The 113,412-nt window shown below is 65.0% G+C and carries 103 protein-coding genes (2 of these 103 only partly in view); 62 read left to right on the plus strand and 41 right to left on the minus strand.

Annotation, left to right across the window (positions count from 1 at the left end; translation table 11 throughout):
- The 3 genes from tssC to tssH form a co-directional block, all read right to left on the minus strand.
- A protein-coding gene (gene tssC / locus QCE64_RS23265; protein ID WP_309924019.1) for a type VI secretion system contractile sheath large subunit crosses the window boundary here: on the minus strand, window positions 1–552 show its 5' portion. The gene continues 951 nt to the left of window position 1, outside the view; only the first 552 of its 1,503 coding nucleotides appear in the window; the start codon lies at window positions 550–552; its stop codon lies off the left edge, out of view.
- Between the two features lie 73 nt (window positions 553–625).
- Window positions 626–1,165, minus strand: a complete 540-nt coding sequence (gene tssB / locus QCE64_RS23270) for a type VI secretion system contractile sheath small subunit (RefSeq protein WP_309924021.1) — start codon at window positions 1,163–1,165, stop codon at window positions 626–628.
- A 55-nt stretch (window positions 1,166–1,220) separates the two neighbouring features.
- Window positions 1,221–3,923: a type VI secretion system ATPase TssH gene (gene tssH, locus QCE64_RS23275; protein WP_310006478.1), complete on the minus strand. Its 2,703-nt coding sequence runs from the start codon at window positions 3,921–3,923 to the stop codon at window positions 1,221–1,223.
- Window positions 3,924–4,721: 798 nt separating this feature from the next.
- Between tssH and QCE64_RS23280 the strand changes: the two genes are divergently transcribed.
- From QCE64_RS23280 to QCE64_RS23300, 5 genes are read left to right on the plus strand one after another with little or no spacing between them, the layout of a single operon-like run.
- Window positions 4,722–5,210: a TagK domain-containing protein gene (locus QCE64_RS23280; protein ID WP_309924025.1), complete on the plus strand. Its 489-nt coding sequence runs from the start codon at window positions 4,722–4,724 to the stop codon at window positions 5,208–5,210.
- Window positions 5,207–5,725: a type VI secretion system baseplate subunit TssE gene (gene tssE, locus QCE64_RS23285; protein WP_309924027.1), complete on the plus strand. Its 519-nt coding sequence runs from the start codon at window positions 5,207–5,209 to the stop codon at window positions 5,723–5,725. The genes QCE64_RS23280 and tssE overlap by 4 nt, the downstream gene beginning before the upstream one ends.
- A gap of 53 nt (window positions 5,726–5,778) precedes the next feature.
- Window positions 5,779–7,674, plus strand: a complete 1,896-nt coding sequence (tssF, locus tag QCE64_RS23290) for a type VI secretion system baseplate subunit TssF (protein ID WP_310006479.1) — start codon at window positions 5,779–5,781, stop codon at window positions 7,672–7,674.
- Window positions 7,674–8,780 (plus strand): type VI secretion system baseplate subunit TssG, encoded by a 1,107-nt coding sequence (gene tssG / locus QCE64_RS23295; RefSeq protein ID WP_310006480.1) that lies wholly within the window; start codon window positions 7,674–7,676, stop codon window positions 8,778–8,780. Before tssF ends, tssG begins: the two co-directional genes overlap by 1 nt.
- Complete coding sequence (locus tag QCE64_RS23300; protein WP_310006481.1) at window positions 8,777–9,814, plus strand: type VI secretion system ImpA family N-terminal domain-containing protein; 1,038 nt, start codon at window positions 8,777–8,779, stop codon at window positions 9,812–9,814. Before tssG ends, QCE64_RS23300 begins: the two co-directional genes overlap by 4 nt.
- Window positions 9,815–9,844: 30 nt before the next feature.
- On the opposite strand, the gene QCE64_RS23305 is transcribed toward QCE64_RS23300, so the two are convergent.
- Both QCE64_RS23305 and QCE64_RS23310 read right to left on the minus strand, forming a co-directional pair.
- The gene (locus QCE64_RS23305) at window positions 9,845–10,249 is read right to left on the minus strand and encodes a hypothetical protein (protein ID WP_309924036.1); all 405 of its coding nucleotides are present in this window, start codon (window positions 10,247–10,249) and stop codon (window positions 9,845–9,847) included.
- The gene (locus QCE64_RS23310; protein ID WP_309924037.1) at window positions 10,246–11,661 is read right to left on the minus strand and encodes a GMC oxidoreductase; all 1,416 of its coding nucleotides are present in this window, start codon (window positions 11,659–11,661) and stop codon (window positions 10,246–10,248) included. Before QCE64_RS23310 ends, QCE64_RS23305 begins: the two co-directional genes overlap by 4 nt.
- A 404-nt stretch (window positions 11,662–12,065) precedes the next feature.
- Here QCE64_RS23310 and QCE64_RS23315 point away from each other — a divergent pair, with 404 nt between their 5' ends.
- The 10 genes from QCE64_RS23315 (at window position 12,066) to QCE64_RS23360 (ending at window position 25,172) form a co-directional block, all read left to right on the plus strand.
- The gene (locus tag QCE64_RS23315; RefSeq protein WP_309924039.1) at window positions 12,066–12,914 is read left to right on the plus strand and encodes an ABC transporter permease; all 849 of its coding nucleotides are present in this window, start codon (window positions 12,066–12,068) and stop codon (window positions 12,912–12,914) included.
- Window positions 12,915–12,954: 40 nt separating this feature from the next.
- Complete coding sequence (gene wecB / locus QCE64_RS23320; RefSeq protein WP_309816352.1) at window positions 12,955–14,058, plus strand: non-hydrolyzing UDP-N-acetylglucosamine 2-epimerase; 1,104 nt, start codon at window positions 12,955–12,957, stop codon at window positions 14,056–14,058.
- 179 nt (window positions 14,059–14,237) lie between these two features.
- Window positions 14,238–15,683, plus strand: coding sequence for an ABC transporter ATP-binding protein (locus QCE64_RS23325; protein ID WP_309933519.1), 1,446 nt, complete (start codon window positions 14,238–14,240; stop codon window positions 15,681–15,683).
- Complete coding sequence (locus QCE64_RS23330; protein ID WP_310006482.1) at window positions 15,680–18,928, plus strand: glycosyltransferase; 3,249 nt, start codon at window positions 15,680–15,682, stop codon at window positions 18,926–18,928. Before QCE64_RS23325 ends, QCE64_RS23330 begins: the two co-directional genes overlap by 4 nt.
- Window positions 18,929–19,119: 191 nt before the next feature.
- A complete protein-coding gene (locus QCE64_RS23335; protein WP_310006484.1) occupies window positions 19,120–20,502 on the plus strand; it encodes a hypothetical protein in 1,383 nt (460 codons plus the stop codon).
- A gap of 148 nt (window positions 20,503–20,650) precedes the next feature.
- Complete coding sequence (gene rfbB, locus QCE64_RS23340; RefSeq protein ID WP_310007334.1) at window positions 20,651–21,712, plus strand: dTDP-glucose 4,6-dehydratase; 1,062 nt, start codon at window positions 20,651–20,653, stop codon at window positions 21,710–21,712.
- 11 nt (window positions 21,713–21,723) lie between these two features.
- Window positions 21,724–22,617, plus strand: a complete 894-nt coding sequence (gene rfbA / locus QCE64_RS23345; RefSeq protein ID WP_309924050.1) for a glucose-1-phosphate thymidylyltransferase RfbA — start codon at window positions 21,724–21,726, stop codon at window positions 22,615–22,617.
- Window positions 22,602–23,153, plus strand: coding sequence for a dTDP-4-dehydrorhamnose 3,5-epimerase (gene rfbC, locus QCE64_RS23350; protein WP_309933523.1), 552 nt, complete (start codon window positions 22,602–22,604; stop codon window positions 23,151–23,153). The genes rfbA and rfbC overlap by 16 nt, the downstream gene beginning before the upstream one ends.
- A complete protein-coding gene (gene rfbD / locus QCE64_RS23355) occupies window positions 23,150–24,049 on the plus strand; it encodes a dTDP-4-dehydrorhamnose reductase (RefSeq protein WP_310006486.1) in 900 nt (299 codons plus the stop codon). Before rfbC ends, rfbD begins: the two co-directional genes overlap by 4 nt.
- Before the next feature lie 139 nt (window positions 24,050–24,188).
- Window positions 24,189–25,172, plus strand: a complete 984-nt coding sequence (locus QCE64_RS23360; RefSeq protein ID WP_310006488.1) for a LacI family DNA-binding transcriptional regulator — start codon at window positions 24,189–24,191, stop codon at window positions 25,170–25,172.
- A gap of 11 nt (window positions 25,173–25,183) precedes the next feature.
- Here QCE64_RS23360 and QCE64_RS23365 read toward each other — a convergent pair whose 3' ends face one another.
- Both QCE64_RS23365 and QCE64_RS23370 read right to left on the minus strand, forming a co-directional pair.
- Complete coding sequence (locus QCE64_RS23365; RefSeq protein ID WP_309933526.1) at window positions 25,184–25,924, minus strand: enoyl-CoA hydratase/isomerase family protein; 741 nt, start codon at window positions 25,922–25,924, stop codon at window positions 25,184–25,186.
- A gap of 34 nt (window positions 25,925–25,958) precedes the next feature.
- Window positions 25,959–27,275 (minus strand): MFS transporter, encoded by a 1,317-nt coding sequence (locus tag QCE64_RS23370; RefSeq protein ID WP_309924059.1) that lies wholly within the window; start codon window positions 27,273–27,275, stop codon window positions 25,959–25,961.
- Window positions 27,276–27,545: 270 nt separating this feature from the next.
- Between QCE64_RS23370 and QCE64_RS23375 the strand changes: the two genes are divergently transcribed.
- Entirely contained in the window at window positions 27,546–28,424 is an 879-nt protein-coding gene (locus QCE64_RS23375; RefSeq protein ID WP_309836317.1) for an isocitrate lyase/PEP mutase family protein, read from the plus strand.
- Window positions 28,425–28,474: 50 nt separating this feature from the next.
- Window positions 28,475–29,263, plus strand: coding sequence for a carboxymuconolactone decarboxylase family protein (locus QCE64_RS23380; RefSeq protein WP_309924060.1), 789 nt, complete (start codon window positions 28,475–28,477; stop codon window positions 29,261–29,263).
- On the opposite strand, the gene QCE64_RS23385 is transcribed toward QCE64_RS23380, so the two are convergent.
- Window positions 29,235–29,933: a GntR family transcriptional regulator gene (locus QCE64_RS23385; RefSeq protein ID WP_309924062.1), complete on the minus strand. Its 699-nt coding sequence runs from the start codon at window positions 29,931–29,933 to the stop codon at window positions 29,235–29,237. The genes QCE64_RS23380 and QCE64_RS23385 overlap by 29 nt on opposite strands.
- Before the next feature lie 101 nt (window positions 29,934–30,034).
- On the opposite strand from QCE64_RS23385, the gene QCE64_RS23390 reads away from it, so the two are divergent.
- Genes QCE64_RS23390 through QCE64_RS23400 form a run of 3 tightly spaced genes read left to right on the plus strand, consistent with a single transcriptional unit; the run spans window position 30,035 to window position 33,766 of the window.
- Window positions 30,035–31,345, plus strand: a complete 1,311-nt coding sequence (locus QCE64_RS23390; RefSeq protein WP_309924064.1) for an MFS transporter — start codon at window positions 30,035–30,037, stop codon at window positions 31,343–31,345.
- 22 nt (window positions 31,346–31,367) lie between these two features.
- Window positions 31,368–32,324: a D-2-hydroxyacid dehydrogenase gene (locus QCE64_RS23395; RefSeq protein ID WP_310007336.1), complete on the plus strand. Its 957-nt coding sequence runs from the start codon at window positions 31,368–31,370 to the stop codon at window positions 32,322–32,324.
- A gap of 35 nt (window positions 32,325–32,359) precedes the next feature.
- Complete coding sequence (locus QCE64_RS23400; RefSeq protein ID WP_309924066.1) at window positions 32,360–33,766, plus strand: MFS transporter; 1,407 nt, start codon at window positions 32,360–32,362, stop codon at window positions 33,764–33,766.
- A gap of 25 nt (window positions 33,767–33,791) precedes the next feature.
- Here the strand turns inward: QCE64_RS23400 and QCE64_RS23405 are convergent, their stop codons facing one another.
- Together QCE64_RS23405 and QCE64_RS23410 are read right to left on the minus strand one after the other, a co-directional pair.
- Complete coding sequence (locus QCE64_RS23405; RefSeq protein WP_310006490.1) at window positions 33,792–33,932, minus strand: hypothetical protein; 141 nt, start codon at window positions 33,930–33,932, stop codon at window positions 33,792–33,794.
- 91 nt (window positions 33,933–34,023) lie between these two features.
- On the minus strand, window positions 34,024–34,167 hold the full coding sequence (locus QCE64_RS23410) for a hypothetical protein (protein WP_310006492.1): 144 nt from the start codon (window positions 34,165–34,167) through the stop codon (window positions 34,024–34,026).
- A gap of 52 nt (window positions 34,168–34,219) precedes the next feature.
- Here QCE64_RS23410 and QCE64_RS23415 point away from each other — a divergent pair, with 52 nt between their 5' ends.
- From QCE64_RS23415 to QCE64_RS23425, 3 genes are all read left to right on the plus strand, one after another.
- Window positions 34,220–38,236, plus strand: a complete 4,017-nt coding sequence (locus QCE64_RS23415; protein WP_310006494.1) for an RHS repeat-associated core domain-containing protein — start codon at window positions 34,220–34,222, stop codon at window positions 38,234–38,236.
- 2 nt (window positions 38,237–38,238) lie between these two features.
- Window positions 38,239–38,559, plus strand: a complete 321-nt coding sequence (locus tag QCE64_RS23420; protein WP_309930430.1) for a hypothetical protein — start codon at window positions 38,239–38,241, stop codon at window positions 38,557–38,559.
- A gap of 513 nt (window positions 38,560–39,072) precedes the next feature.
- On the plus strand, window positions 39,073–39,528 hold the full coding sequence (locus QCE64_RS23425) for a hypothetical protein (protein ID WP_309930429.1): 456 nt from the start codon (window positions 39,073–39,075) through the stop codon (window positions 39,526–39,528).
- On the opposite strand, the gene QCE64_RS23430 is transcribed toward QCE64_RS23425, so the two are convergent.
- Window positions 39,428–40,735 carry a cyanate transporter gene (locus tag QCE64_RS23430; RefSeq protein WP_310006496.1) on the minus strand — a complete coding sequence of 436 codons (1,308 nt, stop codon included), beginning with the start codon at window positions 40,733–40,735 and terminating at the stop codon, window positions 39,428–39,430. The two genes, QCE64_RS23425 and QCE64_RS23430, sit on opposite strands and share 101 nt — an antisense overlap.
- Before the next feature lie 183 nt (window positions 40,736–40,918).
- Here QCE64_RS23430 and QCE64_RS23435 point away from each other — a divergent pair, with 183 nt between their 5' ends.
- Window positions 40,919–41,635 carry a GntR family transcriptional regulator gene (locus QCE64_RS23435; protein ID WP_309917256.1) on the plus strand — a complete coding sequence of 239 codons (717 nt, stop codon included), beginning with the start codon at window positions 40,919–40,921 and terminating at the stop codon, window positions 41,633–41,635.
- 89 nt (window positions 41,636–41,724) lie between these two features.
- On the opposite strand, the gene QCE64_RS23440 is transcribed toward QCE64_RS23435, so the two are convergent.
- A complete protein-coding gene (locus QCE64_RS23440) occupies window positions 41,725–43,287 on the minus strand; it encodes an acid phosphatase (RefSeq protein WP_310006498.1) in 1,563 nt (520 codons plus the stop codon).
- Between the two features lie 253 nt (window positions 43,288–43,540).
- On the opposite strand from QCE64_RS23440, the gene QCE64_RS23445 reads away from it, so the two are divergent.
- The 3 genes from QCE64_RS23445 to QCE64_RS23455 all read left to right on the plus strand — a co-directional run bounded on the left by QCE64_RS23445 (window position 43,541) and on the right by QCE64_RS23455 (window position 46,014).
- Window positions 43,541–44,914: a cytochrome c peroxidase gene (locus tag QCE64_RS23445; protein WP_310006500.1), complete on the plus strand. Its 1,374-nt coding sequence runs from the start codon at window positions 43,541–43,543 to the stop codon at window positions 44,912–44,914.
- Window positions 44,915–45,108: 194 nt separating this feature from the next.
- Window positions 45,109–45,513 carry an RT0821/Lpp0805 family surface protein gene (locus QCE64_RS23450; protein WP_309930423.1) on the plus strand — a complete coding sequence of 135 codons (405 nt, stop codon included), beginning with the start codon at window positions 45,109–45,111 and terminating at the stop codon, window positions 45,511–45,513.
- A gap of 51 nt (window positions 45,514–45,564) precedes the next feature.
- Window positions 45,565–46,014: an NUDIX hydrolase gene (locus tag QCE64_RS23455; protein WP_309808998.1), complete on the plus strand. Its 450-nt coding sequence runs from the start codon at window positions 45,565–45,567 to the stop codon at window positions 46,012–46,014.
- Here the strand turns inward: QCE64_RS23455 and QCE64_RS23460 are convergent, their stop codons facing one another.
- Complete coding sequence (locus tag QCE64_RS23460; protein ID WP_309930422.1) at window positions 46,015–46,986, minus strand: transporter substrate-binding domain-containing protein; 972 nt, start codon at window positions 46,984–46,986, stop codon at window positions 46,015–46,017.
- 102 nt (window positions 46,987–47,088) lie between these two features.
- Entirely contained in the window at window positions 47,089–48,798 is a 1,710-nt protein-coding gene (locus QCE64_RS23465) for a glutamine--tRNA ligase/YqeY domain fusion protein (protein ID WP_309917246.1), read from the minus strand.
- A 378-nt stretch (window positions 48,799–49,176) separates the two neighbouring features.
- On the opposite strand from QCE64_RS23465, the gene QCE64_RS23470 reads away from it, so the two are divergent.
- Window positions 49,177–49,386: an ornithine carbamoyltransferase gene (locus tag QCE64_RS23470; RefSeq protein ID WP_309808993.1), complete on the plus strand. Its 210-nt coding sequence runs from the start codon at window positions 49,177–49,179 to the stop codon at window positions 49,384–49,386.
- A 20-nt stretch (window positions 49,387–49,406) separates the two neighbouring features.
- On the opposite strand, the gene QCE64_RS23475 is transcribed toward QCE64_RS23470, so the two are convergent.
- The gene (locus QCE64_RS23475) at window positions 49,407–50,627 is read right to left on the minus strand and encodes a CaiB/BaiF CoA-transferase family protein (RefSeq protein WP_310006502.1); all 1,221 of its coding nucleotides are present in this window, start codon (window positions 50,625–50,627) and stop codon (window positions 49,407–49,409) included.
- Window positions 50,628–50,946: 319 nt separating this feature from the next.
- On the opposite strand from QCE64_RS23475, the gene alaS reads away from it, so the two are divergent.
- The 9 genes from alaS to QCE64_RS23520 all read left to right on the plus strand — a co-directional run bounded on the left by alaS (window position 50,947) and on the right by QCE64_RS23520 (window position 59,466).
- Window positions 50,947–53,571, plus strand: a complete 2,625-nt coding sequence (gene alaS / locus QCE64_RS23480) for an alanine--tRNA ligase (RefSeq protein ID WP_310006504.1) — start codon at window positions 50,947–50,949, stop codon at window positions 53,569–53,571.
- Between the two features lie 124 nt (window positions 53,572–53,695).
- Window positions 53,696–53,932: a hypothetical protein gene (locus tag QCE64_RS23485; protein ID WP_309917238.1), complete on the plus strand. Its 237-nt coding sequence runs from the start codon at window positions 53,696–53,698 to the stop codon at window positions 53,930–53,932.
- 157 nt (window positions 53,933–54,089) lie between these two features.
- Complete coding sequence (locus QCE64_RS23490; RefSeq protein WP_310007337.1) at window positions 54,090–55,130, plus strand: low specificity L-threonine aldolase; 1,041 nt, start codon at window positions 54,090–54,092, stop codon at window positions 55,128–55,130.
- A 97-nt stretch (window positions 55,131–55,227) separates the two neighbouring features.
- Window positions 55,228–55,665, plus strand: a complete 438-nt coding sequence (locus QCE64_RS23495; RefSeq protein ID WP_309808984.1) for a thioesterase family protein — start codon at window positions 55,228–55,230, stop codon at window positions 55,663–55,665.
- Window positions 55,666–55,734: 69 nt separating this feature from the next.
- On the plus strand, window positions 55,735–56,616 hold the full coding sequence (locus QCE64_RS23500) for a branched-chain amino acid ABC transporter permease (RefSeq protein ID WP_309919783.1): 882 nt from the start codon (window positions 55,735–55,737) through the stop codon (window positions 56,614–56,616).
- Window positions 56,609–57,736, plus strand: coding sequence for a branched-chain amino acid ABC transporter permease (locus tag QCE64_RS23505; protein ID WP_310006506.1), 1,128 nt, complete (start codon window positions 56,609–56,611; stop codon window positions 57,734–57,736). Before QCE64_RS23500 ends, QCE64_RS23505 begins: the two co-directional genes overlap by 8 nt.
- The gene (locus tag QCE64_RS23510) at window positions 57,733–58,473 is read left to right on the plus strand and encodes an ABC transporter ATP-binding protein (RefSeq protein WP_310006508.1); all 741 of its coding nucleotides are present in this window, start codon (window positions 57,733–57,735) and stop codon (window positions 58,471–58,473) included. The genes QCE64_RS23505 and QCE64_RS23510 overlap by 4 nt, the downstream gene beginning before the upstream one ends.
- Window positions 58,470–59,180 carry an ABC transporter ATP-binding protein gene (locus QCE64_RS23515; RefSeq protein WP_309930411.1) on the plus strand — a complete coding sequence of 237 codons (711 nt, stop codon included), beginning with the start codon at window positions 58,470–58,472 and terminating at the stop codon, window positions 59,178–59,180. The genes QCE64_RS23510 and QCE64_RS23515 overlap by 4 nt, the downstream gene beginning before the upstream one ends.
- 91 nt (window positions 59,181–59,271) lie before the next feature.
- Complete coding sequence (locus tag QCE64_RS23520) at window positions 59,272–59,466, plus strand: FitA-like ribbon-helix-helix domain-containing protein (RefSeq protein WP_404987455.1); 195 nt, start codon at window positions 59,272–59,274, stop codon at window positions 59,464–59,466.
- A gap of 153 nt (window positions 59,467–59,619) precedes the next feature.
- Here the strand turns inward: QCE64_RS23520 and iolB are convergent, their stop codons facing one another.
- The 7 genes from iolB to QCE64_RS23555 form a co-directional block, all read right to left on the minus strand.
- The gene (gene iolB, locus QCE64_RS23525; RefSeq protein ID WP_309930410.1) at window positions 59,620–60,426 is read right to left on the minus strand and encodes a 5-deoxy-glucuronate isomerase; all 807 of its coding nucleotides are present in this window, start codon (window positions 60,424–60,426) and stop codon (window positions 59,620–59,622) included.
- Window positions 60,423–61,325, minus strand: coding sequence for a myo-inosose-2 dehydratase (iolE, locus tag QCE64_RS23530; RefSeq protein ID WP_310006510.1), 903 nt, complete (start codon window positions 61,323–61,325; stop codon window positions 60,423–60,425). Before iolE ends, iolB begins: the two co-directional genes overlap by 4 nt.
- On the minus strand, window positions 61,316–63,235 hold the full coding sequence (gene iolD / locus QCE64_RS23535; protein ID WP_310006512.1) for a 3D-(3,5/4)-trihydroxycyclohexane-1,2-dione acylhydrolase (decyclizing): 1,920 nt from the start codon (window positions 63,233–63,235) through the stop codon (window positions 61,316–61,318). Before iolD ends, iolE begins: the two co-directional genes overlap by 10 nt.
- Entirely contained in the window at window positions 63,232–65,223 is a 1,992-nt protein-coding gene (gene iolC, locus QCE64_RS23540) for a 5-dehydro-2-deoxygluconokinase (RefSeq protein ID WP_310006515.1), read from the minus strand. Before iolC ends, iolD begins: the two co-directional genes overlap by 4 nt.
- A gap of 10 nt (window positions 65,224–65,233) precedes the next feature.
- Window positions 65,234–66,022 (minus strand): ATP-binding cassette domain-containing protein, encoded by a 789-nt coding sequence (locus tag QCE64_RS23545; RefSeq protein ID WP_309917219.1) that lies wholly within the window; start codon window positions 66,020–66,022, stop codon window positions 65,234–65,236.
- Window positions 66,023–66,032: 10 nt separating this feature from the next.
- Window positions 66,033–67,199 (minus strand): ABC transporter permease, encoded by a 1,167-nt coding sequence (locus QCE64_RS23550; RefSeq protein WP_309808965.1) that lies wholly within the window; start codon window positions 67,197–67,199, stop codon window positions 66,033–66,035.
- A 164-nt stretch (window positions 67,200–67,363) separates the two neighbouring features.
- Complete coding sequence (locus QCE64_RS23555; RefSeq protein WP_309808963.1) at window positions 67,364–68,416, minus strand: sugar ABC transporter substrate-binding protein; 1,053 nt, start codon at window positions 68,414–68,416, stop codon at window positions 67,364–67,366.
- A 231-nt stretch (window positions 68,417–68,647) separates the two neighbouring features.
- On the opposite strand from QCE64_RS23555, the gene QCE64_RS23560 reads away from it, so the two are divergent.
- From QCE64_RS23560 to QCE64_RS23570, 3 genes are read left to right on the plus strand one after another with little or no spacing between them, the layout of a single operon-like run.
- Complete coding sequence (locus tag QCE64_RS23560) at window positions 68,648–69,523, plus strand: MurR/RpiR family transcriptional regulator (RefSeq protein WP_309917213.1); 876 nt, start codon at window positions 68,648–68,650, stop codon at window positions 69,521–69,523.
- Window positions 69,513–70,517: an inositol 2-dehydrogenase gene (gene iolG, locus QCE64_RS23565; protein WP_309917210.1), complete on the plus strand. Its 1,005-nt coding sequence runs from the start codon at window positions 69,513–69,515 to the stop codon at window positions 70,515–70,517. Before QCE64_RS23560 ends, iolG begins: the two co-directional genes overlap by 11 nt.
- The gene (locus tag QCE64_RS23570) at window positions 70,514–71,530 is read left to right on the plus strand and encodes a Gfo/Idh/MocA family oxidoreductase (protein ID WP_309917207.1); all 1,017 of its coding nucleotides are present in this window, start codon (window positions 70,514–70,516) and stop codon (window positions 71,528–71,530) included. Before iolG ends, QCE64_RS23570 begins: the two co-directional genes overlap by 4 nt.
- 14 nt (window positions 71,531–71,544) lie before the next feature.
- Here QCE64_RS23570 and QCE64_RS23575 read toward each other — a convergent pair whose 3' ends face one another.
- Window positions 71,545–71,880 (minus strand): XRE family transcriptional regulator, encoded by a 336-nt coding sequence (locus tag QCE64_RS23575; protein ID WP_310006517.1) that lies wholly within the window; start codon window positions 71,878–71,880, stop codon window positions 71,545–71,547.
- Window positions 71,877–72,257: a type II toxin-antitoxin system RelE/ParE family toxin gene (locus tag QCE64_RS23580; protein WP_309930397.1), complete on the minus strand. Its 381-nt coding sequence runs from the start codon at window positions 72,255–72,257 to the stop codon at window positions 71,877–71,879. Before QCE64_RS23580 ends, QCE64_RS23575 begins: the two co-directional genes overlap by 4 nt.
- 323 nt (window positions 72,258–72,580) lie before the next feature.
- On the opposite strand from QCE64_RS23580, the gene QCE64_RS23585 reads away from it, so the two are divergent.
- Window positions 72,581–72,808 (plus strand): sulfurtransferase TusA family protein, encoded by a 228-nt coding sequence (locus tag QCE64_RS23585; protein ID WP_309808949.1) that lies wholly within the window; start codon window positions 72,581–72,583, stop codon window positions 72,806–72,808.
- Window positions 72,809–72,904: 96 nt separating this feature from the next.
- Here the strand turns inward: QCE64_RS23585 and galU are convergent, their stop codons facing one another.
- On the minus strand, window positions 72,905–73,786 hold the full coding sequence (galU, locus tag QCE64_RS23590; protein WP_309917199.1) for a UTP--glucose-1-phosphate uridylyltransferase GalU: 882 nt from the start codon (window positions 73,784–73,786) through the stop codon (window positions 72,905–72,907).
- Window positions 73,787–73,859: 73 nt separating this feature from the next.
- On the minus strand, window positions 73,860–76,727 hold the full coding sequence (locus QCE64_RS23595) for a valine--tRNA ligase (RefSeq protein ID WP_310006519.1): 2,868 nt from the start codon (window positions 76,725–76,727) through the stop codon (window positions 73,860–73,862).
- Between the two features lie 173 nt (window positions 76,728–76,900).
- Here QCE64_RS23595 and QCE64_RS23600 point away from each other — a divergent pair, with 173 nt between their 5' ends.
- From QCE64_RS23600 to QCE64_RS23620, 5 genes are all read left to right on the plus strand, one after another.
- On the plus strand, window positions 76,901–79,273 hold the full coding sequence (locus tag QCE64_RS23600) for a UvrD-helicase domain-containing protein (RefSeq protein WP_309917193.1): 2,373 nt from the start codon (window positions 76,901–76,903) through the stop codon (window positions 79,271–79,273).
- On the plus strand, window positions 79,270–80,022 hold the full coding sequence (locus tag QCE64_RS23605; RefSeq protein ID WP_310006521.1) for a 5'-methylthioadenosine/adenosylhomocysteine nucleosidase: 753 nt from the start codon (window positions 79,270–79,272) through the stop codon (window positions 80,020–80,022). Before QCE64_RS23600 ends, QCE64_RS23605 begins: the two co-directional genes overlap by 4 nt.
- A gap of 136 nt (window positions 80,023–80,158) precedes the next feature.
- Window positions 80,159–80,446, plus strand: coding sequence for a hypothetical protein (locus QCE64_RS23610; protein ID WP_309917187.1), 288 nt, complete (start codon window positions 80,159–80,161; stop codon window positions 80,444–80,446).
- 14 nt (window positions 80,447–80,460) lie between these two features.
- Entirely contained in the window at window positions 80,461–80,928 is a 468-nt protein-coding gene (locus QCE64_RS23615; RefSeq protein ID WP_309917183.1) for a hypothetical protein, read from the plus strand.
- Window positions 80,929–81,015: 87 nt separating this feature from the next.
- The gene (locus tag QCE64_RS23620; RefSeq protein WP_310006523.1) at window positions 81,016–82,926 is read left to right on the plus strand and encodes a propionate--CoA ligase; all 1,911 of its coding nucleotides are present in this window, start codon (window positions 81,016–81,018) and stop codon (window positions 82,924–82,926) included.
- A 62-nt stretch (window positions 82,927–82,988) separates the two neighbouring features.
- On the opposite strand, the gene QCE64_RS23625 is transcribed toward QCE64_RS23620, so the two are convergent.
- Window positions 82,989–84,251 (minus strand): MFS transporter, encoded by a 1,263-nt coding sequence (locus QCE64_RS23625; RefSeq protein ID WP_309917176.1) that lies wholly within the window; start codon window positions 84,249–84,251, stop codon window positions 82,989–82,991.
- A 340-nt stretch (window positions 84,252–84,591) separates the two neighbouring features.
- Between QCE64_RS23625 and QCE64_RS23630 the strand changes: the two genes are divergently transcribed.
- Together QCE64_RS23630 and QCE64_RS23635 are read left to right on the plus strand one after the other, a co-directional pair.
- Complete coding sequence (locus QCE64_RS23630) at window positions 84,592–86,244, plus strand: methyl-accepting chemotaxis protein (protein ID WP_309917173.1); 1,653 nt, start codon at window positions 84,592–84,594, stop codon at window positions 86,242–86,244.
- A 167-nt stretch (window positions 86,245–86,411) separates the two neighbouring features.
- Window positions 86,412–86,855 carry a hypothetical protein gene (locus QCE64_RS23635; protein ID WP_310006525.1) on the plus strand — a complete coding sequence of 148 codons (444 nt, stop codon included), beginning with the start codon at window positions 86,412–86,414 and terminating at the stop codon, window positions 86,853–86,855.
- Window positions 86,856–86,880: 25 nt separating this feature from the next.
- Here the strand turns inward: QCE64_RS23635 and QCE64_RS23640 are convergent, their stop codons facing one another.
- Together QCE64_RS23640 and QCE64_RS23645 are read right to left on the minus strand one after the other, a co-directional pair.
- Window positions 86,881–88,353, minus strand: coding sequence for an HDOD domain-containing protein (locus QCE64_RS23640; protein WP_309808928.1), 1,473 nt, complete (start codon window positions 88,351–88,353; stop codon window positions 86,881–86,883).
- 145 nt (window positions 88,354–88,498) lie between these two features.
- The gene (locus QCE64_RS23645; protein ID WP_310006527.1) at window positions 88,499–90,391 is read right to left on the minus strand and encodes an EAL domain-containing protein; all 1,893 of its coding nucleotides are present in this window, start codon (window positions 90,389–90,391) and stop codon (window positions 88,499–88,501) included.
- Window positions 90,392–90,846: 455 nt separating this feature from the next.
- Between QCE64_RS23645 and QCE64_RS23650 the strand changes: the two genes are divergently transcribed.
- The 3 genes from QCE64_RS23650 to QCE64_RS23660 all read left to right on the plus strand — a co-directional run bounded on the left by QCE64_RS23650 (window position 90,847) and on the right by QCE64_RS23660 (window position 93,297).
- Entirely contained in the window at window positions 90,847–92,145 is a 1,299-nt protein-coding gene (locus QCE64_RS23650; protein ID WP_309917167.1) for an EAL domain-containing protein, read from the plus strand.
- 93 nt (window positions 92,146–92,238) lie between these two features.
- Window positions 92,239–92,778: a peroxiredoxin gene (locus tag QCE64_RS23655; RefSeq protein WP_310007341.1), complete on the plus strand. Its 540-nt coding sequence runs from the start codon at window positions 92,239–92,241 to the stop codon at window positions 92,776–92,778.
- Between the two features lie 39 nt (window positions 92,779–92,817).
- On the plus strand, window positions 92,818–93,297 hold the full coding sequence (locus QCE64_RS23660) for a hypothetical protein (protein WP_309917163.1): 480 nt from the start codon (window positions 92,818–92,820) through the stop codon (window positions 93,295–93,297).
- Here the strand turns inward: QCE64_RS23660 and cydB are convergent, their stop codons facing one another.
- Both cydB and QCE64_RS23670 read right to left on the minus strand, forming a co-directional pair.
- Window positions 93,298–94,305 carry a cytochrome d ubiquinol oxidase subunit II gene (gene cydB / locus QCE64_RS23665; protein ID WP_310006529.1) on the minus strand — a complete coding sequence of 336 codons (1,008 nt, stop codon included), beginning with the start codon at window positions 94,303–94,305 and terminating at the stop codon, window positions 93,298–93,300.
- A gap of 43 nt (window positions 94,306–94,348) precedes the next feature.
- The gene (locus tag QCE64_RS23670; protein ID WP_310006531.1) at window positions 94,349–95,806 is read right to left on the minus strand and encodes a cytochrome ubiquinol oxidase subunit I; all 1,458 of its coding nucleotides are present in this window, start codon (window positions 95,804–95,806) and stop codon (window positions 94,349–94,351) included.
- A gap of 268 nt (window positions 95,807–96,074) precedes the next feature.
- Here QCE64_RS23670 and sugE point away from each other — a divergent pair, with 268 nt between their 5' ends.
- The 7 genes from sugE to QCE64_RS23705 all read left to right on the plus strand — a co-directional run bounded on the left by sugE (window position 96,075) and on the right by QCE64_RS23705 (window position 101,799).
- The gene (gene sugE / locus QCE64_RS23675) at window positions 96,075–96,395 is read left to right on the plus strand and encodes a quaternary ammonium compound efflux SMR transporter SugE (RefSeq protein WP_309808913.1); all 321 of its coding nucleotides are present in this window, start codon (window positions 96,075–96,077) and stop codon (window positions 96,393–96,395) included.
- Between the two features lie 54 nt (window positions 96,396–96,449).
- The gene (locus QCE64_RS23680; protein ID WP_310006533.1) at window positions 96,450–96,695 is read left to right on the plus strand and encodes a hypothetical protein; all 246 of its coding nucleotides are present in this window, start codon (window positions 96,450–96,452) and stop codon (window positions 96,693–96,695) included.
- On the plus strand, window positions 96,688–97,317 hold the full coding sequence (locus QCE64_RS23685; protein WP_309917151.1) for a DUF4126 domain-containing protein: 630 nt from the start codon (window positions 96,688–96,690) through the stop codon (window positions 97,315–97,317). The genes QCE64_RS23680 and QCE64_RS23685 overlap by 8 nt, the downstream gene beginning before the upstream one ends.
- Window positions 97,318–97,427: 110 nt before the next feature.
- A complete protein-coding gene (locus QCE64_RS23690; RefSeq protein WP_310007343.1) occupies window positions 97,428–99,917 on the plus strand; it encodes an FtsX-like permease family protein in 2,490 nt (829 codons plus the stop codon).
- Window positions 99,918–99,938: 21 nt separating this feature from the next.
- Entirely contained in the window at window positions 99,939–100,370 is a 432-nt protein-coding gene (locus QCE64_RS23695; RefSeq protein WP_309930383.1) for a group II truncated hemoglobin, read from the plus strand.
- A 104-nt stretch (window positions 100,371–100,474) separates the two neighbouring features.
- A complete protein-coding gene (locus tag QCE64_RS23700; RefSeq protein ID WP_309930381.1) occupies window positions 100,475–101,206 on the plus strand; it encodes an alanyl-tRNA editing protein in 732 nt (243 codons plus the stop codon).
- Window positions 101,207–101,250: 44 nt separating this feature from the next.
- Window positions 101,251–101,799 carry a DUF924 family protein gene (locus QCE64_RS23705; protein WP_309919768.1) on the plus strand — a complete coding sequence of 183 codons (549 nt, stop codon included), beginning with the start codon at window positions 101,251–101,253 and terminating at the stop codon, window positions 101,797–101,799.
- Between the two features lie 10 nt (window positions 101,800–101,809).
- Here QCE64_RS23705 and QCE64_RS23710 read toward each other — a convergent pair whose 3' ends face one another.
- The 10 genes from QCE64_RS23710 to QCE64_RS23755 form a co-directional block, all read right to left on the minus strand.
- Window positions 101,810–102,556 (minus strand): SDR family oxidoreductase, encoded by a 747-nt coding sequence (locus QCE64_RS23710; protein ID WP_309930380.1) that lies wholly within the window; start codon window positions 102,554–102,556, stop codon window positions 101,810–101,812.
- Window positions 102,557–102,584: 28 nt separating this feature from the next.
- Window positions 102,585–103,169 carry a TIGR00730 family Rossman fold protein gene (locus QCE64_RS23715; protein WP_309808903.1) on the minus strand — a complete coding sequence of 195 codons (585 nt, stop codon included), beginning with the start codon at window positions 103,167–103,169 and terminating at the stop codon, window positions 102,585–102,587.
- On the minus strand, window positions 103,166–103,912 hold the full coding sequence (locus tag QCE64_RS23720; RefSeq protein WP_309808901.1) for a TetR/AcrR family transcriptional regulator: 747 nt from the start codon (window positions 103,910–103,912) through the stop codon (window positions 103,166–103,168). Before QCE64_RS23720 ends, QCE64_RS23715 begins: the two co-directional genes overlap by 4 nt.
- A 139-nt stretch (window positions 103,913–104,051) precedes the next feature.
- Complete coding sequence (locus QCE64_RS23725; protein ID WP_309917141.1) at window positions 104,052–104,624, minus strand: diacylglycerol kinase; 573 nt, start codon at window positions 104,622–104,624, stop codon at window positions 104,052–104,054.
- Window positions 104,621–105,649, minus strand: a complete 1,029-nt coding sequence (locus QCE64_RS23730; protein ID WP_310006535.1) for a glycosyltransferase family 1 protein — start codon at window positions 105,647–105,649, stop codon at window positions 104,621–104,623. The genes QCE64_RS23725 and QCE64_RS23730 overlap by 4 nt, the downstream gene beginning before the upstream one ends.
- Window positions 105,650–105,695: 46 nt before the next feature.
- Window positions 105,696–106,706, minus strand: a complete 1,011-nt coding sequence (locus tag QCE64_RS23735) for a UDP-2,3-diacylglucosamine diphosphatase (RefSeq protein WP_310006537.1) — start codon at window positions 106,704–106,706, stop codon at window positions 105,696–105,698.
- 67 nt (window positions 106,707–106,773) lie between these two features.
- Entirely contained in the window at window positions 106,774–107,295 is a 522-nt protein-coding gene (locus QCE64_RS23740) for an RDD family protein (RefSeq protein WP_310006539.1), read from the minus strand.
- A gap of 7 nt (window positions 107,296–107,302) precedes the next feature.
- Complete coding sequence (locus tag QCE64_RS23745) at window positions 107,303–108,061, minus strand: DUF3106 domain-containing protein (RefSeq protein ID WP_310006541.1); 759 nt, start codon at window positions 108,059–108,061, stop codon at window positions 107,303–107,305.
- A 42-nt stretch (window positions 108,062–108,103) separates the two neighbouring features.
- Window positions 108,104–108,556, minus strand: a complete 453-nt coding sequence (locus tag QCE64_RS23750; protein WP_310006544.1) for a DUF3619 family protein — start codon at window positions 108,554–108,556, stop codon at window positions 108,104–108,106.
- A complete protein-coding gene (locus QCE64_RS23755) occupies window positions 108,553–109,116 on the minus strand; it encodes an RNA polymerase sigma factor (RefSeq protein WP_309901837.1) in 564 nt (187 codons plus the stop codon). The genes QCE64_RS23750 and QCE64_RS23755 overlap by 4 nt, the downstream gene beginning before the upstream one ends.
- Before the next feature lie 437 nt (window positions 109,117–109,553).
- On the opposite strand from QCE64_RS23755, the gene QCE64_RS23760 reads away from it, so the two are divergent.
- The 4 genes from QCE64_RS23760 to QCE64_RS23775 form a co-directional block, all read left to right on the plus strand.
- A complete protein-coding gene (locus QCE64_RS23760) occupies window positions 109,554–111,317 on the plus strand; it encodes an acetolactate synthase 3 catalytic subunit (protein ID WP_309917120.1) in 1,764 nt (587 codons plus the stop codon).
- A 110-nt stretch (window positions 111,318–111,427) separates the two neighbouring features.
- Window positions 111,428–111,919, plus strand: a complete 492-nt coding sequence (ilvN, locus tag QCE64_RS23765) for an acetolactate synthase small subunit (RefSeq protein ID WP_008341906.1) — start codon at window positions 111,428–111,430, stop codon at window positions 111,917–111,919.
- Window positions 111,920–112,006: 87 nt separating this feature from the next.
- Entirely contained in the window at window positions 112,007–113,023 is a 1,017-nt protein-coding gene (gene ilvC, locus QCE64_RS23770; protein WP_309808880.1) for a ketol-acid reductoisomerase, read from the plus strand.
- Between the two features lie 106 nt (window positions 113,024–113,129).
- A protein-coding gene (locus tag QCE64_RS23775; protein WP_310006546.1) for a phosphatidylserine decarboxylase crosses the window boundary here: on the plus strand, window positions 113,130–113,412 show its 5' portion. It continues 362 nt past the right edge of the window; the window shows 283 of its 645 coding nt (coding positions 1–283); the start codon lies at window positions 113,130–113,132; its stop codon lies off the right edge, out of view.

The following is a 113,412-nucleotide window of genomic DNA, read 5'->3' on the forward strand; positions in this document are numbered from 1 at the left end:
CTTGGCGATCGACCCGAGAAGGTCCACGTCGGGCGGCGTGTGGTCGAAGTAGTAATCAGCGACGAGACAGCCGTAGGGCTGGCCGCCCAGTTGCCCGTACTCCTCCTCGTAGATCTGCTTGAACAGCGGGCTCTGGTCCCATGCCAGCCCCTTGTAGCGCTTCATCGTGCGGCGCAGGTCGTTCTTGGATACGTCCATGAAGCGGATCTTGAGGCGCTCGTCCGTTTCGGTGTTCGACACCAGATGATGCAACCCGCGCCAGGCCGATTCGAGCTGCTGGAAATCAGCGTGATGCAGGATCAGGTTGATCTGCTCGGAAAGCTTGCGATCGATCTGCGCGATGATCGCTTCGATGCTCTTGTAGGCGTCGTCGCTGATGGTGAGCGTCTGCTGCAAGGCCTGTTCGGCCAGCGTCTGCACGGCCTGTTCCACCGCTTCGCGCGCGGCCGGCGTCTTGGGGCGGAACTCCTGATTCAGCAGCGCGGAGATGTCGCCGTGGGCGAACGGGGCTGTCGGGGCGGCTGCGCTCGCCTGGACCTGGTTGACTGTCATGACGGATCTCGGTCGTGTCTCGGTCGGGTTCGGGGTGCCGGAGCCGCGCGTGCGCAAGGCGTCCGGCGGCGGATCAGTTCAGCGTGGCTTCGACGGCGTCCGGCGCGCTGTCGGCGGCGGCCTTTGGCGCAACCGTGAGGGACTTGAGCAGCGCCGGGTCGCGCAGAAGCGTATTGACGAGCGCTTCCGCGCCGGACTTGCCGTCCATGTACGTTTGCAGGTTGGCAAGCTGGGTGCGTGCCTCCAGCAACCGGCTCAGTGCGTCCACCTTGCTTGCGACCGCGGCGGGCGAGAAGTCCTCGATGCTCTCGAACGTCATGTCCACCATCAACTGGCCTTCGCCCGTGAGTGTGTTGTGGACCGGGAACGCCACCCGCGGCTTGATGGCCTTCATGCGCTCGTCGAAGTTGTCGATGTCGATTTCCAGGAAGCGCCGGTCCGCGACGGCCAGCAACGGTTCGACTGGCTTGCCGGACAGGTCCGCGAGCACGCCCATGACAAAGGGCAGTTCGACTTTCTTCTCGGAACCGTAGACCTCGACGTCGTATTCGATCTGCACGCGCGGCGGGCGGTTGCGCGCGATGAACTTCTGGGAATTGTTGGCCTGCGACATACGTGCCTCCGTGATCTGAAAAGCGGGGAATTGGTGATGAAAGAGTGAGCGCCAACTAGAGAACGACGTCTGCGGCATGCGACGGTGGCGACGGCTCGGTGAGCGCGAAGACGATGGCCGCGGCAGGGTCGAGCAGCGGATCGCCGACGTCGGCATCGATCCGCGTGATCGGCCGCTGCGCTGCCATTGCGTCAAGCCACAGCCCGGACAGACGCGGCAGCACATGCTTTTCGATGAAGCCGATGAGCACCCGCGCACCTGTTTCCTGCACCAGGCAGCGGCTGACGATGTAATCCGCCAGGCGTTCGCTGCACACGAGCGAGATGCCGTGGCCTTCCGCCATGCGGCGTACGACGCGATTCAGATGCAGCCTCACGATGACGGCAAGCGATGCCTGCGCGAGCGGGCGGTAGGGCACGACGGTCACGCGGCCGAGAAATGCCGGCGGGAAGGTCTTCAGCAGTTCGGGCGTGAGCGCTGCCTGCAACGTGTCCTGATCGGGCGCAAGCGCGGGGTCCGCGCACAGGCTCGCGATGCGTTCCGCGCCGGCGTTGCTCGTGAGCAGGATGGTGGTGTTGCGGAAGTCGATATGGCGCCCGTCCGCGTCTTCCATGTAGCCCTTGTCGAACACCTGGAAGAACATCTCGTGCACGTCGCGATGCGCCTTCTCGATCTCGTCAAGCAAGAGCACCGCGTAGGGACGGCGCCGCACCGCCTCGGTCAGAACACCGCCCTCGCCGGACCCGACATAACCCGGCGGCGCACCCTTGAGACCGGAGACGCTGTGCGCTTCCTGATACTCGCTCATGTTGATGGTGATGAGATTCTGCTCACCGCCATACAGCGCTTCGGCCAGCGCCAGCGCCGTTTCCGTCTTGCCGACGCCCGATGGCCCGGCGAGCAGGAATACGCCCACCGGCTTGTGGGGATCGGCGAGCCCGGCGCGCGCGGTCTGGATGCGTTCTCCGATCAGCGCAAGCGACGCAGGCTGACCGATCACGCGCGCCGCCAGCGTGCCGGACAACGCGCGGATGGCCATGATCTCGTCGGTGACCATGCGGCCCACGGGAATGCCGGTCCAGTCCGCAACGACGGCGGCCACGACGGCTTCGTTCACCTCCGGAAACACGAGTGGCGTTTCGCCTTGCAGTACGTGCAGGCCCTGTTCGAGCTGGCGAAGTTCGGCGGGCGTGGGACGAGACCTGGCCGCTGCAAGGTCGGGGACTGGTGTCAACGCCGCTTCGCGGGCACTGACGAGCGCTTCCGCCGCGGCGGACTGCGCCTGCCAGTGCGCCTCGAGCGCGCCTTGCTCGGTCAGCAGGGTATCGATGCGGGCGCGGGCCTCTTGCATGGCGCGTCCCGGCTCCAGGCCGATGCGCGCCTCTTGTTCGAGCAGGTCGAGTTCGACTCGCGCCGCCTGCAAGCGCTCAGTCAGTTGCAGGAGTTCACGCGGCGGCGCTTGCTGTGAGAGCGCAACGCGCGCACAGGCGGTATCCAGCAGGCTGATTGCCTTGTCGGGCAGCTGGCGAGACGGGATATACCGGTGCGAAAGCCGGACCGATGCCCGGATCGCCTCGTCGCGCACGATCACGCGATGATGGCGCGCGAACATCCCGGCCAGCCCGCGCACCATCTCGATCGCCGCGGCTTCGTGCGGTTCGGCGATTTGCAGGACCTGAAAGCGCCGCGTGAGCGCCGGGTCCTTTTCGATATGACGCTTGTACTCCGCCCACGTAGTCGCGCCGATGATCCGCACCGCACCGCGCGCAAGGGCGGGCTTGAGCAGATTGGCCGCGTCGCCGGTGCCGGCCTGGCCGCCCGCGCCGACGAGCGTATGAATCTCGTCGACGAACAGGATGACCGGCGCCGGCGATTTGCTTGCCGCTTCGAGCACGCCCTTGAGGCGGGCTTCGAATTCGCCCTTCATGCTGGCGCCCGCCAGCAGCGCGCCGACGTCGAGCGACAGCAAACGGACATCGGCGAGCACCCGTGGCACGTCGCCGCTTGCGATGGCCAGCGCGAATCCTTCCACCACGGCGGTCTTGCCGACGCCGGCCTCGCCGGTCAGCAACGGATGATTTTGCCGTCGGCGCAGCAGGACATCGGTCAGCGTGCGGATTTCCTGATCGCGGCCGCTGATGGCGTCGATCTCGCCGCTGCGCGCGAGCGCCGTGAGGTCGGTGCAATATTGTTCGAGCACGCCTTCAGGCGTTGCGCTCACGGCTCGGGACGCCTCACCCGGCAGCGCCGGATCGAAGGCGCTGCCGTCGTAGGGCAGGTCGGCGGCTTCGGGCGAACCGGCAGCCCATGAGGCAAAGGTTTCGTCGAGGTTCTCGGAGGGAAGACGCATGAACTCCCGCGATACTGCCAGCAGCTCCCGTCGCAATTCCGGTGTGCCCGCGAGCGCGGCCAGCAGCCATGCGCCGCGAATGCGCCGCTCGTTGCGCCCGAGCGACGCGATCACCCAGGCGCGTTCGACTGCCATCTCGACGGGATGCGAGAAATCGCTGATGGAACTCGCGCCCGCCGGAAGTGAGCGCAGTGTGCGCACCAGATCCTGTTCCAGCGTTTCGTACTCGATGCCAGCATGCCGCACGATGCGATGCAGGTCGCTGTCGGTCAGCTGAAGCAATTGATGAATCCAGTGCGCCAGTTCCACATAGGGATTGCCGCGCAACTTGCAGAACGTGGTCGCGGACTCAATGCCGCGAAACAGCGTCACGTCCAACTTTCCGAATAACGTCTGGCGAGAAATCATTTTCGTACGCGCGCCTGATTCACGCCCATGAATATGCATTCAGGGGGTGCGTTGAGTTTGTGTTTTATTCCGGGCCCGAATGAAAGCAGATGCTGATGCAATCCTCTTTTCTTTTTCGGAATCGATGTTATGAAGCCAATCATGGATTTCGATTCTCTAAACGTCAAGCGGGCTTCGTGACTCTACTTATCCCAGATATTCAAATGTCAAAAGGCAGTAGATTCGCCGGAAAAGCCATTTTCAGATACATTTAATATTTAAAATCAATGTGGTATCTATGTACTGCCATGCTGCGCGCAGGCCCTGCCCAGAGGCGAAGGCGGCCAGGCTTGCTTGAGTAAAATCCTAATCCGCAGATTTTCCTATTACTAAATCGTACAAAAAATCACAATCGAACGTAGCCGAAGATTCTGATTACGCTGAATCAAGGTCTGAAGGTATGGACAGGCATAATCAATTCATGCGCTAATTCCCTCAATCAGGATCAGGCTGGATTAAAAGCCTGTTCAGGCTAGTTTTAACTCGCGGTATTTTCGCGGGCATCGAGGAGCGCCACTCTGGCGGCGAACGTGTGAGGGTTATCGAATGCTGTTTGAATCAATCTTCAAGCGTCGTTTTTCCATGCGCGAATGCGTGGAGCCGACGTTATCCGCCGCGCCTTCGTCTTCATTCCTTCGGGCGGACGCAGGCCCTTTCGTCCCGGTTCGCAAGGACGCCGACCTCAACGCGGCGCGCCAGGGCGCACGCGCGAGTCCGACACCTTCCGCGAGTCTTGATGCAGACGCACTGATCGCCGCCTTGCACACGGGCTATTACGAGGCACTCCACTCGGCCGGTAGTCAGGCGGGCAGCGCATGGGAGGCGGCGGAGTCAGTGGCTGATCGCGATGATCAGGAAGGCGCGTCGTCCGAAAGCAGCAGCGCAGACGAAGGGATCGGTTCGGAATCAATCAGTGTGTTTCTGGGTGAGGCGCAGCGCGTCGAAGACGCTTTTGGCCCCTTGGGCGACAGCCTCGCGTCAGGCGGCGTGGACATGAGCATTCCGCCCACGCCAGAAATCCTGCGGCTCTTCGCGCCGGCCGAGCATCCGGCCGACCCCGCCGGCCATGCTCAAACGCCGCCGCGCCGCTTCACGGCGCCGCCCGCGCTTGCGCGCCGCGAGCATCATGCACTCGCCCTCGACAGCTGGTTGCCCGACCTTCACGCCGGGACGGAGCGGGATACCGCGCGCACCGTCAGCGAAGCCGGCGCGCGCACGCCGGACCTGAATGGCGAGCATCCGGCATGAGCGAAGTCAGGTTGCCGCGTCGGGCGGAAAGCCATCTGCTGCCCACGCTGATCGATCGCCTGCGCGACGACGCGCCGCAACGTCAGAAAGAGGTGCCTGGCGAATACACGGTGACGCGCGCGCAACTCCGCGACATTATCCAGCGCGACCTTGCCTACCTGCTGAACGCGACCAGCGCCGGGCCGTTGATCGACGCCGTGCGGCATCCGCATGTCGCGGCCTCCACGGTCAATTTCGGCGTGCCGCCGCTGGCGGGCGCGTACGTCGCGTCGGGTCGATGGGCGGAGATCGAGAAGGCGGTCAGTCTGGCCATCGTGCGCTTCGAACCGCGCCTGATACCCGAGTCGCTGCGCATCGTGCCGCGTGTGCAGGGTGAGCGTCTTGCACGGCATGGCGAAGTCGCCTTCGAGATTCATGGTCTGGTGCGGGCCGAGCCGTATCCGCTCGAATTCATGGTGCAGAGTTCGCTTTGCCTGGAATCGAGCCGCCTGCTGGCCTGCCCGAAGCAAGCCTGAGACTGCCCCGGACCGCATCGAACCGAACCGACCGAACCAGCACCGAACGCCGCATGGACCCGCGACTCCTCGATTACTACAACCAGGAACTGATCTACCTGCGTGAGAGCGCAGGGGAATTCGCGCAGGCTCATCCGAAGATCGCGCGGCGCCTCGGGCTGCAATCCGGCGAAATGACCGATCCTTACGTGGAGCGCCTGATCGAGTCCTTCTGCTTCATGTCCGCGCGCATGCGCCTCAAGCTCGACGCGGAATTCCCCCGCTTTACCCAGCGCCTGCTCGAGGTCATCTACCCGAACTATGTGTCGCCAACACCGTCGATGGCTGTCGTGCAGATCCATCCGTCCGATACCGCCGGCGCTCTGAACGACGGACCTGTATTACCTCGCGGCACGACGTTGAAGACCCGCGAGGCTGATGGAGAAGCCACGTGCTGTACGTTCCGCACGAGCCAGGACGTGGCCCTGTATCCGCTGGAGATCGTGGATGCGCGGCTGACCGGCGTTCCGCCCGATATCCCGCGGCTCGACCGGTTCGTGCCCGGCCAGGCGCAGATTCGCGGCGCGCTGCGTCTGCGCCTCCGCACCACGGACCAATCGAACATCGCTACTCTGACCAAGCTGGACCGCCTGCCGGTCTACCTGGCGGGCGACGAAACCGTGGCGTCGCATCTGTTCGAACTCGTGCACGCGGCGGGCATCGTGTCGATCGTCGGTGAACCGGGACACTTCGGCGACGCGAGCCAGCCATTCGCCGCAGTCCAGACGAACGCCGTGGTGCACGAAGGACTCGGACTCGATCAGGGACTGCTGCCGCTCACGTGGTCCAAATTTCATGGCCATAACCTCCTGCACGAATACTTCGCGTGCCCCAGTCGCTTCCTGTTCTTCACGCTGACCGGCCTGACGGAAGGGCTCGCCCGGACGCGCGGGCAGGAAGCCGAAATCGTCGTGCTGCTCGACCGGGCATTCGACCAGTTGAACAATCTCGTCGACGCGGCGCGCTTCGCGCTCTTCTGCACGCCCGTCGTCAATCTGTTCCTCGACAGGCTTGACCGCGTCGACATCTCGGCGGCCAACACCGAAATCCATCTGGTGCCGAAGCGGCAAGCCCCGCTCGACTACGAGGTCCATTCCGTCGAGCGCGTTTATGGGCGTCCGCCGGAGTCTTCAACCCGGTTCGAATTCCGGCCGCTCTATCAGACGCTCAACCACGACGAAGGCAATCACGGACGCTATTTTTCCGTGCGCCGCGAACGGCGTCTGCTGTCGGACCGGACCCGGCGCTATGGCACGCGCACGTCCTATATCGGCAGCGAGACCTTCGTTTCGCTCGTGGATCAGCAGGAGGCGCCCTATCACGAAAACCTGCGGATTCTCGAAGCCGACGCCTGGCTCACCAACCGTGACCTGCCCCTGCTCATACCGCGCAACGGCGTCAACGACTTCACGCCGCTCGAGGACGGCAGTGCGCCGGTCAAGAGCATCGGCCTGATCCGGCGGCCCAGCGCGCCGCGTCCGCCTTGCGCGGAAGGCGAGATCGCCTGGCGGCTGATCCGCCAGTTGAACTTCAATTACCTGCCGCTCGAGGAAATCGATCACCGGCCGGGAGGGCAAGGCCTGCGCGACATGCTCAGGCTCTTTCTGGGCAGCCACGACGTCGAACAGCACCGGCAGGTGGAGAGTCTCATCGGCGTGAAGACGAACGCCGTCACGCGCAAGCTGCCCGGCAGCGGACCGCTCGTATTCGGACGCGGCATCGAATGTTGTCTGACGGTGGACGAAAGCGGGTTTTCCGGAGCCAGTCCTTATCTGTTCGGCCTGATCCTCGAGCACTACCTCGCGCGTCACGTGTCCATCAACTCGTTCACGCAAACGGAGCTGGTGTCGATGCAGCGCGGCCGCATCATGCGCTGGCCGGTCCGCATGGGCACGCGCGGGGTGGCGTGATGGTGCGCAGACCGTCCACGATGCTGTTGTGCGAATCGGCCCTGTCGGCGGCGCTGCTCGAACGCCTTCAGAACGAGCCCTGGCGCTTCGGCTTTCTCGCGCTGGTGCGCCGGATCAGCGCGGACGCGCGCATTCATCCGGTCGGCACCGCGGCGCGTCCGGGCGCCGAGCCGTTCCGGCTGGGACAGCAGCCCAGCCTGGCGTTCGCACCGCGCGAGATCGCGAGCGTCGGTGAAATCGACGGCCGCCTGCATCTCCGTCTGTTCGGACTCGGCATGCTCGGGCCGAACGGACCGTTACCCATTCATGTCACCGAGATCGCGCGTGAACGCGAAGAAGCCCGGCGCGACTCCACCCTGAGCCGGTTCCTCGACATCTTTCACCATCGCTATCTGACGCTGCTGTATCGCGCGTGGAGCACGGCGCAGGCAGCGGCCGGGCTGGATCGCGCGGACGACGAAAGCTTTTCGTTCTATGTGGCGTGCCTGACCGGACAGGCGCGCGGCGAGATTGCCGGGCGACGCTGGCCCGCGCACGCACAACTGGCCGCTTCCGCCAATCTGGTGCGGGAGGCGCGCAACCCCGACGGACTGCGCATGACAATCGAACATTACTTCGGCGTGCCGGTGAGTCTCGACGAATACGTGTTCCACTGGGTCAAGGTCGCGCGCGAGGAGCAGACCCGGCTGGGCCTGCCGGGCCCCGCGTCGGTGATGGGTGACGGCGCCATGCTCGGCGAACAGGCGCCAGACCGGCAGTTCCGCTTCCGCATCGTGATCGGGCCGGTGGGGATCGATGAATATCTGCGCTTCACCCCGCGCGGCGCGGCCTTGCCGGAACTCGTCGATATCGTGCGCAGCTTCGTGGGCCGGGAGTTCCAGTGGGAACTCGTGCTGCGCATCAGGGCGGACAGTGCGCCCCGCGCGCGAATTGGCGGGACCGAGCAACTGGGCTGGTCGGGCTGGCTCGGTTCCTCGGCGGACGGCAAGCCCGTCACCGGGATGCGCTTCGATCCCGAAGACTATGCTGGTCAGACCGAGCCGAACATCGCGGCTAAGCACGATGAGTCAGTGCGGAGCGGTTCGGCGATCGGGAGAAGATCATGAGCAAGAAGCGCGGCTCGACGCCGCAGCCGGACACGCAAGATGACTGGATGACGCCGCTCGACCCCGCCGCGCCGTGTGGCGTGGACCTCGAATACGACCCCGAATGCGTCGTGCTGTTCGCTCAGGCGGTGGCGCGTGCCGATGCCCAGTACGGCGACTTCGTCGGCACGGCGGATCCCGTGAACTGGAGCGAGGTCGAACGCGATTGCCGCCGGCTCATGCAGCGCAGCAAGGATATCCGTCTGGCCATCCTGTTCACGCGTTGCCGCACGCGGCTCGCGGGCGGGCAGGGACTGGCGGACGGACTGGGTGTGCTGTCGGCGTGGCTGTCATCGTATGCCGACACGATTCATCCGCAACAGGGCGTGGATGAAGACCGGGACGCCGCGCAGGAGATCCGCATGAACGCGTTGCAAACGCTGACCGATACGAACGGTCTGCTTGCCGATGTGCGGAATATCGCGTTGATGCGCTCGTCGGCGGCGCGTCTGCAGGTACGCGACGTCGAGCGCGCCTTTGCGCAGCCGAGACCGAATGACGCGTTGTCGGCGCAGTCCGTGAAGCAACAATTGCGCGACCTGCGCATCCGGCAGCCCGAAACGCTCGCGGGTTTCGATCTGGCGCTCCACAGTCTTGGCCTCATCGATGCCTGGAACCGCGAGCAACTGGGCGCATTCGCAGCCGATCTCGTGCCCTTGAAACGCGTGCTCGAACGCGTCGTGGGCGAGGGGCCAGTGGAGCGGGCGGTAGTGGAACTCGAAGAACCTGAGGAAGCGGAAAAACTTGAGCAGGCGTCAAGCCCGGCAAACTCGTCGCCACTACCCGACGCCCCGCACGTTGAAAGCACCTTGCCCGGACGCGACGCCGCGCTGCACGCCATTCGCGACGCCCGTCACTGGTTCGAAGCGCATGAGCCCAGCAGCCCGATCCCCGTGTTGTTGCGCCGCGCGGAACGGTTCGTCGGCAAGCGCTACGGGGAAGCCGTCAAGGCTATTCCCGCTGCCGTGCTTGCGGAGTGGGAGGCTGAGCCGTGACCCGATCGGCATCAGCGCCCAATCCGGTCCTCAGCAAGCCGCGCGGAAGCGGTCGGCGGTCAGCGCGCCGCTCGACAAGCCCATCAGCAGCATCTCGGTCTGCGTCACGGAAACGCCCGCCTTCTCGACGAACCGGTTCTGCCGCATGTCGCCGCTGACCGACGCCGCCACGGCGGAGCGGAGCGCGGCATCGCCGGCATCGCCCGACTGGGTTCCGAGCGAGGCGAGCAGGGTCTTGGCGGCGGGCGCGAGCGGCTCCCATTGCAGCTCGGCCGTCCATTCCGGCACGGATGCGATGTTCTGTTTGGCGAAGGTCACGAGCCGGTCGATCGACGCGCCTTGCGCGCTCGAACATGATCCGGCCTCGTTGCGGCACGCGGCAAGCGACAGACCGAGAGCCGGCAGTACGGCAATGAAGCGACGGCGAGAGATCATATTTGCTTTTGCTGGGAGGCGAGGTGGTCGCCCAGGCGGATCGCCAGGGCAACGATGGTGTAGGTCGGATTGGCGAAACCGCCGGTCGGGAACACGGAGCTGCCGGCCATGAAGACGTTGTCGACGCCGAACACGCGGCAGTCCGCATCGACCACGCCCTTGTCCGGCGTTTGCGCCATGCGCGTGGTGCCGTGCAGGTGGCCCACCGCGACGATCGACGCCTCCGTGGTCGGCGAAACCCACGCGTGCGCGCCGTTTGCCATCAGCCACGTCTTCGCGGCATCGACAATCTTCTTCTGCGCAGTCAGGTCGAGCGTCAGGTGACCGTCGTTCTTGCGCTTGAGCGTGTCGTCGTCGAGCACCGAAAAGTCTTTCGAATGCACCGTCTGCTCCATGCCGAGCGTGGCAATGTAGACGGCCGGCTCGACGCCGTAGATCGCCTTGTAGTTCCTGGCGATCGCCGCTTCACGGCTGTCGAGCTTGTCCGCCGGGACCGCCGAGAGCTGGAAGTTGAAATCAGTGAGCTTGTTCTTGACGAGGAAGTCCGCTGTGGGCATCAGCGAGATGAACGACGACGACTGGTATTGCTTCTTCGTCAGTTCCTGCGCCAGTTCCGGCGCGAACAGGATTTTCGCGAGCGAATAGCAATGCGGATGCTCGAAGAAGTACCTGCCGACATTCGCGGACGTGGCATCGGACACGCCCAGTTCGGCGGCTGAGCGCGCCAGCAGCCGCGCGTTGCCCACCGCGCCCGCAGCCAGCACGATGGCCTTGCCGCACTTGAGCGTGCGCGCTTCGCCGCCCACCGACAGTTCCAGCGCTTCCGCGTGGCCGTGGCGGCCCTTGATCGACAGCACCGTCACGCCTTGCACCAGCGTGATCTTCGGCGACTTCTCGATGTGTTCGCTGAAGTCCTTGCCGTAGCGCACCGGCGGCGAGAACCGGAAGGCCTTGACGTTCAGCTGATCGAAGCCGCTCACCGGAATGGCGTCGACGAGCGAGGCCTCGTAGTCGGGAATCTTGAGCCACGTGCCCGCGCGGCCATAGAACGGCGTGAGGTCCGCGCGCTTCAGCGGCCACTGGGGATAGTCCGCGATGTCCGTGCGCGACATCGACATCTCGCGCATGGTCGTGCACCAGCCACCCCAAACGTTTGATCCGCCGCCCAGTTGACGGCGAATGTGCAGCTGGGCATAGGAGTCGGCGACACCGTAGTCCGCGCCCTTGAAGCCGTCCGTCAGGACGTTCCATTGTTCCGTCTTGCTGGCCTCGCCCGATTCGAGCAGGACGCTCGGAACACCACGCTCTTCCAGCGCGTAGGCCACGGCGAGCGCGGCGGGGCCGGAGCCGACAATCACGACTTGAGACTGCAATGCACCAGAGCTGGCCAATTCCGTAAAGGCAGTGAGCACGTTTGATTCCGTTGATGTGACGGCTTGTTTCGAGCAGACTCGCTGCGTTCTACGAAACGAGCAAGTCGAAATCACCGCCGAGGAAAAAAGTGCGCACATTCTGCCATAACGATTCCGCTACCCGAATAACCGATCCTTGCCGAACCCGTTAATCGGTTCAGGTCAGGGTCGTGCGGACGGCACGGGCAAACACCCCTGCCCATGAACAAGGCAGCGGGTGGAGTGCGGCACACGACTCACGTATATTACGGGCAGCCGTGTTTGAGTTCGTGACCCGCTGGACAGCAACACGCTCCTATAGAATGAAGTAAGAACAAGTTACTCATAATTGTTGTTTTTGTTACCGAAATGCGGGCCATGCGGTAACAATAGCCACATCGAAACTGAAGGATGAATCGCCACACATGAGCGTCACTTATCGACATGACGGCCGCGATGAAGGTCGCAAGCGCGCGCACTTCAGCACTTTGTTTGCCGTGCCATGGCGAAATCGCCGGCTGATCTATGAATTGACCAAGCGGGACATTCTGGGCCGCTATCGCGGCTCCGTGATGGGCCTCGCATGGTCCATCGTGCAGCCGCTCATCATGCTCGCCATGTACACGGTGGTTTTCGGCACGCTGCTGAAGTCGCGCTGGCCCGGAACCACGGACAGTTTTCAATTCGCCGTCATTTTGTTTTCGGGGCTCATGCTGTTCAACTTCTTCGCGGAATGTCTGAATCGGGCGCCGACCATCATTACGTCGAATCCCAACTATGTGACGAAACTGATTTTCCCGCTTGAAATCCTGCCGTGGATTTCCGTGGCGTCCGCCGCGTTTCATCTGCTGATGAGCATCGTCGTGTGGGTCGCGTTCGCGTTGTATGTGTATGGCCGCATTCACTGGACCATCGTATTTCTTCCGGTGGTTTTCATCCCGCTCGCGATAGTGAGCGCAGGCGTAGGCTGGTTGTTTGCCGCCACCGGCGTGTATATCCGCGACCTTACTTATGTGACCGGTCTGCTTTCGTCGATGCTGATGTTTCTTTCGCCCATTTTCTATTCGCTGGATAATCTCTCGCCTGCTTTCCGCACGCTGATTCTCGCCAATCCGCTGACGTTCATCGTCGAGCAGACGCGGGTCGTGCTGGTGAAGGGCGACCTGCCGGATTTCATGGGCATCGGCCTGTATCTGGTGGGAAGCGTCGTCTTCGCCTGGCTGTGCCTGGCCTGGTTCCAGAAAGCGCGCGAAGGTTTCGCGGACGTCCTCTAGTCTGTCATCACATTCAACACCTGGTTTTTACGGAATCGTCGTGAACAAACGCAAGATCTTAGTCACTGTCGGGACGCGTCCCGAAGCCGTCAAGATGGCGCCGCTCATCGGGCGGCTGCAGAAGGAAGACTGGGCCGAGTGCCGCGTGCTCGCCACCGCCCAGCATCGCGGCATGCTGGACCAGGTGCTCGACCTGTTCAAGATCCACGCCGATGTGGATCTCGACATCATGCAGCCCAACCAGTCGCTGCCCGAACTGACTTCGCGGCTCATCACGCGGCTCGACCAGGTTCTCGAAGTGGAAAAGCCGGACGTCCTGCTGGCGCAAGGCGACACCACGACCGTGCTCACGGCCGCGCTCGCGTGCTTCTACCGGCGCATTCCGTTCGGCCACGTCGAAGCGGGACTGCGCACCGGCGACCTGGACAATCCGTTCCCGGAAGAGATGAACCGCGTCGTCGCGAGCCGGCTGGCGCGCTGGCATTTCGCGCCGACGCAAAGCTCGCGCCAGAATCTGCTGCGCGAGGGCGTGGACGACGCCTCGATCTTCGTGACCGGCAACACCGTGATCGACGCGCTGCTCGACGTGGCCAGCCGCTGCGACGGCGAGGCGCCTTATCAGGGCGAGCGCCGCCTGATCCTGGTGACGTCGCATCGCCGCGAGAATTTCGGTGAAGGCTTCCGGAACATCCTGCGCGCGATCAAGGCGGTCGCGGATGCCAACGAGGACACACACATCCTCTATCCGGTGCATCCGAATCCCAACGTGCGCGATCCGGCGTACGAACACCTCGGCGGCCATCCGCGCATCACGCTGTGCGAGCCGCTGTCGTACCTGCCGTTCGTCGCGGCGATGAAGCAGGCTTACCTGATCCTGACCGACTCGGGCGGCGTGCAGGAAGAAGCGCCCGCGCTGGGCAAGCCGGTGCTGGTCATGCGCCGCGAGACCGAGCGTCCGGAAGCCGTCGAGCATGAAGTGGTGAAGCTGGTGGGTACGGACTATGACGAGATCGTCTCGAGCGTGCAGCGCCTGCTCGACGACCCGGCCGAGTACAAGCGCATGGCGCGCGGCGTGTCGCCTTATGGCGACGGGCTGGCGTCGGGGCGTATCGTCGATGTCCTCAAGCAGTATTTCGGAGCGTAAGCGCATGGCAGACGTATCCGGGTGGTTTGGCAGGGCGAAGGCGGCCGTGCGTCTGGACGTTCGCCGCGCGGCGCGTCACGACGCTGACGGCTCGCCGGCAGGACATGCTTTCATCCTGCGCGGCGGCTGTGTGCCTGCCGCGCGTTCGACACGGAATGGCGATGTTTTCTGATCCGGGCATGAATCGCCCCCATCCTGACAGGCAGGACGAGATCGCCATTCGTGTCGAGAGCCTTTCCAAGCGTTTCGCCGTCTACGAGACGCCGCTCGAACGGCTGAAGCATCTCGTCATGCCGAAGCGCAAGAAAGGCTGGAGCGAATTCTGGGCGCTGGACAATGTCGACCTGAAGATCGGGCGGGGCGATACGGTCGCCATCATCGGCCGCAATGGTTCGGGCAAATCCACGCTGCTGCAGATCTTGTGTGGCACGCTCACCGGCACGTCCGGCAGCGTAGAGGTGAATGGCCGCATTGCGGCGCTGCTCGAACTGGGCGCGGGGTTCAACATCGAGTTCACCGGCCGCGAGAACGTCTATGTGAACGGCGCGGTGCTCGGGCTGTCGCGTGAGCAGATCGATACGCGTTTTGCGGATATCGAGGCATTCGCCGAAATCGGCGAGTTCATCGACCAGCCGGTCAAGACCTATTCCAGCGGCATGTACGTGCGGCTTGCTTTCGCCGTGGCCATTCACGTCGATCCGCAGATCCTGATCGTGGACGAAGCGCTGGCCGTCGGCGATTCGCGCTTCCAGGCCAAGTGTCTGAACCGCATCAAGGCGATGCAGAAGGACGGCGTCACCATCCTGTTCGTCTCGCATGACGTCGGCGCGGTGCGCACGCTCTGCGAGCACGCGCTGTGGCTGGATCACGGCAAGGTGCGCATGTACGGCGACGCGTTCTCGGTCACGGCGCAGTACAACCAGTTCCTGTTCGAGAAGGACGACGAGGAGACGCCGACGCCGAAGCTGACGCACGAGGCGCCCGCCGGCGAGCCCGAGGCTGAAGGCGAAGCCGAGGCCACTGCGGCAGCGGACGGCACGCCTGCTCAAGCAGAAGCCGAAGCACAAGCCGAAACGCAAGCCGAAACGCAAGCCACCGAGCCCGAACCCGAACCCGAGCAGGACAGCGCAGTCGGGCTGATGGCCAAGCATCGGCCGATCAACCATTGGGGCAGTCATGTCGGCTGCATTACCGACGTGGGCATGTACCACGCGAACGGCGAGCGGCTCTCCACGGTCAACGCGCTCGACGAGATGGAGATTCGCGTGCGCGTGACGCCGCCCGCGACGGCGGACCGCTCGACCATGAGCGTCGCGTTCTCGCTGAAGGACCTGCGCGGCACGGACCTGATCGTTTCCACCACGTGGGACCAGGGCTCGATGGACTTCACGCAGGCCGGCGAGACGGTGCTGGTGCGCTTCAAGCTGACCAACCGGCTCAACGCAGGCAATTACCTGCTGGCGGTGGCGCTCGAAGATCGCGCCAGCGTCCTGCCGCAATACTACGAATACATAGAAGGCGCGCATTACTTCACGTCGATGACCGAGCACAGGGTGTATGGCACCTTCGTCGCCGACGTCGAACAGGTCATGGAAGCGCAATCCGGACGGCGAGTCTACGCATGAGCGATCAAAACGGCATCAACAGCAACGAGTACTGGGACAAGCGTTTCGAAACCGACTGGGACAAGCTCGGCGGCCGCGAGCAGAGCCGCTTTTTCGCGCGCGTCGCGGTCGAGGCGCTGCCTGCCTGGTTCGTGCAGAAGGTCCGCCACGAGAAGCTGCGCGTATGCGATTTCGGTTGCGCGGAAGGCGACGGCACGGACGTGCTCGCGCAGGTGCTGGCGTGGGACATGACGGGCATCGACTTCTCGCAGCCCGCCATCGAGAGCGCGAACACGATGTACCACAGTGCGCGTTTCTCGCACGAGAACCTGCTGGATCGCCCGGACCGTCCGGCGTTCGACGTCATGTTCTCGTCGAATACGCTCGAGCACTTCGCGCGTCCCTGGGACGTGTTCGACGCCATTTCGAACTACGCGACGAAGTATGTCGTGCTGCTGCTGCCTTACCGTGAGTTCGACCGTCATTCCGAGCACGAAGTGACGTTCGATGCGCCGAACATTCCGCTCGCGCCGAAGGCCGGCTGGACGCTCGTGTACGAGTCGGTCGCGGATACGCGTCTGCACGAGCCGAGCTTCTGGCCGGGCTTCCAGATCCTGCTGATCTATGCGCGCAACGAGGAGGTCGCCGCGCTGCAGATGACGATGTCCGATGCGCGCATCAACGGCTCGGGCAGCGCGGACCATACCCTTGCCGAACTGCGCGCGGAACAGCAGCGCATGCGCGAGGTCGAGGCGCAGTCCGCCGCCGACAAGGCCCGCGCGGAGGAAGCGGTGGCGCAGCTGGACGCCGTGAAAGCCGAGGCGCGCGATGCACAGCTTGGCGTGGCGCATGCGGCGACGCATCTGGCCACGCTCACGCAGCGCTGCGACGTGCTGCGCGAGCGGCTTCAGACGGCTACCGAAGAACACGGGGCCCAGATCGGCGCGTTCGAGCGCATGCATCGCGACAACCTGAAGGAGCTGGATGCCGCCGCTCAGCGCGCGGCCACGGTCGCGAACGAGCTGACCGACTACATTCACTATCTGCGGCAACGCGAGCACACGCTGCAGAGCGAACTGAACCTGATCCACAAGAGCCGTAGCTGGCGCTGGACTTCATTGGCGCGTCAGGTGCAGGAGTGGCTGCGCCGCCGCATGAGCGACGTCAATTACGCCTACACGCACGGCGGCGTGCTGGACACGGCGCAGCGCATGTTCGCCTATGTGCCGAAGCATCTGCGGCGGCGTGCCGGTGCGGACGCGGCGCCTGCGCCGGTTGCATCGGCCGCGCCCGTGGAAACCGCTGCGCCGGTGGTCGCGGAAGCCGTCACGCCGGTCACCGTGATTCCGCCGAAGCTGCCGAGACAACGTCCCGACGCCCAGGCCGATGTCTTCGTCTTCAGCATCATCGACTGGCACTTCCGGATTCAGCGCCCGCAGCATCTGTCGCGCGAACTCGCGCAGGCGGGCCATCGGGTGTTCTTCTTCACGAACTATTTCGAGGATGCGGACGAGCCGGGTTTCTCGGTCGAACGGCTGGACGAAGCGTTGCCGCTCTTCCAGATCAAGCTGAAGGTCAAGGGCGCGCCGCAGATCTACTTCTCGCCGCCCGACGAAGACGCGCTCAACCAGATGCGCACGGGCATGCGGCTGTTCACGGAGTGGACCGGCACCGATCATTCGTGGTCGATCATCCAGCATGCCTTCTGGTATCCGCTCGCGACGAGCCTGCAATCCGACGACCTGCTGTACGACTGCATGGATCACCATGAAGGCTTCGGCAATGTCTCGCCGGAACTGATCGAGGTCGAGAACCGGCTGATGCACAACGCGGACCTGCTGATCGCCACCTCGTCGTTCCTGGAGAAGGAAGCGCGCGAACGCAATCCGCGCGTGGCGGTGATCCGCAATGCCTGCCAGTACAGCGACTTCTGCAACGCGCCCGCCGAACGCTTCGTCGATCCCCAAGGCCGGCGGATCATCGGCTACTACGGTGCGATCGCCGACTGGTTTGACGCGGATCTGGTCGCGCAAGTCGCCGAGTCCTTCCCGGATGCACTCGTCCTGCTGGTCGGCGCGGACACGGCTGGCGTGCGCGAGCGTCTCGCGGGCTACGACAACGTGCAGATGACGGGCGAGGTGCGTTATACCGAGCTGCCGTACTACCTGTACGCCTTCGATGTCTGCATGATGCCGTTCCAGGTGATCCCGCTCACGCTGGCGACCAACCCCGTCAAGATCTACGAATACCTGGCGGCAGGGCGGCCGGTGGTGTCGGTGGATCTGCCGGAAATGGCGCAGTTCGGCGAACTGGTGCGCACGGCGACTACCTACGACGGTTTCGTCGATCAGCTGCGCGCCGCGCTGGCGGCGTTGCCTGATTCGAAGGCGGTCGTCGCGCGCCGCAAGGCCTTCTCCGCGGGACAGACCTGGGCGCATCGCGTCAACGACATCCGCCGCGCCGTGGAAACCCTGCCGCGGCCCACGGTGAGCGCCATCGTGCTGACTTACAACAACATCCATCTGACGATGGACTGTCTCGAGAGTCTGGTGCGCAACACGGCCGGCGTGGATCTGGAGATCGTCGCGGTCGACAACGCCTCCAGCGACGGCTCGCGCGCCTACCTGACCGCGTGGGCCGCGGCGCACTCGAACGTCAAGCTGATCCTGAACGACAAGAACCTCGGCTTCGCGGGCGGCAACAACGTCGGGCTGGCCGCGGCGACGGGCGACTACCTCACGATCCTGAACAACGACACGGTCGTCACACGCGGCTGGGCACGGCGGCTCGTCAATCATCTGCGCCACCATCCGGAGATCGGGATCATCGGGCCGGTGACCAACAATATCGGCAACGAGGCGCGCCTGACGACGCACTATCGCGGCATCGACGAGATGCACATCGAAGCCCGTTCGCTCACGGAGCCTTACCGGGGCGAGTGGTTCGAACTGAGCGTGGCCGCGTTCTTCTGCGTGATGATGCCGCGCAGCACGTATGAGCGTTGCGGGCCGATCAGCGAGGACTACGGCATCGGCTTTTATGAAGACGACGACTATTGCCGGCTGGTGGAATCGGCGGGGCTGCGTGTGGCCTGCGCGGAAGACGTGTTCGTGCATCACTATCTCTCCGCGTCCTTCAACAAGCTCGGCGAGGAGCGAAAGCTCGCCTTGCTCGCGACGAACCGCGCGGTCTATGAGGCGAAGTGGGGCACGTGGATGCCGCACAAGTCGCGCGAGCGGTCCAGGGTCGAGGGGGCGGCGGTCTGATCGCGCATAGCGCGGGTTCGAGGCGGCTCGGCTGCTTGTGCAACCTGCCGGAGGCCGGCACCGCGCGCGCCGGCCTGGCGCTTGATTCATGTCTTTCGCGGGCGTTCAGCCATTCCTTTTTCGGGAACGGCGCACGCCCGCGCACATCCGGCGCGCGCTGACGCGCCAGTCATCAGAACGGAGTTTCAAACATGCAGGTCTGGTCCCGCACGGCCTCGGGAGAAGGGCGCGTCAACTTGCCCTTGATGATCGCCGTCGCGTTCGTTGCTTTCTTCATGACGGCGTTCTATGTGTCATACGCACACGCCGCCTGGTTCTTCCAGGACGACTTTGGCTTCCTCGAGCGTTATGCAGCAGTGGTCAAGCTCCCGGAGATGTGGCGCTTCACCAACTTCGGCCGCTTCATCACGCGCAACGTCTACTGGCACTACGGCCAGCAGCTCTTCGCACTGGACGCGCTGTATTTCTATCTCTTCAATCTCTTCTGCATCGGCGTGACCAGCGTGCTGGCCGGGCTGATCGTCACGCGCGGTCATGACCGGTTCGCGGGCGTCGTCGCGGGCCTGTTCTACTACGCATTGCCCGCGACCGCCGCTTCCTACGTGTGGCTGTCGAACTCGCAGCATCTGATCGGCCATCTGTTCGTGATGCTGTTCGTCTACCTGTTCATCAGCCATACGCCGTCCGCCGATGGCCGCACGCGCTTCGGCACCGTCCTCGCGCTGCTGGTCGTCCTGATACTTGGCTACATGTCGAACATCTTCATGTGCATGGCGGTCAGCCTGCCCGTCTGGATGCTCGCCACGGATGCGAAGCACCGGCGGGACTGGCGCAACTATGTGGTGCCGCTGGTGGGCATCGCATTGTTCGTCGTGTTCTTTCTGAAGCTGAAGGCGCAGCAGTCGGATGTGTATGCCACGTCGTACAAGCTTTCGGTTCTCTGGGAGAACGCCGCCTACTATTTCTACGGCAACGCGTCGCGCGTCGTGTGGGTGATCGTGGTGGTCGCGGGTGCGGCGAATTCATGGGCCAAAGGCAGGCTGCTCACGGCATGGCTGTTCCTGGCCTCGTTCGCGTTCTTCCTGCCTTTCGCGTTCCTGGTTCACCAGCACTACACGCAGTACGGCGAACTCGCGCAACTGTTCTTCCTGATGGCCGTCCTGTGCGCGCTGCACGAGCTGCTGCCGGCGCGGGGTGTAAATCTTGCACGCTGGATCGGGGTGGCGGCGCTGCTGTTCATCTTCGGCGCGGCGTTCCGCGAACCGATTGCCTATTTCAGCCGCGAGCCTTATGGCGCGACCGTGCGTGCGGACGTCGAAGCGCTGCGCAACTACGACCGCGCTCATCCGCAAGTCTCGGTGTATTGCTTCCGTCCGAGCCAGGCGACGGTCAATACATCGGGCGTAAAGACCTGGGATATTCCAGGCGAATGGTGGTTCTCGGGCTTCGGCACGGCCTATACCGTGTTCGTGAATCACAACAAGATCTTCAGGCTCGCGTCCGGGCCGGAAGCGCCCGCATGCGACGTTACGCTGGTGCTCGAGAACGGACACGTGCAGATTCCCGCGAACTGATGCTGCGCGGACCAGGACAAGCGTCCGTCGCACGGTGCGCGGTAACATATAATCCAGCGCGCCAGAACGGTGCTCCGCAAGGCGGAAAGCGCAAGGCGTGCATGGCATGGCAGTTCAAACAGAAGCTAGTGGAAGAAGAGAGGGCATCATGATTCTGGTCACGGGCGGCGCGGGGTTCATCGGCGCCAATTTCGTTGTCGACTGGCTCGCGCAGACGGATGAGCCCGTGCTGAACGTCGACAAGCTGACGTACGCCGGCAATCTCAAGACGCTCGAATCCCTCTGGAACGACACCCGTCACGTGTTCGCGCGCGCGGATATCTGCGATCGCGCGGCCATCGACGAGCTGCTGGCCCGGCACACGCCGCGCGCCATCCTGCATTTCGCGGCGGAGAGTCACGTGGATCGCTCGATTCACGGGCCCGCCGATTTCGTGCAGACCAATGTGGTCGGCACTTTTACCTTGCTCGAAGCCACACGCGTGTACTGGAGCAAGCTGCCCGAAGCCGACAAGCAGGCCTTCCGTTTCCTGCACGTCTCGACCGACGAAGTCTTCGGTTCGCTCTCGGCCACGGACCCGCAGTTCTCCGAGACCACGCCGTATGCGCCGAACAGTCCGTACTCGGCCACGAAGGCGGGGTCGGACCATCTGGTGCGCGCGTATCATCACACCTACGGCCTGCCGGTGCTCACGACCAACTGCTCGAACAACTACGGTCCGTTCCAGTTCCCCGAGAAGCTGATTCCGTTGATGATCGCCAATGCGCTCGGCGGCAAGCCGTTGCCGGTGTATGGCGACGGCCAGAACGTGCGCGATTGGCTGTACGTGGGCGACCACTGCGCGGCGATCCGTGAAGTGCTTGCGCGCGGCGTGCCGGGCGAAACGTATAACGTCGGCGGCTGGAACGAGAAGAAGAATCTCGATGTCGTGCATACGCTGTGCGACCTGCTCGATCAGGCGCGGCCCAAGTCGGGCGGTTCGTATCGCGACCAGATCACCTATGTGAAGGATCGCCCGGGCCATGACCGGCGCTATGCCATCGACGCGCGCAAGCTCGAACGCGAACTCGGCTGGAAGCCTGCGGAGACCTTCGAGACCGGCCTCGCGAAGACGGTGCAGTGGTATCTGGACAACCAGGCATGGTCCGACGAAGTCGCTTCCGGCGAGTACCGGAAATGGGTGGAAACCAACTACGCGCAGCGCGCGTGAGGGAACTGACGATGGCGCGCAAAGGCATCATTCTCGCGGGCGGATCGGGCACCCGGCTCTATCCGATCACGCACGTCGTCTCGAAGCAGCTGCTGCCCGTGTACGACAAGCCGATGATCTACTACCCGCTGTCGACGCTGATGATCGCGGGCATCCGGGACGTGCTGATCATCTCCACGCCACAGGACACGTCGCGTTTCGAGACGATGCTCGGCGACGGCAGCCAGTGGGGCATGAACATCCAGTACGCGGTGCAGCCTTCGCCCGACGGGCTGGCGCAGGCGTTCCTGATCGGCCGCGAGTTCATCGGCAACGATCCCTGCGCGCTGATCCTCGGCGACAACATCTTCTACGGGCACGATCTCGCCAAGCTGCTGGAAAGCGCGAATGCGCGCACGGAAGGCGCCACGGTGTTCGCCTATCACGTGCATGATCCCGAACGTTACGGCGTGGTGGAATTCGACCGCGAGTTCCGCGCGCTGTCGATCGAAGAAAAGCCCGAAAAGCCGCGCTCCAACTATGCGGTGACGGGCCTGTACTTCTACGACAACAGCGTGTGCAACATCGCGGCGGACATCAAGCCTTCGGCGCGCGGCGAACTCGAAATCACCGACGTCAACTCGTGCTACTTGAACGACGGCAAGCTCACCGTGCAGATCATGGGGCGCGGCCATGCCTGGCTCGACACCGGCACGCATGATTCGCTGATCGAAGCCGCCACGTTCATCGCCACGTTGCAGAAGCGGCAGGCGCTGGTGGTGGCATGTCCGGAAGAGATTGCCTTCCGCCGCCGCTGGATCGACGAGGAAGCCTTGCTCGCACTCGCCCGGCCGCTCGCGAAGAACGCGTACGGACAATATCTGCTCAACCTACCGAAGGACCAAGTCGCATGGCCATCAGCGTAACCGCCACGGCATTGCCCGAAGTCAAGATCATCGAGCCGAAGGTCTTCGGTGACGCACGCGGCTTCTTCTACGAAAGCTTCAACGCCCGCGAATTTGGCGAGCTCGTGGCGCCCGGCGTCGAGTTCGTGCAGGACAATCACTCGCGCTCGGCTCGCGGCGTGCTGCGCGGCCTGCATTATCAGATCGAGCATGCGCAGGGCAAGCTCGTGCGCGTGGTGGAAGGCGAAGTGTTCGATGTCGCCGTCGATATCCGCAAGCATTCGCCGAACTTCGGCAAATGGGTGGGCGTGGCGCTCTCGGAAGCGAACCATCGGCAATTGTGGGTGCCGCCGGGGTTTGCGCATGGTTTCGTGGTGCTGTCGGAGTCGGCCCAGTTTCTCTACAAGACCACCGACTACTGGTATCCGGAACACGAGCGCAGCCTCGTCTGGAACGACGAGACCATCGGCATCGAATGGCCCATCGACTTCGAGCCGATGCTCGCCGCGAAAGACCGCGACGGCAAGCGCCTCGCCGAAGCGGATTGCTACGCATGAGCGCGCCCGCCTTGCCCGCCATCCTGCTGACCGGCGTGAACGGTCAGGTCGGGTTTGAACTCGCGCGGACCTTGCAGGGTTTGGGACGCGTGGTGGCGCTGGATCGCCAGGCGCTCGACCTGCGCGATCTCGAGCGCGTGCGCAGCGTGCTGCGCGAGCTGCGGCCGGCGGTCGTCGTGAATCCCGCGGCCTATACGGCGGTGGATCGCGCGGAAGACGAGCGCGACGAAGCCCACCATCTCAATGCGGCCTTGCCCGCGACGCTCGCCGAGGAATGCGCCCGCACGAATGCCTGGCTCGTGCATTACTCGACGGACTACGTTTTCGACGGCGCGAAGGACACGCCCTATGTGGAATCCGACGCTGTCGCTCCGCTCAACGTCTATGGCGAAACCAAGCTCGCCGGGGAACAGGCGATTGCGGCAAGCGGCTGCCGGTATCTGATCCTGCGCACGAGCTGGGTCTATGGCGCACGCGGCGCGAACTTCATGCGCACCATCCTGCGGCTGGCGGAGCAGCGCCCGGAACTGACGATCGTCGCGGACCAGTTCGGCGCGCCGACCTGGAGCCGGACCATCGCCGAACTCAGCGCCGGCATGCTGAGCCAGATTGGCTACGCGGAACGCACCCGGCCCGGCTCGGCCGATGCGCTCAGCGGCCTCTATCACCTCACCAACGGCGGGCGCACGTCCTGGTGCGAGTTCGCCGGCGAGATCCTGCGCGTGTGGGGCAAGACGGAGCAGACGCGCGTGACGCCGATTCCGGCCAGCGCCTATCCGGTGAAAGCACGCCGTCCGGTCAACTCTTGTTTGTCCAACGCGAAGCTCGCGGCGGCCTTCGGCCTCGCCGCGCCCGACTGGCGGCACGCGCTCGAACTGTGCGCGCAGCAGACCTGATTCACGCCTGCATCGTCATCCAGTAACATGGCCGCACGGCGCACAGGGCGGCCGGTTCAGGCGCGGGCATGACCTCGTCGCGCGCCGCATCAGGAGCGAGATCAGGGTGGGAAGAAAAGGAGCGACTCAGGCGACCTCGATGAAAGACGTCGCGCGTCTCGCCGGCGTATCGACAATGACCGTCTCGCGCGCCATGCGCTCGCCGGGCAGCGTCTCGCCACACGTGCTGGAGAGCGTGCGCGCGGCCATCGAGGCGAGCGGCTATGTGCCGAACCGCATCGCGGGCAGCCTGTCGTCGAATCGCTCCACCGTGGTCGCGCTCGTCGTGCCGAGCCTGCGCAATGCGCTCTATGCCGAGACCATCAAGGGCATCTCCGAAGTGCTCACGCGCAACGGGCTGCATCTGATGATCTCGGACAGCGGACTCGATCTCGACGAAGAAGAGAAGCTCGTCGCCGAATACGTCGCGATGCGTGTCTGCGGCGTGATCCTGCACAACACGAAGCACACGCCGCGCACCGTCACCATGCTGCGCAACAACGGCATCCCCTGCGTGGAGACCGGCAATCTCAGCGGCGACCCCATCGACATGGTGGTCAGCTACTCGAATCATGCCGCGGGCAAGGCCATGGCGCGGCATCTGCTCGAACTGGGCTATCGGCGTTTTGCGTTCGCGAGTCTCGCGGTGGCGGGCAGCGACCGGCTGCGTCAGCGACGCAACGGCTTTCTCGCGGAACTCAAGCGTGCGGGCGCCGGCATTGCGCCGGGGCTCGTGCTGGAAGTGGAGCCGGGACTCGAAAGCGGTTCACGCGCGCTGGCGCGTATCGTTGAACAGGAGCCTTCGGTGCAGGCCGTGTTCTTCGCCGGCGACGTGCTCGCCGCCGGCGCCGTGTTCGAATGTCAGCGGCGCGGCATCGCGGTGCCGGGACGCATCGCGGTGGCCGCATCCGATGACAACGAGCTGATGCAGAACATCGTGCCGCCCATCACCACGGTTGCATTTCCGCGCTATGAGATCGGCGTGCGCAGCGCGAGCATGATCGTCGCGCGGACCAAGGGGGTGACGCTGCCGGTGTCGAGCGTCGATGTCGGCTTCGAAGTGATCCAGCGCGGCAGTACCTGAGCGCGGTTGCTTTAACCGAGGCCGCTTTCGTCCATCGCTTTCAAGGCAGCGATCAACGCAAAGCGCGACTGCTCGACCGCCTCGTTCGGATTGCTGCAACGCGTGTTGTAGTAGAGATCGCGGCCAAGACTCACGATGTCGCGATTCCATTGCGCCGTGCAGCCCGCCAGTTCCACGGCATGCTCCAGCACGCTGTCCGCCGGCACGATCTCGTTGACGAGATGGAACTGCTGCGCCTCCGCCGCGCTCAGCAGCCGCGCGCGATACACCATGTCCCACAGCACCTTCTTCGGCAGACTGTCCTTCACGATGGCCAGCGCGAGAAACGGAAACAGTCCGTGCGCGATTTCCGGCAGACCGAAGGTCGCGCCTTCGTGCGTGACCGCGAGATCGCACGCGGTGAGCAGGCTGAAGCCGCCCGCATGCGTGGGGCCGTTGTTCGCGCAGACCAGCGGCTTGCCGACGCGCGTCATCGCCCGTTCCATGTCGCTGAACGCGCGCGCGAAGCCGAGCCGGCCTTCGCTCGTGCCGCCCGCGCTCATGTAGTCGCCGCCGGTGCAGAAGACTTCGCCGTGGCCTGTGAGCACGACGCCGCTCACCGACTTGTCGATGCGCGCCGCCTCGAACGCGCGCACGGCCTGCTCGGCCATGGCTTGCGTGACGCGATTGTTCTTGTCCGGCCTGCACATCGTGAGGATGCGGACGCTGCCGCGGTTTTCGATTTCGATCGTGCCTTGCTGCGCTGCATTCATGGCGGGTTTCCGTTTGAGTGGTCGATGAGAAGAGTCAGCCGCGCGCCTCGCGAAGCGCCTGCGCGGCGTCCTGCGTGTTCATATCCCGGCGATAGTGCCGGCTGACGACCGCAAGAATCAGCCACGCGATCACGCCATACGCGCCGATGGCCTGCAATCCGCCCGCCGTGCTGCCGGTCGCATCCTTGATGACGCCCACCACGTAGGGCGCGGCGAAGCCCGACAGGTTGCCGAGCGAGTTGATCGCCGCGAAGCCGATGGCCGCGACCGCCGGCCCGAGCAAGCCGGGCAGCAGCGCCCAGAAGACCGGCAATGCCGAGAACACGCCGAACGAAGCGAGGCACAGCAAGGCCAGCTTCAGCGCGGGCACGGCGACGAGCGTCGAGCCGACGAGCCCGATAATGCCGAGCGCCATCGGCAGCAAGACATGGAAGCGGCGTTCGCCATGACGGTCCGAGCGCCGGCTCCACCACATCATGCCGAATGCGCCGACGGCAAACGGAATCGCGGCGACGATGCCTACCTGCATCAGACTCAGATGGAACTCGCGCACGATCTGCGGCAGGAAGAAGCTCAGCCCGAAGTTGATGCCGACAATGCCGAAGTAAGCGGCCGCCAGCATCAGCACGAGCGGCCGTTTCACGATGTTGAGGAAGCCGTGCTCGTTGAACGCGACGCTGCGCGTGCGTTCCGCATTGAGCGTGGCATCGAGCCAGGCGCGTTCGTCGTCGGCGAGCCATTCGGCTTGCGCGGGGGAATCGCGCAGCACCTTCAGCACGACGGCCGCGAGCACGAGTGAAGGCAGTGCTTCGGCGATGAACATCAGTTGCCAGCCCTTCAGGCCGAAGACGCCGTCATGGCTCAGCAGCCATCCGGACAAAGGTGCGCCGAACACGCTGGCGAACGGCATCGCGGCCATGAACACGCCCACCACGCGGCCGCGATGACGCTCCGGCACCCAGTAGGTCAGGAACAGGATGACGCCCGGGAAGAAGCCCGCTTCGGCGGCACCGAGCAGCACGCGCACGATGTAGTAGCTCCATGGCCCGGTAATGAACGCCGTGGCCCCTGACAGGATGCCCCACGTGAGCATGATGCGCGCGATCCAGCGGCGCGCGCCCACGCGTTCGAGCGCGAGATTCGACGGTACCTCGAAGAAGAAGTAGCCGATGAAGAACAGTCCTGCACCCAGGCCAAACACGGTGGAGGAAAACTTGAGATCCGCACTCATGGTCAGCGCGGCGAAACCGACGTTGACGCGATCGAGGAATGAGATCACGAAACAGATGATGAGCAAGGGCACGAAGCGGCGCGTGACCCGGCGCATGGTTCGCGATTCGATGTCGGACATGGGTGTGTCTCCTGGAGCGGCCGGGTGGTTTTGGTCCTGTCTGTGCATGCATTATCTTGAGCGAGCAGGGCTTGCGAGGAATAGGGGAATACCCTTCGCGCTGGTCTCAGGCATCCCGATTTAAGCCTTGAAACTATTGATAATTAACGATAAAACAAAATTCGTGCTGATGTGATATCGATATCAAATAATCACCTTGAAGCCTTGCTTCCTGCGATGAGTTATCGATATCATGAAACCTCGTCATTCACGCAAGCAGGGGAGAAGACCTTGAACCGTTCCGCCCAATTCCGCGAGTTGCTCAAATCCCCGCCGTTCGTGTGCCTGGGCGCACACGACGCCGTCACCGCCATGCTGGCCGAACAGGCCGGCGCGAAGGCCATCTATGTGAGCGGCTTCGCGGCGTCCGCCATCGTCGCCGGGCAGCCCGACGTGGGCCAGCTCACGCAGACGGAAATGTTCGATCACATCCGCCGCATCTGCCGCGTGACCAAGGTGCCGGTCTTCGCCGATGCCGACACCGGTTACGGCGGCGTGCTCGACTGCCAGCGCACCATCAAGCTGTGGGAAGAAGCAGGTGCGTCGGTGCTGCATCTGGAAGATCAGGCGGTGCCGAAGAAGTGCGGTCACTTCGCGGGCAAGCAGCTGGTGCCGAAGGAAGAGATGCAGCAGAAGCTCGCCGCGATGCTGGCCGCGCGCACGGATCCGAATTTCTTCATCGTCGCGCGCACCGATGCGATCGCGGTGACGGGTCTGAACGACGCCATCGAGCGGCTCGAATCGTATGCCGCGATCGGTGCGGACGGCCTGTATGCCGATGCGCCTGAAAGCATCGACCAGATGCGCGAACTGATCCGCCGCCTTAAGCCGCTCGGCAAGCCGATCCTGTTCAACATGGCGCGTTCGGGCAAGAGCCCGTACCTGTCGTTGAAGGAAGTGCACGAGATCGGTTTCGACTACGCGCTGTGCCCGATCGAACCCATGTTCGCGATGCACAAGGCCGTCAAGGAAATGATGGAGATCTTCATGCGCGAAGGATCCACCAATGCGGTGGCGGATCGCCTGACCTCGTTCGAGGATTTCAACAAGTTTGTCGGCCTCGACAAGGCCGTCGCGGAAGAGGCGCGCTACGCGAACATCGGCCGCTGAGCTTGCGGCGATGCCGGGCGCAGCCATGTCCTGCCAAGCCTGGAGGAGACATGCACATCAAGGACCGCATCAGGCATTTTGCCGCGCAGGGCGGGACCTGGAACGCCTCGCTCGATGCGCTCGCGGACGCCGCGCCCGAGTTCATCGACGCGTGGCTCGACTTCGCGGGCAAGCCGCTGCGGCACGGGCCGCTTGCGCCGAAGACCAAGGCGCTGATCGGTCTCGCGCTCAATGCGGCGATGACGCATCTGCACGAGGACGGCATCCGCGAACATTTGCGCCGGGCGCTGGACCATGGCGCGACGCGCGAGGAACTGGTGGAGGTGCTGCAACTGGTCAGCGTGATGGCCGTGCATGCGTGCACGCTCGGCGTGCCGATCCTCGCCGAATGCCTGGCGCTCGATCCGCATCAGGCCGACGAACTGCAACGCAGCGACGCACGCCGCGACGCGTTGCGTGCGGAGTTCGAGGCCAAGCGCGGCTACTGGAATCCGCTGTGGGAAACGCTGCTTGCGCTCGATCCGGAGTACTTCAAGGCTTTCATCGATTTTTCGGCGGCGCCGTGGTTGTCGGGCGCGCTGGAGCCGAAGGTCAAGGAGTTCGTGTATATCGCGGTGGCGGTATCGGCGACGCATCAGTTCGCGCCGGGTACGCGCATCCACATGAAGAACGCACTGGGGTATGGCGCAAGCGCGGCTGAACTGCTGGAAGTGATGCAGCTGGCCAGCGCGATGGGCATTCAGAGCTTCACGGTGGCGTGGCCCTTGCTCGACGAAGCCATCGCGGAGCATGCGGCGGCGGGGGACGCGCTCAGACCTGATCGAGGCGAAAGTCCCTGAGCGTGGCGAGCTGCTTCTGCACGCCGCGCGCGCGGTGTTCGCGAAACAGGCGTTGCGCGGTATCGGCATCGGCGCGGGCGAGCGCTGCGACGATCTCGCGATGTTCGCCCGCCGATGCGTGCGGTTTCGGCCCGAGCTTCAGCGTGATGAAACGCACGCGATGAATCTGGTCCCAGTACTTGCGCACGATCTGCTCGAGCCGCGCGTTGCCGCACAGCTTGAGGAGATGAAGGTGGAAGGCTTCGTCGGCGGCGGCCCAGGCTTCGAGGTCGTCCTTCGCGAGCGCGCGGTCCATGGCGACGCACGCGCGTTCGAGCGCTTGCAGATCCTTCGCGGCGGGCTTGCTCACGGCGACGAGTTCCGCGGCGGTCGCTTCGAGGCTGGTGAGGATCTGATAGATCTCGCGCATGTCCGCGACCGACACCGGCAACACGCGCATGCCGCGACGCGGCACGAGTTCGACGAGGCCTTCGTCACGCAGACGCACCATCGCCTCGCGAACCGGCGTGCGGCTCACGCCGAAGGCTTCGGCGAGCTCCTGTTCGGTGGCGTAGGCGCCGGGGCGCAGCGCGTTGTCGAGAATGCGCGCGCGGATCTGCGTGAAGACGGTATCGGAAGAGGTGGTGCGTGAAGAAGGGACGGCGGTCTCGTTCGCTGGAGTCTTCGGCATGGAGGTCGCTCGATGATGATGCGCGCTGTCGCGGGCGTGCCAGGCTGAACGCATTATAGCCAGCGTGTTCACGCTGCATGACGATGTTCAAGGAGACCTGCATGGATGAACTCGAAGTCCGCACCATGCGCCGGGTGCTGCGGCGTTATGTGCCGCTGTTGATCGTGTGCTTCGTCGTGTCGTTTCTCGACCGCGTGAACATCGGCTTCGCCGCGCTGACGATGAATCGCGCGCTCGGCTTTTCGGCGACGACCTTCGGCATCGGCGCGGGCCTGTTCTTCATCGGCTATGTGATTTTCGAGGTGCCGTCGAACCTGATTCTCGAACGGGTCGGTGCGCGCCGCTGGATTGCGCGGATCATGCTGACCTGGGGCGTGCTGTCGGCCTGCATGGCCTTCGTGCAGGGACCGGCGAGCTTCTTCACGCTGCGCGTGCTGCTCGGCATCGCCGAGGCGGGCTTCTTTCCCGGCATCATGCTGTACTTCACGTACTGGATTCCGGGCGCGTGGCGCGCGCGGGTCGTGAGCGTCTTCATGGCCGCGATGCCGTTCGCCAATGTGTTCGGCTCGCTGTTGTCGGGCTGGCTGCTCGGACTCGACGGCGTGTTCGGCCTGCACGGCTGGCAACTGATGTTCATCGCGGAGGGCTTGCCCGCCGTGCTGCTCGCGTTCGCCGTGCTCGCCGTGTTGCGCGATACGCCCGCGCAGGCGCAGTGGCTCGCGCCGGACGAACGCGCGTGGCTCGCGAACACCATCGCCGCCGAACGCGCCCGCGTGCCCGCCGCGCGACACGGCGGCTGGAGCGCGGTGCGCAACCCGGTGATCGTGGCGCTGGCGCTGGCCTACTTCGGCATCAATCTGTCGATCTTCGGACTGAGCTTCTTCCTGCCGCAGATCGTCCGCGAGTTTCATCTGAGCCTGAGCATGGTCGGCGTGGTTGCGGCCATCCCGTTCTTCATCGCCGGCTTCGGCATGATGTGGTGGGGCAGACGTTCCGACCGTCACGACGAACGCCGCTTCCACGTGCTGCTGCCGATGGCGCTCGCCGTCATCGGACTGGGCGGCTCGACGCTTGCAGCCGCTCCGGTTCTCAAGCTTGGCTTTCTCTGTCTTGCTGCGTTCGGCACCTTCTCGGCGGTGGCGATCTTCTGGTCCACCTTGCCGTTGCTGCTCGGACCTGCGGTCGCGGCCATCGGCTTCGGCGCGATCAACTCGTTCGGCAATCTCGCGGGCTTCACCGCGCCCTATGCGATCGGCGTCGTGAAGGACGCCACCGGTCATTTCGACGCGGGCATCCAGTTGATCGCGCTATACGGCTGCTTTGCGCTTGCGGCGCTGGCGTGGGCCATGCGCGGCCGGCACGGCCGGACCGGAAACGATGCGAACGAACTCGCCGCCACCGAGCGTCCCTGATCCACGAACCTCAATGACATCGATGAACATCGTCTTTCTCGACCGCGCCACCCTCGCTCCCCAGACCCGCCTGCGCCGGCCGGATTTTGCGCACACATGGCGCGAGTATCCGGCGACGGCCGCGCACGAAGTGGCCGAACGCATTCGCGATGCGGACATCGTCATCACGAACAAGGCGCCGATCAGCGCGGCCGCGCTCGAACACGCGCCGTGCGTGAAGCTGGTGGCGGTGGCTGCGACCGGCACGAACGTCATCGACCTTGAAGCGTGCAAGGCGCGCGGCATCGCCGTCTCGAACATTCGCGACTATGCGCGGCATACGGTGCCCGAACATACCTTCGCGCTGATCTTCGCGTTGCGGCGCAGTCTGGTTGCGTATCGCGAGTCGGTGCGCGCGGGCCGCTGGGAAGCGAGCGGCCAGTTCTGTTTCTTCGATCATCCGATCCGCGACCTCGCCGGCTCGACGCTCGGCGTCATCGGCGACGGCGCGCTCGGTCGCGCGGTGGCCGCGCTGGGGCAAGCGCTCGGAATGCGCGTGCTGATGTCGGCGCACAAGGGCCGCGAAGGCATGGGTTCGCTGTACACGCCGTTCGACACGGTGCTGCGCACGAGCGATGTCATCACGCTGCACTGCCCGCTCACGCCCGCGACGCGCAACCTGATCGACACGCCGGAGTTCGCCGCGATGGAGCGCCGCCCGCTGCTCATCAACACGGCGCGCGGCGGGCTCGTCAACGAGCATGCGCTGGGGCCGGCGCTGCGGGACGGGCGGATTGCCGGCGCGGGCTTTGACGTCGCGACGTCCGAGCCGCTCGCCGCCGATCACCCGTTCCGCGCCTTGCTCGACCTGCCGAACTTCATCCTGACGCCGCACGTTGCGTGGGCCAGCGAGGAGGCCGTGCAGGCGCTGGCGGACCAGTTGACCGGCAACCTCGAAGCGTTCGCGCGCGGTGCGCCGCGCAACCTCGTCATCGTCTGACCATCGTCTGACAAACATCGTTTCCGGAGACCGACATGCAGGCTGACACCCGTATCGGCGCACGCCTCGACAGCGTGCCGCTGTCCCGCTATCACTGGAAGTTGCTCGCGTTGATTGCAGCGGGCATGTATTTCGATTCGTTCGATATCTACATTGCCGGCACCGTGCTCGCCGCGATGATCAAGAGCGGCGAGTCCACGCTGCAACTCAACGCGACCTTCGTCTCGGTGACCTTCATCGGCATGATGGCGGGCGCGTGGCTGTCCGGCGTGATGGGCGACCGCTACGGACGACGCTTCTGCTATCAGTTCAATCTGCTGATCTACGGTCTTGCTTCCATTGCGGCGGCGCTCGCGCCCTCGATGACCTGGCTGATCTTCTTCCGGCTCGTGATGGGTATCGGGATGGGCGCGGAGATCGTGGTTGGCTACGGCACGCTGAGCGAGTTCATTCCGCCTGCGTGGCGCGGCCGCTTCGGCACCATCGTCAATCTCATCATCAACTCGTCGCTGTTTCTCTCGACGCTGCTCGGCTGGATGATCGTGCCGCATTACGGCTGGCGCTGGATGTTCGCGATTGCCGGCGTGGGCGCGCTGGTCGCGTGGTTCCTGCGCAAGCGGATGCCGGAATCGCCGCGCTGGCTGGCGTCGAAAGGGCGTGAGCGCGAGGCGCTGGCGGTGGTCGAGTCGATCGAGGCTGCTTGCGGGGTGACGTCTTCTGTGTCGCCTTCTGTGTCGTCTCCGGTTGCGCGTGAGAGCGTGCCTGAGGCGAGCAGCCGTCTCCGCGACCTGTTCGCGCCCGGCATGCGTGCGCGCACCATCAGCGCGATCACCGTACTCGTGGTGCAGTTCGTCGCGCAGTTCGCGTTTGTCAGCTGGATCCCGACTTTTCTCGTCAAGGAAGGCCACACGATTTCCAGTTCGCTCGGCCTGACGGCCATCATGTTCGCGGGCGGACCGGTTGGATCGCTCATTGCCTTTCTGCTGACGGAGCGCATCGGGCGCAAGTGGGGCATCGTCGCGTTCTCGCTGATCTGCGCGGCGCTCGGCGTCGGCTATCCGTTCGCGCAATCCGAATTCGTGATCGCCGTGCTGGGGTTTGCGATTACTGCGTGTCTATATGTGTTGTCGTCGTTCACGATCGCCAGCTATGTGCCGGAGCTGTTTCCCACTGCTTTGCGGCTGCGTGGCACGGGGCTCGCGAATACCATCGGGCGCGCGGTCAGCATCGCGTTGCCTTATGCCGTGGCGGCGGCGTATGCGGGCACGGGCATCGCGGGCGTGCTGACGCTGATCGTCGGGACGCTGCTGGCGCAGGCGTTGATCGTCGGGATGTTCGGGCCGGAGACGAAGAACCGGTCGCTCGAGGCGATCTCGGTGGGGACGGAGGAAGGGGCGCGGGAGCGTGGGGAGGGGGTGGGCGCGTTTGAGCGGGGGAGGTGAGGGGCTGGGAGTTTTCAGACTTTAATCATTCCGTTGCAGGGCTGGATGCAGCAGGCTCGATAGCTTCGAACAACGAGGCTTCGAGCGCATGATGCGGACAGGGCACCTTATCCTTCTGGTTGACCGTTGCCGGATCAATCTCAAGCTGAGCATGGCGGAAATCCATGTTCAGCAGCCAATCGGCAGGGAAGAAGCCTGATGGGCATGCTGGCGGTCACGCACCTGACGCCCGTCGTCGGCGTGGACGTGCATCTGATTCAGACGCCCGCGGGCGTCGTCTTGCCGCTGCCGCATCCGCATGTGGGCTTCGTGCTCGATCCGATGGAATACCTGTCGACGCTGCCGGAAGGCGTCGGCAGCATGGTGTCGATGGGGATGATGGCGATGAGTGCGGGAGCCATCGTCAAGCTGGGGATGCGCAGTGTGAGCGCGGCGGCGGTCGCGGCGGGCGCGATGGCCGCTGCGGTGACTGCCGGCGGTGGCGGTGGTCCGATCTGGATCAACGGCCTGATGCGCTCGACCGCCGGCACGCAGACCATGCATCTGCCTGGGCTGCATTTTCCGATCGGCGGTGTCTTTACTGGCTCTGATGCGCCCAAGCCCGCGGGTAACGGCGAGGCCTTCCTCGGCAGCATGACCGTGCAGGCCAACGGTGATCCTATGGCCTATGCGGTGCTGCCCGCGCTGACCTGCTGGTTCACGGGCATGCTTTCGCTGTCACACAACAGTGAGCACACCCGGCGTGGAAGCATGTCGCTGCCCACCTCGATCATGCTGCCGATTCCGGCATCCCGTCCGGTGCTGGTGGGCGGTCCGCCCGTGCCCAGCATCGCGGCGCTCGCGGGCATGGCGATGCGTGCAGCCTTCTCCCATGGCCTGTCCAAACCGTCGCGTGCCTGCCACGTGTCCAGGGCGATTCAGGATCGCGTGGGCAACGGACGATGGGGCAACTTCGTCAGTCTGGTCGCCAGATGGGTCTTTGGCGAACCGGTCAACGGCATCACGGGTGAGGTCGTGGTGCAGCAGCACGATTTCACCGTGCCGGGACGGCTGCCGCTCGTGTGGAACCGTCGTTACGCAAGTCACGACACCCGTCTGGGCGCAGTGGGCTGCGGCTGGCAGTCGCCTGCTGATATCCGCATCGAACTCTTCGAGCACGATGGCGGAATCGGCAGCATCGTCTGCTTCCCTGACAAATGGGTGTGCTTCGATCAGATGCCAGCGGATGAAGGCTGGGGTGCGCGGATCATCGAAGGCGTCGGAGGGTATGCGCTCTATCTCGACGGCACGCGTTTGATCGTGCGAAGTCGGGAAGGCATCGAACACCGCTTCGCGATGCCCGAGCAATGGCGCGAACAGGCGCTTGCCGCCAATCCGCAGCAACCGCTCCAGTCGTGGCTTACGCAATTCAACGATCTGAACGGCAATGCGTGGCGTATCGAGTTACCCAGTGAAGGCGCACTGCGCTTCATCGAATGGTCGGGCGATGCCGCGACGGGCCGCATCGTGCACTGCGCTGCGGGCGATGTGCCCGGCTGCATCGGCAGGGTGACATTGCACGACGCGCAAGGCCAACGCTGGCCGCTGGTGCGCTATGAGCAGAATGCGCGCAGCGATCTGATCGCGGTCCACGATGCGCTCGATCATCCCTACAGCTTCGGCTATGCCGGCGAGCACGTCATGGTGCGGCATACGGATCGCAATGGTCTGTCGTTTTACTACTCGCATCAAATGCATGACGACGGTCTGTGGCGCGTCGATCACGCATGGGGCGATGGCGGTCTTCATGACTATCGCTTCGACTATGACCTGACCTATCGCGAAACGCGCATCACCGATTCGCTGGGCGGACTCATGCGCCTGCAATGCGATCAACGCGGGTTGCCGGTCATGCTGATCGATCAGTTGGGTGGCATGTCCAGTTATCGCTATGACGGGCTGGGACGCACGGTTGCAGCAGTGGACCCTGCAGGAAACAGGACCACGTGGGAATACGATCTGTGCGGCAATCTGCTGACGCACACGTTGCCGAATCGCAGCGCGACGCGCACCCAATACGACGATGAACAGCGCCCGGTTCAGATCACCGATCCCGAAGGCGGCCAGTGGAAACAGGCATGGGACACGCGCGGTAATCTCGTTGCGCAGACTACGCCTTCGGGCCTTGTCACCGCATTCGCTTATGACCCACGCGGTCAATTGGTTCGGGTGCGCAACGCCGCCCAACAGGTCACGACCCTCGACTATGACCCGTTGGGTTATCTGGTCGGATTGACCGATCCGCTCGGACGCACCACGCGTCTGAAGCACGATGCACGCGGCAAGCTGATCGAGCGGCAAGCGCCGGGCGAGGAAACCGCCACCTATAAATGGGACGCCAAGGGGCGACTTACGGCCTTCATGCTGCCGGGGTATCGCCTGGTGTACTGCAAATACGACGCAGAAGACAACCTCACGCAGTACACCGATGAAGCGGGCCACATCACGCGTTTCAGCTTCTTTGGACAGGGCCAGTTGGTGAGCCGCATCGACGCCAATGGCAGCGTCACGCACTATCGCTACAACACGGAAGAACAACTGGTTGGCGTGATCAATGCGCGGGGCGAAACGTGGCATCTGAAGCGCGATGCGGTGGGACGGCTGATCGAGGAAATCGGCTATGACAAGCGCTCGCGCCGCTACGCCTACGATCCGGCGGGGCATCTGACGCAGAGTATCGATCCGTTGGGGCAGGTGCTTACGGTGTCGTGCGATCCGTTGGGGCGCATCGTACGGCGTGCGGTTGCAGGCAGCGATCAAAGCGAAGCATTCGCGTACGACAAACGCGGCCAGTTGATCCGCGCAAGCAATGCAAACGGCATAGTCAAGCGCGCCTATGACCCCGATGGGCAACTGCTGATGGAGTTGCAACAGCACGTCGACGCGACGGGAACGCTCGCGTATGCCTACGACGCGGCGGGGCGTCTGATCGAGCAGACGCGCAAGCTGCAAACAGCCGATTCCGTGTTCGAGCAGACGCTCACGTACACGTATGACGCGCTGGGTGCGCCGCAGTCCATCCAGATCGACGACAACGCACCGATCCGCTTCACGCGCGATATTGCGGGACGGCTGGCTCGTACACAGTTCACCGGAAGCCTCGAACACGTCTACGAATATGACCACGCAGGACGCCTGGCGCGTCATGCAACCCGCGGCGCAGGCTTGCACGACGATGAAACTAACTTTCGCTATGACATCAGCGGCAATCTGATTGAACGCCGCGACAGCCGCTCAGGCAGCGATCAATTCAGCTACGACCCGCTCGGGCGCATTGTGGCGCATACCGATCCGATTGGGCGGCTGAAGTATTTCGCCTACGACGCCCACGGAGACCGCTTCAAGGTCGTACGTGACGACGAACGCGGACGAGAACTGCAGCACAACGATGGCGCGCGCTGGCTACTGGACGCGGCGGGCCAGATGGTGATACGCCAAGGCGGCGGACAGGGTGTGCAGCACTTCGAGTGGGATGCGTTCGGGAGGTTGGTGGGCTTCGAGAACACGCACAACGAGCGCTGGGCGTATCGCTATGACGCGCTGGGACGGCGCATCGGCAAGCGGGCGACCGAGGCGTGGCATGGAAAACATAGCCAGCACGGTTCGCAAACCTGGTTCCTGTGGGACGGCGATGCGATGGCGGGTGAGGTACGGAGCGCTTCGAACAAACACGACACAGCACGCTTCTATGCCTACCACCTGGGCAGCTTCGAGCCCCTGGCGATGCAGACAAAGTCCGCCTCATCGAAGCATCTTTACTTCTACCAAAACGACCCGAACGGCGCGCCGGTATGCCTGCGCAACGCAGACGGCGAGATCATATGGGAGGTACACTACGGCGTCACGGGTAGGGTCGATCATGTCGGGACGCAGCGCATCGAGCAGCCGATCCGGTTGCAGGGCCAGTACTTCGACGAAGAGTCGGAGTTGCATTACAACCGGCACAGATACTTCGATTCCCAAACCGGCAGTTTCATATCGCAAGACCCGATTGGATTGCTTGGCGGGACGAATCCTTACCAGTTCGCGCCGAACCCGCTCGGGTGGATCGATCCGCTTGGGCTTGCATGTGGTGATGCAGTCGAGAGGCTTCCCGCATTACGTGGATGGTCTGTTGGGAGAATCCAGCAGATATTGCAGGACGCTGGATTTATCCGAACGAATCCGTTGAATCCTCGGAATCAGCGCTGGCGTCATTCGGATGGATCAGAGGTCCAAATACATGCCTATGGAAATGCGCAAAGTGGACCGCATAAATCTGGAAACAACGCCCATGCCCACAAATCTGTAGGAAAACACGGCGAGCCGGGAACGACTGAACTTGCAGACGATGGGCTGACTGTTGTAACGCAGTACTCAGCTGCGGCTCATATAGGACTTCGAAACCCACAGGATTTTCCTGCTGTTTCAGGACGAAATCATGGAGATTAGCCTTGTCTGCTGAATTGTTCTTATCCTTCCATGATGTGCACTGGTATGCAGAGCATAGGAAAGATATTGAACGTCAAATACAAATCCTTCCTACATTCCTCGATCAGAAGGATTCTGTCTACCGGATGCGTGGAACTGAGGAAAACGGCCAGCTGAAGTGGAACTATGATGTCCGCATATTTTTTAAGGAAGAAAATATCTTCCTGGAGGTTGGTGCTCACCCCCCAAGCATCGAGATTGATCTCAAATTTTTATTCGACTGGATGAGATCTGAAACAGCAATCTTCATCCTCGATGAGGACGGAGAGGAGTCCAAGTGGTAAAAGCAAATAGATCCCGACCAGTAAATTGTTACAGTAGTAACCTATTCTTGATCCATTAGTCGTCAGTCGACTGCGCTCAACATTGAATCCCACGCGCTGCGGTGACCTGACGCCGGCGTATTCGAACTGTGGTGCAGCAATCACCTCGCCAAGCTTGCATTAAGGCGGAAAAGTCCAAGCCGTCAGGAGGGGGCGGTGCCTCCCCCGCGATTTGCACATCAATCATTCACCGACAGCTGCTCGCACCCGCGCGACATCGACGCTGATCCGGCTTCATGCACCCCACTTGGCGCAGTTCCTGCCCTACCTCTCCTGGTGTTCTGTCGGGCATCGACCCCGCGACCCTGCCGAGCAAGGGAGCGGCGGGTTTTGCACGTCCGGACTAACCAACCCTACCGCCCACACGCGGTGCACACGCGCGCCAACATGGCGCGCAATGCGCCGCACCGGTGATGGATACAAATCAACCGCCCGCAAGCAAACCGAAAAAAGAACCGCCCAAGGACCAACCCCTTGAACAACCGCGCCTACGAAACCAGCCCGTCCCAATGCTCGCGCTGGAACCGCAAGCAAACACGCCTGCGCCCGGAAGCGCGGCGTGTGCTGCTTGCCTTGCCGGAACGCGTGCTGGGCGCCTCGCTGGTGTCGCTGTTCGAACTGAAGGGTTTTCCGTCGCAACTGGCGCTGGACGCCGCCACGGTCAAACACAGCATCGCCGAATGGCGTCCGCACGTGCTGTTGCTGGACACGCGCGTCGGCGGCAGCGCCAACTACGCGCTCGTGCGCGAACTCCGCACGGCCGCCGACGACGCAGACCGCCTGATCGTCGCGATGAGCGGCTTCCTCCCGGAGGAGCCCATCGCGCTGCTCAAGGAAGCGGGTTACGACGGCCACTGCCGCCGTCCGTGTCCGGTGTGGCAGATGACCGATCTGCTCGACGAATATTTCGCCTGCCACGCCGTGCGTTGATGGCTGGCCGCATCGCACGCGCATACCCCGACGGTCCGAACACGCCACTGAGCGCCAGCATCGCGACGAGGCTCGCGGACAGCATCATCCACGTCATCGAGAAGCCCCCGCTCAGATCGCGCACGACGCCCGCCACGACCGGCGCCAGCGCCGCGATCACGAAGCCCACGCCCTGCACGAAAGCGACGAGCCGCGCGGCGAGCGCGTGATCGTCGGCGTGATCGAGCGTCAGGACAAGGGACAGCGCGAACACGCCGCCCAGTCCGCCGCCCATCAGCGCAACCGCCGCAACGGGCGCGGCAAGCGGTGCGAGCAGCAGCAACGCGAAGCCGCCCAACTGCGCGATGAGCCCCAGCGCAAGCCACGGCCGACGATCCTTCGCATGCCCGAACCAGTGTCCGAAGCGCGCGGCGGCCATCGGCAGGAGCAGTGCCGATGACGCCTGGAAAACGGTCAGCAGCGCGAGCAGCGCGCCGCTTGCGCTCACGCTTTGGCCGAGTTGCTGGTAATACGCGGGCATCCATGCGACGAGACTGGTATATCCGCCGTTGACGAGCCCGAAGAAGACGCCGAGCGTCCACGCGCGGCGGTTGAGAAACAGCGACGGCGCGTCCGCGGCACGCTGCGTCGAAGAATGGCGCGGCAACGCATCGGCGCGCATCAGCGTCAGCCAGACGGCCAGCGCGACGAGCGCGGGAAGCGCCCAGACCGCGAGCCCGTCCTGCCACGACACGCGTGACGCCACGCCCGGCGTGATGCTTGCGCCGAGCCCGCCGCCCGCCATGATCGAGGCGGAATAGAGACCCATCGCAAACGGCAGGCGCGCAGCAAAACGCGTCTTCATGACGCCCGGCAATAGCGCCTGGATCACCGCGACGCCCGTACCCGCGACCGCCGCGCTGACGATCAGCGCCGTCGCGTTGCCCGCGAACCAGCGTCCCGCGCAAGCCGCCGCGATCGCAACCAGCCCGAGCGCCACGCCGCGCGCGTTGCCGACCGCCCGGGCGAGCGCGCTCGCGCCGAATGCGCACACGCCCATCGCCACGACCGGCAAGCCGGTGAGCAGCGACGCCCCGCGAAACGACAGTCCCGTCGCAGGCAGGATCACGCTCATCAGCGGGCTGATCGAGGTGAGCAGCGGCCGCAGGTTCAGTCCGATCACGACGATCACCACGAGCCACGCGAGGTCCGGCGTGCGCGGCTTCATTGCGCAATGCATGTCGATGTTTCCATGGGGCAGCCCTCGGTGAATCGTTCTTTTGGTTGACCATTTTATCAATTTTTGGTCAACCAAATATGCGCATGGGCTGATACAGCGGATTCGTGCGCCGGCGCAAGCACTCGTTACAATGCAGGACAATCCAGGCATCGAAGGCACATCGCAGGCACCATGGCCGCAAGTACTACCCAACCGGAAACAGATCCCGCCGCGAATCCGCCCGCGCCCGAGACACGCGTCCACGCGGCGATCACCTCCGCGCTGCTGCAGGGCAAGCTCGCGCCGGGCGCGCAACTGGTCGAGCGCGAATTGGCCGCCGCCTTTGGCTGCACGCGCGGCACGATCCGCAAGGTGCTGGCGCGCCTCGGCGCGGAAGGCAAGCTGACGTTGGAAGTGAACCGCGGCGCGTTCGTGCCGTCGCCGACGGTGGCCGATATCCGCGCGGCCTATCGCGCGCGGCAGGTGGTGGAGGCGGGCATCGTCGCATCGCTGTGCGGCGCGCTGGGCACCCAGGCGAAGCGCGCGCTGCGCGCTCACGTCAAGGCCGAGCAGCGGGCGGTGAAGGCGGGCAGCGTGGAAGAATGCGTGCGTCTTGCGGGGTGCTTCCACGTGCTGCTGGCGGAACTCGCGAACGCGCCCGAGGTGCAGGCGTTCCTGTCGAAGCTGGTCGCGAAGACCGAGCTGTACAAGGCGCTGTTCGATCCGTCGAAGGTGTCCAACTGCGCATCGGACGAACACGAGCAGCTCGTCGATGCCCTCGAAGCCGGCAATCTGGAAGCAGCGCTCGCGACGATGCGTCTGCATATCGACGAGCTCGAATCGCGCGTGCTTGCGCAGGCCGGGACCGCGCGCGGCAACGATCTGGCGACGCTCTTCGCGGGCGCCTGACACGGAGCGCATCGCGCTGCCAAGCAAAAAACGCAACGGGCCGCGGTCAAACGACCGCGGCCCGTTTAATTACAACGCTGCTAAAAGGCTTACTGCGAGAAGTCGAGCGCGTTGGTCAGGTCGCCCATCTTCGCTGCACCGTTCGCCGTCAACGCAGCGTCACGCGAGGTCAGGCCCGGCAGCGACGGCAGGTTGAAGCGCTTGGTGATGAAGCGCAGGATCGACGTCGTGTCGTATTGAGTGTGATCGACGAAGCTCTTCTTCGAATACGGCGACACGATCAGCGCCGGAATGCGCGTGCCTGGACCCCAGCGGTCGCCCTTCGGCGGCGCGACGTGATCCCAGAAGCCGCCGTTCTCGTCGTAGGTCACGACGACGACCATGTTCTTCCACTGCGGGCTCTTCTGCAGATGGCTGATCAGGTCGGCGATGTGCTGGTCGCCCGACGCCACGTCGGTATAACCGGCGTGCTCGTTCAGGTTGCCCTGCGGCTTGTAGAACGACACTTGCGGCAGCGTGCCCGCGTCGATCGCCTTGATGAACTCGGCACCGTTGGTGCCGCCGTCCAGCAAGTGCTGCGTGCGGTTGGTCGTGCCCGGCGCAAGGTCGGCGAAGTAGTTGAACGGCTGATGGTGGGTCTGGAAGTCAGGCACCACGTTGACCGCGCCATTGATGACCGAACGGTCCGCCAGCGCCGCGCCCCACGAACCGCCGTACCACGCCCAGCTCACGTTGGCCTTGTTCAGCAGATCGCCGATGTGCTGCTGCGTCTGCGGCGGCAGCGTCGTTGCTGCGGTCGGATCCGCGAGGTTTGCGTCGCCGCCTGCAGCCGGCTTGTTGCCGCTCGGCTGATACGGCGGCTGCATCGTGTTGACCGCGTAGAAGTCGGGCGTCAGGTTGCCCGAGTTCACGAACAGGCCCGACGTGTTGGCATCGAGCGCCGAGCCCGCGGCCTTCGCCAGTTTCAACGACACGCCGTCCGGATTCACCGACGAGATCGAGCCCTTCGCCACGCTCGTGTCCGCATTCGGGTAGACCGGCGTACAGGCGCAGATCAGCCACTGGTGGTTCAGGAACGAACCGCCGAACGCGCCCATGAAGAAGTTGTCCGCCAGCGTGTATTGCTGTGCGATCTTGTAGAGCGGCAGCTTCTCAGGCGGCGTGTCGTAGTGACCCATCACCAGCGCGCCCGAATCGCCCCAGGCAACGAACTTGTCGTTCTTGCCGCCGTCGATCTGCATCTGGTTCTCATAGAAGCGGTGATACAGATCCCGCGTCGTCACGTTGAGCGCCGTGTTGAAGCCCTTCGGATCATCGATCGCGAAGGGTGCGTTCGGCAGGTTCGTCGTCATCGCCGCGGTGATTGCCGGCGTCACGCCCGTCGCCGTCAGGCCGGTCCAGATCGTCGGCAGCGTCGCCAGCACGCTGCCGTCGCGGTCGAGCTGCTGCGAGTTCGCCGTCGTCACGTTCTGCAGGCCGTTCGCGCCCGGGAAGTGGCCGTACAGGTTGTCGAAGCTGCGGTTCTCCGCATAGATCACCACGACGTTCTTCACCGAGGAAATGTCGTCGTGATGGTCATCGCCGCCGCAAGCGTAGAGGCCGAATGCAACGGTGGCCGCCAGCGGCACCGCGCATACGAGTTTCTTGTTCATTGAGGAATCTCTCTTGTGTTGGGGACCGGCGCGTGACGCAAGCTTGGTCAGTTTTGAAAGCCTTTGCCCGCCGGCGTGCGCAGTGTGGCAAGTCGTTTTGACGCGAACATGTAATAAGGCTTTCGGTTGCGTAATCTGCAATGAATAAATTTCGGGTGGAGACGCAGGCGCAACAGGGGAGACAGCGCTGTCACATGAAAGACACACGTTGGACATACGCTTCGGCATCTTTCAAATTCGCTTTTCCAAGCCCATGTCTTCGATGCGTTTGCCTTTCGTTCTCTGTTCGCTCGCCCTTGCCGCATTGTCCGCGGCGCTCAGCGGCTGCGATTCCCATGCAGCCGACATCAACACGGGCACTAACGCGGCAGCCGCCAGTTCAGGCAAGGGCGCACAAGCGGGCGCCGTCGTCAAAGTCGCGGCGCAACCCCAGTCGCGCGCCGAAGTCTTCGCCCACGTCAAGCAGATGACCGCGCTCGGCGAGAAGCTGTTCTTCGATCCCTCGCTGTCCGGCTCGGGCAAGCTCGCCTGCGCGTCGTGTCACAGCCCGCAGCACGCGTTCGGTCCGCCCAATGCGCTCTCGGTGCAGCTGGGCGGCAGCGACATGCACCAGACGGGCATTCGCGCGGTGCCCTCGCTCAAGTATCTGCAGAGTGTGCCGGCCTTCACGCGGCACTTCCACGATTCGGACGACGAAGGCGACGAAAGCGTCGATGCCGGTCCCACCGGCGGCCTCACCTGGGACGGCCGCGTGGATCACGGCGCGGATCAGGCGCGCATTCCGCTGTTGTCGTCGTTCGAAATGGGCAGCACGCCGGCGAAGGTCGCGGCGGCGGTGAAGGCCTCGCCTTATGCAGACGCATTCCACCAGGCCTTCGGCGCCGATGTCTTCCAGAACGATGAGCGGGCCTTCGCCGCGGTGCTGGTCGCGCTGGAGACCTTCGAGCAGAGCCCCGAGCGCTTCTATCCGTACACGAGCAAGTACGACGCGTTCCTCGCCGGCCGCGCGAAGCTCAACGACGCCGAGATGCGCGGCCTGCAACTCTTCAACGACGAGAGCAAGGGCAACTGCGCGGCCTGTCACATCAGCACGCGCGCGAAGGACGGCTCGCCGCCGCAGTTCAGCGACTTCGGTCTGATCGCGCTCGGCGTACCGCGCAATCGCGCATTGCCGATCAACCGCAACCCGAAGTATCACGATCTCGGCGCGTGCGGCCCGGAACGCACCGATCTCAAAGGACAGGACGAGTACTGCGGCATCTTCCGCACGCCGTCGCTGCGCAACGTCGCGACGCGCAAGACCTTCTTCCACAACGGCATCTATCACAAGCTCGACGACGTGGTGCGCTTCTACGTCGAGCGCGATACGAATCCGGAAAAGTTCTATCCGGTGTCGAGGACAGGCGCGGTGCATAAGTTCGACGACCTGCCGAAGAAGTACTGGGACAACATCAACACCGAGCCGCCTTTCGACCGCAAGAAGGGCGACAAGCCGGCGCTCGACGAAGCCGAGATCAAGGATGTCGTGGCGTTCCTCGGCACGCTGACCGACGGCTACGATCCCGCGAAGGACAAGGACTCGCAGAAGGGGACGGGCATCGGCGAGATGAAGTCGGTGTCGAACTGAGCGGCGGGCCGGGCCTCGATCCAGCGCACCAGCGCACTATCCCGCCCCGTGCGGCGGCTGAACGCCGCGCATCATGCTATTCTCGTTGCGGCCCGCTCTCGCGGGCTGACGTTGGTGTATCGCCGTTGCCGCTGTGGTTGCACGTGCGCGTGGACGTGCAGGCGGCCATACTCATCCGCGACGAGGAGAACCCAATGCCGAATCCATCCCGAGCCACGGCTCGCGTGCCGCTCCTGACGAGCCTGACGCTGGCGGCCGCATGCATCATCGCAAGCGGCACGGCACAAGCCGCCAACCTCGGCTTCCTGAACAACACGCCGATCACCTACATGAAGCAGCGCGACCTGCAGGCGCTCAACAAAGCCGCGCAGAAGGCGCTGGAGACCAAGCAGGACGGCGAATCGCTCGACTGGGACAACAAGGGCGCCGGCAATACGGTGCCGATCAACGGCACGGTGACGCCGCAGAGCAGCTTCGAGTCCGACGGCATGAAGTGCCGCAAGATCGAACTGGTCGCGCACGCGAAAGGGCAGACCCAGACCTGGACGCCGACCGCCTGCAAGGCCAGCGACGGCAAGTGGAAGCTGAAGAAGCAGTGAAGGCGCGATGAACCGGGCAAGCAGAAGAACAAACCGAAGCGTAATCATCCGATGACCCACCGCACCGTGTCATGCGGCGTGGTCATGCTGAACGCGCAGGGCGACGTGCTGCTGTGCCACGCCACCGAAACCACGCACTGGGACGTGCCCAAGGGCGCGTCCGATCCCGGCGAGAGCCCGCGCGAGGCCGCGTTGCGCGAGCTCGTCGAGGAAACCGGCATCGTGCTGGCGCCGGAGCGGCTGAAGGATCTCGGGCGCTTTCTGTATCGCCGCGACAAGGACCTGCATCTGTTTGCCGTGCGCGTCGGCGACGACGAGGTGCAGCTCGAAAACTGCGTGTGCGAATCGTACTTTCCGCGCTACAGCGACGGCACGATGATCCCCGAAATGGATGCGTACCGCTGGGTCAGTCCGGCCGATGTCGACCGCTTCGCGAGCCGCAGCCTCGCGCGTCTGTTCCAGACCACGCTGTCGCTCGCGGACCTGCACGAGACGCTTTGATCAGTCGAGTATGCGGTCGTTGGGATGCTCGAAGAGCAGCTTCATTTCCGGCGACATCGGGAACTGGAGGTTCACGCCGTCCGGGGGAATCGGGCTCATGAACCAGGTGTCATAGAGCTTGGCCGCTTCGCCGGAGCGCTGCATGCCGGCGATCACGTCGTCGACGATCTTCTTGAACACCGGATCGCCCTTTCTCATCATGCAGCCATAGGCCTCGTTCGCCAGCGACGCGCCGGTCACGAGATACTCGCCGCGCGCATTGCCTTCCTGCGCGATCTTGCCGTACAGCAGCGGGTCGTCCATGACGAAGGCCACGGCGCGGTCGGAGCGCAGCGCGGCGAAGGCCTCGGCGTGATCGCGCGCGCTGATGATGCGCAGGTTCAGCTTCCGGTCGATGCTCATCTGCCGCAGCATGCGTTCATCGGACGTGCCGGCGGTGGTCGCGACCGTCTTGTTGGCGAGATCGGTGTAATCGCGGATGCCCGACTTCTTCTTCACCGCCATGCGGATGCCGTACTGGAAGAAGCTGTTCGAGAACGCCACCAGCGGTTCGCGGTCGGCGACATGCGCGGTGGAGCCGCATTCCAGGTCGACCTGGTTGTTCACCACGTACGAGATGCGGTTGGCCGAAGTAACCATCACGTTCTTCACCGCGAGGTTCGGCATGTCGAGCCGCTTCCTCAGTTCATCGACGATCCTGAGCGCGATCGCATACGAGTAGCCCACCGGCTGCTGCCTGACCGTGTACGAAAACGGCACCGACGACTCGCGCGTGCCCAGCACGATCGCGCCATTCTCGGCGATCTTGCGCAGCGTGGCGGAAGGCGGCAGCTGGTCCACGGCGGCGTTGGCGCGGGTCGTCTCCGCGGTGCTCGTGGCCTGCGCGCGGGCGCAGGCGAGCAGGATCAGGCAGGCGAGGGCGGCGCTTCGATGCGCCCGGAACCCGGGCGCGAAGGCATGCGGCAGCTTCATGATGTCCTCGTAAGAAGCGGCGTGCGACGACTGGAACCGGCTACAGCAGCGCCGCGTGGCCACGCGGCGCTTTATATACTTTTTCTCCAAGAGGCGAGCCCGTCAGGCCGGCTTGCCCCAGCTGTCGCGCAGGCTGACGATGCGGTTGAACACCGGCTTGCCCGGCTGCGAATCCACGCGGTCCGCGACGAAATAGCCATGCCGTTCGAACTGGAAGCGGTCTTCGGCGTTGGCATCGCGCGCGCTCGGTTCGAGGTACGCGTTCACCACACGCTTCGAGTCCGGATTGAGCGCGTCCAGGAACTCCGCGCCGCCCGCGCCGGGCTGCGGCTCCTTGAACAGGCGATCGTAGAGACGCACTTCGGCCGCGTACGCGGTCGCCGCGCTGACCCAGTGGATCGTGCCCTTGACCTTGTAGTTGTTCGCGCCTTCGGTGCCCGAGCGGCTGTCCGGGAAGTAGTTGCAGTGCACGGCGGTCACGTTGCCGTGCTCGTCCTTGTCCGCGCCCGTGCACTCCACCACGAAGCCGTATTTCAGGCGCACCTTGTTGCCCGGGAAGAGCCGGAAATAGCCCTTCGGCGGCGTTTCCTGGAAGTCCTCGCGCTCGATCCACAGCTCACGCGAGAACGGGAACGAGCGCACGCCGCGCTCCGGATGATGCGGATGCACCGGCGCGCTGCATGCTTCGCTCTGGCCTTCCGGATAGTTGTCGATGATGAGCTTGAGCGGGTCGAGCACGGCGATCGCGCGCGGGGCTTTCTCGTCGAGATCGTCGCGCAGCGCGCCTTCCAGCACGCTCATGTCGATCCACGAATCCACCTTGGTCACGCCGACGCGCTCCACCATCAGCCGGATGCTTTCCGGCGTGAAGCCGCGCCGCCGCACGCCGACGATGGTCGGCATGCGCGGATCGTCCCAGCCCTCGACGTGATTCTCCTGCACGAGTTGCAGCAGCTTGCGCTTGCTGGTGATCGCGTAGGTCAGGTTCAGGCGCGAGAACTCGATCTGTTGCGGCAGCGGGCGCTGGAACACGCCGTCGTCGGCGAGCTGCGCGAGGAACCAGTCGTACAGCGGACGGTGATCCTCGAACTCCAGCGTGCACAGCGAGTGCGTGATGTTCTCGATCGCATCCGAGACGCAGTGCGCGTAGTCGTACATCGGGTAGATGCACCAGGTGTCGCCGGTCCGGTAGTGATGCGCGAAACGGATGCGGTAGATCACCGGGTCGCGCATGTTGAAGTTCGGCGAGGCCATGTCGATCTTCGCGCGCAGCACGTGCTCGCCTTCCTTGAACTCGCCCGCCTTCATGCGGCGGAACAGGTCGAGGTTCTCGTCGGGCGTGCGGTCGCGGTACGGCGAATTGATGCCGGCCTCGGTGGCCGAGCCGCGCGTGGCGCGCATCTCTTCGGCGGTCTGGCTGTCGACATACGCCTGGCCCTTCTTGATGAGCATCTCGGCGTATTCGTACAGCTTGTCGTAGTAGTCGCTCGCGAAGTACTTGTGCTCGCGGCCGTCCTTGTTCCATTCGAAACCGAGCCATTCGACGGCGTCGATGATGGAATCCACGTACTCGACGCTTTCCTTCTCCGGATTCGTGTCGTCGAAGCGCAGATGGCACACGCCGCCGTATTGCGCGGCAAGGCCGAAGTTCACGCAGATGCTCTTCGCATGGCCGATATGCAGATAGCCGTTCGGCTCGGGCGGAAAGCGCGTCTCGACCCGCTGCGACCATTTGCCGGAGCGGTTGTCGTCTTCGATGATGTTGCGAATGAAATTGGAGGGGGCCGGGGCGTCGTTGCGATCGGTGTTCATGCGAAAAAGAGTGCCAGCGGATGCGCTCGCGCGCGTGAAACGGTTCGGGAAGCGTTCCCGCGAGACGGGCAGGGACGCGTACGAATGCCTTGAAGATGGGGTCGATTCTACCTTACGCAACCGCTGGCTTCCGGCGATGCGTGCGGGCTGCGTCGGGCCTGCGTGGTCGACGCCCGCTGCCTTGCGTGCCCGCGAGTTTCGTTACACCGATTACGGCATGCAGCGCGCTTCGTAACCGCCGTAACCGGACGTAAATCGCGTTGAAAGGTGCTCTTGCGGGCTTTTATGATCGGCTCGACTGCATGCAGCACGGCGCCCCGCGACGTACTGGGGCAGACAACGACAACACATCACAACGACAACACAAGGAAGATGATCATGAAACGGATCCTCGTCACGACTCTCAAGCTGGCTGCCGCAACAGCGCTCGTTTCGAGCCTCGCGGCTTGCGCCGTCTCGCGCCAGCAGGCCCACGCGGGCGTGGGCGCCGCAGCGGGCGGCGCGCTCGGCTATCTGGTCACGGGCGGGCCGATCGGCACGGTCGCGGGCGCGGCGGCGGGTGGCGTGATCGGCGCGGGCGTGCGCTGATTCACGGGCGCCGCTCCTGATCAGATCGTCTTCGACGCCCGCAACGCCGCGATCCGCGCCTCGTCATAGCCGAGCAGTTCGGCCAGCACGCCTTCCGTGTGCTCGCCGAGCAGCGGCGGATGCGAGCGCGCCTCGGGCGGCGTCGCGCTCATCTTGATCGGGCTCGCGACCAGCTTCACCGTGCCGCCGCTCGGATGCGGCAGATCGATCTGCATCCGGCGCGCCAGCACCTGCGGGTCCTCGAACACTTCGCCGAGATCGTTGATCGGCCCGCACGGCACGCCGGCTTCCTCCAACTGCGCGATCCACTCGTGCTTGCCCTGACGCTGCACCATGTCGGTGAGCAGGGGCACGAGCACTTCGCGATTGCGCACGCGCGACGGATTGGCCGCGAAGCGCGGGTCGTCGGCGAGATGGGCGCAGCCGCCCGCCTCGACGAACTTGCGGAACTGCCCGTCGTTGCCCACCGCGACGATGATCCAGCCGTCGCTGGTCTGGAACGTCTGGTACGGCACGATGTTCGGGTGCGCATTGCCCCAGCGCACCGGCGGCTTGCCGCTCGCGAGGAAGTTGGTGTTCATGTTGGCGAGCATCGCGACCTGCACGTCGAGCAGCGCCATGTCGATGTACTGCCCCTCGCCGGTGCGGTCGCGATGCGCGAGCGCCGTGAGCACGCCGACGGTCGCATACATGCCGGTCATCAGGTCGGCGATCGCCACGCCCGCCTTTTGCGGACCGCCGCCCGGCTGGCCGTCGCGCTCGCCGGTGATGCTCATGAAGCCGCCGATCCCCTGCACGATGAAGTCATAGCCCGCCCGCTGCGCGTAGGGCCCGGACTGGCCGAAGCCCGTGATGGAGCAATAGACCAGGTCCGGCTTGACGGCCTTCAGCGATTCATAGTCGAGCCCGTACTTCTTCAACTGGCCGGCCTTGTAGTTCTCCAGCACGACATCGCTTTGCGCGGCCAGTTCGCGCACGATGCGCTGGCCTTCGGGCGTCGCGATGTCGACGGTCACCGAACGCTTGTTGCGGTTCGCCGCGAGATAGTACGCGGCCTCGCGGGTGTCCTCGCCGGCGGGCGTCCGGAGATAGGGCGGGCCCCACTGGCGGGTGTCGTCGCCGGTTTCCGGCCGTTCGATCTTGATGACATCGGCGCCGAAATCGGCGAGGGTCTGCGCGCACCACGGTCCCGCCAGCACGCGGGTCAGGTCCAGCACGCGGATATGGCTCAAGGCTCCCATTCGTCTGCTCGCTTCCTCTTGTTCGTGGCTCAGGTGCCCTTAGTGGCTTCAGTAACAACAGCGGCGGGCGTCCTGCGGCGCCGGCCGGCGGTTTCGCGACTGTCGCACAGAACCGCGTCGCGCGCGATACCGAAGGCGCGATAAACGCGTCAAGGAAGCGGCGGCGCGGGCCTGCGCCGGCGCGCCGCCCGCCCGGCCGGACGCGGCGAATCCCGTATAATCGACAATCACCCTCGCCACGCCGGCCGGGCTTGCCGTCGATTCATGCGCAAGCCGCCCGCGGGCACCATCAAAGAACCGAAGACACGCCCCGTACGCTATGAAAGCCGCCGAAATACGCGAGAAATTCCTGAAGTTTTTCGAATCGAAGGGCCACACGATCGTGCGTTCGTCGAGCCTCGTGCCCGGCAACGACCCGACGCTGCTCTTCACCAATTCGGGCATGGTCCAGTTCAAGGACGTCTTTCTGGGCGCCGAGTCGCGGCCGTACTCGCGTGCCACTACCGCGCAGCGCAGCGTGCGCGCGGGCGGCAAGCACAACGACCTGGAGAACGTCGGCTACACGGCGCGGCACCATACGTTCTTCGAGATGCTGGGCAATTTCTCGTTCGGCGATTATTTCAAGCGCGACGCCATCCATTACTGCTGGGAGCTGCTGACCAAGGTCTACGCGCTGCCGGCGGAAAAGCTCACCGTCACGGTCTATCAGGAAGACGACGAAGCCTTCGACATCTGGGCGAAGGAAATCGGCGTGCCGGTCGAGCGCATCATCCGCATCGGCGACAACAAGGGCGCGCGCTACGCCTCCGACAACTTCTGGCAGATGGCCGACACCGGCCCGTGCGGCCCGTGCTCGGAAGTGTTCTACGACCACGGCCCGGAGATCTGGGGCGGCCCGCCGGGATCGCCGGAAGAAGACGGCGACCGCTTCATCGAGATCTGGAATCTCGTGTTCATGCAGTTCAACCGCGACGCGCAGGGCAACATGACGCCGCTGCCCAAGCAGTGCGTCGATACCGGCATGGGCCTCGAGCGCCTCGCCGCCGTGCTGCAGCACGTGCACAGCAACTACGAAATCGATCTCTTCCAGACCCTCATCAAGGCCGCGGCGCGTGAAACGGCCACGGCGGATCTGGAGAACAACTCGCTGAAGGTCATCGCGGACCACATCCGCGCGTGCTCGTTCCTGATCGTCGACGGCGTGATTCCCGGCAATGAAGGCCGCGGCTACGTGCTGCGCCGGATCGTGCGCCGCGCGATCCGCCATGGCTACAAGCTCGGCCGCAAGGGCGCGTTCTTCCACAAGCTGGTGGCGGACCTGGTCGCGGAAATGGGCGCGGCCTATCCGGAACTCGCGGACGCGCAGCAGCGCGTCACCGACGTCCTGCGCCAGGAGGAAGAGCGTTTCTTCGAGACCATCGAGAACGGCATGTCGATCCTCGAAGGCGAGCTCGCCGGACTGGACAAGAAGGGCGTGAAGCAGCTGGACGGCGAACTCGCGTTCAAGCTGCACGATACCTACGGCTTCCCGCTCGACCTGACGGCGGACGTGTGCCGCGAGCGCGGCGTGACGGTGGACGAACCCGCATTCGACGACGCCATGGCGCGCCAGCGCGACCAGGCGCGCGCGGCGGGCAAGTTCAAGCTGGCGGCGGGCCTCGAATACTCGGGCGCGAAATCCACGTTCCACGGCTACGAGAAGGAAATCTTCGACGACGCGAAGGTGCTCGCGCTGTATGTGGACGGCGTGACCGTGAACGAGGCGCAGCCTGGCCAGCAGGCGGTCGTGGTGCTGGATCACACGCCGTTCTATGCGGAGTCCGGCGGCCAGGTCGGCGACCAGGGCGTGCTGGCGAACGCCAGCGTGCGCTTTGCCGTTGTGGACACGCTGAAGGTGCAGGCGGATGTCGTCGGCCATCACGGCACGGTGGAGCAGGGCACGCTGAAGGTAGGCGACGTCGTGAAGGCGGAAATCGACGCCATCCGCCGCGCCCGCACCGCGCGCAACCACTCGGCCACCCACCTGATGCACAAGGCGTTGCGCGACGTGCTGGGCGGCCACGTGCAGCAGAAGGGCTCGCTCGTCGATGCCGACAAGACGCGCTTCGACTTCGCGCACAACGCGCCGATGACGGACGACGAAATCCGTCGCGTCGAGCAGATCGTCAACAACGAAATCATCGCGAACGCGCCGGGCGTGGTGCGCGTGATGGGCTATGAAGACGCGGTGAAGGGCGGCGCGATGGCGCTGTTCGGAGAAAAGTACGGCGACACGGTGCGCGTGCTCGACCTCGGCTTCTCGCGCGAACTCTGCGGCGGCACGCACGTGCAGCGTACCGGCGACATCGGCTTCTTCAAGATCGTGGTGGAAGGCGGCGTGGCGGCGGGCATTCGCCGCGTGGAAGCGATCACCGGCGACAACGCCGTGCGCTACGTGCAGGAACTCGACCAGCGCATCAACGCGGCGGCCAGCGTGCTGAAGGCGCAGCCGGCGGAACTGACGCAGCGCATCGCGCAGGTGCAGGAGCACGTGAAGACGCTGGAAAAGGAACTGGCCGCGCTGAAGTCGAAGCTGGCGGCGAGCCAGGGCGACGAACTGGTGTCGCAGGCGGTCGACGTGGCGGGCGTGCAGGTGCTCGCGGCGCAGCTCGAAGGCGCCGACGTGAAGACGCTGCGCGAAACCGTCGACAAGCTGAAGGACAAGCTCAAGCATGCGGCGATCGTGCTGGCTTCGGTGGACGGCGGCAAGGTCAGCCTGATCGCAGGCGTGACGCCGGATGCGTCGAGGAAGGTCAAGGCGGGCGAACTCGTCAACTTCGTCGCGCAGCAGGTTGGCGGCAAGGGCGGTGGCCGTCCCGACATGGCCCAGGCAGGCGGCACCGAGCCGGCCAAGCTGCCGGCCGCGCTCGCCGGCGTGACGGGATGGGTGCAGCAGCAGCTCTGAGCGTTTTCCGGCACTCGCAAGGAACGGCTCGATCCCTTCGGATCGGGCCGTTTTTTACTACAGCCTGTCAGGCACATCGTGTGCAATACCTCCAGGGTTCACAACAACCCAAGGGAGACACACGATGAATCGCACATTCGCATCGATCGTTCTGGCTTCGGCCATGCTGGCTGCCGCCGGTGCCGCTCAGGCAAAGGGCTGTATCGAAGGCGCGGCGGTGGGCGGCGTGGCGGGGCATGTCGCCGGCAAGCACGGCACGGCGGGCGCCGTGGGTGGTTGCGCCATTGGCCATCATGAGGCCAGCAAGAAGGAAAAGAAGGCGCAGGAAGCCAACGCGGCCAGCGCGCCGAACAGCAAGTAAGTCTCTTGCCGCAGGGCTTCGGGCGGCGCGTCTGACGCATTGGACGCGCCGCCGCGCCAAGCCGCTAGAATGGCCGGATCGCCGGGCGCCGTGTATTCGCGCGCCCGTTCATCACGATCACGGCCCTTCGCTTCCCATGACAGCGCCCACGGACACGATTCAGCATTTCGCCTCGGACAATTACGCGGGCATCTGCCCCAAAGCGCTCCAGGCGCTCATCCAGGCCAACAACAGCGGTCACGAACCCGCCTATGGCGACGATTCCTGGACCACGCAGGTCTGCGACCGCATCCGCGACCTGTTCCAGACCGACTGCGAAGTGTTCTTCGTCTTCAACGGCACGGCAGCGAATTCGCTGGCGCTGGCGTCGCTGTGCCAGTCGTATCACTCGGTGATCTGCCACGAACTTGCACATATCGAAACCGACGAATGCGGCGGCCCGGAGTTCTTCTCCGGCGGCTCGAAGCTGCTCACGGCGCAGGGCGCGAACGGCAAGCTCACGCCCGATGCGATCGAGGAGATCGTCACGCGCCGCGCCGACATCCACTATCCGAAGCCGAAGGTCGTCGCGCTGACGCAGGCGACGGAAGTCGGCACCGTCTACACCGTCGAGGAGATCCGCGCGATTGCGGCGATCGCCAAGCGACGGCACCTGAGGGTCCACATGGACGGCGCGCGCTTCGCGAATGCGGTGGCAAGCCTGAATGTGCATCCCTCGGAGATCACGTGGCGCGCGGGCGTCGACGTGCTGTGCTTCGGCGGCACGAAGAACGGCCTGCCGGTGGGGGAAGCGGTGGTGTTCTTCGACCGCGCGCTCGCTGCCGATTTCGCGTATCGCCTGAAGCAGGCGGGACAGCTCGCCTCGAAGATGCGCTTCATTTCCGCGCCGTGGCTCGGCCTGCTCGACGACGACGTCTGGCTGCGCAATGCGCGTCACGCCAACGCGATGGCGCAGCGGATGGCCGCGCGTCTCGCCGACCTTCCAAGCGTGAAGCTGATGTTCGAACCCAAAGCCAACGCGGTCTTCGCCGAATTGCCGGCGCAGGTTGCCACGGCGTTGCGCGCGAAGGGCTGGCGCTTCTATCAGTTCATCGGTTCGGGTGGATGCCGCCTGATGTGCGCGTGGGATACGCGCGAAGAGACGGTCGATCGTTTCACCGATGAGGTCCGCGCGCTGTGCCTGGGCGCTGCAAACTAGCCTCGAACCCCTTTGCCGCGCCGGATTGACACGTCCGGCGGGCCGCTCCTAACATGGCGCCACGCCGACCGTCCCGCGTCCCGACGCGCATGCCACGATGACCAAACCTGTCCGAACCACTCGCGCGGACTACGCGCATTTCCTGTCGATCAGCACGCGCTGGTCGGATAACGACGTGTATGGGCACATCAACAACGTCGTCTACTACAGCTATTTCGATACCGTCGTGAACGAGTATCTGCTGCGTCACGGCGTGCTCGACTACAGCGAGGGCGAGACCATCGGGCTCGTGGTGGAGACGCGCTGCAACTTCTTTGCGCCCGTGGTGTTTCCGGAGCCGATCGAGGCGGGCCTGCGCGTGGAGAAACTCGGCACGACGAGCGTGCGCTACGAAGTGGCCATCTTCGCGCAGGGTGCGGACGAAGCCGCCGCGCAAGGGCATTTCGTGCATGTGTACGTCGATCGCGTGACGCGCCGGCCCGTGGCGCTGCCCGCGCCGCTCGTCGCTGCGCTGAAGCCGCTGCTCGCTCGCTGAGGCCGCGCCTTGCTCCAGTGGTTCAGCGTGAATCTGCTCAACGGCGTGAGCACGGGCTTGCTGTTGTTCATGCTGTCCGCCGGGCTTACGCTGATTTTCTCGATGCTCGGCGTGCTCAACTTCGCGCATGCGAGCTTCTATATGCTCGGCGCCTATGTCGGGCAGACGCTCGCGGCTGCCGGCAATTTCTGGCTGGCGCTGATTGCGGCGCCGGTGCTCGTCGGACTGGCGGGTGCGCTGTTCGAGCGCCTGCTGTTGCGCCGCGTGCATGCGCGCGGCGCGCTCGCCGAACTGCTGCTGACCTTTGGTGCTGCGCTGCTGATCGGCGAGGGCGTCAAGCTCGTCTGGGGGCTCGGGCCGTTGCCCGCAGCCATTCCCGACGTGCTGGACGGTCCGCTGTTCACGCTGTATGGCGCGTCGTTCGCGCGCTATCGCGTGTTCATGATGGCGGTCGCCATCGTCATGCTGGGGGCGCTGTGGCTCGTGCTGCGCACGTCGCGCGTGGGTCTCGTCGTGCGCGCGGCACTGACGCATTCCGCCGCCGTCGAAACGCTCGGCCACGACGTGCCGCGCGTCTTCACCCTCGTATTCGCCGCCGGCACCGCGCTCGCCGCGCTGGGCGGCGTGATCGGCGCGCCGCTGGCCGTCATCGAACCCGGCATGGCCGATGCCATGGGCCCGATCGTGTTCGTCGTCGTGGTCATCGGCGGGCTTGGTTCCTTGTATGGCGCGCTGGTCGCGTCGCTGCTGATCGGCTGTGCGCAGACCTTCGCGGTGAGCGCGAGCGCATCGGCGGGCAGTATCGCGGCCGTGTTCGGCGTGACCTTGCCGCCTGCGTGGGGTGCGCTGACGGTGACGCAACTCGCGCCGGTGCTGCCGTACCTGCTGCTCGTCGCGATGCTGGCCGCGCGGCCAAGCGGACTCTTCGGCGAGCGCACCCGGGATGCGTAAGTCCATCACGCCCGCGATGTTGGCCTTCATCGCGTTGCTCGCGGCGCTCGCATTGCCGCCGATGTTCTTCCCTCAGTCATGGCTGCTCGCATATCTCGCGCAGACCGCGACGCTGATCGTCTTCGCGCTGTCCTATAACCTGCTGCTCGGAGAAACCGGCTTGCTGTCCTTCGGGCACGCGGTGTATGCCGGGCTCGGCGCGTTCGCCGCGGCGCATGTGTTCAATCGCGCGGGTGTGTCGCTCACGCTGTTGCCATTGGTGGGCGGCTTCGTCGCGATGGGCGTCGCGGCGGTCGTCGGCCTCATCTCGACGCAACGTGCCGGCACGCCGTTCGCGATGATCACGCTCGGCATCGGCGAACTGGTCGCGGCCTGCGTCTGGCTCGTGCCGGGATGGTTCGGCGGGGAGGGCGGCGTGACCATCGACCGGGCGAGCGGCCAGCCGCTGTTCGGCTGGACCTTCGGGCCGCCGCGCGAGGCGTATGCGCTGATCGCGGGATGGTGCGCGGTGTGCGTGCTCGCGGTGTACGCCTTCTCGCGCACGCCGCTGTGCCGCCTCGCCAACGCCGTGCGCGACAACCCCGTGCGCGCCGCCGCAATCGGCTTCGCGCCGGCGCGCGTGCGCTTCACGATGCTGGTCGTGTCGGCGTTTTTTGCGGGCGTCGCGGGCGTGATGGGGCTGATCAACGTCGAACTCGTGTCGGCGGAAAGTGTCGGTCTTGCGCGCTCGACCAGTGTGCTCGTCGCTACCGTGATCGGCGGAACAGGGACGTTCTTCGGGCCGATCGTGGGCGCGGTGCTGCTGACTCTCATGAGCGTCGCCGTGGCGAACCTGACCGCCGCATGGCCGATGTACCTCGGACTCTTCTTCGTATGGGTCGTCGTCGCGGCGCCGCAAGGTGTCGCCGGACTGTTGCGGCGCGACCCGCGCACGTTGTGTCTCGGCGGCCTCAGCGCGCTGGCGTGGGGCGTTGCGACGGTCGCGGTCGTCGAGACGCTCTATGCGCGCCAGACCGGCGCACTCACGTTGCCCGCCGGTGCGTGGCTCGTGGCGTTGCCCTGCGCGGCGCTCGGATTCTGGCTGGCGCGCCGCGTGCGCCTCGCGCCAGGAACACCATGAACCCCGCGCTCGAGCTGCACGATGTCAGCAAGCGCTTCGGGGCGACGCACGTGCTGCGCGGGGTCGATCTGCACGTCGCGCAAGGCGAGCGGCATGCGTTGATCGGCCCGAACGGAGCGGGCAAGTCGACGCTCTTCGATCTCATCTCGGGCCGCGTGCGTCCGGATGGCGGACGCATCGTGGCGCAGGGCGTGGACATCACGGGCCGCTCGCCGCCGCGCGTGGCGCGCCGCCTCGCACGCAGTTTTCAGACGACCAGCGTGTTCGGCGGCCTGTCGGTGCTCGACAACCTGCGCTGCGCGGCGTTGGGCGCGGCGGGGTCACGCCTGATCGACCGCTGGTGGCCGTCGCGGCAGGTCGAGGACCGCGCCCGCGCGATGCTCGATGCAATCGGCCTCGCCAACCGCGCCGATGAGCCCGCCGCGCGCCTCGCCTACGCGGAGCAGCGCGCGCTCGATCTCGGCATCGCGCTCGCCACCGATGCGCCGCTCATCCTGCTCGACGAGCCTACCGCCGGCATGAATCGCGCGGAAGCCGCGCGGGCGCTTGCGTTGATCCGGGCGATCACGGAAGGCCGCACGCTGCTCGTCATCGAGCACGACATGGACGCGGTGTTCGGACTCGCGGACCGCATCTCGGTGCTCGTGCGCGGGCGCGTGATCGCGACCGGCACGCCTGCCGAAATACGCGTCCATGCGGATGTGCAGGCGGCCTATCTCGGCGGAGTGATTCCATGAGCGCCGCGTTGCGCATCGAGAACCTGCGCGCGTGGTATGGCGCGGCGCAGGTGCTGCATGGCGTGAATCTGTGCATCGCGGCGGGCGAGGTGGTCGCGCTCGTCGGCCGCAACGGCTCGGGGCGCTCGACGCTGGCGAAGGCCATCATGGGTCTCGTGCAGTGCGCGGGCGAGATGCGTTATGGGGAGGTGTCGCTGGTCGGCATGCGGCCGCATCGGATTGCGCGGCTGGGCATCGGCTACGTGGCGGAGACCCGCGACGTGTTTCCCGCGCTGACGGTGCACGAGAACCTGCTGCTCGGTGAGAGACGCGGCACGCGCTTCACGCAGAACGATGCGTACCGCCTGTTTCCCGTGCTGAGCGAACGCGCGAAGGTCAAGGCCGGTGCGCTGTCAGGAGGCGAACAGCAGATGCTCGCGCTCGCCCGCACGCTGGCGGGCGATCCGTCACTCGTGGTGATCGACGAACCCGGGGAAGGGCTCGCGCCGCAGGTGCTTGCGCAGGTGGCGGAGTGCCTGAAGCTGCTGCGCGCTCGCGGGGTGGGGATGCTGCTGATCGAAGAGCGCTTGAGCATCGCGCGGACGCTCGATGCGCGCGTCGCGGTGATGGGACATGGGGCGGTGCAATTCGAAGGGCCGATGGAAACGCTCATGCAGCGCACTGAGATCGTTCAGCAGTGGCTCTCGATCAGCGGCCCTGTTGTCTAGATGCGAAGACTCACATCACAGTTACGAGGACGCCGACGTGGTGGCCATGGGCAACCAAAATATCGACGAGCGACTCGAAACGCGTCTGCGTATGCAAGCAGCCCGGCACGGCCGTTCGATGGAAGACGAGGCGCGTGACATATTGCGTGCGGCGCTTTTTACTGGCCCCGGCATCGGCAGGAATCTGGTTGATTCGATCCGCGGCCGCATCGAGCCCCTCGGTGGCATTGAACTCAAACTGCCCAAACGTGAGCCCATTCGCGGGCCGTTGGGTCTTGATGAATGATCGTTTGTGATCGCCGCCGTCGTGCGTTCTCGCGGGACTATGCTTGCCACGCGCAACGTCAACGACTTTCTCGCTTGCGGCATCGAGATCATCAACCCCGGAAGACATGAACCGCAGGGATGCCACGGCATGCGGCATCACCTGCGCCGCTTCCTAGGCCTTGCTATCCCGCTCCACGATCCACTCATGCTTCGGATCGTTCTTGAAGTGCCAGGTCCGCTTGTCGCCGGCCATGACGTTCAGGTAGTAATTGTCATAGCCATACGGTACGACGACCGGATGATACCCACGCGGCACCATCACCACATCATGATTCTCGACGGCCATCGTCTCGTCGAGATCGCGCTCGTCGGTATAAACGCGCTGGAACGCAAACCCTTGCGGCGGATCCAGCCGATGGTAATACGTCTCCTCCAGCGCGCTCTCGTCCGGCACGGCGTCCCGGTCATGCTTGTGCGGCGGATAGCTCGACGCATGTCCGCCCGGCGTGCGCACCTCGACCACCAGCAGCGACTCCGCCGGCTCGGTCTGCGGAAGGATGTCGCACACATGGCGCGTATTGGCGCCCTTGCCGCGCGTCGAGCGCTTCATCTGCGCCGGCTCGATCAGCCGCGGCGGATATTCGCCCCTGGCCGGCGCGCTCGCCACGCCGATCTCCGCATCGCGCTCCGCCCGCACGATGGCCGCCAGCTTGGGCGGCACGTACACGGCATGCGGCGCCGCGTCCTCGAACACGCTGTCGCGCGTGCCGATGGACTGCCAGTGCTCGTCGCCCGCCTCGATACTCACCGTGCCCGTCAGCACCACGATGCAGCTCTCGCGGTCTGCGTCGTACACATGCAGCACGTCGCCCGCGCTCACGCGATACGCCGCGAAGCCCACATGCTTCCATCCCGCCGAAGCGGGCGTCACGCGCGCGATCGTCTGGCCGTCGCGCGAAGCCTTCACCAGCAAGCTCATGCCGCCTCCTTGCAGATTCCGTCGACAAGCGAGCGCAACGTGCGATAGCCCCGTTCCGCATAGGCGTAACTCGGCGCGATCACCGGATCCTGTTCCGCCTCGACCACCAGCCAGCCCGCGTAATCATGCGCCGCCAGACACGCGATGATGCCCGGATAGTCCACCGTGCCATCGCCGGGCACGGTGAACGCGCCGTTGATGACCGCATCCAGAAAACTCCAGTTGCGGTTGCGCGCGAGCTTCACGATCTCCGGACGCACGTCCTTGCAATGCACATGGCACACGCGCCCGATGTGCTTCTTCAGTTCCGTCAGCGCATCGCCGCCTGCGAAGGTGATGTGGCCGGCATCGAACAGCAGGCCCACCGCATCGCTCGTGAGCGCCATCAGGCGGTCGACGTCGGCGGGCGTTTCCACATATGCGCCCATGTGATGATGATAGGCAACACGCACGCCGCGCGAGAGCGTGTATGCGGCGAAGCGGTCGAGCCGCTCGGCGTATTCGTTCCAGCGGGCATCGGAGAAGAAACGCGGGCGTTGATACAGCGGCCGTGGCGCGCCCTGGATCGAGTCGGCGACCTCGCCGTACACCACCACCGTCGCGCCGTTCTGCGCCAGCAGATCGAGATGCGGACCCACCGCTTCGATCTCTTCCTCGACGCCGCGCGCCGCGAGCCGCCCCGAATACCAGCCGGACACGAGCGCGAGATCGTACTGGGCGAGCAGCGTCTTCAAGGCTTGCGGTTCGCGCGGAAACTTGTTGCCGAGCTCGAAGCCCGCATAGCCGATCTGCTGGCCTTCCGCGAGCGCGACAGACAGAGGCGTCTCCCCGCCGAGCGAAGGCAGGTCGTCGTTCATCCACGACAGCGGATTGACGCCGATACGTACGTTCAAGGACATGTCGGATCCTCACCGTTTTTGGGTACATCGCCGGCGCGCGCATTGAGCGCGCGCTCGTAGGCTTCCCGGGCCACGACCACCGCCGCGCGTTCCGATACTTCCGGCACCGCGACTTCCCACCACCAGCCGCCTTCTTCGGTCGGCCGCGCGGGATCGGTGTCGATGGAGATCAGATAGCTGCGGTCCGCGGCGCGTGCGCGCTGCATCGCGGCCTGTAGTTCATCGATGTTCGCGACATGTTCCGACAGCGCGCCGAGCGACCGTGCATGCATCGCGAAGTCGATCGTGGGCGCACCGAGCGCGCCTTGCCTGCAGTCGTCGATGAGATTGTTGAACGGCGCGCCGCCGCATGCCTGTTGCAGCCGGTTGATGCAGCCGAAGCCGCGGTTGTCGAGCAGCACGACGATCAGCTTGGCCCCGAGCATCACGGACGTCGCGAGCTCGCTGTTCATCATCAGATAGCTGCCGTCGCCGACGATCACGATCACCTCGCGCTCCGGTCGCGCCAGCTTCACGCCGAGGCCGCCGGCGATCTCGTAGCCCATGCACGAATAGCCGTATTCGACGTGATAGCCGCCCGGCGCACCCGTGCGCCACAGTTTCTGCAAGTCGGCAGGCAGCGTGCCGGCCGCGCACACGACGATATCGCCCGTGGGCGAGGCCTCGTCCGAGCGCTGCACCGCGCCGATCACATCGGCCTCGCGCGGCAACTGGCCGGCGTCGGGCGGCGTGTTCGTCACGTGGGCGACGGTCGCGCGCCAGTCCTCGGCGAGACGATGCGCACGCGTGGTCCATTGCGGCGCCGCGCGCCAGTCGCCGAGCGCCGCCGACAAGGCTTCCAGCGCGAGCCGCGCGTCCGCCTGCACGGCGACGGCGTCCTGCTTCAGCGCATCGAACGGATTGGCGTTGATGGCGACCAGCCGCGCCTGCTTGAAGAGCGTGTTCGAACCCGTCGTGAAATCCTGCAGCCGCGTGCCGACCGCCAGCACGCAATCGCCCGCGTGCGCCAGTTCGTTCGCGGCCGAGCCGCCCGTCACGCCGATGCCGCCGACATTCAACGCATCGTCCCACGCCAGCGCGCCCTTGCCGGCCTGGGTCTCCGCCACGGGCACGCCGTGGCGGTGCGCGAACGCGCGCAGCGTCTCCGCCGCCAGACCGTGCAGCACGCCGCCGCCGGTCACGATCAACGGTTCGCGCGCGTCGCGCAGCAGCGCGGCGGCGCGTTCGATCTCGCGCGGCAGCGGTGCCGGCGCATGAAACTCGACGACACGCGGCGCAAAGAACGAAGCAGGGTAATCGAAGGCCATCGCCTGCACGTCCTGCGGCAGCGCGAGCGTCACCGGGCCGCATTGCGCCGCGTCGGTGAGCACGCGGATCGCGCGCGGCAGGGCGCTCAGCAGTTGCGCCGGATGCACGATGCGATCGAAGTAACGCGACACGGCTTTCAGCGCATCGTTGGCGGAAACGCCGCCGTCGTGGCTGTCTTCGAGTTGCTGAAGCACCGGGTCCGGCGCGCGCGACACGAAGATATCGCCCGGCAGCAGCAACACCGGCAGGCGGTTCACGTGCGCGAGCGCCGCCGCGGTGACGAGATTGGTCGCGCCCGGACCGATGGACGTCGTCACCGCCATCATGCGGCGGCGCATGTGCGCCTTGGCATAGGCGATTGCGCTGTGCGCCATCGCCTGCTCGTTGTGCGCGCGATAGGTCGGCAGTTCGTCGCGATGTCGATACAGCGCCTCGCCGAGCCCCGCGACATTGCCGTGCCCGAAGATCGCGAACACGCCGCCGAACAGCGGCTCGCCATGCTCCGTGCGCAGCGCCGCGAGATAGCGCACGACCGCCTGCGCGGCGGTCAGTCGAACCGTGGACGACAGCTCGGTCTCCGGTTGCGTGGCTCGCTGGTTCATGCGATCTGCTCCTGTCGGGTGTGGAGGGACGCCGCGGACGAATCGCGCGTCTCGCGCCACGCCGCGATCAGCGTTTCGAAGGTATGCCGCACACGCGTGATCAGTTCGTCGTCGCTGATTTGCTCCGAGAGCCACGCGCGGCTCGGTTCATGAAAGATGGTTCGACCGACCGTGAAGCCCCGGCAGGTCGCCGAGTCCGCCGCGGCCCTGAAGGCGTCGCGCAACTGCTCGACGCCCGCCGACAAACCGAGCAGCACGACACCGCGGCAATACGGATCGCGCTCGGCGATCAGTGCATCGACGGCTTGCCATTGCTGCGGGTTCATCGCTTCGAGCTTCCACCATTCGGGGTAGATGCCCAGGTTGTAGAAGCGCTTCAACGCGCGAACCACCGTGTCGTCCGCGACGGGCGGCCCGTTCTTCGGCACGATCACTTCCAGCAGCAGCTCATGGCCGCTGTCCTGCACGGCGTCGTAGAGCGCGCGCACTTGCGCTTCCTGTTCGAGCCGCAGTTCGTGCGGATGATCGGGGTGATACTGCACGAGGCACTTCGCGACCTGTTCGCGCGGCCACTGCACGAGCGTCGTGCCGATCGAGCGGCCATGGTCGAACACCAGCGGCAGCGAGCCCGGCAACTCGACCGGACGTCCGATCCACCAGCCACGGCCCGTCGCGGCGTTCAACGCATCCTGGCCGTAGCGGTCGTCGATGAGCACGCCGATCCGGCCTTCGAGTCCATGCTCCTTTTCGGTCTGGGCAACGGCCTCGACAAACAGGTTCTTCAGCGTCGCGATGCGCGTCTCGCTCCCGCCGGTCTGCTGTGCGAGATCGAAGAACTGGTTGCGATGATCGAAGGCAAAGCCGAGCACTTCGTCCCATGGTTTGCGCCGCGGGCTCACGCGATGCAGGCGCGCAAGGGTCGCATCGCGATCCGGCCGGCGCATGCGCAGCGGGTCTTCGTGCGCGGCCGCGAGGAAGTAGTCGAGTTCGGCGGGCGTGGGCATTGCGGGCGCGCAGCCGTGCCGCGACACCACCAGCGCGCCGCATGCATTCGCCGCGCGCGCACAGGCTTCGAGCGGCGCGTCGCGCAGCCATCCCGAGAGAAAGCCCGACGCAAACGCATCGCCCGCGCCGAGCACGTTCAGCACCTCCACTTCGACGCCGCCGTGCACCGCGGCGTCGTCGATGGAAGCGGGCACTTCGCCTTCGATGATCGAGCAGCCGAGCGGCCCGCGCTTCACGACGAGTGTCGCGCCGGTGACCTTGCGCACCATCGCGAGCGCATCGGACAGGCGGTCCTTGCCGCCCGCGATGCGGAACTCTTCTTCCGTGCCGATCACGAGATCGATCAGCGGCAAAATGCGTTGCAGGTGCGCGGTGACGTCTTCGTTGGCGACGAAGCGCGTCTCGCCATCGGCCTTGCCGGTGAGTCCCCACAGCACGGGCCGGTAGTCGATGTCGAGCACCGTGCGCACCTGGTGACGCCGCGCAACTTCCAGCGCGCGCCGGCTCGTGCGGTTCACCTGTTCGGTCGAGAAGTGCGTGCCGGTGATGAGCAGCGCCTTCGATGACGCGATATAGGCTTCATCGAAATCCGCTTCGTCGACGGCCATGTCCGCGCAGTTCTCGCGATAGAACACCAGCGGAAAGGTGTCGCGGTCTTCGAGCCCGAGCAGCACGAGTGCGGTCAGCCGCTCCGGATCCACGCGCACATGGCTGACGTCGCAGCCTTCGCGCGCGAGCGTTTCGGTGAGGAAGCGGCCCATGTGATCGTTGCCGACACGCGCGAGCATCGACGACGAGAGACCGAGCCGCGCGCAGCCGAACGCAATGTTCGCCGACGAGCCGCCGAGATACTTCGCGAAGCTCGAAACGTCCTCGAGCCGCGCGCCGACCTGCTGCGCGTACAGATCGACGGCGAGCCGCCCGAGGCACACGATGTCGCGCTCGCGGTCCGCAGCAAAACGAGAGGGGGAGAGTGTGGTCATGCCGGGGTCCTCAGATCGTCGCGCCTTCGAGTTCGCTCATCATCTGCTGCATTTCGGCGCCGCCCGCCATCATGTCGAGCACTTCGTTCTTGCTGATGGTGTCCTTCGTGAAGGTGCCCATCGAGCGGCCGCGATTGAGCAGCGTGAACGAGTCGCCGATCGGATAGGCGTGGTGCACGTTGTGCGTGATGAAGATCACCGAGATGCCTTTCTCGCGCGCCTTGTGGATCAGCTTCAGCACGTTGAAGCTCTGCTTCACGCCGAGCGCAGCGGTCGGTTCGTCGAGAATCAGCACGCGCGCGCCGAAGTGGATCGCGCGGGCAATCGCGAGGCATTGCTTTTCGCCGCCGGACATCGTGCCGATCGGCTGATGCGGATCGCGCACGTTGATGCCCATCTCGGCCAGCTTGGCGCGCGAGGTCTCGGCGGCGAGATCGAGATCCATCACCGTGAAGACGCCGAAGCGCTTTTTCTGCGGCTCGCGACCCATGAAGAAATTGCGCGCCACGCTCAGCAGCGGCACCAGCGCGAGATCCTGGTACACGGTGGCAATGCCGAGATCCAGCGCGTCCTTCGGCGACTCGAAGCGGACCGGCTTGCCGTCGACGAGATAGTCGCCCGACGAGGGCGCGTGCACGCCCGCCAGCGTCTTGATGAGCGTGGACTTGCCGGCGCCGTTGTCGCCCAGCAGGCAGTGCACTTCGCCGCGCCTGAGCCGCAAGGTGACGCCGTTCAGCGCGATCACCTTGCCGAAGTACTTGCTGACGTTTTCGAGCGCGAGGATGTTGTCGTCATTCATGATGTCCTCCTCATTGGGCCTGCGACACGCGGCGGCGCACGTAGTGGTTGAAGAGCACGGCGAGCAGCAACATCACGCCGAGGAACACGCGGAACCAGTCGGAGCTCACGTTCGTGTAGGTGATGCCGATCTGCACGACGCCGAAGATCAGCGCGCCGAAACAGGCGCCGACCACCGAGCCGTAACCGCCCGTCAGCAGCGTGCCGCCGATCACGGCTGCGATGATCGCTTCGAACTCTTTCTGCAGGCCGCGATCCGCCGCGGCCGAGCCGATGTCGCACACTTGCAGCACCGCGAACAGGCACGAGCAGAACGCGGTGAGCACGAACAGCGAGATTTTCACGCGCCGCACCGGCACGCCGACATTCTTCGCGGCATTTGAATCGCCGCCGACGGCGAGGATCCAGTTGCCGTAGCGGGTCTTGGCGAGCACGAACGCGCAGACTGCCGCGAGCGCGAACCACCAGATGATGACCTTCGGAATGCCGGGCACGAGCGGTTCGCCGCTGTCGAGCAGCTTGCCGACGCCCATGTGCGCAAGCCACGTGAACACGCCGTGCAGCGCGACGCCATGGAACAGCGTGTTGGCGACGGGATCGCTCTGGGCGAGATCGCCGACGCCGGAGATGATGGTGCGGTCCGCGAACATGATCGAGAGCGCGAGCGTGAGGCCGCGCAGGATGAACAGGAACGCGAGCGTGACGATGAACGACGGCAGGCGCGTCTTCATCACGAGATAGCCGTTCAGCGCGCCGAGCAGCATCGACGTGACGAACGCGAACAGGATCGCGAGCGACAGCGGCCAGTGCAGATACACGGCGGGCAGCGCGACCATCATGCCGGCGAAGCCGATCATCGAGCCGATGGACAGGTCGAACTCGCCGGCGATCATCAGCAGACACGCGCCCACGGCGAGCAGCCCGAGATAGGCGGCGACCTGCGACCAGTTCATCACGCCGTCGAGGTTGAACATGCCCGATGAACCGGCGCCGAAGCCGAACACGAGGAACACGAGCACGGTGCCGGAGATGGCGGCGAATTCCGGGCGGTTGAGCAGATGGCCGAACCACGACTGGCGGCGCACGCGTTCGTCGGACGGCTTGACCGTGTCAGGTGTGTCGACGGTGTCCTGATGCGGGTTCGCGTGGGGAGGGTAATGCTTGCCGGCTACGCCCATGATGGCTCCTTGATGCTGACAACGACGCTGACGTCGAGACTGACTTCGATCCTGTGGCGAGTTGCGCGTCTCCAGCCGCGTCCATGAAGGGTGGCGGGGGAGACGGGTCGAGCGGATAAAAGCGGGCAGTCCAGGACGGCTGCCCGAAACAGGTCAGGTGACGGTCAACGATATTGACCGGCGTACTTCACGACCTTGTCGAGATTCTCCTTGGTGATGAAGCCCGGGCCCGAGCGGATATTCTTCGGGCCATACGAGGGCTGCAAACCGTAGGTTTCGAGGCGTGCCTTGAATTTCGGATTGGCTTCGAGGATCTGACGGATCTTCGCCGGATCGGTGGTGTGCTCCTTGTGAACCACCGCGAGCACCGCGACCGGAATGTAGCCCTGCAAGTAGGGCTGCTGGTCGATCGCGAACTTGATGGTGCCGTCCTTGATGCCCTTCGCGATGTCATCCGAGAAGTCGAAGGTCACGAAGTAGATCTTGTTTTGCAGGCCCATTTGCGTGACGGCCTTGAGCGTGGCCGAGGCGGGCGTCGGTCCGAGCGTCAGGATCGCCTGCGTGTCCGGATGGTTGCGCAGATAGGCGGAGACTTTCGACTGGATCTCGGTCGGGTCCTGGCCCGAGTCGATCGTCGAGGCCTTGTAGTCGATGCCCAGTGCATCCGCGAAGCCCTTGCAGCGATCGAAGGAAACCGTATTGGTGGCGATGTGGTTCACGCACAGGAACGACTTCACGCCCGCGGCCTTCGCCTTCTTGCCGGCCTCGTTGCCCGCCACATACTCCGGCTGGCCAATATGCATGATCGCGCCCAGTTGCGCGCTCTGTTCTTCCGTGCCGGAGTTGATCGTCACGAGCGGAATCTTCTTCGCCGTGACCTTGCTGATTGCGCTCTTCAGCACGTCGAAGTCCGCGATGGTGGTGATGACGCCGTCATAGTTGCGCGCCGCCGCCTGCTCGATCAGCCGCGACATGTCCGCGATGTCGCCGTTCGGCGGATTGCGGTAATCGGTCTGTACGTTGAAGTCCTCATCCGCCTGCTTGATCGCATTCTTGATCACGTTCCACCAGGAATCCGAGTCCGGCGCGTGACTGATCAACACGAACTTCGCGTCAGGCGCTGCCTGAGCAGGACTTGCCGACATCCACGCCGCGCTGCACAACGCAGCAGCAGCCGCCAGCGCGCGCAGCGCGGCCCGACCGTTGCAAAAGGTCATTGTCTCCACCTATCTCGGTTGTTGTCTGGTGTGATGTTTTGGCGAACGCGGCGCCGGGCTCTGACCGCCCGAACGTCGCGTTCAGGACCAAGAGTAGGTCAGTTTCCAAGCGTCTGCAATAGATATTTCACCCGCGATTCAAATGGAAAATACATTCCAAATTTGCTTCCGTCGTTCCTATAATCGGTTGCACGGCGCGCGGCATCCGGCGCGCATAACACGAGCGTGGACATGGAAGAGACCAGCAACGAAGTGCAGGGCGTCGAGGAACTGATGCAACGGATCACCGACGCCTACGATTCGCTGCCGCGTCAGTTGAAGAGCGTGGCGACGTATATCGAGCAGCATCGCAGCAGCGTGATGATGGACCGCACCAGCGACATCGCGGCCGCCTGCGGCGTGCATGCCTCCGCCGTGGTGCGTTTTGCGCAGCGCTTCGGCTTCTCGGGCTTTTCGGATTTGCAGGCCGTGTTCCGGCAGGCTTATGCGGGCGGTGAATCGCCGCAGAGCTATCAGGAGCGCATCCGCAAGCTGATCGACGAGAAAGCCGGCGAGGCGTCGGGCGTGTCGGTGGCGCGCGAGTTCATCGCGGCGAGCCGCACCGGCCTGTCCGAGCTCGAAGCCGGCCTCGATGACGCGCAGTTCGAAGCCGCTGTCGAGATGCTGTCGCAGGCGGAGAACATCTATGTGATCGGCGTGCGCCGGTCGTTCGCGGTGGCGAGCTACATCGTGTATGCGTTGCAGCACACGCGCAAGCGCGTGCATCTCATTTCAGGACTGGGCGGCATGTTCCGCGAACAGGTCCGCAGCGTGAAGAAGAGTGACGTGGTGATCGCGATCAGTTTCGCGCCCTACGGCAAGGAAACGCAGTATTGCGTGCGCGCCGCGCAGCATCACGGCGCGAAGACACTCGTCATCACCGACAGCCAGCTTTCGCCGCTCGCGCGTCACGCGAGCGCGAGTCTGTTCGTGAAGGAAGGCAGCGCGTTTGCGTTCCGTTCGCTCACGAGCACCATTTGCCTGTGCCAGGCGTTGTTCATCGCGCTCGCGTACCGGCTCGAATTGAACGTCGAGGAATCCAAGGAGACAAGCGGCTATGACGATTGACGTGGCGGTGTTCGGGGCAGGGCGCATCGGCAGGATTCACGCGGCGAATCTGGCGCGGCAGCCGGGCGTGCGGTTGAAGTATGTCGTCGATGTGAATCGCGAGGCGGCCGCCGCGCTCGCGAAGGAGCACGGCGCGATGGCCGCCGATATCGACGGCGCGATGGGCGATGCATCGGTCGGCGCGACGGTCATCTGTTCGAGCACGGATACGCATGCCGACCTGATCCTCGCCTCGGCGGCGCAACGCAAGCATGTGTTCTGCGAGAAGCCGGTGGATCTGACGGTCGACCGTGCGCGCGCGTGCGCCGACGCCGTGCAGCAGGCCGGCGTGGTCTGCATGATCGGCTTCCAGCGGCGCTTCGATCCGACCTTCTCGGCATTGAAGGCGCGCATCGATGCCGGCGAGATTGGCGAGCCCGAGATGCTGATCGTGACGAGCCGCGATCCGGGTGCGCCGCCTGTTGAGTACATCGCGCATTCGGGCGGCATCTTCAAGGACATGCTGATTCACGACTTCGATATCTTCCGCTGGATTCTCGACGACGAAGCCGACACGCTGCATGCCACCGGCAGTTGTCTCTCGGATCCGGCCATCGCCGAGGCCGGCGACATCGATTCGACCGCCGTCACGATCCGTACGAAGCGTGGCCGCTTGTGTCAGATCAACACGGCGCGGCGCGCGGCGTATGGCTACGATCAGCGCTTCGAATTGCTCGGCAGTCTGGGCATGCTGCAGGCGGGCAATGTGCGGCCGACTGAAGTCACGGCGTACACGGCGGCCGCGGTATCGAACGACAAACCCGAGGCGTTCTTTCTGGAGCGCTATCGCGCGGCGTATGCGGCCGAGATCGCCCATTTCTTCGATGCGATCAATCATGGCAAGCCGGTGCGCACGACCGTCGCCGACGGGCTGAAGGCGCTCGAACTCGCCGAAGCCGCCACGCTGTCCTGGCGTGAGAAGCGCATCGTCAGGCTTGGGGAGCAGGCCACATGAGCGCCGTGCGTTGCGGAATCGTGGGGTTGGGACGGCTGGGCCGCCGCCATGCGGACAATCTCGCGTGGCATGTGCCGGGGGCGCGGCTCGTCGCCGCGTGCAGCCCGGTGGAGGAAGAGCGCGCGTGGGCGCGGCAGCGGCTGCCCGAGACGGCGCTGCATGCGGACTACGATGCGTTGCTCGCCAGCCCGGATATCGATGCGGTGTGGCTCGTCACGCCGACCTCGCTGCATGCGACGCAGATCATCGCCGCGTTGCGCGCGGGCAAGCATGTGTTCTGTGAGAAGCCGCTGTCGCTGGACCTCGCGGAATGCGACGCGGTGATCGAGGAACATGCGCGTCATCCGCATCTGCACGTGATGATCGGCTTCGTGCGGCGCTTCGATGCGAGCTATCGCGATGCGTTCGATCAGGTGGCGCACGGTGCGATCGGACGGCCGTTCATGGTGCGTTCGCAGACCTGCGACATGAACGATCCTGATGGTTTCTTCGTGCGGTTTGCGCCGACGTCGGGCGGGCTGTTCCTCGATTGCAGTGTTCACGATATCGATCTCGCGCGCTGGCTGCTTGGTAATCCGAAGGCGAAGCGCGTGTATGCGAGCGGCACGATTGCGATTCACGAGGGCTTGCGGGCGTGCAATGACATCGATAACGGCGTGGGCACCATCGAGTTCGACGGCGGGCGGCTGGCGGTGCTGTATGCATCGCGGACGATGGCGCATGGGCACGATACGCAGACTGAGGTGATCGGCACGAAGGGGGCGTTGTCGGTGGGGCGCAATCCGCGGTTGAACCGCGTCGAGATCGCCGATGGGCACGGCATGCGCAATGCATGTACGCCGACGTTCTTCGAGCGCTTCGAGGACGCGTTTCTGCGCGAAGCGCGGGCGTTTGTGGGGATGTTGCGGGAGGGCACGCAGACGGGGCTCACGCTCGATGACGCGCGCGAGGCGACGCGCATCGGGGTGGCGTTGAGGCGGGCGTTCGAGGAGGGACGGGGGGTGGAGGTTTGAACTGGGGTTCGTTTCTAACCGATGACCAGCCTGACCGGTTTGCCCACTCTCGCCAGCATTTCGATGAGTGTGTCGATCGTAAATTTGCTTGATTTCTTGTTCACTACGTCCGAGACGCGGGGCCGCGTCACGTGCAGGATGTCTGCGGCTTCAGCCTGTTTCAAATGATGAGCTTCGATCCATAAGGCGAGTTCGCTCATCAACTGCTCTTTCAGTTCCAGCGTCTGACCGATCAAGGCCAGCGATTCGGCTTGGTAGTGTCGTGCTTCGTCCGGCGGGAAACCTAGCTCGACGAACAGGTTGGTGCCGGGTTTAGTTATGTGCCGAACGCTCGTATCCACTTTTTTCATGATGAGGTTTTCCTCTGGCTAGCAATCGCGCGGTAGCGCACCGTCGCAATCTCCTTATCCTTTTGAGACGTCTCCTGCGATTTCTTCTTGAAGCAGTGCAGCACATAGACCGCCTCCTCGAGTTTCGCCACGGACATCACGCAATACGCTCCGCTCGGGTCTCGGATACGGATCTTGCGTGCGCCAGGACCGAGGGCGTCGAAAGGCTTCCAGTCCTCCGGGTCGAGCCCAAACTGCGGACGACCGAGTTGAAAGCCGGCTTCGCGGCGCGCGGCTGCGGGGAAGTCAAGCAGGTCGTGAAATGACGAACCAAGCCAGCGGAGTGCTTTCTCCTGGTGCGTTGTATAAAAATTTATACGTAAACGGGCGATTTTCAAGCGGACACCCGAGTCGGACGTGATCAACTCACGCGGGACAGCAGGGAAGGGATGTGCCGATGACCGAGTCGGATTTATCGGGATTTCAGTACGGCATGAACGAGACAAATCTCAACCTGAAGGGAGAGGTTGAGCGAAAGGCGCAGCGATGTTGGTTGAGGCCTCAGGCATTGCCCATCAGCCTGCTGGTGGGCGAAGGAGGCGCGGCCGGAGGCGGCGGTATGCTTTTGCCCGGGATCGCCCACGGTGGACGGATGCCCACTACGTTAAAATCCTTCGATCAGAGCGCACTCACCCCAGCCACACACAAAGGTTCAATCGCGATGGAAGTTCACAAGGAAGTCGACGCGCGCGGGCTCAACTGTCCGTTGCCGATTCTGCGGGCGAAGAAGGCGCTCGCCGACATGACGAGCGGTCAGATCCTGAAGGTTTTGGCCACCGATCCGGGATCGCAGCGCGATTTCGCCGCGTTCGCCAAGCAGACAGGCAACGAGATTGTCGAGGCAACGGCGCAGGACAAGACGTTCGTCTTCCTCATGCGGCGGCGTTAAAAAGCCAGGACCGCAAGAAAGCAGAAGGCCCGTCACACCGTGACGGGCCTTTCATTTACAAACCGCTCAACCCACGCAAACCGCTCAACCGCGGCTTCAGCCTTCGAGAATCGGCGCGCGATTGCGCAGATACTCTTCGAATTCCGCCTTGACTTCCGGATGGCGCAGCGCGAATTCGACGGTCGCCTTCAGATAGCCCAGCTTGCTGCCGCAATCGAAACGCGTGCCGTGATACTTGTACGCGAGCACTTGCTCATCCGACAGCAGCGATTGAATCGCGTCCGTCAGTTGCAGTTCGCCGCCCGCGCCCGGCTTCAGCGCGCGGATGTGATCGAAAACACGCGGCTTCAGCACATAGCGGCCGACCACGCCCAGGTTCGACGGCGCCACCGCCGGCTCCGGCTTCTCGACAATGCCCGACAGCTTGAAGATGTTGTCTTCCCACTCCTTGCCGTCGATGATGCCGTACGACTTCGAGTCTTCCGGCGGAATCTCTTCGACGCCGATCACCGAGCTGTGATAGTGGTCGAAGACTTCGATCATCTGCGACATGACGGGCGGCTTGCCGTACAGCAAGTCGTCCGCGAGGATCACGGCGAACGGGTTGTCGCCCACCAGCTTCTCGGCGCACAGCACCGCGTGACCCAGACCGAGCGCTTCGGCCTGACGCACGTAGAAGCAATCGACATGGCTCGGCTTGATGCTGCGCACGAGTTCGAGCAGCTTGGCCTTGCCGCGCGCTTCGAGTTCGGCCTCGATCTCATAGGATTTGTCGAAGTGATCCTCGATGGCACGCTTGCTGCGGCCCGTCACGAAGATCATTTCGGTAATGCCGGCCGCCATCGCTTCCTCGACCGCATATTGAATCAGCGGCTTGTCAACGACAGGCAGCATTTCCTTCGGGCTGGCCTTGGTCGCGGGAAGAAACCGCGTGCCCAGACCCGCGACGGGGAATACCGCTTTGGTAACTTTTAGCATGTGATAACCCTGATCCTCTTAAAAACACTTGAACGTCGAGACAACTGAAGGGGCCCGAAATCCAGATCCCGAATCAAACAGCCATTCGCAATAATTGGGCCTGAAGCTTCGCAACCGTGGCTTCGTATTCTGCCAGCCTTTTCCGCTCTTGTTCCACGACAGCCGCCGGCGCTTTTGAAACAAAGCTTTCATTCCCCAGCTTCGCGTTACATTTGACGATTTCGGCGCTCAGACGGTCCACTTCCTTGCCGAGACGCTCGCGCTCGGCGGCGACATCGATCTCCACCTTCAGCACCAGCTTGCTGCCGCCAACGATCGCCACCGGCGCGCCGTGCGCCTCGCGGTCGAGCGCGGCTTCGTCGTCGATGATCTTCACCTCCGACAGACGCGCCAGCGCCGCGACATACGGCGCAAACGCAGCCAAGCGCGCCGCGTCGCCGTGCGCGAGCAGCGGCACCTTGGTGGCCGGCGACAGATTCATCTCGCCACGCAGATTACGACACGCATCGATGACACTCTTCAGTTCGGCTGCCCACTGTTCAGACGATTCATCGATCTTTTTCTGCTCGGCGCGCGGATAGGGCTGGGTCATGATCGACACTTCGCCTTCCTGCGCGTTTGCCGGGAAGGCGTCCGTCAGCGGTGCCACCTTCTGCCACAGTGCCTCCGTGATGAACGGAATGACCGGATGCGCGAGGCGCAGCACCGTCTCCAGCACGCGCAGCAAGGTGCGCCGCGTGGCCGTCTGCTGTTCCGGCGTGCCGGTCTGGATCTGCACCTTCGCCAGTTCCAGATACCAGTCGCAGTACTCGTCCCATACGAACTTGTAAATCGCGCTGGCGACGTTGTCGAAACGGTAATCCGCGAAACCCTTCTCGACTTCGGCCTCGGTGCGCTGCAGGAGCGAGATGATCCAGCGGTCCGCCTGCGAGTAATCCGTGTAGCCGCCGGGGCCGCAATCGCCCGGCTTGCACGCGCCGGGGTTCGCGAAGCCGCAGTCGTGGCCTTCGCAGTTCATCAGCACGAAACGCGTGGCGTTCCACAGCTTGTTGCAGAAATTGCGATAGCCCTCGCAGCGCGCGAGGTCGAAGTTGACGTTGCGGCCCAGCGTGGCCATCGACGCCATCGTGAAGCGCAGCGCGTCCGTGCCGAATGGCGCAATGCCTTCCGGGAATTCCTTGCGGGTCTTCTTCTCGATCTGCGCGGCGGCCTTCGGATTCATGAGGCCCGTGGTGCGCTTGGCGACCAGCTCTTCGAGACCGATGCCGTCGACGATATCGATCGGGTCGAGCGTGTTGCCCTTGCTCTTCGACATCTTCTGGCCTTCGGCGTCGCGCACCAGGCCATGCACATAGACGGTGTCGAAAGGCACCTTCCCGGTGAAGTGCGTGGTCATCATCACCATTCTGGCGACCCAGAAGAAGATGATGTCGAAGCCCGTCACGAGCACGGAGGAGGGCAGGAACGCCTTCAGTTCGGGCGTTTCGTTCGGCCAGCCGAGCGACGAGAACGGCACCAGCGCCGACGAGAACCACGTGTCGAGCACGTCCTCGTCGCGGCGCAGCGCGCCTGTGTAGCCTTGCGCGTCGGCTTCGGCGCGGGCTTCGTCTTCCGTCTTCGCAACGAAGATCTCGCCGTTCTCGCCGTACCACGCCGGAATCTGGTGGCCCCACCACAACTGCCGCGAGATGCACCAGTCCTGGATGTTCTCGAGCCACTGGTAATACGTGGTGGTCCAGTTCTCCGGAACGAACTTGATCTGGCCGCTGCGCACGACATCGAGCGAGGTCTCGGTGATGGACTTGCCCGGATTGAACGTGCCTTCCGGCGCGGCCTTGCTCATCGCGACGAACCACTGGTCGGTCAGCATCGGCTCGATCACCACGCCGGTGCGGTCGCCGCGCGGCACCATCAGCTTGTGCGGCTTGACGGATTCCAGCAGGCCGAGCGCTTCGAGATCCTTCACCACTTCCTTGCGGGCGTCGAAGCGGTCCATGCCGCGATACTTCGCGGGAGCGTTGTCGTTGATCTTCGCGTCGAGCGTGAGGATCTCGATCATCGGCAGCGTGTGGCGCTGGCCCACGGCGTAGTCGTTGAAATCGTGCGCGGGCGTGACCTTCACCACGCCGGTGCCGAATTCGCGATCCACATATTCGTCGGCGATGACCGGAATCTCGCGGTCGCATAGCGGCAGCACCACCGTCTTGCCGATCAGATGCTGATAGCGCTCGTCATCCGGATGCACCATCACGGCGGTGTCGCCGAGCATGGTCTCAGGCCGCGTGGTGGCGACCGTCAGATGACCCGAGCCGTCCGGCAGCGGATAGGAAATGTGCCAGAGGTTGCCGTTTTCTTCCTCGCTGACCACTTCGAGGTCCGAGACAGCGGTGCCGAGCACCGGATCCCAGTTCACCAGGCGCTTGCCGCGATAGATGAGGCCCTGCTTGTAGAGCGTCACGAAGACATCGCGCACGGCGGCCGACATCTTGTCGTCCATCGTGAAGTATTCGCGCGACCAGTCGATCGACGCGCCCAGGCGCCGCACCTGGTTCGTGATGGTCGAGCCCGACTGCTGCTTCCACGCCCACACGCGCTTGAGAAACGCCTCGCGGCCGAGGTCATGACGCGAGATGCCCTGGGCGTCGAGCTGGCGCTCGACCACGATCTGCGTGGCGATGCCCGCGTGATCGGTGCCCGGCACCCACAGCGTGTTCTCGCCGAGCATGCGGTGATAGCGCGTCAGGCCATCCATGATGGTCTGGTTGAACGCGTGCCCCATGTGCAGCGTGCCGGTGACGTTCGGCGGCGGCAACTGGATGGAGAAGTTCTTCGCGCCCTCCTTGAACGTGGGGGCGGCGTACCCGCGTCGTTCCCATTCCGGGCCCCATTGGGATTCGATCTGCTGAGGCTCGAAGCTCTTGGCAAGCGTGCTGTCGCTCATGGTGGAATCTGCCGAAAAATGCGTGAAAAGATGCGGAGAATCGCCAATTATAAGGTTCGGCACGGGCCATCGGACGAATTCGGCCGAGCGCGCCGCCCGTGCCCCCGAACGTCGCCGGCAGCGCGGTCTTATAATGACCGGCTTGCCTCGACCCCTCCGCGCCGCCTTTTTCCATGCCCGAACTGCTCGCCAACCTGAATCCCGAACAGCACGCCGCCGTGACGCTGCCCGACGAGTCCGCGCTCATTCTCGCGGGCGCCGGCAGCGGCAAGACGCGCGTCCTCATCACCCGCATCGCGTGGCTGATCCAGCAGGGCTATGCGTCGCCGCCCACGGTGCTGGCCGTCACCTTCACGAACAAGGCCGCGAAAGAAATGATGGCGCGGCTCTCGGCGCTGCTGCCCATCGACACGCGCGGCATGTGGATCGGCACGTTCCACGGGCTGTGCAACCGCATGCTGCGCGCGCATTTCCGCGATGCGGGCCTGCCGCAGGCCTTCCAGATCCTCGACACCGCTGATCAGCTGTCCGCCATCAAGCGGCTGATGAAGGGCCTGAATATCGACGACGAGAAGTATCCGGCCAAGAATCTCCAGTACTTCATCAACAATGCGAAGGAACAGGGGCTGCGGCCGAAGGACGTCGATGCCACCGACGACTTCAACCGCAAGTTCGTCGAGCTCTATCAGGCCTACGAGCAGCAATGCCAGCGCGAGGGCGTGGTCGACTTCCCGGAACTGCTGCTGCGCTGTTTCGAGCTGCTGGCGCACAATCCGCCGCTGCGCGCGCATTACCAGGCGCGCTTCCGCAATATCCTCGTCGACGAGTTCCAGGACACCAACAAGCTCCAGTACGCGTGGCTCAAGATGCTGGCGGGCGAGCACAACGCGATCTTCGCGGTCGGTGACGACGACCAGTCCATCTACGCATTCCGCGGCGCGAATGTCGGCAACATGCACGACTTCGAGCGCGAGTTCCGCGTGCGCAACCTGATCAAGCTGGAGCAGAACTACCGCTCGCACGGGCATATTCTCGACGCGGCCAACTATCTGATCGCCAACAACGCCAACCGGCTCGGCAAGAACCTGCGGACCGACGCGGGACACGGCGAGCAGGTGCGCGTCTACGAGGCGGCCACGGATTCGCAGGAAGCGGGCTGGATCGTCGAGGAAATCAAGGCGTTGATCCATGCGGGCGCGGCGCGCGGCGAGATCGCGGTGCTGTACCGGAGCAATGCGCAGTCGCGGACCATCGAGCACACGCTGGTGAACGCGGGCATTCCGTATCGCGTGTATGGCGGCCTGCGCTTCTTCGAGCGCCAGGAAGTGAAGCACGCGCTCGCGTATCTGCGCCTCATCGACAACCCGAACGACGACACCGCGTTTGCGCGCGTCGTCAATTTCCCGACGCGCGGTATCGGTGCGCGTTCCATCGAGCAGGTCGCCGACGCGGCGCGTCTCTATAACTGTTCGATGGCCGCCGCCGTGCCCTACGTCACCGGCAAGGCGGGTTCGAGCCTCGGCGCGTTCGCGACGCTGGTCGCGAAGATGCGCGCGGAGACGCAGCAGATGAGCCTGCCGGAAACGGTCGAGTACGTGGTGCGCGCGAGCGGTCTCGCGGCGTTCTACGAGACCGAGCGCGAAGGTCAGGACCGGCTGGAAAACTTGCAGGAACTCGTGAACGCGGCGGCGGCGTTCGTGAGCGAGGAAGGCTACGGTCTCGACACCCCGGCGCGTTCCATTCCGCTGCGCCCGGGCGCGACGGCGGCGCCGGAGATCGCGGCGGTGAGCGAAGACGGCGAGATCGAAGTGCTCGACGCGCCCGGCATCGCCGACCCCGCGCAGAATCCCGACACGATGACGCCGCTCGCGGGCTTCCTGTCGCATGCCTCGCTCGAAGCCGGCGACAACCAGGCGCAGGCCGGCCAGGACGCGGTCCAGCTGATGACCGTGCACGCGGCCAAGGGCCTCGAATTCATGGCGGTGTTCATCACCGGGCTGGAAGAAGGGCTGTTTCCGCACGAGAACAGCGCGCAGGAGTCGGACGGACTGGAGGAAGAGCGGCGCCTCATGTACGTGGCGATCACGCGCGCCAAGGAGCGGCTGTATCTGTCGTTCGCGCAGAGCCGCATGTTGCATGGCCAGACCCGCTACAACATCCGCTCGCGCTTCTTCGACGAACTGCCCGAAGGCACGCTCAAGTGGCTCACGCCGAAGGTCGAGGCGGGCGCGCGCTGGGGCGGCCGCTCCGACAACGCCGGCTGGGGCCGCGACTGGTTCGCGCGGCCCGGCCAGGAGCGCGGCGGTTCGTCGTATGCGCGCGACCAGCAGGCCTCGGGCGCGGCGTTGCCGTCGTTCGCCAACGAGCAGCGCGCCGCCGACGCCGGCTTCAAGGTCGGTCAGGCCGTATTCCACACGAAGTTCGGCGAAGGCACCGTGACTGCGCTGGAAGGCGCCGGCGGCGATGCCCGCGCGCAAGTGCGCTTCAAGCGCCACGGCGAGAAATGGCTCGCGCTGGCGGTCGCGAAGCTGCAGGCCGTCGAATGAAGCGGCTCGGCATCATGGCCGCGCTGCCGCAGGAACTGGGCGACCTGATCGCGCGGATGCAGGCGGCCGGCGATTTCCGCACGGTGACGCTCGGGCGGCGCGAGTATCACATTGGCCAAGCGCATGGCGTGCCGGTCGTCGTGACGCTGGCGCGCATCGGCAAGGTCGCGGCCGCCGCGACGGCCAGCGCGCTGATCCACGTCTTCGACGTCGATGCCATCGTCTTCACGGGCGTCGCGGGCGGCGTGCGGGGCGATGTCAACGTGGGCGACATCATCGTCGCGGATGCGCTGCTGCAACACGATCTCGACGCCTCGCCGCTGTTTCCGCGCTATGAAGTGCCGCTGCTCGAACGCGCGCGTTTCGAGCCCGATGCCGCGTTGGGCAACGCGCTTGCCGTCGCGGCCGCGTCGTTCGTGGCCGAACAGGGCGCCGCGCTCGCGGACCGCTTCGGCATCGCTGTGCCGCGCGTGCATCGCGGGCTGATCATCAGCGGCGATCGCTTCATCGCCAGCCATGACGCGCTGTTTGCCTTGCGCGACGCGTTGCCGGATGCGCTCGCCGTCGAAATGGAAGGCGCGGCGCTCGCGCAGGTCTGTTTCGAGCATGACGTGCCGTGCGCCGTCGTGCGCACCATCTCCGATACCGCCGACGCCGCCGCGCCCACCTCCTTCGTCGAGTTCCTGAGGGCGATCGCCGCGATCTGGTCGTCGGGTATCGTTGCGCGCTTTCTGCCCGCCAGCCGCTGAACGTTGCCCTGCTCTGGACGGGCAGGGCTTTCCCGCATTTCTCCCGGATTGGCCAAATCCCGCTTGTAGTTGAGAATGATTCTCAATACAATGACTTCCCAGAACCTGAGGCAACAAAACGGGAGGTCTCGAGACCATGACCAACGATTTCACCGCCATCGGTGCGGCGGGCGCGGCCAGCCCCGCCTGCGCGACGGACGAGCGGGAAACACGCAGTGATGCATGCGCCGTATCGGTGAATGCCGAGCGCGTGCTCGACACGACGCGCCGCGCGTGGAGCGAAGCCGCCGCAAACCCGGCGCAAGCCCATTCCGAGCGCCGCCCGAAACGCGCCGCGCAATCGAAACGGCGCGTGGTGCCGCGGCTTTCGCGCTGGCCGAGCCTGATCGCCGCATTGAACTACTGGAGTCCGAAACCGCTGTGAATGCCGCCGATTCCGTGACGAGATCCGTCGAAATTCCGTCGCTCGTGCTCGACGAGCGTTTCTTCGACACCAGCCGTTTTCCGTTCGTGCGGCTGCGGCCGCGCGCTGTGCGGACCGGGTATGCGTTCGCGTGGAGCGCGCAGATGAGCCGCCTGCTGGCGCTCGCGACGCCGTTCGTGCTGGCCGTCGAGCACGACGAGCGCGAGTCCGCCGACGACGCGCGCCTGCGCGCCGCGTGGATGCGCACCCATCGCGCGGTGCTTGCCACGTTCTGCCGTGGGCTGATCGTCGTGGAGCCGCGCATCGAGGCGCGCGCGACGACCCGCGAAAAGCAGCGCGCGCTGACCGAAGGCTGCGGCGTGCGCACGGTCGTCGTGTCGAGCCTGCGGGTGGCGGGCGAACTCGCGCCCGTGCTGCTCAAGCATTCCGCGCCCGCGGCGGCGCCGTTCCCCGCGACGCGCGCGCGCAGCAAGGCGCTCTGAAGCGCGCCGCGCCCGGAACCGATCAGGGCGCGCCCTGTCTAGCAGGGGTTTTACGGCTGCTCTATCCTGAGGAGCCAAAAAGCCGCCTTGCAGAGGACGACGCGCATGCCGAGTTACCGAGAAGCGTATCGCCGGTCGATCGAGCAACCTGAAGACTTCTGGGCCGAACAGGCCCGCCGCATCCACTGGCAGACGCCGTTCGAGCAGGTGCTCGACCGGAGCCGTCCGCCGTTCGCGCGCTGGTTCGTCGGCGGCCGGACCAATCTCTGTCATAACGCCGTCGACCGCCATCTGGCCTCGCGCGCGGAGCAGGACGCGCTGGTGTACGTATCGACGGAAACGGGCATCGAGCGCCGCTATACCTACGCCGAGTTGCATGCCGAAGTGAATCGCATGGCGGCCGTCATGCGTTCCCTGCACGTGAAGAAGGGCGATCGCGTGCTGATCTATCTGCCGATGATCCCCGAAGCGCTTTTCGCGATGCTCGCCTGCGCGCGTCTCGGCGCGATTCATTCGGTCGTGTTCGGCGGCTTCGCGGCGCCGAACCTGGCCGCGCGCATCGACGATGCCGAGCCCGCGCTCATCGTCACGGCGGATGCCGGCGCGCGCGGCGGCCGGGTGATCGACTACACGCCGCTCGTCGACGAGGCGCTCTCGCGCGCGCAGTTCAAGGTGCCGCAGGTGCTGCTGATCGACCGGCAACTGGCGCCGGAGCGTCTGCAAGCGAGCTATCTCGTCGCCTACGAACCACTGCGCGAGCGTTACTTCGACGCCCACGTGCCGTGCGAATGGCTCGAATCCAACGAGCCGTCGTACGTGCTCTACACCTCCGGCACGACCGGCCGGCCAAAAGGCGTGCAGCGTGACGTCGGCGGCTATGCGGTGGCGCTCGCCGCGTCGATGGAGCACATCTTCGAAGGCCAGCCCGGCGACACGATGTTCACCGCCTCCGACATCGGCTGGGTGGTGGGACACAGCTACATCATCTATGCGCCGCTGATCGCCGGCTGTACGACCGTCATGTACGAAGGCACGCCCATCCGTCCCGACGGCGGCATCTGGTGGCGGCTCGTGCAGCAGTACGGCATCAATCTGATGTTCACCGCGCCCACCGCGATCCGCGTGCTCAAGAAGCAGGACCCGGCGCTGATGGAGCGTTACGACCTGTCGAGCCTGCGCACGCTGTTCCTCGCCGGCGAGCCGCTCGACGAACCCACCGCGCACTGGATCCAGGACGCGCTGCACAAGCCCGTCATCGACAACTACTGGCAGACCGAAACCGGCTGGCCGATGATCGCGATCCCGCGCGGCATCGAGGCCTTGCCGTCGAAGCTCGGTTCGCCGGGCGTGCCGTCGCTGGGTTTCGGGCTCAAGCTGCGCAACGAGGCAACCGGCGACGAATGCGCGCCGGGCGAAAAGGGCGTGGTCACGCTGGACTATCCGCTGCCGCCGGGCTGCATGCAGACCGTGTGGGGCGACGACCAGCGTTTCGTCGATACCTACTGGAACAGCGTGCCGAACCAGCTCGTCTACTCGACCTTCGACTGGGGCGTGCAGGACGAAGACGGCTATGTGTCGATCCTCGGACGCACTGACGACGTGATCAATGTCGCGGGCCATCGGCTGGGAACGCGGGAGATCGAGGAAGCGCTGTCGGCGCACGCGGCGGTCGCGGAGGTGGCGGTGGTCGGCATCGCCGATGCGGTCAAGGGACAGGCGGCGGCGGCTTTTGTCGTGCTGCGCGACACGGCGTGCATCGAGGCGCCGGGCGCGCGCGACGGGATGGAAGCCGAGTTGTGCCGCGCGGTGGATAGGCAACTGGGCGCGATCGCGCGTCCGGCGCGTGTGCACTTCGTGACGATGCTGCCGAAGACGCGCTCGGGCAAGCTGCTGCGCCGCGCGATTGCGGCGCTGGCGGAAGGGCGTGATCCGGGCGAACTGCCGACCATCGAAGATCCGGGCGCGCTGGCGCAGGTGCGGGAGGCGCTGGGCTCCTGAGGCGCCAATGCAAACGGCGGGCGCAAGCGCCCGCCGTCATCAGCACGCATCAACCGCGTCAATCAAGCCTTCGCATGCTCGTCATGCGTCTTCGGGAGCAGCACCGTCAGCACGCCGATCAGCGGCAGGAACGCGCAGACCTTGTAGACGAACTCGATGCTCGTCGCATCGGCCAGCTGGCCGAGCACGGCGGCGCCCACGCCGCCCATGCCGAACGCAAAGCCGAAGAACAGGCCCGCGACCATGCCGACCTTGCCGGGAATCAGCTCGGTCGCATACACCAGGATGGCCGAGAACGCCGACGCCAGCACCAGCCCGATGATCACCGACAGCACGCTGGTCCAGAACAGGTTCGCATAGGGCATCAGCAGCGTGAACGGTGCGACGCCGAGAATCGACACCCAGATCACCGCCTTGCGTCCGACCTTGTCGCCGATCGGCCCGCCAACCACCGTGCCCGCCGCGACCGCCGCGAGGAACACGAACAGATGGATCTGCGCCGACTGCACCGACAGCCCGAACTTGTTGATCAGATAGAAGGTGAAGTAGCTGTTGATGCTCGCGAGGTAGAAGTACTTCGAGAACACGAGCAGCACGAGCACGCTCATTGCCATGATGACGGTCTTGCGCGGCAGCGTGGCGTGCTGCACCTGCGCGCGGCCTTTCTTCGTGGCGGGATGACGCTTGTACCAGCGGCCGATGTTGGCCAGCACGAACATCGCGACCAGCGCCGCCGCCGAGAACCACGCAATGCTGCGCTGGCCGTGCGGAATGATGATGAGCGCGGCAAGCAGCGGTCCGAGCGACGAACCCGCATTGCCGCCCACCTGGAACAGCGACTGCGCGAGGCCGTGCTTGCCGCCCGAGGCCATGCGCGCCACCCGCGACGATTCCGGATGGAACACTGACGAGCCGCAGCCGACCAGCGCCGCCGCCACCAGCAGCATGCCGAAGCTTCCCGCCACTGACATCAGCAGCAGCCCCGCCAGCGTGAAGCCCATGCCCACCGGCAGCGAGTAAGGCTTGGGATGCTTGTCGGTATAAAGCCCGACGAGCGGCTGCAGCAGCGACGCGGTGATCTGGTAGGTCAGCGTGATGAGGCCGATCTGCCCGAACGAGAGCGCGAACTCGCTCTTGAACATCGGGTAGATGGCCAGGATCAGCGACTGGATCATGTCGTTCAGCAGATGCGAGAAGCTGATTGCGCCGAGTACCGAATAGACGGTGCGCTGCGCGGCGGCCACGGGCTTGGCCGTCTGGGTATCGGAAGTGCCGGCCGTCGCGCCGGCGGGCGACAACGCGCCCTTGTCGATGCTGGTTTGCATGGTGAATGGCTGAGGTAAGCGGAATCGTCTCTGTTTTTGTTGTTTCAAGTCGGCCATTTATGCGCTGACTGAATTTCTGACAAGTGTAGGCTGTCCCCGACGCGTTGTCCTGCCAAGCTTTGTCGCGAATCAGACAGCTTGATGCACCGCAATCGATCATTCTGCTGACAAAAAGCATTTTTGGCACGCTATAACCGTATGAAGCGGCAGCGAACGCCTGTTCGCTATCCGCAGAAGCTCGGCTCAAGAAAGCCGGCCAACTGCCGTACTACCGGCGGGACCAGAACCGGACGCGCCACACGACGGCACCGTCCGCAGACCATCAGCGGGGATTCAATCGATGAAACTGTTTTCGCTACGCGGCGCACGGACCGCGGGCTTTCCGGCGGGCGCCCAGCGCGCATCCTCCACGGCCACGGCCCAGCCACGCGGATTGTCCGTCAAGGCGTCGCTCAGGCTGGCGTTCGGCGTGGTCCTCGCGGGCACGCTCGTCATCGGCGCACTGGCGCTGACCCAGATCAGCCGCCTCAACGGCTCGACCGAATCGATCTACACGCAGGGCTATGTCGCGAGCCGCGCCGCCGAGGAAACGCGTGGCTATCTGCTGCGCGCGAGCCGCTCGCAGAAGATGCTGCTCACTGCCAGCACCGCGAAAGAGCGCGACGACCTCGGCGCGGAAATCGAGCAGGCGCTTGCGGGCATCGGCCGGGAACAGGCGCAACTGGCGCAGTATGTCGATCACGGCGACCACGACGCACTCGCGCAGCAGAAGGCTTTCGCCGGCGCCGTCGGCACCTGGAGCAACAACCTGCGCACCTTCGTCAAGCTCGTGAAGGAACAGCCGCTCGATCTGTCGCAGATGAACTGGCAGGTCGGCACGCAGGACGTGTCGCTGCTGGTCGAGACCGGCAAGCTCGAAAAGCGCGTCGACGAACTCGTCGCGCGTCGGGGCGCCGCCGCGCGCGCCACCATCGATGCCGCCGCGTTCATCTTCCATTCGTCGTTCGTGATGGTGTCCGTGCTGACGCTCGCGCTGTGCGCGCTCGCGATCTGCGTCTCCGAATGGGTCGTGCGGCGGCTCGCCGGACAGCTCGGCGGCGAACCTGCTTACGCGAAGGACATCGCGCGGCGCATCGCGGCGGGCGACCTGGCCCACGAAATCAGGCTCCGGCGCCGCGACGACGACAGCATGCTGCACGCGCTCGCCGACATGCGGGCCGGCCTCTCGGCGACCGTCGGCGACATCGCAGCCAGCGCGGAGGCGATCGCTTCGGCATCGAGTGAGATCTCGACCGGCAACGTCGACCTGTCGCGCCGCACGGAAGAACAGGCGGTCGCGCTGGAAAAGACCGCGACCAGCATGGAGCAGCTCACCTCGACCGTGCGTCAGAACGCCGACAACGCCATGCAGGCGAGCACGCTGGCGCAGAGCGCGTCGGAGATCGCGGAGAAGGGCGGCGCGGTGGTGAACCGCGTCGTCGAGACGATGCAGCGGATCGATGCGAGCGCGAAGAGCATCGGCGACATCATCGGCGTGATCGAGGGCATCGCGTTCCAGACCAACATCCTCGCGCTGAACGCAGCCGTCGAGGCGGCGCGCGCGGGCGAACAGGGACGCGGCTTTGCGGTCGTCGCGGGCGAGGTGCGCAGCCTGGCGCAGCGTTCGTCGTCGGCGGCGAAGGAGATCAAGGGCTTGATCGACACGTCGGTGTCGCGCGTGTCCGACGGCTCCACTTACGCGCAGCAAGCCGGCACGACAATGGAAGAGGTCGTGCGCGCGGTGCGCCGCGTCACCGACATCATGGGCGAGATTTCGGCGGCGTCGGCCGAGCAGAAGACGGGCATCGAGTCGATCGGCGACGCGGTCTCGAAGATGGACGCCGGCACCCAGCAGAACGCGGCGCTGGTGGAGCAGGCGGCGGCCGCCGCGCAATCGCTCGACGACCAGGCGCGCGCGCTCAAGGCGCTGGTCGGCAAATTCCAGCTGGCCTGACGCGGCCGGTGGAACAAAGCACGATAGAATCGCGGACGGGCGCGGCAGGGCGCCCGTTCTCGCGAAAGTCCTACGCACCTGACCACGACGTACCGTCACCCTGGATCGAACCGCAACGTCGAACCTTTTCAGCCGCAGCGAGAACGGCGCCATAAAGGAACAACGTCATGTGGTCTACATCCTGTCCCATCGCTGCCCCCGCATCCCATGGCAACTACTTGCGCGAACACGCGCGACGCCTGCTGCGCCTCGCCCGCGACGGCGACACGAGCGCGTCCATGCCGGTGCTGCGCCGCCTGCTCGCGGCGCGCATCCTGCCGGCCGGCGGCCTCGCTCAGCTCCACGCGCGGCGCGCGGACCTGCAACTGAAACACCTGCTTGCGTTGATCGCCGCCGAACTGGGCTACGCGAGCTGGGACGCGTGCAAGGCCGCGATCGACACGCAGCCGGATGCGGTCATCGACCGCTACCGGCTCGACGCCGGCGCGTTCAACGACTTCGAGAAGAACTGGTTTGCGAACGAGGCGGAAGCGCTCGACTGGCAGCGCGCCCACGGCGGCTATGTCGTGCGATACGGCGAGCAGGCCGTGGCGATCCTGAAAAGGGAATAACGCGCGTCCGGAGAGAGAAGCCGCTTCAGATCAGCTCGACTTCCTTCCAGTTGGCGCCGAGGAAGAAGCGGCTCAGTTCCTTCGTGAGGCCGTTCAGCGCGCTCATTTCAGGCGGCGAGATCTTGCGCACGTGCTGCGGATGCGTCCAGTCGCCATAGATGAGCGCGATGGTGGAATCGTTCGACTTCACCGGCAGCAGCACGAACGCCTGCGCTTCGCCGAGCGTGTCCTTGTACCAGCGCGGCAGGCGCGCGTCGATGCGGGCGTCGTGCGCGTTCTCGATGAAGATGCCCACCGGATTGCTGATGGCGAGATGGAATACGTCGGGCCGGAAGTCGGCGGAGAAGCGCAGTGCCGGCAACATCGGCTCGACGCCGCTGCCGAGCCCGAGCCGCGCATGGAATTCGTTGTTGGCCTGGCGCACGAAGACCACGGTGCGCGACAGATGCAGGCTCGCCATGATCGATTCGGAGACCAGCGCGAGCGCCGGCCCCAGCGCATTCCGGGTCGGCAGCGCGCGTAAATCCTCGATGCTCGCGCCGATGCGCGCCTCCGCCGAAATCTTCGCGCGCGCCATGGCGTCGGCGTTGGCCTGCAGTTCGGAGATCTCGCGGATCACGCCGTCGCTGGCTTCCTCGCTGGCGAGCGCGAGGCTCATCGAGGTGAGGAGTTCGGCGTCGGTGTTGAGCGCGCCGGCGTAGCGGCTGGAGATGTCGAAGACCACCGACTCGCGCCCTTCCGACGCCACGTTCTGCGCGGTGAGGGCGTCGGCGACTTCAGTGGAATAGTTCGAGATGGCGCGCAGCCAGCGCACGTGCTTCGGCACGGTTTCATCGACGGGCGCGTTCGGGTCGGTGGCGCGCATGCCTTCGCGGATGGTCTCCGGCAGGCGCCAGCGGTCGGCGGCCTCGAGGCCGATTTCATCGAAGGTCACGCCCAGCAGCGCCGCGCACGCCGCGCTGTCCGGGATGTTTTCCGACGCGGCCTTGCGGCGCAGCTGATCCCACTCGTGTTCCAGGTAGAACGCGACGAGCAGCTTGCCGATCTGCCGCATCAGCGTGCAGACCACGGCTTCCTCGGCGGAGCGCAAATCCTTGTGTTCGGTGAGCTGGCGCGCGACCGCGCCGGACAGCAGGGTGCGGTTGAGTTCCAGCTTGGCGTCGATACGGCGCGGCGCGCTCTGATGGAAGTGGTCGACGATCTTCAGTCCCACCACGAGATGACCGACGGCGTCCATGCCGAGGACCATCAGCGCGCGCGTGACGGTGGTGATGTTGCCGCCGAACGCGACGTACATCGCGGAATTGGCGAGGCGCAGCACCTTCTGCGTGAGGCCGACGTCCGACAGCACGACTTGCACGAGGGACGTGAAGTCGAGGTCGTCATCGCTCATGGCGGACACGGTCGAGCGCAGCGCCTGCGAGAGCATGGGGAAATCCCCGCGCTCGCTCATGCGCGACCACAACTTGTCCAATAGTTCGGCCTTGGTGCGTGCCATTGCTAAAAATAAGAACCCTGCGTTACGCGACGGCTATCCCGAGGCGGTCCAGCACCTACAATCCCAGCACCCGATAACGAAATTTACACGTTATTAGGGGGTTACGGCGCGTTCCTCAATCGGAACGCGAACAAAGGGGCGCGCTTCATGCCTCGTACAACACCAGCGAGTTCGACTGGAAAGAGCGGGCCAGTTCGTCCGACGGCAGCGCATGGCTGATCAGCCAGCCCTGGATGTGATCGCATCCGAGCTCGGCCAGCAGATCGCGCTGCGCTTCCGTCTCGACCCCTTCGGCGACCAGTTCGAGCCCGAGCGATTGCGCGAGCCCGACCACGGCGCCGACGATCGCACGGTTGTTGCGCGAGGTAACAATGTTCTCGACAAAGCTGCGGTCGATCTTGAGCTTGGAAAGCGGAAAACGCTGCAAATAGGCGAGGCTCGAATAGCCGGTGCCGAAGTCGTCGACGGCGAAGCGGATACCGACCGCGGTCAGCGCCTCCAGCAGGCCCGTCGCTTCTTCCGGATCGTGCATCAGCAGGCTCTCGGTGATTTCGAACACGAGCCGCCGGGCGTCGATGCCGGTGAGCGCCAGCGCCTCCTGCACGGCCGCCGTGAAGCGTTTGTCGCGGAACTGCTGCGGCGACACGTTCACCGAGACATAGTCGAGCCGGATGCCGATCGCGTCCCACTGCACGATCTGCATGCAGGCGGCCTTCAGGACCCAGTTGCCCAGATAGTTGATCAGGCCGATCGATTCCGCGAGCGGAATGAAGGTCGAGGGCGGCACCAGTCCGTGCACCGGATGATTCCAGCGCATCAGCGCCTCCACGCCCACCACCGCGCCGGTCAGGATCTTCGTGATCGGCTGGAAGTAGAGCGAGAACTCGCCGTTGCGCACGGCTTCGTACAGGTCGGCTTCCAGCTTAAGGCGCTCGGCGTCGGCGGGGTTGTCGTCGAGCGTGTGGAACACGAGCGCGTTGCCGCCCGCTTCCTTGGCTTGCGCGAGCGCGTGATCGGCCATGCGCAGCAGGCTCGTCTGCACGTTGCTGCGCGCGTTCTTGCCCGTCTGGTCCGGATACAGCGCGACGCCCACGCTCGCCGACAAGTGCGTATGCTGCCCGCGATGCCGGTACGGCTGCGCGATCGCGGTAAGAAGACGGCGCCCGAGCGCTTCGGCGAGTTCGGGCGTGGTGCCGGGCGGCAGCAGCACGGCGAATTCGTCGCCGGCCACGCGCGCGACGCGCTCGCCGTGGCTCGCCGTGTGCTGGACGCGGCGCGCCGTTTCGCGCAGGAGTTCGTCGCCGGCGTCGTAGCCGAGGGCGCGGTTGATGCGCTGATAGTCGTCGATGTCCAGCAGCACCAGACCCGCGTGCGTGCGCATCGCCTCGGCTTCGGCCTGCGCCGCGCCGATCGCGGTCTTCAGCGCGGTCAGGTTCTCGAGTCCGGTCAGCGGGTCGTGATGCAGCCGATGGTTGAGCTCGGCCTCGCGTTCGCGCCAGTGGGACACGTCGAAGGCGGCCAGCGCGAAGCCCGGCGTGCCGCGCCCGGCCGTCGAGATGAGCCGCAGCTCGACGCAGATCGGATAGGTCAGCGACTTGACCACCGTCAGCACCGCCGACTCGAGCCGGCCGCTCGCGCGCGCCCGGGCGACGAGCGCATGCAGTTCGTCGGCCTCCTCGGAGGCGACGAGATCGTGCAGGGTCAGCATGCTCAGGTAGTCGCGGTGATAACCGATGAACTCGATGCTCGCGTCCGACACATATTGGAAGCGCAACGCGTCGTCGAGCTGGGCGAGGAAATCGACGGCGCCGAGCATGGCTTCGGGCGCCGGTGAAACGGGCGTGGCGTGGGGCACTTCTGCGGTGGCGGGTACGGCGGCACGTGCGTCGGCGTTCATGGCCGCGGGGGCCAGCGGCGCTTCGGCCGGCGCGGCGTGTTCCTGGCGCTCGCGCGCGGCACTTCCCCAGGCGCGTGACAGCGCATCGAGCGCGATGCGCCACGGTGCGCGGCGGGAGGCGGTGATCCGGTTCGCTTGCATGATTTCAATGGGGTTCGGGCGGCGGCGCGCGTGTCCGGCAAGGACGGCGCGCTCACGCAGGGCTCGCGTCTGCCGCCGGGGGTGTGCCGGAACGGGCGCGGCACGCTTTATCAGGCGAGTTATCGGCCCAGGTGGCTGTTTCTTTAACAAGTCATCCAAATGCCACACATCATGCTGGCCCTAAAGAGTTGTCCAGCGATTGTCGATATCAAGTTTCATATTATGTATGTCCGCGTTATCGGTTACAGTGGCGCGGTTTCAGCAGCAAACGGTTACTCCGCCCACGGCCAGCCATCGCCGCGTTGTGAATTCCCAGCTTCCGTTCGCCTCATGATCGACTTCCTTTCGCTGCCGGTTCGGGCTCGAGCCCGGATCGTCAGACCGGCCTTCACACATCCATCAGACACGCCTGCGGCAAGGTTCGCGCTCCGGCACGCTCAAGCGCGGTTCCCGACATGCCTGATTCGTTCCTGAGGCGCTCGATACTGGGCCGGCGAGGACAGAGCGTCTACGTGGGCCGCCAGCCCATTCTCGATGGCGACGGCGCGCTGGTCGCCTACGAACTGCTGTTCCGCGACAGTCCCGACAACCGCGCGCGCGTCCACGACGACGTGCAGGCCACCGCCCACGTGGTCGCCCGTACGGTGGGGGAAATCGGCGTGCCGGCGGTGCTCGGGCCGTATCCGGGCTATGTGAACATGAGCCGCGAACTGCTGTTCGACGACATCGTGCACATCATGCAGCCGCAGCGCTTCGTGCTGGAGCTGCTCGAAAACATCACCTTCGACGACGTGCTGTTCAAGCGCTGCGCGCAGCTGCGCAAGGCGGGCTTCCGCTTTGCGCTCGACGACGTCGTGCGGCTGGACGAGCAACTGCTCGAGGCGTTGCCCTCGGTCGACATCGTAAAGGTCGATTTCCTCGCCGCCGATCGCGCGCATCTGCCGGAACTGGCGGCGGCGGTGAAACTGCAGGGCAAGCAGCTGGTGGCCGAGAAGGTCGAGACACACGAGGACTTCTCGCAGGCCAGGAAGCTCGGCTTCGATCTGTTCCAGGGGTATTTCTTCGCGCGGCCACAGGTGCTGTCGGCGCGGCGCGCCAGCCCGGCGCGCGGCGCGCTGCTCCGGCTGATGACCGTGCTCGCCGGCGAACCCGGCATGCGCGAACTCGAAACCGAACTCAAGCGCAACCCGGATATCGTCGTGCAGCTGATGCGCCTCGCCAATTCGAGCGCGCAGACGCGCGGGCGGCGCGTGTCGTCGCTGCGCGAGGCGATCGCGGCGGTCGGCACCCGCCAACTGATGCGCTGGGCGCAGTTGCTGCTTTATGCGGACGGCAGCGGGCTGCCGTGGCGTTCGGACCCGCTGCTGCAACTCGTGGGCACCCGCGCGCGCTTCCTGGAACTCGCGGCCGGCGTGGTGCGCCCCGGCGACGAAGCGCTCGCCGACGCCGCCTACATGACCGGCATCTTTTCGCTGGTGCACGTCGTGCTCGACATGCAGCCGGCGGAGATTCTCGATAAGCTCCATCTGGCGGCCGAGATCCGCACCGCGATCCTCGCGGGCGTGGGTCCGCTCGGCACGCTGCTCGGCGTCGCGCGGGCGGCGGAGCGGGGCGATGCGCCCGCCATCGACGCGAGCCGCCTGGCGCAACCCGGCCTCAACGCGCTCACGCCTGCCATGCTGGCGAAGCTGCAAGTGGAGGCGGCGGCCTGGTTCGCCGAGCATCGTCTGGACGAGGACACCGGCGACGCGTGACGGGCGCGCGCGGCGCACCCATTTCATCGACATTCACCGCAAGGAGCGCGCATGAACAGCAAGTCTCTCAACCGGACGGCGCGCAGCGCCCGCATGTGGGCGGCGGCCATCGCCTGCGCGGCCGCGCTCCAGCCGCTCACCGCGTCCGCGACGCTCAAGCCCGGCGATGCCGCGCCCAACTTCACCGCGCAGGCCTCGCTCGGCGGCAACGTGTACAACTACTCGCTCGCTGACGCGCTGAAGAAAGGCCCGGTGGTGCTGTACTTCTATCCGGCCGCGTTCACCAAGGGCTGCACGATCGAGGCGCACGAGTTCGCCGAAGCGGTCGATCAATACAAGGCAGAAGGCGCGACGGTCATCGGCGTGTCGCACGACAACATCGACACGCTCAAGCAGTTCTCCGTCAGCGAATGCCGCAGCAAGTTTCCCGTGGCCGCCGACGCCGATTCGAAGATCATCCGCTCGTACGACGCCTCGATGCCCATGAAGAGCACGATGGCCAATCGCGTCTCGTACGTGATCGCGCCGGACGGCAAGGTCATCTACGAGTACACGAGCCTGTCGCCGGACCAGCACGTCAGCAACACGCTGCAGGCGCTGCGCGACTGGAACGCGAAGCACAAGGCGCAGTGAAGCACTGCGGTTTTCTGATCTGAACGCACCGGAGCCGCCATGCCTATCGTCGTCGGACTGATCGTTGTCGGCCTGCTGATCTACGGCGCGATCTGGTCATTCGATGCCATTCACGCCCACTTCGGCCTCGGTGCGGCCATCGGCGCGGCGGTGGTCGTGCTGGCGCTCATCGCGGCGGGGCTGATGCGCTGGCGCGCGAGCCGTCGGGAGATTGCGCCGAACCTGAGCCGCGGCGAGCACGGCGACTGGACCCACGAACTCAAGGCCGAGTGGGGCGGCGTGCGGCTGGCGGCGGGCAAGCGCCTGTGCGACGTGCGCGTGGGCGAGGCGCGCGGCAGCTACATCTTCGCGGACCTGCGCGGCGCGCGCATGCTGGAGCCGGCGGGCGGCGGCGCCTGGCAGGTCGCGCTCGACGTGCGCGACGCGCAGCACGGCGAGTGGACCTTGCCGATGCGCGATCGCGCGCAGGCGCACCAGTGGGCGCGGCTGCTTACGCTGGCGACCCAGCAGAAGCTCTGATCATTCGGCGTGGTAGCCCATGTCGCCACGCACCTTGCCGCGAAACACCCAGTAGGACCAGACCACGTAGATGATCAGTACCGGCAGCAGGAACATCGTGCCGATCAGCAGGAACTGCTGCGAGAGCGGCGCCGTCGAGGCATCCCACAAGGTCACCGACGGCGGCGCGATGAATGGCCACAGGCTGATCACGAGGCCGGTGAAGGCGAGAAAGAACAGCCCCATCGAACACAGGAACGGCGTGACTTCGCGGCCCCTCGCGAGACTCGTCCACAGCGTCCACGCGAGCAGCACGGTCAGCACCGGCACCGGCGCGAACACGAAGCTGTAGGGAAAATCGAACCAGCGCGCCGCGATGCGCGCATCCTTGAGCGGCGTCCACAGGCTGATGAGCAGGATGAACGCAATCACGCCGATCAGCGCATAGCGCGCCATGCGCCGTCCCCACTCCTGCAATTTCCCCTCGGTCTTGAGCACGAGCCAGGTCGTGCCTTGCAGCGCATAGCCGAAGATCATGCCGACGCCGGTCAGGAGCGGAAACGGCGCGATCCAGTTCCAGCTGGTGCCGGCGTAGACCCGGCCTTCGATCGGAAAGCCCTGGATGAACATGCCGAGCACGATGCCCTGCGAGAACGTGGCGACCAGCGAACCGACGCCGAACGCGCCATCCCACAGCCGCTTGCGCGCGCCGATCACCTCGCGGAACTCGAACGCGACGCCGCGGAAGATCAGGCCCAGCAGCATGAACAGAATGGGGAAATAGACGGCCGGCACGATGATCGCGAAAGCCAGCGGAAACACCGCGAAGAGTCCACCGCCGCCGAGGATCAGCCAGGTTTCGTTGAAGTCCCAGACCGGCGCGACGGAGTTGATCATCAGGTTGCGCGACTCGCCGTCGCGGCGCAGCAGGAACATGATGCCGACGCCCAGATCGAAGCCGTCGAGCAGCACGTACATGAATACCGCCAGCGCGAGAATGGCGGCCCACAGGGGCACGAGATCGAGCATCGGGTTCTCCGGTTCGGTTCTTGATGATGCGTCCGGCGGCGCTTCAGGAGCGGCCGCGGCCCGGCGGGACGATATCGTCCTCACGCACCGGACGCGTCGCGCTGCTCCCACCCGCCGACACCGCCGAGAGCGGCCGTGCGGCGCGCGTCTTCGTGTCGAGCTCGTCCTTCTCGTGCGCATGCGCCACTTCCGCCGGTCCGACCCGCACCAGCCGGCGCAGCAGGAAGAAGCCCGCGCCGAAGATCACCAGATACGCCAGCACGTAAAGCAGCCACGACAGGCCGACATCGGCGGCGGTCAGGGACGGCGTCACCGAATCTTTGGTGCGCAGCAGGCCGTACACGGTCCACGGCTGGCGGCCCGCTTCGGTGGTGGTCCAGCCGGCGATCACCGCGATGAAACCCGCCGGCATCGACCAGGTTGCGCAGCGCAGCCAGCGCGTGCTCGTCTCCACCCTGCCGCGCGCGAACAGCACGATGCCCCACAGCACGAGCGCGAACATCAGCAGCGCGATGCCCACCATGATGTGAAACGCGAAGAACACCACCGCGACGGGCGGCCGGTCCTCGCGCGGGAAATCCTTCAGGCCGCGCACGTAGCCGTTTGGATCGTGCGTCAGATAGAGACTGCCCAGGACCGGAATCGAGATCTCGAAGTGATTGCGCTCCTCATCCTGATCGGGGATCGAGAAGATATTGGCCGGGATGCGCGTGCCGGATTCCCACAGGCCTTCCATCGCGGCGAGCTTGGCGGGCTGGTGCTTCAGCGTGTTGAGGCCGTGCGAGTCGCCGAGCACCATCTGGATCGGCACCATGATGATCAGGAAGATCAGCGACATCTTCACCATCACGCGGCTTTCCTCGAGCGCGCGCCGCTGCCGCAGGTACATCGCGCCGACGCCGAGAATCACGAAGCCGGTCGTCACGAGGAACGCGCTCACGGTATGGCTCAGCCGGTACGGAAACGAGGGCGAGAAGATGACGTCGAAGAAGCTGACCACCTCGAAACGGCCGTCAGGCGTGATGCGATGGCCTTGCGGCGTCTGCATCCAGCTGTTCACGGCGAGAATCCAGAACGACGAAATCACCGTGCCCGCCGCGACGAACACCGCCGACATGACGTGCGCCCATTGCGGCACCAGCTTGCGGCCGAACAGCAGGACGCCGAGAAACGCCGATTCGAGGAAGAACGCCGTCAGCACCTCGTAGCCCATCAGCGGGCCGACCACATTGGCGGTGGCATCGGAGAAACGGCTCCAGTTGGTGCCGAACTGGAACGGCATGACGAGGCCCGACACGACGCCCATCCCGAACGACACGGCGAAGATCTTGAGCCAGAATGCCGACAGGCGGCGGTAGACGTCGCGCTTCGTCACCCACCAGTTGAATTCGAGCGTGGCGATGAAGCAGGACAGGCCAACCGTGAACGCCGGCAGCAGAATGTGGAACGCGACGACCCAGGCGAACTGGAAACGGGACAGCAGGACCGAATCGACATGCATGAACGCTCCTTTTGAGGCATTCCTGAGACGGGTGGCGCGACCCGACGCCGCGCGCGGGCGCCGGCAGGTTGTTCCTGGCTTCCGTGATTAATACACGTTTTTGATGACGGAGGTCGGGCGCGGCGTCAACCGGACGGGCGATCTGGCGCGGTCGCCGGCGAGCCATGCACCACTTTGGTAAAATCCGGGCTTCGTTTCAAGGCCGGGCGGACGACCGCCTGCGCATCGTTTCCACCGGGGACGGCCCCGCTTTCAAGGGAGTCACCCCATGTCCTGGATTCTGCTGTTCATCGCCGGCCTGCTCGAAGTCGCCTGGGCCGCCGGCCTCAAGACCTCCGAAGGCTTCACCCGGCTGTGGCCGTCCGTCTTCACCCTCGTCACCGCCACCGGCAGCTTCGTGCTGCTCGCCATGGCCATGCGGCAACTTCCCCTCGGCACGGCCTACGCGGTCTGGACGGGCATCGGCGCCGTCGGCGCTTTCGTGTTCGGCATCGTGTTCATGGGCGAGGCGCTCACGGCGGCGCGCGTGCTGAGCGCCGTGCTAATCGTCGCGGGGCTGATCGGCCTCAAGCTCTCGTCAGGGCATTGAAAATACGGCCGGCGCGGCCGTGCGCCGGCGCACCGGGAACGCCGATCGCTTGGGTTGTTGCTGCACCGCGTGGTTTTGCGTGGATATAATGGTCTGAGGTCAACCGGTTTACGTCCGATTCCTGTCTTCTGTGCGCCGCCCGATGCGCCATTGCGCTATCGCATGATCGGGCCGCACGGCTTCAATCCGGCAGGCGGCGTTTTTTTCATCATCCCCGGAAAGACCGCAATTTTCAGCCGGTCAATCGCCCGCCAGCGGCGAACCTCGGCAGGCAGCATCAAGGGAGGCGGCAATGCTTGAGTCACTTTCGCTCGCGGCGGGCCTGTCATGGGCGAGCGGGCTGCGCCTGTACCTGACGGTCTTCATCGCCGGGATGTTCCAGCGCATGGGCCTCGTCCACCTGCCGGATTCCCTCGCCATTCTCAGTTCCCCGTGGGTCATCGGCGTCGCGGCGGTGCTTACCGTCGTCGAATTTCTCGCTGACAAGATTCCCGCCGTCGATTCCCTGTGGGACGCGGTCCACACCTTCATTCGCATTCCGGCGGGCGCGGTGCTTGCGGCCGGCGCGCTCGGTCACGCCGATCCCGCCATGCTGACCATCGCGGCACTGGCCGGCGGCACGCTCGCCGGCGCATCGCATTTCGCCAAGGCGGGCACCCGCGCGCTCATCAATCTCTCGCCGGAACCGGTGTCGAACTGGGCCGCCTCGACCACCGAGGATGTCGGCGCGCTCGCGGGCATCACGCTCGCGCTGTTCGTGCCGCTGCTGTTCCTCATCCTTGTGCTGGTGTTCCTCGTGCTCGCGGGCTGGGCCTTGCCGAGGCTCGCGCGTGGCGTGCACGGCGGCGTGTCGCGCATGGCCAAGCACATGCTGCCCGGCACCTATGCGCGTATCGACCGGTTGCGGAGCAAGCACGATTGAGCTCCGCAGCGAAACCCGGTTCCAACTCTTCCCACGTCACACCCAAGGCCGGCGCGGCGCACGCTCCCGTGCGGCTCGGCCTCGTGCCGCTGATGCGCCAGGCATGGCGCATGACCGCACGCGACTGGCGCGCGGGCGAGCTGACCATGCTGCTGCTTGCGCTGGTGCTGGCGGTTGCCGCGCTGTCGAGCGTCGGCTTTCTCGCCGATCGCATGCGCCAGGGGCTGGCCCGCGACGGCCGCCAGATGATCGCCGCCGATTTCGTCGTGCGCGCCGATCATCCCGTCGATGCGAAATTTGCCAGTGAAGCGCAGTCGCTCGGACTGGAGACGGCGGGCACCACGATTTTCCCCAGCATGATCAGCTCGACAGCGGCGCAGCCTGCCTCGCGGCTCGCGGCGATCAAGGGCGTGACCGACGGCTATCCGTTGCGCGGGGCGCTGCGCATCGCGCCCGCCGTCGATGCGCCCGACGCCCCCGCGCATGGCATTCCCGCGCCGGGCACGGTCTGGGCCGATCCCGCGCTGCTCGATGCCCTCAATACGAAGGTCGGCGGCACGCTCAAGGTCGGCACGCGCACCTTCACGGTGGCGGGCGTCATCACGCGTGAGCTGGATCGCGGCTTCTCGTTCGTGAACTTCTCGCCGCGCCTGATGATGCGTGCCGACGAAATCGCGGGCACCGGCCTGAACGGCTATGGCAGCCGGGTCACGTATCGCCTGCTGGTGGCGGGGCCGGACGACGAGGTCGAACGGTTCGCGAAATTCGCGCGCGACCAGGTGGACGGCGGCAAGCTGCGCGGCGTCGGCCTGGAATCGCTGTCGGACGGGCAGCCGCAGGTGCGCCAGACGATTGACCGCGCGAGCCACTTCCTCACGCTCGTGTCGCTGCTGACCGCGCTGCTCGCGGCGGTCGCCATCGCGATGGCCGCGCATCGTTTCGCGCGCCGCCATCTCGACGGCTGCGCCGCGATGCGCTGTCTCGGCGTCAGCCAGCGCACGCTGCGTTTGCTGTTCCTGAACGAATTCCTGGCGATCGGCGTGATCGGCAGCGTGACGGGCGTCGTGCTCGGTTTCGGCGGGCATCTCGTGCTGCTGAACTGGCTCGGCTCGCTCGTCGATGTCGAATTGCCGCAGGCCAGCGCATGGCCCGCGCTGCAAGGCATCGCGATGGGGCTCGTGCTGCTGCTCGGCTTCGCGCTGCCGCCACTGCTGCCGATCACGCGCGTGCCGCCGGTCCACGTGATCCGCCGCGAACTCGGCGATGCGCAGCGGGTCGCGCATGCGGCCTACGGCGTCGGCGTGCTGCTGTTCGCGGCGCTGCTGATCGTCGCGGCGGGCGAGTGGAAGCTCGGCGGCATCGTCGCGGGCGGCTTCGCGGCGGGCTTGCTCGTGTTCGGCGCGATCGCGCGCGCGGCGCTCTGGGCCGCGGCGCGCTTCGTGCGGCGCGAGCGCAGCCGGGCGGGCGTGGGCTGGCGCTACGCGCTGGCGTCGCTGGAACGGCGCAGCGGCTCGAGCGCACTGCAGATCACCGCGCTCGGCATCGGGCTGATGTGCCTGTTGCTGATCGGCATGACGCGCAACGATCTCATCAAGGGCTGGCGCGACGCCACACCGCCCGACGCGCCCAACCAGTTCCTCATCGATATCCAGCCGGACCAGCGCGCCGGCGTGCTCGACTACCTGCACACGCACGGCCAGCCGGCCGCCGTGCTGTCGCCGATGGTGCGCGCGCGGCTCGTGTCGATCAACGGCAAGCCGGTGAATCCCGACAACTACGACAAGGCCGATGCGAAGCGCCTGGTCGATCGCGAATTCAACCTGTCCTATACCACCCAGCTGCCCGACGACAACCGCGTGACGCAGGGCACGTGGTTCGGCACGGATGCGAAGCCGCAGGTGTCGATCGAAGAGGGCATCGCGAAGACGATTCGCGTGAAAGAGGGCGACATGCTGCGTTTCGACGTCGCCGGGCTGCCGGTGGAAGCGCCGGTGACGAGCTTGCGCAAGGTCGACTGGAATTCGTTCAAGGTCAACTTCTTCGTGCTGATGCCGCCCGAAGCGCTCGCGGATCTGCCCGCCACCTTCATCACGAGCTTTCATCTGCCCGAGAGCGGACAGCGGATGATCGACGGGCTGGTCGCGCGCTATCCGAACGTCACGGCCATCGATGTCGCGCCGATCCTCGCGCAGATTCATCGCACGCTCGCGCAGGTGATCGGCGCTGTGCAGTTCCTGTTCATCTTCACGCTCGCGGCGGGTGTGCTCGTGCTGTATGCCGCGCTCGCCGGCACGCGCGACGAACGCGTGCGCGAGTCGGCGCTGCTGCGCGCGCTCGGTGCGTCGCACGGCCAAGTGCGCGCGGTGCAGATTGCGGAGTTCGTCGCCGTGGGCGCGTTGTCGGGCCTGATGGCGGCGCTCGGCGCGCAGGGCATCGGCTATATGCTGGCCGCGCGCGTGTTCGAATTTCACATCGATTTCAATCCGTGGCTCGTGCCGGCGGGCGTGGTCGCGGGCGTCGCCTGCGCGGGCCTGAGCGGCTGGCTGAGCCTGCGGCGGGTGCTCGCGCGTCCCGCGTTGCAGTCGCTGCGCGATGCCTAGCGTTTCACCGGTTCCCAAGCAATGACCGAAGTCAATTCCTCCTCGTCACCTTCTCCCGAAGACGAAGTCCAGCAGCCGACCGCGTTCGAGCTGATCGGCGGCGAAGAGCGCCTGCGTGCGCTCGTCGACCGCTTCTATGACCTGATGGACCTCGAACCCGAGTTCGCGGGCATCCGCGCGCTGCATCCGCCGACGCTCGACAATTCGCGCAACAAGACCTTCTGGTTCCTGTGCGGCTGGATGGGCGGACCGGATCACTACGTCAGCCGTTTCGGCCATCCGCGACTGCGGGCGCGGCATCTGCCGTTTGCCATCGCGTCGAGCGAGCGCGATCAATGGCTGCGCTGCATGGCCTGGGCGATGGAAGACATCGGCCTCGACGAAGGCTTGCGCGAGCGGCTGCTCACGTCGTTCTTCGACACGGCCGACTGGATGCGCAACCGTCCCGGTTGAATCGCTGGCTTTTGTATCGGTTCGATTGCGCAGGGTGTGCTGCATCATGTCCGCTCGCAGGCGCTCAGGCGTCTCATCCCCGAATACAGCAAGGAAGCACGATCATGGGCACACGCGCGCTATTCCGCGAGGACGCATATCTGACGCACTGCGAGGCGAGGATCACCGCCATCGACGAGCAGGGCATCCAGCTCGATCAAACCGTGTTTTATCCGCTCGGCGGCGGTCAGGCGGGCGATGCGGGCACGCTGACACTTGCGGACGGCACGACGATCGTCATCGCCGATACGCGCAAGGCGAAGTTCGAAGGCGCCACGCCGGACGATGCCGTCCACGTCCCGGCGCCCGATCAGGAAGCGGCGCTGGCCGGCCTGAAGGTCGGCGACACGGTGACGGCGGAAATCGACTGGGCGCAGCGCTACCGGCGCATGCGCCTGCATACGGCGAGTCATCTGATCTGCGCGGTGCTGCCGTATCCGGTGGACGGCTGCAGCATCACGACCGACTACGCGCGCCTCGATCTCGCGACCGTCGAGCCGATCGAGCGGGAAGCGGTCGAAGCGAAGCTGAATGCGTTGATCGGCGGCGCGCATGATGTGCGCACCGAATGGATCACCGACGACGAAATGTCCGCGCGCCCCGAACTCGTACGCACGATGAGCGTGAAGCCGCCGATGGGCCTCGGCCGCGTGCGGCTGCTGCGCATCGACGAGGTGGACTTGCAGCCGTGCGGCGGCACGCATGTGCGCAACACGAACGAAATCGGCGCATTGCGTATCGCGAAGCTGGAGAAGAAGAGCGCGCGCACGCGGCGACTCGTGCTGGAACTCGCCTGAACGTGGCGGACGAAATCGATCCGCGCGCGCAGTCGGTGCTCGACATGTGGTTCGGCGCGCCGGGTTCGGCCGAGTTCGGCACCGATCGCAAGCTGTGGTGGAAAAAAAAGCGCGCGTTCGACGCGCAACTCACCGAGCGCTTCGGCGCACTGCTGGCGAGTGCGCATGAAGAAGGCCTGCGTGAATGGGAGCGCGCGCCGCTTTCGATGCTCGCGCTGATCGTGCTGCTCGACCAGTTCTCGCGCAACTGCTTTCGCAACACGCCGCGCGCGTTCGCCGGCGATGCCCGCGCGCTGTCACTGGCGCGGACTTTGGTGGCAAACGGCGACGACATGCGGCTGCCGAGCGCCTGGCACCGCGCGTTCGCCTACATGCCTTTCGAGCACGACGAATCGATGCCGAGCCAGCACGAAGCGCTGCGCCTCTTCAAGCAGCTGATGGACGAGACCGGCATCTCGTCCTTTCATGAAGCGGCGCAACGGCATGCGGACGTGATCGCGCGCTTCGGGCGCTTTCCGCATCGCAACCGCATTCTCGGACGCGCGACGCTGCCCGAGGAAGAAGCCTGGCTCGCCGCGCACGGCGGCTTCTGAACGCCGCGGCTTAGCGGCCGCCGGTGACGTCGAGAATCGCGCCGGTCACGTACGACGACTCGTCCGACAGCAGCCAGACAATCGATTCACCCACTTCCTCCGCCGTGCCCGCGCGTCCGATCGGCGTCTGCACGCCCAGCACGTGCGCACGATCCGGCTTGCCGCCGCTCGCGTGGATCTCGGTGTCGATGAGACCGGGGCGGATCGCGTTCACGCGCACGCCTTCGCGGCCAAGTTCCTTCGCGAGCCCGAGCGTCAGGGTATCGATGGCGCCTTTGGAGCCTGCGTAATCGACATACTCGTTCGGTCCGCCGAGCCTTGCCGCCGCCGACGACACATTCACCAGCGAGCCGCCGCGGCCGCCGCGCGAGGTGGACAGGCGCCGCGCCGCTTCGCGCGCGCACAGGTACGCGCCGAGCACGTTGATGTCGAAGATGCGCTTCATGCGCGCCACGTCCATGTCGGCGAGCGCGGAGCCGGGCGCGACGATGCCCGCGTTGTTCACCACGCCGTCGAGCGGGCCGAAGGCTTGCTCGGTGGCGTCGAACATGGCGATGACGGAGGCTTCGTCGCTGACATCGCCCGCAATCGCGAGCGCCTTGCCGCCCGCCGCGCTGACCGCCGCGACGGTTTCCTCGGCAGCAGCGGCGTTGGACGCATAGTTCACGCCGACGGACCAGCCGCGCCGGCCGGCGAGCACCGCCGCCGCGCGGCCGATGCCGCGGCTGCCGCCGGTAATCAGGATGACTTTGGACATCGGACGGCTTCCCCTTGAGTTGGAACGTTCAGACGGCGTCGCGCTTCTGGGCCCACTTGTCGTGCACGGGCGGCGTGTAGGCCGCGAGCTTCGCGATCATTTCGTCCGGCCCGGCCGCGACCTGGATGATGTCGAGATAGGGCGCGCGCATGAAGCCTTCCTCGACGGTATGACGCAGCATCGCCATCAGCGGATCGTAGTAGCCGTTCACGTCGAGCAGGCCGACCGGCTTCTGGTGATAACCGAGTTGCGCCCACGTATAGACCTCGAAGAACTCCTCGAAGGTGCCGACGCCACCGGGCATTGCGACGAACGCGTCCGAGAGATCCGCCATCATCTTCTTGCGCTCGTGCATGTCGGGCACGACGTGCAGTTCCGTCAGGTCGGTGTGGCCCACTTCCTTCGCGAGCAGCAGTTCGGGAATCACGCCGACCGCACGGCCGCCGGCGGCGAGCACTTCATCCGCGATCAGGCCCATCAGGCCGACGCGTCCGCCGCCATAGACGAGCGCGAGATCGTTCTTCACGAGTGCCCGGCCGAAGGCCTTGGCTGCTTCGGCATAGACGGGGCGGGCGCCGCTCGCGGAGCCGCAATAGACACATACTGCTTTCATTGCCTGGAATCCTTGGTTTCGTTCTTCGCCGCAGGGAGCGGCGCGGGTGTTTCGTCGCGCGGCGCGCGGAAGTCGGCGAACTCGCGCTTCGGCAGCTTGCCCGAAACGAGGTCGTCGAACAGCTGGCGCGAGCGGCCGCGCAGATACGGCGCCATGATCGAGATGATGTGCTGGCTCGCCTGATGCAGCTCCGCGCGGATCGCTTCCTGGTCGTTGTACTTGCGCGGGTTCATCACGTACTGGTACGACAGCCAGTAGGTGGCGATGACGCCCATGTTGGTCGCGATCACCTGGATTTCCTCGGGCGTCGCGACCATTTCCTGATCGGCGACCAGCGCTTCGCACAGACGGCTCGCGAAGCGCACCTTGTGCGTGATGATCTGCTTGAAGTGCGTTTCAAGCGTGCGGTTGCGCGCCAGCAGGTCGTTGAGATCGCGATACAGGAAACGGTACGTCCAGAGGAAGTCCGCCATGTATTGCAGATACGACCACATCTCGTCGATGGTCGGACGATGGTCGTCCGGAAAGCGCAGCCGCTTTTGAATCTGCTGCTCGAACTGCGCGAAGATGCTGTTGATGATGTCGTCTTTGTTGCGGAAATGGTAGTACAGGTTGCCCGGACTGATTTCCATCTCCTCGGCGATCGTCGTCGTGGTGACGTTCGGCTCGCCGATATCGTTGAACAGTTTCAGCGACAGCTCGAGTATCCGTTCGCGCGTGCGGCGGGGTGGTTTGGCTTCCATGTCGTCCGACCTTGGCAGCGGGCCTGCGGCTCGGAATGAGCATTCGCGCGCGGCTTCCGTTGCTGTTACTGAGAATGTCGGACGATTATAAACCGGCCGTTCGGCCACACCGGACGTGCGCCGCGCGGCAGTCCCTCCGTTACACGATACGCGCGAACCACGCGGATGCAAGCGGCCAGAGAATCAGTCCCCACGTGATCAGGCAAGTGCCGAGCGCGACCATCACGGCCGCGCTGCCGAGATCCTTCGCGCGCTTCGAGAGTTCGTGACGTTCGAGCGAGATGCGATCGATGGCCGCCTCGACGCTCGAATTGAGCAGCTCGACGATCAGCACGAGCAGCACCGAAGCGATCAGCGCCGCGCGTTCCACCGGCGCGACCGGCACGAACAGGCTGCACGGCAGCAGGATCGCGGCGAGCGTCAGTTCCTGGCGAAACGCGCTTTCCTCGCGAATCGCGACCTGGAAACCGTACAGCGAGTTCTTCATCGCGTGCCACGCGCGCGTCACGCCGCGATTGCCCTTGTACGGATTGAAGGGCAGGTCGTCGGGGCTCAGGGGTTCGCGGGTCGGTGGGCTTGCGCCATTCGCGCCGTTCGCGCCGTTGAGCGGGTTCGACGTGTCGTCCCGGTCGTCGTCGATTTCGTCGTCGAACGGATCGCGTACGGACGCGTTCGCTTCGGCATGTTCCCGCGGCGCCGCGCGTCGCGTCATGCGGCCGCCTGCTCGGAGGTCGCGCGCGGTCCGAAATGACGCAGATGCGAGGCGAACTGTTCCGACGCCGCGCGCCACGAGAAGCGCTCGGCCCATGCGCGTGCATCGCTGCGCTCGATCTTCAGCGCCTGCAAGCAGGCTTCGCGCAGGTCGTCGTTCAGCGCGCCGGGACCTTCGGTGCCGAGCACGTCGATCGGACCCGTCACCGGATAGGCCGCGACCGGCGTGCCGCAGGCCATCGCTTCGAGCAGCACGAGGCCGAAGGTGTCGGTGCGGCTCGGGAACACGAAGACGTCGGCGGCGGCGTAGACCTTCGCCAGTTCCGGCTGCGACAGCACGCCGAGGTAGTTCACGTTGGTGTATTTCGACTTCAGCTCGGCGAGCGCCGGACCTTCGCCCGCCACCCACTTCGAACCGGGCAGGTCGAGCTTGAGGAACGCCTCGACGTTCTTCTCCACCGCCACGCGTCCTACATACAGGAAGATCGGCCGCGCGGTGTTGAGGACCTTCGAGTCCATCGGCTGGAAGATCTCGAGATCGACGCCGCGCGTCCACAGCACGACGTTCGTGAAGCCGTAGCGTTCGAGGTCGCTGCGCACCACCGGCGTGGGCGCCATGACCGCCTGCGACGGCTTGTGGAACCAGTGCAGGAAGCGATACGTCAGCGCCAGCGGAATGCTGAAGCGCGCCTTCACGTATTCGGGGAATCGCGTGTGATAGGCCGTCGTGAAAGGCAGCTTGTGACGCTTCGCATAAGCGCGTGCGGCGAGACCGAGCGGGCCTTCCGTTGCGATGTGCAGCGCATCCGGCTCGAACGCGTCGATGCGCTCCGCGACGCGGCGGCCCGGCATCAGCGAGAGGCGGATTTCAGGGTACGTGGGGCAGGGAATCGTCCGGAATTCGAGCGGCGTGAGCAACTCCACGCGATGTCCGAGCGCGGTGAGTTCCTTCGTCGTCTGCGTGAGCGTGCGCACGACGCCGTTGACCTGCGGCTGCCATGCGTCGGTAACGATCATGATTTTCATCGGTTCGGCCCTGAGTTGATGTCGCTTGAAGGTTTCGGCGCGGAGTTCAGACCGTCGCGCGCGCCCGCGTGGCGCGCTGCGAAGGCGAGCGCATGACGGTCCAGTAGACGATCTTCAGTTCACCGTCGTAAGTCTCGACGAGCGCCGACAGGCTCTCGACCCAGTCGCCGTCGTTGCAGTAGAGAACGCCGTCGATGTCGCGGATCTCGGCCTTGTGGATGTGTCCGCAGACGACGCCGTCGCAGCCGCGGCGACGCGCTTCGTCGGTCATCACCTTCTCGAACTGGGAGATGAAGTTGACGGCGTTCTTCACCTGGTGCTTCAGGTATTGCGACAGCGACCAGTAATTGAAGCCGAACTTCGTGCGCACGCGATTGAACCAGCGGTTCAGCAGCAGGATCATCGTGTAGGCGGTGTCGCCGAGATAGGCGAGCCACTTTGCATGCTGGATCACGCCGTCGAAGAGATCGCCGTGCACGATCCACAGGCGCTTGCCGGCGAGCGTCGTGTGGAACGCTTCGCCGCGCACGTGGATGTCGCCGAACGCGAGGTCGCAGAACTGGCGCGCGGCTTCGTCGTGATTGCCGGGAATGTAGATGACCTGGGTGCCCTTGCGCGCCTTGCGCAGGATCTTCTGCACGACATCGTTGTGCGCCTGCGGCCAGAACCAGCCCTTGCGCAACTGCCAGCCGTCGATGATGTCGCCGACCAGGTACAGGTACTCGGACTCGTGATGGCGCAGGAAGTCGAGCAGATAAGGCGCCTGGCAGCCGCCGGAGCCGAGATGGATGTCCGACAGCCAGATGGTGCGATAGCGCTGGGGCGCGTCGGTGGAGTCGTCGCTATCGTCCTCGTGGCGGGACGATGCGAGACGCGGATCGACATGGCCCGACGACGCGCCGGCCGAGGCGGAGGGCGGTGAGTCGGTGGATTCGGAACGCAGGGTGGGTCCGGCGCGAAACTCGCCGTTGCCGAAGCGAAGAGGGAACGACGTCAGTTCAACAGGCGGCTCGATTGCCGGGCGGACAGACGAGTAATAGGCCATTGGCTCGCGCATCGGGTTTCGGTATGCGCATTGCGCCATGCGGCCATTACCGAGCCGTGACAGTCACGAGAAGTTCTTATTACTTGACAACAGCCTGGGCTGTGACGATGCGCGTGCCGGCGAGCCGGTCATGCAGGAACTGCCGCGCCGGATCGAGGCGCACGGCGGCGGCCCACAGGACGATCCACGCGGCGAAGACCGCGAGCGTCTGGGGCACGGCGAGGGAGAAGAGCGGATGCAGCGCGAGCGGCGGCAGGAACCAGAGCCAAGCGAGCACGTAGCGCGCGAAGGCACGGCCGGGCCGAAGGGGCTGACCGCGCGTATCGACGAGCTTGAGGCGCCAGGTTTTCATCGGCAGGGTCTGGCCGCCGTGGGTCCAGAAGTACACGAAATACGCGGCGAGCACGATGCCGATCCACGCCATCAGCCAGTTGTGATGCGTGAGGCCGTTGCGTTGCTGCGTGAGCGTGCTGAACAGATAACCGGCGATGAACACCACGCCGAACAGGATGACGCTCTCGTAGAGCATCGTGGCGAGCCGCCGGCGCAGCGTGGGCGCGCGCAGCGGGTCGGCGGCGGGGTTTACGGGCGGGGCGCTCACGAGCCGCTCACGAGCCGTTGTACATCGAAGGCGCCTGTTGCGGCGACACGGGAATGGGCGTGGCCGGCGCGATGCTCGCGGCATTCGGAATGGCCGGCTGGGCGGGTGCGCCAGACGCGGCCGCCGCGGTGCCTGACGCCGCCGGACCGCCTTCCGGATGAGCGCCGGCGTGACCCTGTTCGCGCGCGGTGACGATCCGGTTGATGTCCTTCACTTCGGTCTTGCCGGTGGGCGGCGCGGAAACGACATTGCCGCGGCGCGTGCGCTCGCTCGCCGCCAGCTTCTTCTTCTGCTCCTCGGACAACTTCTGGTAGGCGTCCCAGGCCTTCTCGCGCTTCTCCAGCGGCACCGATTTCGACACCTGGTAGTTTTCGCGTGCGACCTTGCGCTGGTCGGGCGTGAGGCGCACCCATTCTTCCATGCGCTGATGCAGATGCTTCTGCGCCTCCGGCGACATGCGATGAAACCGCGAGGCGATCTTGAGCCACTTCTGCTTGCGTTCGTCGGAGAAGGAGTCCCACTGCGTGGCGAACGGCGCGAGCGCGACGCGTTGCGCGTCGGTGAGATGATTCCAGGAAAGCGGGCTGGTGGAGGCGGGCGCCGCGGCGCTGCCGTCCGGCGACGTGGCCGAACCGCCTACCGGCGCGGCGGCGGCGGAGGGCGCGGCGGGAGTAGCGGAGTAGAAGCGCGGATAGGTTGCGGCGAACGCGACCAGTCCCGCAATCGCGCAACCAAAGACAATCGCGAGACCGCGCTTGTAACTCACCCGAAAATTCCCCCGCTTGGTTCAGTGCTGCTGGTTCAGTGCTTAGTGATTGCGCGTCAGGTATGCGTTGAAGCCGTGGTCCAGATAGGCGTCGATGGGCAGGCTGTCGCTCATCATGGCGGCGTCGATCTCGGCCAGTTCCGCGCGCCGCTGCTGGTCTTCCCAGTACGCGATGCCGGCAATGCCGATGATCAGGGCCGCCAGCGGCCACGCAAGACCCAGGCCGCCCAGCCGCGCGAACAGGCCGCGCGTGCGGCGTTCCTCGCCGGAGCCGCCGCTGGTCAGCGTGGCGCCCGCGCCGGCCAAGGCCGGCGTGAACGCGGGCGCGCTGATGGCCACGGCCACTTTCTCGGGCTTCTTGCGGGCGATCGCCGCGCGGCGGGCGTCCCGCAGCCGGTCGACGGTGGCAGTGGGAAGACCGGCGGTGTTTTCATCGAGTGCGCGGGCGATCTTCAGCGCAAACTCGTTTTCCTTCGTTTCAAGTGCGGAACTCATAGCGTGATCCCTTTGGCTTTCAGGGCTTGAGCGAGAGCGTGCGTAGCGCGGGAGCAATGTGTCTTCACGCTGCCCTCGGAGCAACCCATCGCGGCGGCCGTCTCGGCGACATCCATATCCTCCCAGTAACGCATGAGAAAAGCTTCTCGTTGACGCGCGGGCAGTTTCTGGATCTCGGCGTCGATCAGATTGAGGACCTGCTCGCGCTCCAGCTGGTTCTCGCTGCTTTCGCTGCCGACCGCGCCGTCTCCGGATTCGAAGGTTTCGAGCGGGTCGAATTCGTCGTCGTCGGCGTTGCCGAAGGACGAAAACAGGCTGATCCAGGTGTTGCGCACCTTCTGGCGACGAAAATGATCGTGCGTCGCATTCTGGAGAATACGCTGGAATAAAAGCGGAAGCTCGGAGGGTGGCCGGTCGCCGTACTTTTCGGCCAGCTTGATCATCGCCTCCTGGACGACGTCCAGCGCCGCGTCGTCATCGCGAACGGTGTACACGGTCTGCTTGAACGCGCGTCTTTCGACGCCCGCCAGGAAGTCGGCGAGTTCCTTGTCTGAGGCCATCCGTTGGGACCCGGGGCAACGAATCTGCGTCTGCAGTTGCGTCCGGGTTGCGTCGGTGAGGGATCGTGGAGTTCTGGGAAAACCTGCGAATGCTAGCAAATTTTCGTGGAATCCGGAGCTTTGGGGATGTTTTGTTGCGGTTCCTGACGCTCGACCGGTGGTTTGCGCGTGCGGCCGGAACAATCGTGTGCGATGACCGCTGCATGCAGCGGCTTGAAAGATTTTCGCAAGCGCGCGGCCGAAGCGGAAACTTTTTACTTGACCCGCCCGTTGCGCCGCTGTTACATTTTCTGACTCGCATCATCCAGTGAAATGTCTGCTTTGAGGCGAGCCCAAGAAGCACGCCTGTCAAACCTAGACGCGCCGCTTGAACCCGAGCCACAAGCCCGGTAGAGAGCACCCGATCAATTTTTTGCCGAAAATTCGAAAGGTGATGAATGAACATGCCCAGCGCGGAATTCTCCACGTCGGATACGACCCCCTCCACAGAAGCTGACTCCATCGGCGGCACCGTGCTCATGCGCGCCCTGGCCGATGAAAACGTCGAATTCATCTGGGGCTATCCCGGCGGCTCGGTACTCTACATCTACGACGAGCTGTACAAGCAGGACCAGATCCAGCACATCCTCGTGCGCCACGAGCAGGCCGCCGTCCATGCCGCCGACGCGTATTCGCGTTCCACCGGCAAAGTCGGCGTGTGCCTCGTGACCTCCGGCCCGGGCGTCACCAATGCCGTCACCGGCATCGCCACGGCCTACATGGATTCCATTCCGCTCGTCGTCATCAGCGGCCAGGTGCCCACCGCGGCCATCGGCCTCGACGCTTTCCAGGAATGCGACACCGTCGGCATCACGCGTCCGTGCGTGAAGCACAACTTCCTCGTGAAGGACGTGCGCGACCTGGCCGAAACCGTCAAGAAAGCGTTCTACATCGCCCGTACCGGCCGTCCCGGCCCGGTGCTGATCGACATTCCGAAGGACGTGTCGAAGGCGCCGTGCAAGTACGAGCCGGTCAAGAGCGTCTCGCTGCGTTCGTACAATCCGGTCACCAAGGGCCATTCGGGCCAGATTCGCAAGGCAGTGCAATTGCTGCTGTCGGCGAAGCGCCCGTACATCTACACCGGCGGCGGCATCATCCTGGCCGACGCGTCGCGCGAACTGAACCAGTTCGCCGACCTGCTCGGCTATCCCGTCACCAACACGCTGATGGGCCTCGGCGGCTATCGTGCGTCGGACAAGAAGTTCCTCGGCATGCTCGGCATGCACGGCACGTACGAAGCCAACATGGCGATGCAGAACTGCGACGTGCTGATCGCCATCGGCGCGCGTTTCGACGACCGCGTGATCGGCGACCCGAAGCATTTCGCGTCCTCGCCGCGCAAGATCATCCATATCGACGTCGATCCGTCATCCATTTCCAAGCGCGTGAAGGTGGACATTCCCATCGTCGGCGACGTGAAGGAAGTGCTGAAGGATCTCATCGAGCAGCTGCAGCACGCCGAGCACGGCCCGGACACGGCGGCGCTCAAGACGTGGTGGGACGAGATTGAAGGCTGGCGCGCGAAGGACTGCCTCGCCTACGACCGCAAGAGCGACATCATCAAGCCGCAGTACGTGGTCGAGAAGCTCTGGGAACTCACCGACGGCAATGCCTTCGTGTGCTCGGACGTCGGCCAGCATCAGATGTGGGCCGCGCAGTTCTACCCGTTCAACAAGCCGCGCCGCTGGATCAACTCGGGCGGCCTGGGCACCATGGGCTTCGGCCTGCCGGCGGCGATGGGCGTGAAGATGGCCTATCCGGACGACGAAGTGGTCTGCATCACCGGCGAAGGCTCCATCCAGATGTGCATCCAGGAGCTTTCGACGTGCAAGCAGTACAACACGCCCGTCAAGATCATCTCGCTGAACAACCGCTATCTCGGCATGGTGCGCCAGTGGCAGCAGATCGAATACAAGAAGCGCTACTCCAGTTCGTACATGGACGCGCTGCCTGACTTCGTGAAGCTGGCCGAAGCGTTCGGCCACGTCGGCATCCGTGTCGAAAAGACGGCGGACGTCGAGCCGGCGCTGAAGGAAGCGCTGCGTCTCAAGGATCGCACCGTATTTCTCGACTTCCAGACCGATCCCACCGAAAACGTATTTCCGATGGTGCAAGCCGGCAAAGGCATCACGGAAATGCTGCTCGGGTCTGAGGATCTTTAACGCGGGTTTGCCTCGCGAGGCTCGTGCGCGCCTGTCTTCACAAAGGACATGCGCCGCGCGCGGGTTTTTCGGGCAGGCGCCATTCTGGAAACACATCGGGAAACACGAACATGAAACACATCATCTCCGTTCTGCTGGAAAACGAACCGGGCGCGTTATCGCGCGTCGTGGGACTGTTTTCGGCACGCGGCTATAACATCGAAACGCTGACGGTGGCGCCGACCGAAGACAGCTCGCTGTCGCGGCTGACCATCGTCTCGATTGGCTCGGACGACGTGATCGAACAAATCACGAAGCACCTGAACCGCCTGATCGAGGTGGTGAAAGTGGTCGACCTGACAGAGGGCGCCCACATCGAGCGCGAGCTGATGCTCATCAAGGTCAGGGCGGTCGGCAAGGAACGCGAAGAGATGAAGCGCATGGCGGACATTTTCCGCGGCCGCATCATCGACGTGACCGAAAAGACCTACACGATGGAACTGACCGGCGCGTCCGACAAGCTCGACGCGTTCATCCAGGCGCTCGACGCCACGGCGATCCTCGAAACGGTTCGCACGGGCAGCTCGGGCATCGGCCGGGGCGAGCGCATCCTCAAGGTGTAACGGCGGGTATAACGGCGCGGCTCATCTCTTCAGCAGCACACGTAGCGCAACCTATTTCAACGCATCATCAGGACTCAAGGAACCACCATGAAAGTTTTCTACGACAAGGACGCCGACCTCTCCCTCATCAAGGGCAAGCAAGTCACCATCATCGGTTATGGCTCGCAAGGCCATGCACACGCGCTGAACCTGAAGGAAAGCGGCGTGAACGTGACGGTCGGCCTGCGCAAGGGCGGCGCATCGTGGAGCAAGGCCGAGAACGCCGGCCTCAAGGTGAAGGAAGTGGGCGAAGCCGTGAAGGGCGCGGACGTCGTCATGATGCTCCTGCCCGACGAGCAGATCGCCGAGGTGTACAAGAACGAAGTGCACGCCAACGCCAAGGAAGGCGCGGCGCTGGCCTTCGCGCACGGCTTCAACGTGCATTACGGCCAGGTGATCCCGCGCGCGGACCTCGACGTCATCATGATCGCGCCGAAGGCCCCGGGCCACACCGTGCGCGGCACGTACCAGCAAGGCGGCGGCGTGCCGCACCTGATCGCCGTGGCGCAGGACAAGTCGGGTTCGGCACGCGATGTCGCGCTGTCGTACGCGGCGGCCAACGGCGGCGGCCGTGCCGGCATCATCGAAACGAACTTCCGTGAAGAAACCGAAACCGACCTGTTCGGCGAGCAGGCGGTGCTGTGCGGCGGCACGGTCGACCTGATCAAGGCCGGTTTCGAAACGCTGGTGGAAGCGGGCTACGCGCCGGAAATGGCGTACTTCGAGTGCCTGCACGAGCTGAAGCTGATCGTCGACCTGATCTACGAAGGCGGCATCGCGAACATGAACTACTCGATCTCGAACAACGCCGAATATGGCGAGTACGTGACGGGTCCGCGCATCATCACCGAAGACACGAAGAAGGTGATGAAGGAAGTCCTGAAGGACATCCAGACCGGCGAGTACGCGAAGAGCTTCATCATCGAGAACCGCGCCGGCGCGCCGACGCTGCAATCGCGCCGCCGCATCACGGCCGAGCACCAGATCGAACAGGTTGGTGCAAAGCTGCGCGCGATGATGCCGTGGATCGCCAAGAACAAGCTGGTTGACCAGTCGAAGAACTAAGGTCTTTCGCCAGTCACGCTTCTTGCTGCCTCAAAAGCCGTCCGGACGCCCTTGGCGCCGGGCGGCTTTTGTTATCCTACGGTTTTCAAAAATACAGAACCCGTTCATGAACTATCCTCATCCGATCATCGCCCGCGAAGGCTGGCCGTTCATCGCCATTGCGGCTGTCGTCGCCATCCTCGTGCAGGCGATGGGCGGCTTGGGCTTCGCCTGGATCTTCTGGCTGATCGTGATTTTCGTCGTCCAGTTCTTCCGCGATCCGGCGCGTCCCATTCCCTCGCAGGCCAACGCCGTGCTGTGTCCGGCCGACGGCCGCATCGTCGCCGTGGAAACCACGCATGATCCGTATGCTGGCCGCGAGGCGCTCAAGATCAGCGTGTTCATGAACG

The sequence above is a fragment of the Caballeronia sp. LZ043 genome, assembly GCF_031451075.1.
GTDB lineage: Bacteria > Pseudomonadota > Gammaproteobacteria > Burkholderiales > Burkholderiaceae > Caballeronia.

Excerpts from the sequence above, each read along its gene's own strand:
- cydB (WP_310006529.1), bottom strand. The coding sequence starts at position 94,305 with ATGCTCGATCTCGTGCCCCTGTGGGCCGCCATTCTCGCGCTGGCGGTA.
- QCE64_RS23370 (WP_309924059.1), bottom strand. The coding sequence starts at position 27,275 with ATGTCCGACATCGAATCGCGAACCATGCGCCGGGTCACGCGCCGCTTC.
- QCE64_RS23700 (WP_309930381.1), top strand. The coding sequence starts at position 100,475 with ATGGGCACACGCGCGCTATTCCGCGAGGACGCATATCTGACGCACTGC.
- QCE64_RS23625 (WP_309917176.1), bottom strand. The coding sequence starts at position 84,251 with ATGCAAACCAGCATCGACAAGGGCGCGTTGTCGCCCGCCGGCGCGACG.
- QCE64_RS23755 (WP_309901837.1), bottom strand. The coding sequence starts at position 109,116 with ATGGCCTCAGACAAGGAACTCGCCGACTTCCTGGCGGGCGTCGAAAGA.
- galU (WP_309917199.1), bottom strand. The coding sequence starts at position 73,786 with ATGCTAAAAGTTACCAAAGCGGTATTCCCCGTCGCGGGTCTGGGCACG.
- QCE64_RS23570 (WP_309917207.1), top strand. The coding sequence starts at position 70,514 with ATGAGCGCCGTGCGTTGCGGAATCGTGGGGTTGGGACGGCTGGGCCGC.
- rfbD (WP_310006486.1), top strand. The coding sequence starts at position 23,150 with ATGAGCGCGCCCGCCTTGCCCGCCATCCTGCTGACCGGCGTGAACGGT.
- QCE64_RS23380 (WP_309924060.1), top strand. The coding sequence starts at position 28,475 with ATGCACATCAAGGACCGCATCAGGCATTTTGCCGCGCAGGGCGGGACC.
- QCE64_RS23600 (WP_309917193.1), top strand. The coding sequence starts at position 76,901 with ATGCCCGAACTGCTCGCCAACCTGAATCCCGAACAGCACGCCGCCGTG.
- QCE64_RS23505 (WP_310006506.1), top strand. The coding sequence starts at position 56,609 with ATGCGTAAGTCCATCACGCCCGCGATGTTGGCCTTCATCGCGTTGCTC.
- QCE64_RS23670 (WP_310006531.1), bottom strand. The coding sequence starts at position 95,806 with ATGCATGTCGATTCGGTCCTGCTGTCCCGTTTCCAGTTCGCCTGGGTC.
- QCE64_RS23410 (WP_310006492.1), bottom strand. The coding sequence starts at position 34,167 with ATGGCTCCCGCACTCATCGCCATCATCCCCATCGACACCATGCTGCCG.
- tssF (WP_310006479.1), top strand. The coding sequence starts at position 5,779 with ATGGACCCGCGACTCCTCGATTACTACAACCAGGAACTGATCTACCTG.
- tssH (WP_310006478.1), bottom strand. The coding sequence starts at position 3,923 with ATGATTTCTCGCCAGACGTTATTCGGAAAGTTGGACGTGACGCTGTTT.
- QCE64_RS23390 (WP_309924064.1), top strand. The coding sequence starts at position 30,035 with ATGGATGAACTCGAAGTCCGCACCATGCGCCGGGTGCTGCGGCGTTAT.
- QCE64_RS23305 (WP_309924036.1), bottom strand. The coding sequence starts at position 10,249 with ATGATCTCTCGCCGTCGCTTCATTGCCGTACTGCCGGCTCTCGGTCTG.
- QCE64_RS23385 (WP_309924062.1), bottom strand. The coding sequence starts at position 29,933 with ATGCCGAAGACTCCAGCGAACGAGACCGCCGTCCCTTCTTCACGCACC.
- QCE64_RS23585 (WP_309808949.1), top strand. The coding sequence starts at position 72,581 with ATGGAAGTTCACAAGGAAGTCGACGCGCGCGGGCTCAACTGTCCGTTG.
- QCE64_RS23560 (WP_309917213.1), top strand. The coding sequence starts at position 68,648 with ATGGAAGAGACCAGCAACGAAGTGCAGGGCGTCGAGGAACTGATGCAA.
- QCE64_RS23655 (WP_310007341.1), top strand. The coding sequence starts at position 92,239 with ATGTGGGCGGCGGCCATCGCCTGCGCGGCCGCGCTCCAGCCGCTCACC.
- QCE64_RS23440 (WP_310006498.1), bottom strand. The coding sequence starts at position 43,287 with ATGAACAAGAAACTCGTATGCGCGGTGCCGCTGGCGGCCACCGTTGCA.
- QCE64_RS23575 (WP_310006517.1), bottom strand. The coding sequence starts at position 71,880 with ATGAAAAAAGTGGATACGAGCGTTCGGCACATAACTAAACCCGGCACC.
- iolB (WP_309930410.1), bottom strand. The coding sequence starts at position 60,426 with ATGAGCTTGCTGGTGAAGGCTTCGCGCGACGGCCAGACGATCGCGCGC.
- QCE64_RS23330 (WP_310006482.1), top strand. The coding sequence starts at position 15,680 with ATGAGCGATCAAAACGGCATCAACAGCAACGAGTACTGGGACAAGCGT.
- iolD (WP_310006512.1), bottom strand. The coding sequence starts at position 63,235 with ATGAACCAGCGAGCCACGCAACCGGAGACCGAGCTGTCGTCCACGGTT.
- QCE64_RS23710 (WP_309930380.1), bottom strand. The coding sequence starts at position 102,556 with ATGTCCAAAGTCATCCTGATTACCGGCGGCAGCCGCGGCATCGGCCGC.
- QCE64_RS23450 (WP_309930423.1), top strand. The coding sequence starts at position 45,109 with ATGCCGAATCCATCCCGAGCCACGGCTCGCGTGCCGCTCCTGACGAGC.
- QCE64_RS23750 (WP_310006544.1), bottom strand. The coding sequence starts at position 108,556 with ATGAGTTCCGCACTTGAAACGAAGGAAAACGAGTTTGCGCTGAAGATC.
- ilvC (WP_309808880.1), top strand. The coding sequence starts at position 112,007 with ATGAAAGTTTTCTACGACAAGGACGCCGACCTCTCCCTCATCAAGGGC.
- QCE64_RS23365 (WP_309933526.1), bottom strand. The coding sequence starts at position 25,924 with ATGAATGCAGCGCAGCAAGGCACGATCGAAATCGAAAACCGCGGCAGC.
- rfbC (WP_309933523.1), top strand. The coding sequence starts at position 22,602 with ATGGCCATCAGCGTAACCGCCACGGCATTGCCCGAAGTCAAGATCATC.
- tssB (WP_309924021.1), bottom strand. The coding sequence starts at position 1,165 with ATGTCGCAGGCCAACAATTCCCAGAAGTTCATCGCGCGCAACCGCCCG.
- QCE64_RS23695 (WP_309930383.1), top strand. The coding sequence starts at position 99,939 with ATGACCGAAGTCAATTCCTCCTCGTCACCTTCTCCCGAAGACGAAGTC.
- QCE64_RS23405 (WP_310006490.1), bottom strand. The coding sequence starts at position 33,932 with ATGGATTTCCGCCATGCTCAGCTTGAGATTGATCCGGCAACGGTCAAC.
- QCE64_RS23760 (WP_309917120.1), top strand. The coding sequence starts at position 109,554 with ATGAACATGCCCAGCGCGGAATTCTCCACGTCGGATACGACCCCCTCC.
- ilvN (WP_008341906.1), top strand. The coding sequence starts at position 111,428 with ATGAAACACATCATCTCCGTTCTGCTGGAAAACGAACCGGGCGCGTTA.
- iolG (WP_309917210.1), top strand. The coding sequence starts at position 69,513 with ATGACGATTGACGTGGCGGTGTTCGGGGCAGGGCGCATCGGCAGGATT.
- tssE (WP_309924027.1), top strand. The coding sequence starts at position 5,207 with ATGAGCGAAGTCAGGTTGCCGCGTCGGGCGGAAAGCCATCTGCTGCCC.
- QCE64_RS23545 (WP_309917219.1), bottom strand. The coding sequence starts at position 66,022 with ATGAATGACGACAACATCCTCGCGCTCGAAAACGTCAGCAAGTACTTC.
- QCE64_RS23510 (WP_310006508.1), top strand. The coding sequence starts at position 57,733 with ATGAACCCCGCGCTCGAGCTGCACGATGTCAGCAAGCGCTTCGGGGCG.
- QCE64_RS23730 (WP_310006535.1), bottom strand. The coding sequence starts at position 105,649 with ATGAAAATCATGATCGTTACCGACGCATGGCAGCCGCAGGTCAACGGC.
- QCE64_RS23635 (WP_310006525.1), top strand. The coding sequence starts at position 86,412 with ATGTGGTCTACATCCTGTCCCATCGCTGCCCCCGCATCCCATGGCAAC.
- alaS (WP_310006504.1), top strand. The coding sequence starts at position 50,947 with ATGAAAGCCGCCGAAATACGCGAGAAATTCCTGAAGTTTTTCGAATCG.
- QCE64_RS23395 (WP_310007336.1), top strand. The coding sequence starts at position 31,368 with ATGAACATCGTCTTTCTCGACCGCGCCACCCTCGCTCCCCAGACCCGC.
- QCE64_RS23660 (WP_309917163.1), top strand. The coding sequence starts at position 92,818 with ATGCCTATCGTCGTCGGACTGATCGTTGTCGGCCTGCTGATCTACGGC.
- sugE (WP_309808913.1), top strand. The coding sequence starts at position 96,075 with ATGTCCTGGATTCTGCTGTTCATCGCCGGCCTGCTCGAAGTCGCCTGG.
- QCE64_RS23475 (WP_310006502.1), bottom strand. The coding sequence starts at position 50,627 with ATGGGAGCCTTGAGCCATATCCGCGTGCTGGACCTGACCCGCGTGCTG.
- iolE (WP_310006510.1), bottom strand. The coding sequence starts at position 61,325 with ATGTCCTTGAACGTACGTATCGGCGTCAATCCGCTGTCGTGGATGAAC.
- QCE64_RS23650 (WP_309917167.1), top strand. The coding sequence starts at position 90,847 with ATGCCTGATTCGTTCCTGAGGCGCTCGATACTGGGCCGGCGAGGACAG.
- QCE64_RS23515 (WP_309930411.1), top strand. The coding sequence starts at position 58,470 with ATGAGCGCCGCGTTGCGCATCGAGAACCTGCGCGCGTGGTATGGCGCG.
- QCE64_RS23685 (WP_309917151.1), top strand. The coding sequence starts at position 96,688 with ATGCTTGAGTCACTTTCGCTCGCGGCGGGCCTGTCATGGGCGAGCGGG.
- QCE64_RS23715 (WP_309808903.1), bottom strand. The coding sequence starts at position 103,169 with ATGAAAGCAGTATGTGTCTATTGCGGCTCCGCGAGCGGCGCCCGCCCC.
- QCE64_RS23455 (WP_309808998.1), top strand. The coding sequence starts at position 45,565 with ATGACCCACCGCACCGTGTCATGCGGCGTGGTCATGCTGAACGCGCAG.
- QCE64_RS23735 (WP_310006537.1), bottom strand. The coding sequence starts at position 106,706 with ATGCGCGAGCCAATGGCCTATTACTCGTCTGTCCGCCCGGCAATCGAG.
- QCE64_RS23460 (WP_309930422.1), bottom strand. The coding sequence starts at position 46,986 with ATGAAGCTGCCGCATGCCTTCGCGCCCGGGTTCCGGGCGCATCGAAGC.
- QCE64_RS23645 (WP_310006527.1), bottom strand. The coding sequence starts at position 90,391 with ATGCAAGCGAACCGGATCACCGCCTCCCGCCGCGCACCGTGGCGCATC.
- QCE64_RS23705 (WP_309919768.1), top strand. The coding sequence starts at position 101,251 with ATGTGGTTCGGCGCGCCGGGTTCGGCCGAGTTCGGCACCGATCGCAAG.
- QCE64_RS23470 (WP_309808993.1), top strand. The coding sequence starts at position 49,177 with ATGAAACGGATCCTCGTCACGACTCTCAAGCTGGCTGCCGCAACAGCG.
- QCE64_RS23315 (WP_309924039.1), top strand. The coding sequence starts at position 12,066 with ATGAGCGTCACTTATCGACATGACGGCCGCGATGAAGGTCGCAAGCGC.
- QCE64_RS23500 (WP_309919783.1), top strand. The coding sequence starts at position 55,735 with ATGCTGTCCGCCGGGCTTACGCTGATTTTCTCGATGCTCGGCGTGCTC.
- QCE64_RS23690 (WP_310007343.1), top strand. The coding sequence starts at position 97,428 with ATGACCGCACGCGACTGGCGCGCGGGCGAGCTGACCATGCTGCTGCTT.
- QCE64_RS23605 (WP_310006521.1), top strand. The coding sequence starts at position 79,270 with ATGAAGCGGCTCGGCATCATGGCCGCGCTGCCGCAGGAACTGGGCGAC.
- QCE64_RS23495 (WP_309808984.1), top strand. The coding sequence starts at position 55,228 with ATGACCAAACCTGTCCGAACCACTCGCGCGGACTACGCGCATTTCCTG.
- QCE64_RS23465 (WP_309917246.1), bottom strand. The coding sequence starts at position 48,798 with ATGAACACCGATCGCAACGACGCCCCGGCCCCCTCCAATTTCATTCGC.
- QCE64_RS23720 (WP_309808901.1), bottom strand. The coding sequence starts at position 103,912 with ATGGAAGCCAAACCACCCCGCCGCACGCGCGAACGGATACTCGAGCTG.
- QCE64_RS23555 (WP_309808963.1), bottom strand. The coding sequence starts at position 68,416 with ATGACCTTTTGCAACGGTCGGGCCGCGCTGCGCGCGCTGGCGGCTGCT.
- tssG (WP_310006480.1), top strand. The coding sequence starts at position 7,674 with ATGGTGCGCAGACCGTCCACGATGCTGTTGTGCGAATCGGCCCTGTCG.
- QCE64_RS23595 (WP_310006519.1), bottom strand. The coding sequence starts at position 76,727 with ATGAGCGACAGCACGCTTGCCAAGAGCTTCGAGCCTCAGCAGATCGAA.
- QCE64_RS23325 (WP_309933519.1), top strand. The coding sequence starts at position 14,238 with ATGAATCGCCCCCATCCTGACAGGCAGGACGAGATCGCCATTCGTGTC.
- QCE64_RS23335 (WP_310006484.1), top strand. The coding sequence starts at position 19,120 with ATGCAGGTCTGGTCCCGCACGGCCTCGGGAGAAGGGCGCGTCAACTTG.
- QCE64_RS23725 (WP_309917141.1), bottom strand. The coding sequence starts at position 104,624 with ATGACGCGACGCGCGGCGCCGCGGGAACATGCCGAAGCGAACGCGTCC.
- QCE64_RS23445 (WP_310006500.1), top strand. The coding sequence starts at position 43,541 with ATGTCTTCGATGCGTTTGCCTTTCGTTCTCTGTTCGCTCGCCCTTGCC.
- QCE64_RS23520 (WP_404987455.1), top strand. The coding sequence starts at position 59,272 with ATGCAAGCAGCCCGGCACGGCCGTTCGATGGAAGACGAGGCGCGTGAC.
- iolC (WP_310006515.1), bottom strand. The coding sequence starts at position 65,223 with ATGACCACACTCTCCCCCTCTCGTTTTGCTGCGGACCGCGAGCGCGAC.
- QCE64_RS23430 (WP_310006496.1), bottom strand. The coding sequence starts at position 40,735 with ATGAAGCCGCGCACGCCGGACCTCGCGTGGCTCGTGGTGATCGTCGTG.
- QCE64_RS23485 (WP_309917238.1), top strand. The coding sequence starts at position 53,696 with ATGAATCGCACATTCGCATCGATCGTTCTGGCTTCGGCCATGCTGGCT.
- rfbB (WP_310007334.1), top strand. The coding sequence starts at position 20,651 with ATGATTCTGGTCACGGGCGGCGCGGGGTTCATCGGCGCCAATTTCGTT.
- QCE64_RS23550 (WP_309808965.1), bottom strand. The coding sequence starts at position 67,199 with ATGGGCGTAGCCGGCAAGCATTACCCTCCCCACGCGAACCCGCATCAG.
- QCE64_RS23360 (WP_310006488.1), top strand. The coding sequence starts at position 24,189 with ATGAAAGACGTCGCGCGTCTCGCCGGCGTATCGACAATGACCGTCTCG.
- QCE64_RS23400 (WP_309924066.1), top strand. The coding sequence starts at position 32,360 with ATGCAGGCTGACACCCGTATCGGCGCACGCCTCGACAGCGTGCCGCTG.
- QCE64_RS23610 (WP_309917187.1), top strand. The coding sequence starts at position 80,159 with ATGACCAACGATTTCACCGCCATCGGTGCGGCGGGCGCGGCCAGCCCC.
- QCE64_RS23435 (WP_309917256.1), top strand. The coding sequence starts at position 40,919 with ATGGCCGCAAGTACTACCCAACCGGAAACAGATCCCGCCGCGAATCCG.
- QCE64_RS23415 (WP_310006494.1), top strand. The coding sequence starts at position 34,220 with ATGGCCGCTGCGGTGACTGCCGGCGGTGGCGGTGGTCCGATCTGGATC.
- QCE64_RS23300 (WP_310006481.1), top strand. The coding sequence starts at position 8,777 with ATGAGCAAGAAGCGCGGCTCGACGCCGCAGCCGGACACGCAAGATGAC.
- rfbA (WP_309924050.1), top strand. The coding sequence starts at position 21,724 with ATGGCGCGCAAAGGCATCATTCTCGCGGGCGGATCGGGCACCCGGCTC.
- QCE64_RS23640 (WP_309808928.1), bottom strand. The coding sequence starts at position 88,353 with ATGGCACGCACCAAGGCCGAACTATTGGACAAGTTGTGGTCGCGCATG.
- QCE64_RS23630 (WP_309917173.1), top strand. The coding sequence starts at position 84,592 with ATGAAACTGTTTTCGCTACGCGGCGCACGGACCGCGGGCTTTCCGGCG.